The following is a 108,022-nucleotide window of genomic DNA, read 5'->3' as shown; positions in this document are numbered from 1 at the left end:
CGCTCTACGGCCTGCCGTACCTCGAACCCGCCATGGTGCGCGACGCCCTCGGCGCGCCCCGGGCCGACCACGCGGCGGTGCTGGGCGCGGCGATGGACACGGTGCGCGCCGACCTCGCCGGCCGGCCGCCGGGGACCCGTTCGGTGGTGCTGGCGCACGCCTTCGTCACCGGCGGCGCGGTCAGCGACAGCGAACGGGACATCACCGTCGGCGGCGTCGCCTCCGTGCCCGCGGCCGTGTTCGACGGCGTCGACTACGCCGCGCTCGGCCATCTGCACGGCTGCCAGACCCTCACCGAACGGATCCGCTACTCCGGCTCCCCGCTGGCGTACTCGTTCTCCGAGGCCACGCACCGCAAATCGATGTGGCTGGTCGACCTCGACGCGGACGGGGCGGTGCACGCGGAGCGGGTGGACTGCCCGGTGCCGCGGCCGCTGGCCCGCATCCGGGGGCCGCTGGAGCGGCTGCTCGACGACCCGGCACTGGCCGGGCACGAGGACTCCTGGGTCGAGGCGACGCTCACCGACAGCGCCCGCCCGCACGAGCCCATGGCCCGGCTCGCCCGCCGCTTCCCGCACCTCGTCAGCCTGGTCTTCGACCCCGACGAGGGGCCCGCCCGCTCGCTGGCCTCGTACGCCCAGCGGCTGCGCGGCCGCAGCGACCAGGAGATCGCCGAGGACTTCGTGGCACACGTACGGCCCGGCCGCGCGGCCGACGCGCACGAGCGGGCCGAACTGCGCTCCGCGATCGACGAGGTGCGCGCCCAGGAGATGGCGGCCGAGGGGGCACGATGAGGCTGCACCGGCTGACCGTCACCGCGTTCGGGCCGTTCGGCGGCACCCAGACCATCGACTTCGACCGGCTCGCCCGGGACGGCCTGTTCCTGCTGCACGGGCCGACCGGCGCCGGCAAGACCTCCGTCCTCGACGCCGTCTGCTTCGCGCTGTACGGGTCGGTGCCCGGGGCGCGGCAGAGCGGCCAGGCACTGCGCAGCGACCTGGCCGACCCGATGACCCTCACCGAGGTCGTCCTCGAACTCACCGTGGCCGAAAGGCGGTTGGAGATCACCCGGCTGCCCGAGCAGCCGCGGCCCAAGAAGCGCGGCAGCGGCACGACGAGGGAGAAGGCGCAGAGCCGGCTGCGGGAGTTCGTACCGGCCGGAGTGCCGGAGCGGGCGGCCGGCGGCGAGGGGCACTGGAAGGCGCTGAGCCGCTCGCACCAGGAGATCGGGGAGGAGATCGGGCAGCTGCTCGGCATGAGCAAGGAGCAGTTCTGCCAGGTCGTGCTGTTGCCGCAGGGCGAGTTCGCGCGCTTCCTGCGGGCCGACGCCGAGGCCCGGGCCCGGCTGCTCGGCCGGCTCTTCGACACCCGCCGGTTCGCCGCGCTCGAAGAGCAGCTGACCGCGCGCCGCCGGGCCGCCGCCGACGAGGTCGCGGCGGGCGACGAACGGCTGCTGGCGCTGGCGCACCGGATGGCGCAGGCGGCCGGCGGGACCGCGGACGCGGAGTCCGGTGACGCCGCGGTCTTCGCGGGGCTGCTGTCCGCCGCGGACTCCGGCCGGCGTACCGCGGCCGCGGTCCCGGCCCAGGGCGGCGCCGCCGGGCGGCGTACCGCGGGCGCGGCCGGGCGTGCCGGACGCGGCACCGGGACCGCCCCCGCCGGGCCGGACGTGCCCGGGCCGGGCGAGCCGGGATTCGCCGACGCGGTGCTGGCCGCCGCCGCCGTCGCCCGGGTGACCGCACGGGAGCGGCTGGACATCCACCGCTGCGCACTGCACCGGGCCGAGGAGGCCGAACGGCCCGCGGCCGGCCGGCTGGCGGAGGCCGGCGAACGGCACCGGCTGCAGCAGCGGTACGCGGACGCCCGCCGCCGGGCCGAGGCGCTGGAGGCCCGGGCCGCGGAACGGGACGCGACCCGGACGAGGCTGGCCCGGGCCCGCACCGCCGCGGAGGTGGCGCCCGCGCTCGCCCTGCGCGACGCCGCCGGACGCGACCTGGACGCCGCCCAGCGCGCCGACGCGGACTGCCGCGGCCTCCTGCCGCCGGCGCTCGCCGATGCCGCGGGTGACCAACTCGCCGCCAGGGAGCGGGAGTTGCGGGAGGAGCTGGGCTCGCTCGCGGCGGCCCGGCGGACCGAGCGGCGGGCCGCCGAGATCGGCGCGGAACGGGCCGCGCTGGACCGCGAGGCGCGCGCCGACGAACAGACCCTGCTGGACGCCGCCGAGTGGCTCGCCCAGTGGGACCGGGCCCGCGGCGCCCACCAGCGGCGCATCGAGACGGCCCAGGAGGCCGCGACCCGGGCCGAGCAGCTCGCCGCCCGCGTCGAACCGGCCGCCGAACGGCTCGCCGCGGCCCGGCGGCGCGACCGCCTCACCGAAGAAGTGCACGCCGCCGAACGGGAGTTGCTCGCCGCCCGGGAGCGGTCCGCGGCCGCCCACGAGGACTGGCTCGACCTCAAGGACCGGCGGCTGCGCGGGATCGCCGCCGAGCTCGCGGAGGCGCTGACGGACGGCGCGGCCTGCGTGGTGTGCGGTGCCACCGAGCACCCGGCGCCGGCCCGGGCCGGCGCCGGACATGTCGACCGCGCCACCGAGGAAGCCGCACTCGCGGCGTACCGCCGGGCCGAGGAGACCCGCCGGCAGGCGGAGCAGCGCCGCCAGTCCGCCAAGGAGGAGCTGGCCGGCGCCGCCGCCACCGCGGGCGACACCCCGGTCGCCGAACTCGCCGCGCAGGTCGAGGAGTTGCGGGACGGTCTGGCCCGCGAGCACGCCCGGGGCGCCGATCTGCACGCCGCCCGCGAGGCGCTCCAGCGCGCCGAGCGGGAACACGAACGGCGCCGCACCGAGCAGCAGCAGGCCGAGCGCCGGGCCGCCGCCCGCACCTCCCGCCGCGAGGCACTGGACGCCGAACGGGCCGCCCTGGAGCAGGAGTTGACGCGGGCCCGGGCGGACTGCGCGAGCGTGGCCGAACGGGCCGGGCACCTGGAGCGGCAGGTGGCCCGGCTGGCCGCCGCGGCCGAGGCGTCCCGTACGGCGCACTCCTGCGCCGAGCGGCTCAAGGAGGCCGACGCCGCGCTCGCCGACGCCGCCTACCGGGCCGGGTTCGACACCCCGCGGGAGGTCGCCGGGGCACTGCTGCGGGACGACGAGTGGCGGGCCCTGCAGCAGCGGCTCGACGACTGGCAGCGGGAATCCGCCGCGACCGAGGCGGAACTGGCCGACCCGGAGGTCTCCGCCGCGGCTGCCCTGCCGCCCGCGGACCCGGATGCCGCCCGGACCGCGCACCAGGAGGCGGCGGCGCGGCTGCGGACCGCCGCCACGGCCCACGCCACCGCCCAGGACCGCGCCGCCGAACTCGACCGGCTCTCCGCGCGTGCCGGGGCCGACGCCCGGGCGCTGGCCCCGCTGCGCGCCGCCCACGACCGCATCGCCCGGCTCGCCGCCCTGGCCGCCGGCACGTCCGGTGAGAACGAGCGGCGGATGCGGCTGGAGTCGTACGTCCTCGCCGCCCGGCTCGAACAGGTCGCGGCCGCGGCCAGCGCCCGGCTGCACCGGATGTCGGCCGGCCGCTACACCCTCGTCCACTCCGACGAGCGGGCCGGCGGCACCCGCCGTTCCGGGCTCGGGCTGCACGTCATCGACGGCTGGACCGGCCGGGAGCGGGACACCGCCAGCCTCTCCGGCGGGGAGACCTTCTTCGCCTCGCTCGCGCTGGCCCTCGGGCTGGCCGACGTCGTCACCGACGAGGCCGGCGGCACGCGGCTGGACACCCTCTTCATCGACGAGGGCTTCGGCAGCCTCGACGAGCAGACCCTCGACGAGGTGCTGGACGTCCTGGACTCGCTGCGCGAACGCGACCGGAGCGTCGGCATCGTCAGCCACGTCGCGGACCTCAAGGCCCGCATCCCCGCCCAGCTGGAGGTCGTCAAGGCCCGCACGGGCTCGGCGGTACGGCACCACGTGCCGCACTGAGGCCCGGGGGAGTGGGGGCGGGCGGGCCGGTCAGTGGCCGACCGGCCGGCGCGGCAGCGGTGACGAATACACCACGCTGGTGGTCACCGAGCCGAGCGCGCCGATCCGCCCGGACACCTCCTCCAGATGCTTCATGGAACGGGCCGCGACCTTGATCACGAAGCAGTCGTCGCCCGTGACGTGGTGCGCCTCCAGGATCTCCGGCGTCGTCTCCAGCAGATCGTGGAACGGCTTGTAATTGCCGTTCGGATAGCGGAGCCGTACGAAGGCCAGCACCGGCAGCCCGATCCGCTCCGGGGCGACCACCGCCGCGTACCCCGAGATCACCCCGGCCTCCTCCAGCCGCCGGACCCGCTCGGTGACGGCACTGGCGGACATGTTCACGGCGCGGGCCAGCTCGGCGTAGCCCGCGCGGCCGTTGCGCTGCAGGACGTCGAGGATGCGCCAGTCGGTGGCGTCGGGGGAATATCCGGTCATCTGCGCTGTCTAGCAGTGGAATCCCCGGTACGGCAAGGGTTCCGCCGGGGATCGTCGGTTCTCGGCCGCCGCTGCGAACCATAGATTTACCGCCATGATCACTCAGCAGCCCCGCCCGGCCCGGCAGTCCCCGGCCGCCCCCGCCAGCCCGGTACTCGCCACCCCGCCGGCCGCGCCGGCCGACGCCGCCGCGTACTTCGCCGCGCGGCTCGCCTTCCACACCGACGTCGCCGATGTGCACACCGCCCTTGCGGCCGGCGCCACGGACTTCGTCGTGGTCGACTCCCGCAGCACCGCCGCCTGGGACCAGGGCCACGTCCCCGGCGCCGTCCACCTGCCCACCGCCCGGATCCCCGCGGACGCCCGGCAGCTGCTCGACCCGGAGGTGCCGGTCGTCGTGCACTGCTGGGGCCCCGGCTGCGACGGCGCCACCCGCGCCGCCCTCGCCCTGGCCCGGCTCGGCTACCGCGTCAAGGAGATGCTCGGCGGCATCGAGTACTGGATCCGCGAGGGCTACCCGACCGAGACCTGGCAGGGCACCCGGACCCGGCCCGTCGACCCGCTGACGGCCCCGGTCGGCGAGGGGGAGTGCGGCTGCTGAGCGGGCCGGGCGAGAACCGGGCGGCGGGGCCCGGCGGTCCCGTACCGGGTCCGGCAGCTCCCTGCCGGACCCGGCCCCGGTGTACCGCGAACTCCCCTCAGAGCGCCGAGAGTTCGCTCAGCAGGTCGTCCAGGCCCAGGGAGCCCTGGGAGAGGGCGGCCATGTGCCAGGCCTTGAGGTCGAAGTCGGCGCCGTGGCGGGCACGGGCGGCCTCGCGGCCCTGGAGCCAGATGCGCTCGCCGAGCTTGTAGCCGATGGCCTGGCCGGCCATGCCCTGGTAGCGGATGATCTCGCTCTCGACGAACTCGGCCGGGCGGCTGCAGTGGCTCGCCAGGAACTCGTGCGCCAGCTGCGGCGTCCAGCGCTCGCCCGGGTGGAACGGCGAGTCCGCGGGGATCTCCAGCTCCAGGTGCATGCCGATGTCGATGATGACGCGGATGGCCCGCATCATCTGGGCGTCCAGGTAGCCCAGCCGGCGCTCCGGCGTGGTCAGGAAGCCCAGTTCGTCCATGAGCCGCTCGGCGTAGAGCGCCCAGCCCTCGACGTTGGCGCTGACCATGCCCACCGTCGTCTGGTAGCGGGAGAGCGCATCGGCGACGTGCGCCCACTGCGCCAGCTGGAGGTGATGGCCGGGCACGCCCTCGTGGTACCAGGTGGAGACCAGGTCGTACACCGGGAAGCGGGTCTCGCCCATGGTCGGGAGCCAGGTGCGGCCGGGGCGGGAGAAGTCCAGCGACGGCTGGGTGTAGTACGGGGCGGCGGCGCTGCCGGGCGGGGCGATCATGGACTCCACCCGGCGCACCCGCTCGGCGAGTTCGAAGTGCGTGCCGTCCAGGCCGTCGATGGCCTCGTCCATCAGCGACTGCAGCCACTGGCGGGTCTCCTCGACCCCCTCGACCGCCTCGCCGTGCTCGTCGCACCAGGCCAGCGCCTCCCACGGCGTCTTCGCGCCGGGCAGCACCCGCTCCGCCTCGGTCTCCATCTCGGCCAGCAGCCGGTAGAACTCCGACCAGCCGTACGCGTACGCCTCGTCCGCGTCGAGGTCGGTGCCGCTGAAGAAACGGACGAGCCGGATGTAGCGTTCCCGGCCCACCACGTCCGGGGCGCCCTCGATGGCCGGGGCGTAGACGTCGCGGAACCAGTCGCGCAGCTCCACCAGCGCGCCGGTGGCCACCCCGGCGGCCTCGGTCAGCTCGGCGCGCAGCGCGTCGGGGCCGGACTCGGTGAACTCGGCGAACCAGCTGCGGTCGGTGCCGATCCATTCGTCCAACTGGCCGATGACCGTGGCGACTTGGAGCGGTCCGGCGGGCAGGTCGCGCTTGCGGCCGGCGTCCAGTGCGGCGCGGTAGCCCTCCAGGGCGGCCGGCAGCGCCCGCAGCCGCTGGGCGATCGCCGCCCAGTCCTCCTCGGTCTCGGAGGGGGTGAGGATGATTGCCTGGCGGGCGTGGTGCAGCGGCGAGCTGAGGTTGCTGACCGCGCGCAGGCCCTCGCCCGCCTCGTGCACCGCCAGCTCGGCGGTGAGCCGCTCGCGCAGCAGCCGCGCGCAGACCTTCTCGGTGGGGTGTTCCGCGCCCGGCCGGGCCTCCGCCTCGGTGAGTCGCTCCAGCGTCGTGCGGGCGAGCTGGGCCAGTGCTTCCTGGCCCGTCGGGGAGAAGTCGGGGAGCTTCGAGGAGCTCTCCCGGACGCCGAGGAAGGTGCCGGTGATGGGGTCCAGTTCGACGAGTGCGTCGACATAGGCGTCGGCGACCTGACGGGGCAGTGGGCCGCTCGCGGGAGTAGTGGTGTGGGGCATGTGGACCATCCTCGTACGGATCGACCCGCCGCGTCACCATCAACAGCCCCTACGTGCCTGTCACTTTACGGCGTCATTGCCTTCGCGGGGCGCGGTGAGCGGCCGGCCGGGTGGTGCGCGCCACCCGGCCGGACCGCGGGCCGTGGTCCTGCCTCAGCGGCGGCCGGTCGCGTCCTGGATGTGCACGGTCTCCCGGGGCTCCCGCCGGGCGGGCAGGCCGGCCGGGCGGGCCGTGATCACCAGTGTGCCCTCCTCGATCTGGTAGTCCAGCGGCAGGCCGAGGCCGCGCATCGCGGCGACCATGCCGGTGTTGGACGCCTGGGTGATCGCGTACACGCTCTCGCAGCCGGTCTCGGCCGCCATCGCCACCAGCCGGCGCAGCAGCTCGGCGCCGATGCCGCGCTGTTGCCAGGCGTCCTCGACCAGCAGGGCGACCTCGGTCTCGTCGCCGTCCCAGAGCAGATGGCCGAGCGCCACCAGCCGGCCGGACGCGGTCTCCACCGCCAGGGTGCGGCCGAAGCGCGGGCTGAGCAGATGGCCGAGGTAGCGGTCCGCGTCCCCGACCGGGCCGTGGTAGCGCAGCGCGAGGGTCCGCGCCGAGCAGCGGTCGTGCATCTCCCGGGCCGCGACCAGATCGGAGGTGTCGGCGCGGCGGACGGTGATCTCGTTGCCCTCGGGCAGGGTCAGCACGTCCCGCCGCGGCGGCACCCGCTGGCCGAGCCGGGTGTCCAGCTCGACCAGTGCCCGCACCCGGGCGAACTCGGTGGGGGTGAACGGCAACTGCGGCCTTTCGATCGTGAGCGAACCCCCGGAGGGGTCGCGGAACTTCATCACATGGTCCTCCAGCACGCCCTCCGCGGGCACCTGCTCGGCCAGCGGCTGACCGGTCAGCGAGCGGGCGGGCACCGAGTGGATCGTGCAGCGCCCCAGCAACTGCCGCAGCGCCAGCGGGAGTTCGGCGGAATCCAGGGCGGTACGGGTCGCCAGGCCGAGCATCCGGGTCGGTGCGTCGACGAGGTCGTGCGCGTCGGCCCGCTCCAGCCAGCTGTGGACGCCGCCGGCGCCGGCCACCGTACGGGTGAGCTCGGCGGGCGTCAGCGGGGCCGGCGCGCGCAGCAGGAACTCGTCGACGGTCCCCTCGGACAGCGGGTGGGTCTGCAGGCTGAGGATGTCCACCTCCCGGGCGGCCAGTGCCGTGCACAGCGCGGCCAGGCTGCCCGGTGCGTCGCGGACCGTGGTCCGCATCCGCCACAGCGTCGTCTCCTTGCCGGCGGCCCTGGGGGACGCACCGGCCGGGGACGGCGCCGTGGCGCCGGTATCGGTCGGCGGCGGGGCGTGGTCGTGGCGCCGTGACCACCAGACGTGGAAGCCGGCCGTGGCGAGCAGGGCCACCGCGGAGGCGCACAGCAGCCCCGGCCCGGACGGGCCGTGCGCGACGGTGTTGGCGACCGCGTCGGCCACCGCGACGGCCGTGAACAGGGCCGCCAGCTCGACGAGCTCCCGCCGCCAGTGGTGACGGCGGGAGGTTTTGGCAGAGGTTGCTTCAGTCATGCACACAGCCTCGCCGACAGGTGTTGCCTGGTCGCCAACACATTGTGTCCGACGGGTAAAAGACGCAATCGGGGCATTGGTCCCTACTGTCCTACCCGTCCGGGTTGGAGCACCTTGCTGAACAACACGTCCCCGCCCTCCTGACGCAGCCGCACCGTCAGCTCCCCGCTTCCCCCGTCGATGTCGATCTCGCCGAAGTACTGCGGACTCTCCGCCGGGGAGACGTTCGCACGGTCCGGTGCCTTGATGAACGCCTGCTCCGGCCCGAACGTTCCATCAAGCTTCACGGCCTGGAACCCGCCCGCGTTCAGCGGCCCCGACACGAACTCCCAGAACGGCGCGAAGTCCCGGAACGCCGCCCGCTCCGGCGCGTAGTGCTGCGCCGAGGTGTAGTGCACGTCCGTGGTGATCCACACCGTGCCGGTCACCCGGGCGTGCTTGATGTGCCGCAGCAGCTCCGCCAGCTGCAGCTCCCGCCCCAGCGGAGCCCCCGGATCGCCCTGCGCCACCGCCTCGAAGTTCGTCCTGCCGTCCGGGACGACCAGCCCCAGCGGCATGTCCGAGGCGATCACCTTCCACACCGCACGTGAGCGGGACAGCTCACGCTTGAGCCAGCGCAGCTGCTCCGCCCCGAGGATGCCCTGCGGGTCGTCGGTCTGCCGGTCCGGCGAATTGGCGTTGCGGTAGCGCCGCATGTCCAGCACGAAGACGTCCAGCAGCGGGCCGTGGTGCACCACCCGGTAGACCCGCCCGGTGCCGTCCGGCCGCAGCGTACGGATCGGGAAGTACTCGGCGAAGGCCCGCAGCGACCGCGCGGAGAGCACGTCCGTGCGCTTCTCGGTGTACCGGTCGTCGTCGAGCAGTTGCCCCGGGTACCAGTTGTTGTGCACCTCGTGGTCGTCCCACTGGGTGATCGTCGGCACCTGGGCGTTGAACCGGCGCAGGTTCGTATCCAGCAGGTTGTAGCGGAACGCGCCGCGGAACTCCTGAAGCGTCTCGGCGACCTTCGCCTTCTCCTCGGTCGTCACGTTCCGCCAGATGCGGCCGTCCGGCAGCGTCACCCGCTCGGTGATCGGGTTGTCGGCGTAGATGTTGTCGCCGCTGCACAGGAAGAAGTCCGGGTTCCGGCGCCGCATGTCCTCGTAGACGCGGTAGCCGCCGCGGTCCGGGTTGATGCCCCAGCCCTGGCCGGCCAGATCGCCCGACCAGAGGAACCGCACGTCGGCGTGGCGCCCCTCGGGAGCGGTACGGAAGGTGCCGGTCACCGGCTCGCCGGTGCGCCGCGGATCGTCCGGGTCGGCCAGCAGCACCCGGTAGTGGACCTGCTCGCCGGGCGGCAGGCCGTGCAGCGGGGTGACGCCGGTGAAGTCCGTACCCGCGCCGAGGACCGGGCCGCGCCAGGTCTGCGTGGTCTCCGCATCGCGGAACGACTCGGTCGCCGCGGTCTGCACCACCATCCGGGCCGGCCGGTCGGACCGCACCCACACCAGGCCCGAGGACGTCGTCACGTCCCCGACCTGCACGCCCCAGTCGGCACTCGGCCGCCCACCGCGGGCCAGCGCGGGCGCGGCCCCGGCGGGCGCGGGCAGCGCCAGCGCCGCGGACCCCGCCGCCGCACCCCGCAGCACCGCGCGCCGCCCCCAGCCACCGCCGGATCCCTGCGCCATCTCCAACCTCCATGCCTCGACCGACTCACTGATGACCTGTTCGTATCGCTGTTCGGTGCCCCGCGGTCGAACTCCCGGTGAACGCGCAGTGGTTCACGGGCGGTGCGGGGGTGCGCTGCACGCCGGCCCGGCCCAGGGGACCGGTCGGGTCCGGGTCATGGTCGCAAGACGGAGGGGGGATGGCCAGGACTGCGCCGCGACGATGACGCTGCCCGTACACGCCGCCGCCCACAGCCTGTACCGGGCCGCCGGGGCGCGCTCCGGCGGCCGGACGGTTACCGGCCGGTGCTCCCGTTCCGGGCCGGGGCCACGCCCCGTCCCCGCGACCGGTCCCGGCGCAGTGTGCCCAGCAGCCGTACCCCGCGGTCGAGGTCCGACGGGGCCAGATGGGCGTACCCCAGGACCAGTCGGACCCGCCCGTCGCCCGGCGGCGCGGGCGCGCTCCTGTAGGCGGACAGTGCGCGCAGCGCCAGTCCTGCCCGCCGGGCCCGGGCGAGCAGCTCCGCCTCGGCCCCGTACGCCGCGGGCAGCGTGACGATGACGTGCAGTCCGGCGGCGATGCCGGTCACCTCGGCGCCCGGGCAGTGCGCGGCCAGCGCCGCGGTCAGCGCGTCCCGGCGCTCCCGGTAGGCGCGCTGGCAACGGCGCAGCTGGCGGTCGTAGTCGCCCCGGGCGATGAGCTCGGCCAGCAGCGCCTGGTCCAGCACCGGATTGCCCAGGTCCATCGTCCGCTTACGGGCCACCACGTCGTCGGCCAGCCATCCGGGCACCACCAGCCAGCCCAGCCGCAGCCCCGGCGCCAGCGACTTGCTCACCGAGCCGGTGTACGCCACCCGTTCCGGATCCAGGCCCTGCAACGCGCCGACCGGAGCCCGGTCGTAGCGGAAGTCGCCGTCGTAGTCGTCCTCGACGAGCAGCCCGCCGGCCGCCCGCGCCCAGCCCAGCAGCTCCGCCCGGCGGGCCGCCGGCACGGCCGTGCCGGAGGGGAACTGGTGGGACGGCGTCAGTACCGCGGCCCGCGCCCCGGAAGCCGCCAGCTCCGCCATGACCGGGCCCTCACCGTCCAGCGGCACCGGTACGGACGCCAGCCCGGCTGCGGCGAACAGCTGGGCGTGCTCGGGGCTGCCCGGGTCCTCCACGGCCACCGCCCGGTGTCCGGCCGCGCGCAGCGCGAAGCCGAGCAGTGTCATCGCCTGGGCCACGCCCGAACACACCACCAGCCGCTCCGGATCGGCGGCCACACCGCGCCGCCGGGTCAGCAACTGCGCCAGTTCCCGGCGCAGTTCGGGCAGGCCGCGCGGATCCGGGTAGCCGAGGGCGCGGTGCGGCAGCCGGTGCAGCGCCCGGCGGTGGGCGGCCGACCAGGCCGCTCGCGGGAACAGCGAGAGGTCGGGAGTGCCCGGCGTGAAGTCGATGAACGGGGTGCCGGCCGCGGGGGCCACGGCGTTCCTCGGCGGGCGCGCGCCGCGCACCGCACCGCCGACCCAGGTGCCCGCGCCGCGCCGGCTGTCCAGATAGCCCTCGGCGATCAGCTGCTCGTACGCCTCGGTCACCAGACCGCGCGAGACCCCGAGATCGGCGGCCAGCTCCCGGCCCGACGGCAGCCGGGTCCCGGCCGCCAGCCGGCCCGATCGGACCGCCTCGCGCAGCGCCTCCTGGAGCGCGCGGCCGCGCCGCCGCCTGGTGGGCGGCTCCTTCACCGCCAACAGCCTGCTGGGCGACTACCCGTGGGCGGGCGGCCAGGCCCTGCGCTACGGCCTCGCCGCCCTGATCCTGCTCGCCCTCGTCGGCCGCCGCGCCGGCCCGCCGCTGCGCGCCCTCACCGGCCGCCAGTGGGGACGCCTCGCCCTGCTCGCCGCCCTCGGCATGCTCGGCTTCAACCTCGCGATCCTGGCGGCCGAACGCACCGCGGAACCGGCCGTGCCGGGGGTGTTCGTCGGCTGTGCCCCGGTGGTCGTCGCCGTGCTCGTGCCCACCCTGGCGGGGCGCCGGCCGAGCCCGGCCGTGGTACGCGGCGCCCTCCTGGTGGCCGCCGGCGCCTGGGTCGTCCAGGGGTGGGGACGCACCGACGCGCCGGGCCTGTTCTGGTCGGTGGCCGCGCTGTGCGGGGAGGTGGGCTTCGCCGTACTGGCGGTGCCCGTCCTGCCGCCGCTCGGCCCCCGGCTGCTGTCGGCGGTGGTCAGCGCGCTCGCCGCGGTGGAGGCCACCGTCGTCGGCGCGGTCACCGGGGGCGCCGGCCGGCTGCGGATGCCGGACGCGGTCGAGGCGGCCGCCCTCGGCTGGCAGGCCGTCATCGTCACCGTCGTCGGCTTCGTCTGCTGGTACGCCGGCATCCAGCGGATCGGCGCCGAACGCGCCACTCTCTTCTCCGGCCTGATCCCGGTGTTCGCCGCACTCACCGCGCCACTGGTCGGAACCGGCGGATACGGCCCGGCCCAGCTGGGCGGCAGCCTGCTGGTGGGCGCGGGCGTGGTGCTGGGCGCCGGGGTGCGGCCGCGCCTCGCCCGCCGGGGCAGTGGCGTGGCTCGCACCGGGGCGTTTGCGCTGGACAACGGCCGGGTCGGCGGGTGGGATGGGCGGGTGCGAAGCGATACCGCGACCGAGGTCTTCGAGGAATACCGGCCCGTTCTGTTCGGGGTGGCCTACCGGATGCTCGGCCGGGTGGCCGACGCCGAGGACGTGGTGCAGGACGCCTGGTTGCGCTGGGCCGGCGTGGAGCGCGCCGAGGTCCGCGAGCCGCGCGCCTTCCTCGTACGGATCACCACCCGGCTGGCCATCGACCGGCTGCGCCAGGTCCAGTCGCGGCGCGAGTCCTACGTGGGGCCCTGGTTGCCCGAGCCGCTGGCGACGGACGCCGCCGGGAGCCCGCCGGACGGCGCGGAGCGGGCGGTGTTCGCCGAGACCGTGACCCTCGCGGTGCTCGTCGTCATGGAGTCGCTCTCCCCTCTGGAACGCGCGGTGTTCGTACTGCGCGAGGCGTTCGGCTACCCCTACGCGGAGATCGGCGCGGTCCTCGACCGGAGCGAGGCCGCGGTGCGCCAACTGGCGGGCCGGGCCCGGCGCCACGTCGAGGAGGGCAGCCCGCGCTACGAGGTGGATCCGGAGCAGCAGCGCGATCTGACCGAACGGTTCCTGGCCGCGGCGGCCGGTGACGACCTGGCGGGGCTGCTGAGCCTGCTGGCGGCGGACGCCCGGCTGGTCGGCGACAGCGGCGGCAAGGCCAAGGCGCCGCTGCGGATCATCGAGTCCGCCGACAAGGTCGCCCGCTTCCTCCTCGGCGTCGCCAAGTCCATGCCGGCCGGGCTGGAGTTCACCCTGTGCGCGCTCAACGGCGGGCTCGCCGTGCTGGCGCACCAGGACGGCGTACCGGACACGGTCATCCAGCTCGGCGTCCAGGACGGCCGGATCCGGACCGTCTACATCGTGCGCAACCCGGACAAGCTCGGGGCACTGGCCACGCGGTGAGCCGGGGCCCGCGGATCGGGCCTCCCGGGCTGTCCTCGTCGCGCGGCGCTTCGTCAATCGGTGGCGGGATTGGTCTTGACCAAGGGTGGGGGCGGCCATATCGTCGGGATACTGCAACAACCTTTAATAAAGAAGCGCTCATAAAGGGTGCGCGAACGGGCCGTCCCGCACGGCCCGGGTGCGGGCCCGGATCCCAGGGGGCGCTGCCCCGCGGGCAGCCGCCAGTGCGGAGGACAGGGTGGGGACCACGCAACTCGACACGGTGCCGGAGCCGAAGTACTGGCACCTCAAGACCGTGCTCAGCGAGGCGCTGGACTCGGAGTTCGCGGTCGGTGAGGTTCTGCCCAACGAGCGTGAGTTGGCGGCCCGGTTCGGGGTCGCCCGGGCCACGCTCCGGCAGGCGCTCGAACAACTGGAGCTGGAGGGCCGGCTCCAGCGCCGCCGCGGCGTCGGCACCACCGTCGCCCCGCCGCGCGCCGACGTCGCCGTCGACCCCGTCCGGCACACCTGGCCCGGCGTCCCCGGCGACGACTGGCAGCCGGTCGACGCCGCCGAGAGCGACACGGTCCCGGCCGAGGTGGCGCGGCTGCTGGACACCGCCCCCGGCGAACAGGTCCACGTCGTGCGCCGCAGCCGGGTCACCGACGGCCGCCCGGTCGCCGCCGAGCTGCTGTACGTACCGGCGGCCGTGGTCCCCGGATACGACGCGGCGGCCGCGCTCAGCGCCCCCGGCCGCGCCCGTGCCGTGCTGCGCGCACTCCAGGAGCGCGAGCTGGAGGGCCAGGACCGCACGGTGGAGCTGGGCTCCGCCCGGGCCGAGGACGCCAAGCAGCTCGACCGCCTTCCCGGCGCGCCCGTTCTGGTCGTCACGACCCGCTATGTCTCCGCGGGACGCCCGACCGCGGTCGCGGTGTCCACGTACCGCGCCGACACCTGCCGGCTGACGTTCGGCGAGCGCGACGCGGTGGCCCTGCTCGCGGGCTGACCCCGCGCCGCGGGGAGGGGTGACGGCTCACCGACGGGCCGTCACGGTCCCCTCCACCGCGAAGAGTTCCCCCTCGACGTGGTCGAGGGCCAGCCGCAGCGCACCGGTCGCCACCGCCGCCTCGCCCAGCTGGGACAGTACGACCCGCGGCGGCCGAAGGCAGTAGCGCGCCAACTCGCCGCGCAGCGGCCCCAGTACGCCGGCCAGCCCGGTCGCCCAGCCGCCGATCACCACCAGCTCCGGATCGAGTGCCAGCACCAGCGCGGCGACGTCGTGCACCAGCCGCCGGATGAACCGGTCCACCGCGTCCCGGGCCCGCGCATCACCCTGCCCGGCCGCCGCGAACACCGCCGCGACCTGCGCCTCGTCCAGCGGATGCAGCGGCTTCCCGGTCGTCGACAGCAGCGTCTCCGGGGTCGCCTCCCGCCCGAGCAGATGCAGCGCGCCGATCTCCCCGGCCGCGCCGCCGAACCCGCGGTGCAGCCGCCCGCCGATCAGCGCACCGGCACCCGGGCTGAGCCCCGCCAGCACGAAGACGAGGTCGTCCGAGCCGGTCGCCGCGCCCTGCCAGTGCTCGGCCACCGCCGCCGCGTTGGCGTCGTTCTCGACCAGCACCGGACAGTGGAACGACCGCCGCAGCCGGTCGCCCAGCGGCAGCCCCGTCCAGCCGGGCAGCGCGGTGCCCAGCCGTACCGTGCCGTCCGCCTCCACGATGCCCGGGCTGGCCACGCCGACGGCCCGCAGGCTGCGGCGCGGCACGCCGGTGCGCCGCAGCAGATCCGCCACCACGGCCCGCACCCGGTCCAGCCGCTCATCGGCCGGGGCGCCCTCCTCGACGGTGCGTTGCGCGGTGTCCAGCACCCGGCCGCTCAGATCCGACAGCAGCGCCACGATGCGGTGCGGCCCGATCTCGATGCCCAGCAGATGACCGGCCTCGGTACGGAACCGGAAGCGGCGGGCCGGGCGGCCCTGCCGGCGCGCCTCGCCCTCCTCGGCGGGCACCTCGACGACCAGGCCGCTCTCGATGAGCCCCTCGACCACGCCCTCGACCGTGGGCCGCGACAGGCCCGTCACCTGGACCAGATGGGTGAGCGTGGCGGCGTCCGCGGCGCGCAGCGCGTCCAGCACCACCGCGGAGTTGATCCGTCGCAGCAGCGAGGGGTCCCCGCCGGTGAGCCGCCCCAACGTCCGTCTCCCTAGCTTTCCGTGTGTGGCGGATCGTAGCCGGTCAGACGGTGTGCGGCGAGCCCCGCCCGGGGCCGCGGCAGGGGCCGGCCCCCGCTCACCCGACCGTCCCCGGCGTCACGAACCCGGACTCGTAGGCGGCGATCACCGCCTGGGTGCGGTCCCGGGCGCCCAGCTTCGCCAGCACCGCGCTGACGTGCGTCTTGACCGTCTCGGCCCCCACCACCAGCTCCGCGGCGATCTCGGCGTTCGACAGCCCGCGGCACATCAGCCGCAGTACCTCGCGCTCCCGGCCCGTCAGCGCGGCCCGCTCCAACTCCGCCCGGGCCCGGTCGTTGCGCCGCTCCGCGGCCATGGCCCGCAGCGACGCCGGGAACAGCAGCGAGGAGCCCTCCGCGACCAGCCGCACCGCGTGCACGATCTCGGCCGGCCGGGACCGCTTGAGCAGAAAACCGTCCGCGCCCGCGCGCAGCGCCTCGTAGACGTACTCGTCCGCCTCGAAGGTGGTGACGACGAGGATCCGCGGCGGGTCGGTGATCGTCCGGAGAACCGCGCGGGTCGCCTCGATCCCGTCCAGCAGCGGCATCCGTACGTCCATGGCGACCACGTCCGGCCGCAGTTGCCGCACCAGCGGGACCACGGCGGCCCCGTCACCCGCCTCCCCCGTCACCTCGATGTCGGGCTGGGCCTCCAGAATGGCGCGCAGTCCGGCGCGCACCAGCGGCTCGTCGTCGACCAGGAGTACGGATATCGGCACGGCACCACCCTAGAGGGAGGCGCCGGTCAGGCGGGCAGCGGCAGGCGGACGCTCACCCGCCACGTGCCGTCCGCGGGGCCGGTGCGGGCCTCGCCGCCGAGCAGTGTGGCGCGTTCGCGGATGCCGCGCAGGCCGCGGCCGCCGCTGCCGGGGCCCGCGGGGACGGCGGGCAGCGGATTGCGGACATCCAGTTCCAGCACGCCGCCGTCGGCCGCGATCCGTACGGACACCGGCACCGGACCCGCGTGCCGCAGCACGTTGGTCAGGGCCTCCTGCACCATGCGGTACCCCTCCCGGGAGACCGGCCCGGGCAGGTCCGCCAGCGGGCCGCTGAGCTCGGCGCTGACCGCGGAGCCGGCGGCCCGGGCGGACTCCAGCAGCCGCTCGGCCTCGGTGAGCAGGGGCCGGTCGGCCGGCCGCGGCGCGTCCTCGCGCAGCAGCCGCAGGGCCCGCTCCAGATCGCCGAGCGCCTGCCGCCCGGTCTCCTCGATGGCGGCCAGCGCCCGGTCGGTGAACTCCGCCGCACCGGCGGCGCGGGCCGCCCCCGCCTGCACCACGGTCACGGTCAGCGCGTGCCCGATCGAGTCGTGCAGTTCCTGGGCCAGCTGGTTGTGCGCCAGCAGCCGCTCCGTACGGGCCTCCAGCGCGGCCAGCCGTTCGGCCGCGGAGGGGCCCAGCAACAGCCGCGCGGCACGGGCCATCAGCGCCCCCGCGCCCAGGGCGACGGCCAGGAGCAGCACGAGGGGGAGCGGCACGAGCAGGCCGTACCACCAGTGGGGCGCCCCGATGGCCGGCAGGCCGCTCAGATGGCTGGGCCGGCCGGCCGCCGCCATGCCGAACGCGACGGCGAGCATGGGCAGTTGGACGGTCAGCGCCGTCACGGCCACGCCCGTCTCCAGCCGCAGCAGCAGCCATCCGGCGGTACGGGCGCGATCGCGCCAGCGGGCCGACGGGGTGGTGGCGATACCGGACGCGGCCCGCTGCTCGGGGCCGTGCGGGCCCGGCGTCAGCAGCAGCTGGGCCTGCAGACCCTCGACCCGCCGGACCACCGGCACCAGCGCGGCCGCGAGGACGAGCGGGACCGGCAGCATCGCGAGCCGCAGCCAGGTCTCCCAGCCGCCCGTCCGGAACGTCCCCCCGTGCAGGAACCCGGTCAGCACCCCGGCGACCGTGGCCATGAGCAGGTGCAGCCAGCGGGTGTAGGTGACGGGCCGGACGAGCCGGCGGACGACGGAGGCGAGCGAGGCGGTCACGCCGTCATCGTGCCAGCGCGTGACCGGGCGTCGCCTCCCCCCGGTGGGGGAAACCTCCCCGGCGCAGGGGGGCCGAATGCGGAGCTCAGGGGCCGCTGTGGCGCTGCCGGCACCGGCGGCACGGCCAATTGTCAGACCCCCGCGCTTTACTGACGGTATGAAGCTTGACGAGCAGCTGACGACCATCGACCGGCTGCGCCTGCGGGAGTTCCCGGCGCAGCGGGTCCGCTCCGCGCCGGCCGAGAGCGGGCCGGGCTTCCACATAGCGGATCTGCGGGTCAGCCAGGATTTCTGGGACGCGGATCTCGCCGAGCTCGCGGAGGCCGAGGAGGAGTTCGAAGCCGCGCTGACCGCCCTGGTGCGGGCGCTGTCCTTACGGTGGGGCGAGCCCCAAGTGCTGGACCTGGCAGGCGTGTTGGAGCGGACGGCGCAGGGGCTGCCGGTGCGGCCGCCGCTGGACACCCTGTGCGGTTTCGTGCCGCTGATGTACGGCTGGCGGGTGGACGGCCGGTGGATAGGCGTGGGTGTCGGACAGGGCGACCGGGAGCTGCCGTTGCAGCTGCTGGTGGCGGTGGGGGAGGAGGAGGTGGCGCGGGTGGCCGGCGGTCAGTGAGGGAAGGCGGGGGCGAGCGCCGCGGTGGCGAGCCGGCGCGGGGTGCCCGAGCCGTCGGCGGGGACGGTCCACAGATCGGCGCCGTAGTCGCCCGGCAGCGCGTAGACCAGGGTGTGCCGGTCCTGCCAGACCGCCTGGTCGTCGATGGTGCGGTGCTCCCCGGTCGCGGTCTCGCGCAGCGTGCGCAGATCGAGCACGTACAGCCGCCAGGGGGCGTCCGGATCGGCGTCGGCGACCCGCTTCTTGTAGGCGATGCGGGTGCCGTCGGGCGACAGCGAGGGGCATTCGACGTTGGCGTGCAGCGCGCGCAGGGTGCGGGCGGTGCGGTCACCGCGGACGAGGTAGGTCTTTCCGCCGGTGGCGGCGGTGGCGTAGAAGCGGTCGTCGTCGGCGAAGGTGACGCCCCAGACGTTGGTGTCGGCCGCGTGCACCCGGTGTCCGTCGATGGTCAGCGCGTAGGTCTCCAGGTTGGCGTCCAGGTGCCCGGTGCGGGTGTCGAGGATCGAGGTCCGGGTGGAGAAGGCGGTGCCCGCGTAGGAGTCGCCGCTGACGAAGACGGTCCAGGCGACGGTGCGGCCGCCGGGGGAGACCCGGGCGCGGGTCGGGGTGCCGGCCAGGTCGTAGTGGCGCCGCTCGTGCAGCCGGTCGTCGAGGACCACCGCCCGGTAGGTGTCGCGGAGTTCACCGTGCACGGCCTGCAGGCAGATTCCGGTGCCGGCGGCCGCGTGGAAGCGCAGGCAGCGGACGCCGGAGGCGGTGCGCGGGCCGGAGAGCCGGCCGGCCGGGACGGCGGTGATCTCGTCGCGGTGCGGGCCCCAGGCCATGTTGCGGAAGAACACGCGGTGCGGATCGCTCAGCCGTACCGCACCGGAGGTGACCGCGGGCCCGCCGGCCTGGGTGCGGTCCTTCTCGGCGGCCCGGCCGGCGGCGCGCAGGGTGGCGCCGACCGCGATCCCGCCGAGGAGGAGGACGGCGCCGAGCAGGACCAGGAGGCGGGCGGTGCGGTTCACGTGGCGGGCTCCGATGGTGTGGGGGCGTCGGTCCGGGGCGGGAGGGCGCCGGCCGCCGGGGTCGGGCGCAGCAGCCGGGCGCTGAGTGCGGCGGCGAGTGCCAGACCGGCCGCGGCGAGGGCGAGCGCCCAGCGGTCGCCCCAGGCGGTCCAGGCCGCGCCGAAGGCCAGCGAGCAGCCGAAGCGGGCCGCGGCCTGGCCGGTCTGCACGACCGCCAGCCCGCTGCCGCGCGAGGTGTCCGGGACCGCGTCGGCGGTGGCCGCGGCGAGCACACCGTCGGTGGACGCGTAGAAACCGCCGTGCAGGAGGAGGACCAGGCAGGTTGCCACCGGCGAGGCGGCGGACGGGGCGAGCAGCAGCCCGTAGGCGCCGAGCAGCGCGAGATGGCCGAGGAGGAACAGCCGGCGGCGGCCCCACCGGTCCGCGACCGCGCCCAGCGGCACGGCCAGCAGCAGGAAGGCCGCGGCGGTGCCGAGCGGCAGCAGCGGGAACCACGCCTCGGACAGCCCGAGGCGGCGCTGGAGGGTGAGGTAGAGGAAGGAGTCGCTGACCGTGGTCAGACCGAGCAGCACGGCGCAGCAGGTCAGCCGGCGCAACGCGGGCAGACGCAGCAACGGCCGCAGCGGAGGGGCGGAGGCCGGGGCGTGCGCCGGCGACGGATGCGCGCCGCGCGCCGGGGACGGGCGCGAGCCGCGCGCCGGTGACGGGAGCCGGCCGGCGGCCTCGGCGGCGCCCGGTGCGGGGGACCGGATCCGGCCGGGGACGAAGAGCAGCAGGACGGTCACGCCGAGCGCGGCCACACAGCCGCTGACCGTGAACACCGCGTCGTACCCGCCGGCCGCGGCGCGCAGCACGAGGAAGGCGACCAGCGGGCCGAGCAGCGCGCCCGCGGTGTCCATCGCCCGGTGCACGCCGAACGCCCGGCCGCGGACCGCCGGTTCACTGGCGAGCGAGATCATCGCGTCACGCGGCGCGGTGCGCAGCCCCTTGCCGGTGCGGTCGGCGGCCAGCACGGCACCGATCAGCGGCAGGGTGTGCACGAGCAGCAACAGCGGTTTGCACAGGGCCGAGAGGCCGTATCCGACCACCGCGACGCCCTTGTGGCCGCCGCCCCCGCCGCGGTCCGAGACCCGTCCGCCGAGCAGCCGGACGAGCGCGCTGACGCCGTTGTACACCCCGTCCAGCAGCCCGAAACCGAGCGGGGACAGGCCGAGTTCGGCGACGAGGTACAGCGGCAGGACGGCGGTGACCATCTCCGAGGAGACGTCGGTGATCAGGCTGACGGCGCCCAGGACGAGGACGGTGCCGGGGACCGCGGCCCGGACCGGCCGGCCCGGGCGTGCGCCCGGGCCGGCCGTCGTGGGGGTGGCGCGGCTGTCCGCGAGGTACACGTCAGCTCGCCCAGACGCCGGTGATGTCCTTGGCGTCGGCGGCCTTCCCGGCGTGCGAGGTGCCGTACATGTCCTCGAGGGTGCGCAGCACGTCGTAGTGGTTGTAGGTGGTGCCCGAGGTGGAGCCGGGCTGCACCGGCTGGCCGTACAGGACGGTCGGGATGCGGTTGCCGCTGAGGCGGTTGTCCTCGTCGAAGGTGAGCAGCAGCAGGCTGTTGTGGGTCTTGGCCCAGTCCGCGTAGCTCTTGAGGTGGTTCTTCAGCCAGGTGTCGCCGGTGGAGACCGAGCAGTCGTGCATGTCGCCGCACAGGTTCGGCACGACGAACGACACGGTCGGCAGCGTGCTGAAGTCCGTGGGGAACGCGTCGAAGGTGTGCGCCGTGTTCGTGGGCACGTTGCCGAAGCCGAACCACGGGTTGTGCTTCTGCGCGTACTTGCCGCTCCGGCAGGTGGTGGAGCCCTCGGACGGCAGCGATTCGTTGTAGCTCGCCCAGGTCTTGCCGGCCGCGGTCACCTCGGAGGCGAGGTTGGGCGCGGAGCTGAAACCGGGGGTGACGCAGCTGTCGTCGGTGACGCCCTGGGTGTCGCCGGAGAACATCGCGTAGTAGTTGGGCTGGCTGGGGTGGGTCTCGGCGTACGAGGCGGTGAGGCTGGCGCCGCCGGAGGCCAGGGAGTTGATGTACGGGGCGCTGGAGCTGCCCAGCACCTGGTTGTAGGCGTGGTTCTCGAAGACCACCACGACCACGTGGTCGGGGCTGGGCACCCCGGCCGCGGTGGCCTCGGCGCCGAAGCCGTTGCCCGCCCAGACGCCGAGGCCGGCGGCGGCGAGGCCGAACGCCCCGGCGAGCGCGGTGAGCTTGTGGCGGCGCGAGCGGCGGCCGCGGTGGTCCGCCGGGGACGCCGCGGCGGAGGGGGGAGCGGAAGACGAGGGGGACGGAGTGGGCACGACTGCCTCCGTACGGAAGAGTGGGGGCGTGCACGGGCGGCGACAGAGTAGAGCCACCGAGGTGACATGTACACGCCTTCAAGATGACGGTTCGTCGAACGCCCGCCGTCCGGACGCCCCACGGTCCCGAGAAGGGGACCCGCTACGCGTCCCCGTCGTCCGCGAACGCCGCCGCGCGCAGCCGCCCGTACTCCTCCGCCATCGTCGCCGGCGTCCAATGGGCGTTCAGCCCACTGGGGTTGGGCAACGCCCAGATCCTGGTGTCCCCCAGCGTGCGTGGCTGCGGCCCGACCGTCGCCCGCTTGTCGTCGAAGGCGACGCGGTAGGCGGTGACCCCGGCGACGGCGAGCCAGCGCGGCCGCAGCCGGGCCACCTTCTCCGCCAGCAGCCGGCCGCCCTCGCGGAACTCCTCCGCGGTCAGCTCGTCCGCCCGAGCGGTCGCCCGCGCGACGACATTGGTGATCCCGACACCGTGCGCGAGCAGTTCCTCCTGCTCGTCGGGGCGCAGCCGCCGCGGTGTGAAGCCGGCGGCGTGCAGCACCGGCCAGAACCGGTTGCCGGGCCGGGCGAAGTGGTGGCCGGTGGCCGCCGACATCAGCCCGGGGTTGATCCCGCAGAAGAGGACCCGCAGACCGCTCGCCGCCACGTCCGGGACGAGGCGGTCCCGAGCGGCCTGCAGCTCCTCCGGGGTGAAGCGCACCTCAGGGCTCCCGGGTCAGAGGATCGCGCCCGGGGTGTAGCCGGCGGCCTCCGGGTGCTGCTTGGCGATCTCCTCGATCCGGGCGACGACCGCCGCCACCTGGTCGGCGGCCGCACCCGTGAACGACAGCTTGTCCGCCATCAGCGCGTCCAGCTGCGCCCGGTCCAGCGGAATCCGGGAGTCCGCCGCCAGCTTGTCCAGCAGCTCGTTGCGCTCGGCGCCCTGCTCGCGCATGGCCAGCGCGGACGCCACCGCGTTCTCCTTGATCGCCTCGTGGGCCTCCTCGCGGCCCACCCCGGCGCGGACCGACCCCATCAGCACCTTCGTCGTGGCGAGGAACGGCAGGTAGCGGTCCAGCTCGCGGGCGACGACGGCGGGGAACGCACCGAACTCGTCGAGCACCGTCAGGAACGTCTCCAGCAGCCCGTCCAGCGCGAAGAACGAGTCCGGCAGGGCGACCCGGCGCACCACGGAGCAGGACACGTCGCCCTCGTTCCACTGGTCGCCCGAGAGCTCACCGGCCATCGAGGCGTAGCCGCGCAGGATCACCATCAGGCCGTTGACGCGCTCGCAGGAGCGGGTGTTCATCTTGTGCGGCATCGCCGACGAGCCGACCTGGCCGGGCTTGAAGCCCTCGGTGACCAGCTCGTGCCCGGCCATCAGCCGGATCGTCTTCGCCAGCGACGAGGGGGCCGCGGCCAGCTGCACCAGCGAGGTGACCACGTCGTAGTCCAGCGAGCGCGGGTAGACCTGGCCGACGGACGTGAAGGCCTGCCCGAAGCCGAGGTGCCCGGCGATCCGCTGCTCCAGCTCGGCCAGCTTCGCCGCGTCGCCGCCCAGCAGGTCCAGCATGTCCTGCGCGGTACCCACGGGGCCCTTGATGCCGCGCAGCGGGTAACGGGAGAGCAGGTCTTCCAGGCGCGCGTACGCCACCAGCAGCTCGTCCGCCGCGGTCGCGAACCGCTTGCCGAGCGTCGTGGCCTGCGCGGCGACGTTGTGCGAGCGGCCCGCCATCACCAGCTCGGCGTGCTGGGCGGCCAGCGAACCCAGGCGCGCCAGCACGGCGACCGTGCGGTCCCGCATCAGCTCCAGCGACAGCCGCACCTGGAGCTGCTCGACGTTCTCGGTCAGGTCGCGGGAGGTCATGCCCTTGTGGACCTGCTCGTGGCCGGCCAGCGCGTTGAACTCCTCGATCCGCGCCTTCACGTCGTGCCGGGTGACCTTCTCGCGCTCGGCGATCGACGCCAGGTCGACGTCCTCCAGGACCCGCTCGTAGTCGGCCAGCGCCTCCTCGGGGACCGCCACCCCCAGGTCCTTCTGGGCACGCAGCACGGCGAGCCACAGCTTCCGCTCCAGCTTGACCTTGTACTCGGGGGACCAGAGCACGGCCAGCTCCGCGGAGGCGTAGCGGCCGGCCAGAACATTGGGGATGCGAGGCTTCGCAGACACAGCAGTCACGTGGTCAGAGTCTACTGGCGATTCGCGCAGGCCAGCGCCCCGGTCCCGGCTGTGCGTTCCTACAGGCGCCACGCCCCGGCCGCGAAGACCGGCCCGCACGCTCCCGGAACGCCCGGGCCGGGGGCGCGGCCCTCCCTACGTGCCCCCGTTGACGACCGCCCGCCGCACCGCGCCGCCCTCGACGTACCACTTCTTGAGGATCTTCGCGTACTCGCCGCTCTTGATGAGGCGGTCGAGGGCTCCGCGCAGCGCGTCGCGCAGGGCCGTGCGGTTCTTGGCCACCGCGATGCCGTAGAGCAGGGGGTCGAGTTGCTCGCCGGCGAGTTCGAGGACGCCGCCGCCCGAGAGGGTGGCGGCGGTCTGCGCCGCCACCGGGAAGTCGTCGAGGCCGGCCGAGGACCGGCCCTTGGCGATGTCGTCGTAGACCTCCGCCTGCGAGTCGAACTCCCGGATCCTGATCCCCTTGGCGGCCTTCCGGCCGAGCTCGTCCACGTAGTCGCGGGCCACGGAGGCGCGCTGGACGGCGACCGTCCTGCCGGACAGGTCCTCGGGTCTGTGGATGCCCTCCGGGTTGCCCTTGCGGACGACGAGCACGAGCCCGGCCCGGAAGTAGTCGACCATGTCGACGCCGCTGCCGGTCTTCGTTCCGTTCGCGCGCCCCTGCTGCCGGTCCTTGGTGTCGGCCATCGCCGACATGACCAGGTCGAAGCGGCCCGCGGCCAGCCCGGCGAGCAGGGAGTCGAAGGTGGCGTTCTCGAACGTGACGCGGACACCCAGTTCGCGACCGAGGGCGTTCGCGATGTCGACGTCGACTCCGGCGGGCCTGCCGTCCCTGACGAACTCCATGGGCGCGTACGCGATGTCCGAGCCGACGGTGATCTTGCCCTTGTCGCGGATCTCCTGCGGCAGCCGGCCGGACGGTTCCGGTGAGCCGGCGGCCTTGTCCCCGGCGGTCTCGCCACTGGCGCGGTCCCCGCCCTCCGGCCACAGCGCCCAGCCCAGCGCCCCGGTGCCGGCCAGGCCTCCGACGACGGACAGCGCTGCCAGCACCCGGCGCCGGCTCGGGGCCGGGGAGGCGGGCAGCGGGGGCGTGGCGGTGTGCGCGGGCCAGGCCGTCTTCGCGACGGGCGGCGGCGGGGGCGGCGGGCCGTCCGGACTCGCACTGGTCGGCAGCTGGTCGAACGGCACGCCGGCCGGCGCCTGGGCCGGCGGGCGCGGCGCGAAATCGGCCGGGGACCTGGGGTCGGCGAGCTGCGCGGACAGACGGCGGAGCTGCACGGCGACGGGGGCCGGCAGCCAGTCGCCGTACGGGCCGGGCGCGCCCACCCGTGCCATCAGGGCGGGCAGGGCGGGCCGCCGCTCCGGCTCCTTGGCCAGACAGGCCGCCGCCACCTCCGACAGCCCGTCCGGGAGACCGTCGAGCCGCGGCTCCTCGTGCACGGTGCGGTACATCAGGATCTGCGGCTCGGCGCTCCCGTACGGGCCGCCACCGGTCGCCGCGAACACGATCACCCCGCCGAGCGCGAACACGTCCGCCGCGCCCGTGACGTTGGGGCCCGTCATCACGAGCTGCTCGGGCGCCATGAAGCCCGGTGTGCCGAGGGCGGTGCCGGTCGTCGTCAGGGCGGTGTCCGCGGCCGAGTACGCGATGCCGAAGTCGATCACCCGCGGCCCCTCGGCCGTGAGCAGGATGTTCGACGGCTTGAGGTCGCGGTGCACCAGGCCGTGCGCGTGCACCGCCGACAGGGCCTGCAGCAGGCCCGCCGTCAGCAGCCGCACCGCCCGCTCCGGCAGCGCCCCGCAGTCGTGCACGGCATCGGTCAGCGAGACACCCGGCACGTAGTCGGTCGCCATCCACGGCACGTCGTCGTGCGGCGCGGCGTCGACCACCGGCGCCACGAACGGCCCGCCCACCCGCCGGGCGGCGGCCACCTCACGTGCGAAACGCGTCCGGAAGCCCCGGTCGTCGGCGAGTTCGGACCGCGCGGTCTTCACCGCCACCGTCCGCCCGTCCGCCGCCCGGCCGAGATACACCCGGCCCATGCCGCCGCCCCCGAGCAGCCCGACGATCCGGAACGGTCCGATCTGCCGCGGATCGTCCTTGGTCAACGGTCGCACCCACTACCCCCACCCCGTGCCCGCACTTGTGCCCGGCAGTATTCCGTACCCGGCTCATCCGGTGGGCTGCGGCTGTCTCAGGCCCCGACCCGGCCCCATCCGGTCACCGGGCCGGGGTCCGTGTGGTCCGCCGGGCCGACCCAGAAGGCCGTGCCCAGCTCGGGGCTCACATGGGCGCCTTTCCGGTCGTCGCCCGAGGAGCGGCCGGTGAGCCGCCGGCCTATCCAGGGCACCAGGTGCTCGCGCGCGAAGCGCAGGTCCGCGGTCCGCCGGGCCCGCCAGCCCGGCGGTGCGGCCGCCGGCAGCGGGGCGTCCCAGTCCGACTCGGCGGGCAGCCCGAGCGCCTGCCAGACCGCCTCGGCCACCCGGCTGTGCCCCTCGGCGTTCAGATGCAGCCGGTCGTCCGCCCACATCCGCGGGTCGGCCAGCGCCTTCGACGCGTACAGGTCCACGACCAGCGCGCCGTGCCGGGCGGCGATCTCGTCGATCCGCGCGAAGAGCTGCTCCATCCGCGGCCGGAAGCGCTCCAGTACGGGCCCGCGGCGGCCCGGGCTGCGCATCAGCACCAGCCGGCCGCCGCCCTTCACCAGCAGCTCGGCCGCGGTCTCCAGCTGCGCGCACACCCGCTCGACGTCGCACTTCGGGCGCAGGACGTCGTTGAGCCCGCCCACCAGCGTCACCAGGTCCGCGCCCATCGACGCGGCCGGGCCGCACTGGTCGTCCAGGATCTGCCCGATCAGCTTGCCGCGCACCGCGAGGTTGGCGTACCGGAAGTCCGGAGTCCGCGCCGCCAGCCGCGCGGCGAGAAGGTCGGCCCAACCACGGTAGGAGCCGTCCGGAAGCCCGTCGGACATTCCTTCGGTGAAGCTGTCGCCTACTGCTACGAAACTGTTGTACGGCACATGCGGATATTAGCCGCGTTGCGCTTTGCGGTGCCTCCCACGTACTTGGCCGTCCCGCCGCGGGTGTTCTCGCCGTTGCGCCTGCGGCGGGCTGGGTTGTGGTGGGTGCGGTGACGGGCCTCCGGGGCCGGTTGTGTGGACTGCTGACGCTTTACGTCCACACAACCGGCCCCTCCGGCCCGCCCCCTCCCGTGAGGGGAGAAGAAAACGGTGGTGGGGGTGCACGTGACGTCCGCGTGCGCGCAGGCAACGGATCCGGCCCGCCCCCAACCAGCTCAGTAACTCCCACTCACGGGAGGGGCTGGACCGGAGGACGAAGTCTGGAGGGCCGGCACCGCACCCCACACACAAACGCCCGCCGCCAGGCGCAACGGCGACCAAGCCCGACGGTGGGACGGCCAGGTACGTAGGAGGCGCCGCAAAGCGCAACGGCGACCAAGCCCCGCGGCGCCGCAGACAGGTACGTGGGGTTACTGGAGCACCAGCTCTCGCAGGACGTCCTCCATCGTGACGAGGCCGGCCAGGCGGCCGTCATCGCCGATGACGGCCGCGAGGTGGGTGCGGGAGCCCCGCATGGCGGTCAGGACGTCGTCCAGTGGTGTCGCGGCGCGGACGCGGGCGATGGGGCGGAGGGCCGAGACGGGGAACGGGACGTTGCGCGGGGCGGCGTCCAGCGCGTCCTTGACGTGGAGGTAGCCGAGGATGCGGCGGGTGTCGTCGACGACCGGGAAGCGGGAGAAACCGGACTCCGCGGCCAGCTGCTCCAGCTCCTCGGCGGTGATGCCCATCCGGGCCGAGACCACCCTCTCGGCCGGGAGGACCACGTCCCGGACCGGGCGGCGGCCCAGCTCCAGGGCGTCCCGGAGGCGTTCCTGGGCCCGCTCGTCGAGGAGTCCGGCCTCCCGGGAGGCCTCGACCATCCGCGCCAGCTGGGCGTCCGAGAACGTCGCGGCCACCTCGTCCCTGGTCTCCACCCGCAGCAGCTTGAGCAGCACGTTGGCGAACGCGTTCACCGTGAAGATCACCGGACGCAGCGCCCGGGTCAGCGCGACCAGCGGCGGCCCGAGGGCGAGCGCGGTGCGCACCGGCTCGGCCAGTGCCACGTTCTTCGGGACCATCTCGCCGAAGAGCATGTGCAGATACGTGGCCAGGGCCAGGGCGATCACGAACGAGATCGGGTGGACCAGCGCCTGCGAGATGCCCACCGAGTGGAAGACCGGTTCCAGCAGGTGCGCGATGGCCGGTTCGGCGACCGCGCCCAGGACCAGGGTGCACAGGGTGATCCCGAGCTGGGCGGCCGCCAGCAGTGCCGACACATGGGAGAGCCCCCACATCACGCTGGTCGCCCGCCGGTCCCCGCGTTCGGCGTACGGCTCGATCTGGCTGCGGCGCACCGAGATCAGGGCGAACTCGGCGCCGACGAAGAAGGCGTTGACCACCAGCGTCAGCAGGCCGACGAACAGCTGGAGCGCGGTCATCGGGCGGTCTCCGTTCCCTCGTCGGTGCTGCCCGGCAGCGGGGCGTGCAGCAGCACCCGTGCCGCGCGGTGGCCGGAGGCGTCCAGGACGTCCATCGTCCAGCCGGCCACCTCCAGGTGGTCACCGGCGACCGGTATCCGGCCCAGCTCGGTGGCGATCAGCCCGGCCAGCGTCTCGTACGGGCCCTCCGGGACCCTGAGGCCGATGCGTTCCAGTTGGTCGGTGCGGGCGCCGCCGTCGGCCTGGTAGGCGCTGCGGCCCTCGGCGTCGGAGCCGGCCGGGGCCAGGTCGGGGGTCTCCAGCGGGTCGTGCTCGTCGCGGACCTCGCCGACCACCTCCTCGACGATGTCCTCCAGCGTCACGACGCCGGCCGTGCCGCCGTACTCGTCGATGACCACGGCCATCGTGCGCCGGCCGGACAGCCGGTCCAGCAGCCGGTCCACGGTCAGCGTCGTCGGGACCAGCAGCGGCTCGCGGAGCAGCTCGGAGACCGGGTGGCGCAGCCGGCGCTCGGCCGGAACGGTCAGGACGTCCTTGATGTGCGCCACGCCGACGACGCTGTCCAGGTTGCCGCGGTACACCGGGAAGCGGGACAGCCCGGTCGCCCGGGTCGCGTTGGCGACGTCCTCGGCGGTGGACTGCACCTCCAGCGCCACCACCTGGACCCTCGGGGTCATGACGTTCTCCGCGGTCAGATCGGCGAGGTTGAGGGTCCGGACGAACAGCTCGGCGGTGTCCGCCTCCAGTGCGCCCTCCTTGGCCGAGTGCCGGGCCAGTGCGACCAGCTCCTGCGGGCCGCGGGCCGAGGCGAGTTCCTCGGCGGGCTCCAGGCCCATCCGGCGGACGGTGCGGTTGGCGGTGTTGTTCAGGTGCCGGATGAACGGTCTGAAGGCGGCGCTGAACCCGCGCTGGGCGGTCGCGACCTTCTTGGCGATGCCCAGCGGGTGGGAGATCGCCCAGTTCTTGGGGACCAGCTCGCCGACCACCATCAGGACGACCGTGGAGATCGCGGTGCCGAGGACCAGCGCCACCGACTCCGCCACCCCGCGCGGCAGCCCCAGGGCGCCCAGCGGGCCGGCCAGCAGGGTGGCGATGGCCGGCTTGGACAGCATGCCGATGACCAGGCCGGTGACGGTGATGCCGAGCTGGGCACCGGAGAGCTGGAAGGTCAGGCCGCGGACCGCCTTCAGCGCGCTGTCCGCCCCGCGCTCGCCGCGCTCGGCGGCGCGTTCGAGGTCGCTGCGCTCGACGGTCGTCAGCGAGAACTCGGCCGCGACGAAGACACCACAGGCGAGGGTCAGGAGGAACGCCACGCCCAGGAAGAGCAGGTCGGTCATCGGGTCACCTCCGTCCCATGCTGAAACAGGTCGGGGAGGTTCGCGCATCGTCGCCGGAATGCTCGACAACTGGGAGGGTCGCCCATGGCTGGACGCTCACACACCTTTCGCTCGTGGCCGGGAAGGACAATGGTAAAGGATCGGCAAAGTGGGGGGTGTGAGGAGAGCCCGCCCCGGGGTGACGGGGCGGGCTCCGGGAGTGACGGGTTCCGCTTGCGGCGGTGCTCAGGCCAGCGGCTTCGTCCAGCGCCGCCACTGCTCCTCGCGGCGGTAGCCCGCCGCGGCCCAGGCGTGCTGGGCCCGCTCGTTCGCCACCAGCACCATGGCGTCCCCGCGCCGCCCGCCCAGCTTCACGAAGCGCTCCTCGGCCGCGGCCAGCAGCGCCTTCGATATGCCCCGTCGGCGGTGGGACGGATGCACCGCGAGCCGGTACAGCGACGCCCGCCAGCCGTCCCAGCCGGCGATCACCGTGCCGACCAGGGTCCCCTGCGCCTCGGCCAGCAGCAGCGCCTCCGGGTCCCGCTCGATGAGGCGCCGCACCCCGTCCACGTCGTCGCTGATGCTCGTGCCCTCGGCGGCCGCCGCCCAGAAGCCGAGCACCGCCTCGGCGTCGGAGGGAACGGCCGGCCGGATATCCATGTCGATCATGTCGAGAGCCAAGCAGCCGCGACCCCCGGCCCGCCACCGCATTCCGTACCCCGGGACGGTCAGCTGCCCCGCAGTTCCTCCATCACCGGAGCGAACTCCTCCAGCGCGGAGTCCAGGACCGTGAGGTACGAGAAGCCGAACCGCTCGCGGTGCTCCCGCAGCTGCTCGGCCATCTGCCGCGGGGTGCCGATCAGCAGTGTGGGCACCTCCAGCGCCTGCTCCTCGTCCAGCCCGATGCCGCGGTCCGCGAACTCCCGGGCGACGGCCCGCCGGTCGTCGGTGTTCCGCACCTGCTGGACGAGGAGGTTGCGCTCGGCCGGCTCCGGGCGGCCGGCCGCGTACCCCTCGTAGCGGGCCACGGACGCCGCCAGTTCGTCCGCGGGCATCAGCTCCAGGGTGCCCTCCGGCCTGCCGGGTGCCTGGCGGCCGCCGGTGAACGCCGCGATCTCGGCGTGTTCGGCCGCCAGCCGCAGCATCCGCGGACCGTTCCCGCCGACCAGCAGCGGCGGCCGGGGCCGCTGCGCCGGCCGCGGCACCTGGTCCGGGTCGCCCAGCAGCCGGTCCAACTCCCCGATGGTGCGCGCCAGATGGTCCACCCGTTCGCGGGGCGACCCCCAGGGCAGCCCGGCGGTCTCGTGCTCGGCGCGGACGTACCCGGTACCCAGCCCCAGCTCCAGCCGGCCGCCGGTGAGCGCGTCGGTGGTCGCCACCTCGCGGGCCAGCAGCGCCGGGTTCCAGAACCCCGCGTTGAGCACGAACGTGCCCACCCGAGGCCGTTCGGTCGCTTCCGCCGCGGCGATCAGCGCGGGGAACGGCGCCGGCATCCCGAGATGGTCCGGTACGAGCAGGACGTCGTAGCCCAGCTCCTCGGCCCGGCGGCACTTGCGGCGCCAGGAATCCCCGGCCTCCAGCGTGAGCATGTTGACGCCGAAGCGGAACGGACGTGGCATGGAACCCCCTCATCGATGCGGCGACCGGTGGCGGTCGCGACCGGTCAACGCCCATGCAAGCACGGCCGGTTCGGGTCAGGGCGTCCGGCTGTCCGCCGACGGGGCCCGCCACCGCTGCACCAGATACCCGGCCGCCGCGATCGCCAGCAGCACCGCGACCGTGCCGAGGGTGAACGCCTCGAAGGTGGGCCGGGAGACGCCCCAGGTGGCCCGGAAGTCGTAGCGGAACCCGACGAGGCGCTCCAGCGTGCCGGGGAACAGCGCCACCCAGCAGCCGAGCAGGATCCAGGCGTAGACGAGCACGGCGGCGACCGTGAACCCCCGGGTGCCGAACGGGACTTGGTACGGGCGGGGCACCGCGCGGTGGCGCAGGCGGAGCGCCAGCAGGGCGGGGATCACGGCGATGTACGACAGCAGCAGGGTGGTGATGGCGACGGTGAGCACCACCCCGAAGATCGCCGAGGCGTCGCCGTTCGCCAGGTTCATCGACGCCGCCATGAAGAGGGTGGCGGTGACGCCGGACAGCAGGTTCATCCGGACCGGGGTGCCCAGCCGCGGGTGGAAGGCGCCCAGCGCCCGGGTGAAGAACCCGCCGTCGGCGGCGGCCATCGCCTGCATCCGGTCCGCGACGATCATCCAGGCGCTGCCCTGGGTCAGCAGCGACAGCGCGAACAGCACGGCGACGCACGACAGCAGCGGTCCGCGCCAGCTCCCGTAGATCCCGAAGACCAGCCGGGCGGCCTCCATGAAGCCGCCGACGCCGGTGACCCGGCCGGCCGGGGCGGCGGACAGGATGGCCAGCACCGGCAGCAGATAGCAGCAGGTGGCGACGGACGCGGAGACCGCGATCGCGACCGGTACGTCGCGCCGCGGATCGAGCATCTCGTCCCCGGCCGCGTTCGGCGCCTCGAACCCGACGAACGCGAACAGCAGCACCGGGACCAGCGCCAGGAACCCGGCCGCGGTGGGCGCGAAACCGGCCGTCTCCAGGCCGCGGAAGCCGTGCTGGAGACCGTACGCCACCGCCGTCGCGGTGAAGAAGGCCAGCGCCAGCACCTTGGCGCCGGCGCCGGCCGTGGTGATCCACTTGCCGCGGCGCAGCGAGATCACCGCGGTGAGGATCGCGATCCAGATGAAGACCAGCTTGAAGGCGTAGTCGGCCACCGTGCCCGTGCCGAGCGGGAAGACGAAGCCGTCCCAGGCCTCGGCGGCCAGGAACACCAGCGAACCGCCGAGCCAGACCGGGTTGGTCACCCAGTAGAACATCGTGGTGAGCGCGGCCGGCAGCCTGCCGAACGCCACCTCCACCCACACGTACGGGCCGCCCTCCTGCGGGAACGCGGCGCCGGTCTCGGCGAAGATCAGCGCGTACGGCAGCAGGAACGCCACCACGATCACCCCGATCCAGGTGGCGGCCTGGCCGCCACCCGCGGCGATCTGCCCGATCACATCGAAGGAGATCACCGCGGCGATGCCGATCGCCATGATGTCGAAGCGCCGCAGGCTGCGCTTCAGATGCGGCACGGGAGCGGGCACGGACACGGCAGTGGTCCTCCTGACGGCCGAGCGGTCGTGGACGGTCCGGTCGCACAACGGATCACATCGTGCGCCATCCGCCCCGGCACCCCCGGCAGCGGCACGCGGACCGCGGCCCGGGCGCACCGGCGATGCTTGCCGGTGCTAGCGCGAGCGCGCTAGCGTGAAGGAGTGGCGAAGACACAGCTGAACGTCCGGGTGGACGAAGCCACCGCGGAAGCGGCGCGGGAGCGCGCCCTGCAGCGGGGAGTGAGCATGAACCGCTATATCGAGGAGCTCGTCCTGCGCGACGCCGGCGAGGTGGGCCAGACCTTCGTCGAGGCCGCCTCCGACTTCATGAAGCAGTACGAGCGGGTCTTCGCCGAGGAATTCGCCCGGGACGCCGGCAGCGCGCCCGGCCCCGCCGCGCCCGCCGACCGCGAGGGACAGCCGGGCACGACGTGACGCTGCGCATCGACCTCGCCTGGCTCCTCCTGATCGCCGAACACCACACCCCCGGGGACCCCCAGGTCACCGACTGGGGCGCCCTGGTGGCCGCGGTCAGCCGTCACGACGCCGAGATATTCGGCGTCCCGGTCTACCCCGACCCGCCGGACCGCGCCGCCGCGCTGCTCCAACTCCTGCTCCAGGTACCGGCGTTGGAGCGCTCGAACGCGATGTTCGCGACCGCCGTCGCCTACGGCTACCTCGTCGCCGGCGGACTGAAGATCGCCACCTCGCCCGAGCGGGTCCGCGACCTCGCCCGGCTCGTCAAGGAGGGCACCGCGGACGTCCACGCCATCGCGGACGAACTGCGTACCTGGATCGTGTGACACGCCGGCCGGTTCCGCGGTGGAGCCGGTGACCGTCGCCGGCCCGGTCCGTTCCGGCCGGACCGTTCCGCCCGGCGCGGTCAGTCGGCCGGCCGCCGGGCCAGCCCCAGCACCGCCGGCGAGGTCGGCAGCGTCGGACCCCGCTCCGGGACCTTCAGCCGCCGTACCCGCACCACCTCGAAACCGGCCGCCCGGATCTCGCCCAGCGGGTCCCGGCCGGTGTGGCAGCCGCCCATCAGCAGCGGCCACACCGTGTGGTCCAGCGACCACTGCACCGCCGCCAGGCCGCGCCCCGCGGCCCGCCCGTGCTCGAAGAACCGCAGCTCCCCGCCGGGCCGCAGCACCCGCCGCAGCTCCGCCAGCGTCCGCCGGGTCTCCCGTACGGAACACAGCACCAGCGACGCCACCGCCGTGTCGAACGCCTCGCTCTTGACCGGCAGCGCCTCCGCCACCCCCGGCACCAGGTCCACCGGCACCTCCGCCCGGGCCGCCGCCGCCCGCGCCACCTGGCGCAGCGTCGGCTCCGGCTCGATCGCCACCACCTCCGAGACCGTGCCCGGGTAGTGCGCGAAGTTCAGCCCGGTGCCCGCGCCGACCTCGATGACCCGGCCGGTCGCCCCGGTCAGCAGCTCCCTGCGGAGCCGGGCCACCCCCGCCCGCGCATCCGCGGCCGGCCCGCAGCAGGTCGCGTAGAAGCGGGCGAAGACCGGGTGGTGGACGGTGCCGAGCGGAACTCCCCTGCGCTGCCTCATGACGACCCCTTTTCCCGCGTTGCCCGATGCCCGCTGCTGCTGTCAGTCTCCCCAGCCGAGGGCGCGCCGAGTCCCGGCCGGCGCGGCCCGGCAGATCGTGATGATCTCCGGGGCGTCCGCGGTGAGCGGGCCGCGGTCCCAGTCGCCGTACTGCTCCTCGACGGTCAGCCCCGCCCCGGCCAGGCGCTCGCCCAGCGTCCGGGCGTCGAGGAACCGCAGGCTGCTCCGGCTCACCTGCGGCCGTGCGCCGTCCGGACCGCTGAAGGTCTCCGAGAAGCGGACGACGTCCCCGCGCACCGGCAGGTCGACCCGGTGGGCGACGCGCACCGTGACCCCGTCCGCGTCGGTCACCTCGACCGCCCGGTCCGGCGTCCACCGCTCCCAGGGCCGCACGAGCGGATTGCGGGTCTCGAAGGCGAACCGGCCGCCGGCCGCCAGCGCGGCACGGATCGCGGCCAGCGAACCCCGCAACTCCTCGTCCCCGACGAGGACTTGGAAGGCGTGTCCGGTCATCACGACCAGGTCGAAGACCGGGCCCGGGCGGTTCCCGCCGGCCAGCGACAGCGCGTCGCCGGAGAGCCACTCGACGTCGGTGCGCCGTCGTGCGCGCGCCAGCATCCCGTCCGCCGGATCGAGCCCGCACAGCCGGCCCCGGTGGCCGCGCGCCCGGGCGCGGTGCAGCAGGGTGCCCGTACCGCAGCCGACATCCAGGACGGCGTCCGCGGACATCACCAGGTCCAGATAGAAGTCGTCGCCCGGCCCCCAGGGGTTGAGGAGGTCGTACCACTGGGCGAGGCTCCGGTCCGCGTACGCGAAATCCACCATCCCCGCAGTGTGCCCGTGGACCGGTTCGACGGCGCGCCGATTTCCGCCGGGAAGATCCCGTATGATCGGCCGTCAAACCGAACAACTGTCGCAGTCGCCGCGCATGCGGAAATCCTCCGCCATGCCCGACCATGGTGACCGCGCAGGGGGGAAGGAACACGATGAAGTCGATCACGTCGACCCGTTTCGGGCGCCGTCTCGCCGGTACCGCCGCCGCCACGCTCCTGCTGGGTGCCGGCGCCCTGGCCGCCGCGCCGTCCGCGGCGGCCAAGGCCAACCTGCTGACCATCAACAAGGTCACGCTGCACGAGCCGGGCCTGCAGGCGAAGGTCACGTACTCCTGTGACGAGGGCATGGACCACCAGCTGGTCGCCAACGCCACCAAGCTCAACACCACCGGCCACGAGGAGTCGATCGCCGCCGGCACCATCAAGAAGGCCAAGCTCGTCTGCGACTACGCCGACCACACGGCACAGGTCACCCTGCGCCCGGCCGTCGGCTCGCACTTCGCCAAGGGCGACAAGGTGAAGCTGAGCGTCTTCTACTTCGACGAGGACGGGTTCAGCTACGCGCAGACGGAGACCGTCGCGGTCCTCTGAGGCGCCTTGGTGCCGCCGAGCGCCGGCGTCAGCCACTTCGGGGCTGCCGTCCGGAAGGCGCTCGGCGGCAGTGCGCCGGAGCCTTCCGGGATCACGCCCAGCAGCGGGGCCCCGGCGGCCTCCGGAAGGTCCGTCAGATTGCAGCGGCACGCCAGATCGGGGTCGGCCGGCCAGCTGCCGACGACGACGCCGGGGGAGTCGAGACCGTAGTGGCGCAGCGCCAGCGCGGTCAGCGCGGTGGAGTTGAGGGTGCCCAGCCCGGCCTGGACGACCACCAGTACCGGGGCGTCCGCCAGCCGGGCCGCGTCGGCGAGGGTGTGGCCCTCCGCGTCCAGCCGTACGAGCAGTCCGCCCGCGCCCTCGACCAGCACCAGATCGTGCGAGGCGGCCAGCTTGGCGGCGGCCTCGGCGATCTCTCGCGGCCCCACCGGCGGCAGACCGGCCCGCTGGGCGGCCGTCGCGGGCGCCAACGGGTCGGGGTAGCGGGCGAGTTCCACGGCGGTGACCGGGCCTGCCAGCCGCTCGACCTCCGCCGCATCACCCGTCTCGTCCGCGGTGACCCCGGTCTGGGCGGGCTTGAGCACCGCCACCGAACGGCCCCGGGCGAGCGCGGCCGCCGCGATCGCGGCCGTGGTCACCGTCTTGCCGATCTCCGTGCCCGTACCGGTCACGAACAGCACCGACATCTCTTCGTCACTCCTCATCGGCCGTGGGCCGTGTCGTTCGGATCCCGGGCTCCCGGTCGTCAGCCCTCGCGCGCCGCGGCGCACACCGCGTCGCAGATCCGCGCCACCTCGTCATCACCGGTGATGTACGGCGGCATGGTGTAGATCAGATCCCGGAACGGCCGCAGCCAGACGCCCGCACCCACGGCCGCCCGGGTCGCGGCCGCCATGTCCACCGCGTGGTCGAGCTGCACCACGCCGATCGCGCCGAGCACCCGCACGTCACGCACGCCGGGGAGCTCCGCGGCGGGCGCCAGTCCGGCCCGCAGCCCGGCCTCGATGCGCTTGACCTCCTGCGCCCAGTCCTGCGACAGCAGCAGCTCGATCGAGGCGTCGGCGACCGCGGCGGCCAGCGGATTGCCCATGAACGTGGGACCGTGCGCCAGCACCGGCAGCTCGCCGCGGGAGATCCCGTCCGCCACCGCCGTGGTGCACAGCGTCGCGGCCAGCGTCAGATATCCGCCGGTCAGCGCCTTGCCGAGGCACATCACATCGGGCGCCACCGCCGCGTGCCCGGCGGCGAAGAGCGCGCCGGTACGGCCGAAGCCGGTGGCGATCTCGTCGAACACCAGCAGCACGTCGTGCGCGTCGCAGGCCTCCCGCAGCACCCGGAGGTACTCGGGGGAGTGGAACGACATCCCGCCCGCGCCCTGCACCACCGGCTCCACGATCACCGCCGCCAGCTCGTCGGCGTGCCGGCCGATCAACTCGCGCAGATGGTCCGCGTACGCCGGGTCGGCCGGGGCGTCGAAACCGGGCGGCGGGGTGTCCGCGAAGACCTGCCGCGGCAGCACCCCCTGCCACAGCTCGTGCATCCCGCCGTCCGGGTCGCACACCGACATCGGCTGCCAGGTGTCGCCGTGGTAGCCGCCCCGCCAGGTCAGCAGCCGCTGTTTGCGGGGCTTGCCCAGGGAACGCCAGTACTGCAGGCACATCTTCACGGCGACCTCGACCGACACCGAACCGGAGTCGGCCAGGAAGACGTGCTGCAGCGGCTCCGGCGTGATGTCGACCAGCCGCTTGACCAGCCGCACCGCGGGCTCGTGGGTGAGCCCGCCGAACATCACATGGCTCATCCGCTCCAGCTGGCCGCGGGCGGCGTCGTTGAGCACCGGGTGGTTGTAGCCGTGCACCGCCGACCACCAGGAGGACATCCCGTCCACCAACTCGTCCCGGCCCTCGGCCGGTTCGGCCAGCCGCAGCCGGACGCCGGAGGCCGACTCGACCAGCAGCGGCGCGGCGGTGCCGGGCATCGGCCCGTACGGGTGCCAGACGTGCTGCCGGTCCAGGGCGAGCAGTTCGCGGGGGCCGAGCGGCTCAGGCATTGGGCGGGAGGTCGGTGCCGGCGCCGCGGCGGCGCACCGACACCAGATCGCGGCGGGCCTCGTCGGACGGGGCGGGGACGGTGGCGGCGGGCGCCTCGGCATCCTCCTCCGGGGCAGCGGCCGCCGTCCCGCCGCACGGGCGGCGGTGCTCGGGCAGCGTCGTGGTGTCCGTGCCCTCCACCTCGAAGCCGGCGTCCGCGATCATCGCCAGGTCGTCCTTGCCGGCCTGGCCCTCGCTGGTCAGGTAGTCGCCCAGGAAGATGGAGTTGACCAGGTGCAGGGCCAGCGGCTGCAGACTGCGCAGATGCACCTCGCGGCCACCGGCCAGCCGCACCTCGATGTCCGGGCAGACGAACCGGACCATCGCCAGGATGCGCAGCGCACGCTGCGGGGTGAGGTTCCACTCCTTGGCGAGCGGGGTGCCCTCGAACGGGATCAGGAAGTTGACCGGCACCGAGTCCGGGTCCAGCTCGCGCAGCGCGAACACCACGTCGACGAGGTCGGCGTCGCTCTCGCCCATCCCGGCGATCAGCCCGGAGCAGGCGGACATGCCCGCGGCCTGGGCCTGCTGGACGGTGGAGACCCGGTCGGAGAAGTCGTGCGTGGTGCAGATGTCGCCGTAGGTGGCTTCCGAGGTGTTGAGGTTGTGGTTGTAGGCATCGGCACCCGCCGCGCGCAGCCGCTCGGCCTGGCCGTCGGAGAGCAGCCCCAGGCAGGCGCACACCTCCACGCCCTCGTTCTGCTCCTTGATCGCGGCGATGGTCTCCGAGACCCGGTCCACGTCCTTGTCCGTCGGGCCGCGGCCGCTGGCCACCAGGCACACGCGCTTGGCGCCGCCGGCCAACCCGGCGGCGGCCGCCTTGGAGGCGTCATCGGGCTTCAGCCAGGTGTACTTGAGGATCTCGGCCTTCGACCCCAGCCGCTGCGAGCAGTACGAGCAGTCCTCGGGGCACAGGCCCGACTTGAGGTTGACGAGGTAGTTGAGCTTGACCCGCCGCCCGAACCACTGGCGGCGCACCTTTCCGGCCGCGGCCACGACGTCGAGCAGTTCGTCATCGGAAGTCGCCAGCACGGCCAGCGCCTCTTCGCGGGTCGGCAACTCGCGCCGCAGTCCCTTGTCCACCAGTGTGTTCAGCAGGTCCATGGCGATGATCCTGTCCTACGCCCCCGCCCCCGGCCAAGGAGGATTCCCACAACGCGCGCCGATCGGGGTGTGTGTATCGCCACACCGTGGCCGTGCGGAACGACCGCTAACGTCTATCGACAGCCCACAATCGAGCCCCCGACGAAGGACGCCGATGCCGCAGGACTCCGCCCCGCCGCTGCCGCGCGACACCGCGCCCCCGACCGCCGCCGGACCGGCGCCCGGCTCGGCCTTCGACTGGCTCGACACCGCCCGCTCCGAGCGCCAACGGGCCGGCCTGGTCCGCGCGCTGCGCCCCCGTCCCGCCGACTGCCCGCTGCTCGACCTGGCCGGAAACGACTATCTCGGACTCTCCCGGCACCCGGAGGTCACCCACGCCGCGGCCGAGGCCGCGCAGCTCTGGGGCGCCGGCGCCACCGGCTCCCGGCTGGTCTCCGGCAGCACCGAACTCCATGCCCGGCTGGAGGCGGAACTCGCCGCGTTCTGCGGCTTCGAGGCGGCTCTGGTGCTGTCGTCCGGATATGCCGCGAATCTCGCCGTGCTCACCGCACTGACCGCACCCGGCACCCTGGTCGTCTCCGACGCCGGCAACCACGCCTCCCTCATCGACGGCTGCCGGCTCTCCCGGGCCCGCACCGAGGTCGCCCCGCACGCCGACCCCGAGGCCGTACGCGGTGCCCTGGCCGGCCACAGCGGGCGGGCGCTGGTGGTGACCGACTCGGTGTTCTCGGTCGACGGCGACGCCGCGCCGCTGCCCGCACTGGCCGCCGCCTGCCGGGCGCACGGCGCCGCGCTGCTCGTCGACGACGCCCATGGCCTGGGCGTCCTCGGCGACGGCGGCCGCGGGGCGCTCGCGGCGGCCGGACTGGCCGGGGACGCCGACGTGGTCGCCACCGTGACGCTCTCCAAGTCGCTCGGCTCCCAGGGCGGCGCGGTGCTCGGCCCGGCCCGGGTCATCGAGCACCTGGTCAACACCGCCCGGACGTTCATCTTCGACACCGGCCTGGCCCCCGCCGCGGCCGGCGGCGCGCTGGCCGCGCTGCGGCTGATCGGCCGCGAACCCGAGCGCGCCGCCCGCGCCGGGGAGGTCGCCCGCGAGCTGCACCACCGGCTCACCGAGGCCGGCCTGACGGCGGTACGGCCGGACGCCGCGGTGGTGTCCGTGCGCGCCCCCTCGCCGGAGGCCGCGGTCCGCTGGGCCGCCGACTGCCGCACGGCCGGCCTCGCCGTGGGCTGCTTCCGGCCGCCGTCCGTACCGGACGGGATCTCCCGGCTGCGGCTCACCGCCCGCGCGGATCTGACGGACGATCAGCTCGACCGCGCGGTGGGCACGATCGTCGCCACCGCGCCGCCGATGAGCTGATCCCCGGTGACGGTGGGTGACCGGCACGGCGTCCCGCATCCGGTCTTCCGTCGCAGAGTTCACCGCTTCGAGCGATAGATATCTGTATATGTTGGCGGATCGAGCCCCACACCGGTGGCACGGGTGGCAGTCTGGCGCTCCGGCAGAAGTCCGAGGCCGAATCGTTGACCCGAGCGCACGCCGGCTCCCCGGTCAGCGGACCGGAGCCGGCCTCGGTGGGAAAGGGACGGCGTCGCGATGGCAGACCACCAGGAATCCTCACTCACCCTGCCGAGCGCCCCGGAATCGGTCCGCCTCGCCCGCAGACACGCCCTCGCGGTGCTCACCGAATGGGGTCTGCCCGCCGGGTCCGCCACCGCCGACGCGGTGCGCCTGATCGTCTCCGAACTCGCCACCAACGCCGTCCAGCACACCTTCGGCCAGTCCCCGACCTTCACCCTCGAACTGCTTCTGGACCGCGACGAGGAGTTGCGCGTCGGGGTCACCGACAGTCATCCGCGCCGCCCGCGCCGGCTGCCCGCCGCGGTCCAGCAGGACAACGGCCGGGGGCTGGTCATCATCCGCTTCCTCGCCGCGGAGGCCGGCGGCCGGCTCTCCGTCGTCCCCACCGACGCGGGCGGCAAGACCGTCTGGATCAGCCTGCCCTGGCGGGTCGCGGTCGGCTGAGGGCAGCGGCGGTAACGGAACAGGGCCGGGACGCCTACGCAACGGCGCCTGCTCGACGACGCCCGATCGACGACGCCGGTTCCGCGGCACCCGCTCAGCCGCGCCCGCCGGCCGGCACCATCAGCACCTCCGCGCCCACCGGTACGAACCCCGCGGCCAGCAGGGCGCGGACGCTGCGGGCGTTGCCGGGGGCGGCCTGGGCCCAGAGGCGTTCGCCCGCCGGTATGAGATGGCGGGCGGCGTGCGCCAGCCGGCGGCCGAGCCCGCGGCCCCGGGCGGCGCCCTCGACCTCCATGGCCAGCTCCCATCGGCCGGCCACGCCCCGGCCGATGACCAGCGTCCCGCCGTCGCCGGTCGTCCAGGCCCGCACCTCGTCGCGGTGGCGCAGCGCCCGGACGATCCGCGGATGGCTGCGGTCCGTCGTCTCCACCAGCTCCAGCGGCGGCGCTCCGGGCAGTGCCTCGGCGACCGTGGCCAGGTCGATGTTGTTGGCCTCGCGGCCGGTCCGCTCACCCAGCGCGGTCAGGAACGGCGGGCTGAGCGGTCCGGCGAGGTCGCCGGGGGCTATCCGGTCGTGCACCCAGGACGGCTCCACGTCCGCGAACACCACGGCGTGGCAGGTGAACGACACCACGCCCACGTCCCGCGGGGACGGCTGGGGCAGCACCGTCACCGAACCGTCCGCGGGCGGGAAGCTGCCCCGCGCGGCGGCCGTCAGCACCTTGCTCAGTTCCGAGGTCACTCCGTCAAATTACCCGGAGCCACTGACAATTGACCGGGCGTCCGGCGTCGTCGCAGCTCAGCGCACCCTTCCGTACGAGACCGGGCGACTCCAGATCTTCTCCAGCCGCACCACGCTGCCGGCCTTGGGCGCATGCCACATCCGGCCGTGGCCGGCGTAGATGCCGACGTGGTAGATGCCGTTGCCCGAATGGAAGAAGACCAGGTCCCCGCGCCTCCGGGCGGAGGCCGGGATGTGCCGGGTGCGGCCGTACTGCTGCGCGGCGGTCCGCGGCAGGTCCCGGCCGGCGCGCTTGAACGAGTACAGGGTCAGGCCCGAACAGTCGAAGCGGTACGGCCCCATGGCCCCGTACTGGTAGGGCGAGCCCCGCTTGGAGGCCGCGATCCGCAGCGCATGGGCGGAGACGGTCGCGGCCTCGGCGTCGGCGGTGGTTCCCGGGGCGAGCGTGGTCCCGCCGAGCGTCGCCAGTGCCAGTGCGGACACGGCGCCGGCGCGGGCCAGCAGATGCGGCGTATGCGTGCGCACGGTCATGCGCAAACCCTTCGTCAGCCGCCTGCGAAGGAAGACCTGTCGGGTTCGGACAGGCGAAGATGCCCGGCCGTTCGCACGGCTTCACCCCAAGGAGTCCGTCGGGCCGCGCGGGCCCCGGACCCCGTACTGCTCGGGTCCTCCGCTCCCGCCGATCCACACGCATCGACCGGACATCCGGCACGGCGGCGGGATTAGGCGCCCGGCCGGACCGCCCCGTCGCTGTGGCGGGGTCTTGTCGTCGAAGGGATCCTCACGCACCCGCCACCCGAATTCCGAGTTGAAAATGCCGTATGTGACATGCGCCACAATTGAGCCGAATGGTGGGATTTGCCCCTTTGTGGGCTCGGGGGTCGCCCGCGGCACCCCCCGGACCTGGGGTGAAACATCGGTAACCGCAGTATTTTTGGCGCCCGGCGCAATTCGTCGCCCCCTTACCGCACGCCCGGACGCTACGCCGTCCGGGCAGCGCGGGCGCGCGTGTCGGATCAGGATTCCCGGGCCGGCGGCACCGTCACGTATCCGGCCCGGCGTTCCCCGTCCAGCACCCGCAGTGCCCGGGCCAGCGTCTCGCCGTGCCGCTCGTGCTCGCCCCGGTCGTGCATCAGCGTCAGCGCGTCCCGCAGTTCGGTGGCCTTGCCCACCAGTGCCTGGGCGGCGCGCAGTGCCTGGTAGGTGCCGCCGCCGCGGGCCGGGTTGATCCGGCCCATCAGGTCGAGCGCCTCCAGGTAGCAGTCGATCAGCTGCCCCTCGGCGCGGGTCAGGGCGGGCAGCGGCGGGGTCTCCGGCGGCCACATCCGGCTCACCGCCCGACGGGCCGGTCGGCCGAGCGCTTGCGGTTGCGGGTGAGCCCGTCGATCAGGCCGTACTCCTGCGCGGCGGGGGCGTCGAAGATCTTGTCGCGCTCGATGTCCGCGGCGATCCGCTCGCGCGGCTGGCCGGTGTGCAGCGCCAGCATCTCCTCCAGCATGGCGCGGCTGCGGAGCAGTTCCTGGGCCTGGATGTAGAGGTCGGTGGCCTGGCCCTCGAACGGTTCGCTCACCGACGGCTGGTGGATCAGAACCCGGGCGCCGGGCAGTGCCAGCCGCTTGCCGGGGGCGCCGGCGGCCAGCAGCACCGCGGCGGAGGACGCGGCCTGTCCCAGGCAGACGGTCTCCACGTCGCAGGACACGTAGCGCATCGTGTCGTAGATCGCGGTCATCGCGGTGACCGAGCCGCCGGGGGAGTTGATGTAGAGCGAGATGTCCCGCTCGGGCGCGGCGTGTTCGAGGTGGATCAGCTGCGCCATGACGTCGTTGGCGGCGGTGTCGTCGATCGGGGTCCCGAGGAAGATGATCCGCTCGCTGAGCAGCTTGGAATACGGGTCCATCGTCTGCGTCCCCTGCGCGGTGCGCTCGGTGAACTCCGGCAGGACGTAGCGGGCCGTCGGTCGCAGCATGGCCTGCTCCTCTCTTCTGTAAAAAATGTACAGGATGTACATCCCGTTAGAATGGGAGCATGGCCTACGAAATTCCGGTGACGCAAGCCCGGGCGGAGCTGGCGGATCTGATCAACCGCGTCGTCTACGGCGGTGAGCGGGTGGTCGTCACCCGCCACGGCAAGCCGCTCGTGGCGCTGGTCTCCGCCGCTGACCTGCAGCTTCTCGAAGAACTGGGGCGGCGTGAGCAGGGCGCGGAGGACGAGCAGGTGATCAGCACGGTCTCCACGGTCCGGCCCCTGCCGTCCGCTCCGGGCGAACGGCGGCGCTTCGGCATCGCCGCGGAACACCGCGACCCGGCCGCCGGGGACCGGCGACCGGGTCGCGAGAGATGACGGTCAGCGCGGGCTGACCGGAAGAGGATGCGGAGGGATCAGGAGCTGAGCTGCCAGATCGCGGCCGCGATGGCGTCGGTGTTGGTGTCCAGCGCCTTGTCGTCGATGTTCTTCGAGGTGTCGCAGGACTGGTGGTAGCAGGCGTCGAACGCCTTGCCCGCCTCGCCGCCCCAGTTCTTCGCCTGCTCCTCGGTCTTCTTGTAGTCCGCACCCGAGAAGAGACCGCCGACCGCGACCCCGGCGTCCTTGAAGGAGGCGTGGTCCGAGCGCCCGTCGCCCTCGGTCTCCTTCTCGGTGGCGATGTTCTTCGCGGCGAACCAGTCCTTGAAGACCTTCTCCAGGCGCGCGTCGTCGTCGTAGACGAAGTAGCCCGGGTTCGGCGACCCGATCATGTCGAAGTTCAGGTACGCGTCGATCTTCTTCGCGTCGGCGCCGAGCTTCTGGACGTAGGACTGCGAGCCGACCATGCCGTCCTCCTCGTCGCCGAACCAGGCGAACCGGAGGTGCTTGGCGGGCTTGAGGTCGGACTTGGCGACCGCGAGCGCGACTTCGAGGATGCCGGCCGAGCCGGAGCCGTTGTCGTTGATGCCGGGGCCGGCGTCGACCGAGTCCACGTGGGCGCCGGCCATGACGGTCTTGCTCTCGTCGCCGCCCGGCCAGTCGGCGACGAGGTTGTAGCCGGTGGCGCCGTTGTTGTCGAACTCCTGGACCTGGGTCTTGAATCCGGCCTTGTCCAGCTTGCCCTTGAGGAAGTCGATGGACGCCTTGTGGCCGGGCTTGCCGTGGGCGCGGTTGCCGCCGTTGGCGTCGGCGATGGACTGGAGCTGGTCCAGATCGGCCTTGACGGCCTTGACGTCGATGTCCGGGGCGGCGGCCGGCGCGGGGTCGGCGTGGGCGCCGGCCGCGGTGAAGAGGGTGGCGGCCAGGGCGGTGACGCATCCGGTGGCCAGCGCGGCCCGGCGTATTCGTGCAGAACGGGTCACAGTGAAGGCTCCGATACAAGTGTGGGGGGATGGTGCGGAGCGTATTGACGCGCACATGAGGATTGCGATCACTTGGGAAACCGTCAAGAGCGCATATCGGACAGGCGCGTTCGCAGAGCGGAGTGTGTCCGGTATCTCCCGATCGCGATGATCGGTGGTCCGGAGGCTTCGGCCGTACCGGTGAGCGGTGGCCCGTCGGCGCAAGGAATGCGCCAGCGGTGTGCTGCGATACCTCCGCGTCATGCGCTGTAACGCCGACGAAATCCGGCCGAACTAGCCTGCCCCGATGGGGCCGTGGATGGCCAACTGCTGGAAGTCGGTTTGCTCCCCCTTTAATTACTGCGTGATACATCTACCGATACGGGTGTGCCCACGCCTGTGACCTGGGCAAATGTGTCCGGGCGGGAAGACAGTGAGGTGGAAGGTATGCAACTGACCCCGCATGAACAAGAACGCTTGATGATTCATGTGGCGGCAGACGTGGCCGAAAAGCGCCGTGCCCGAGGGCTGAAGCTCAACCACCCCGAGTCGATCGCGCTGCTGACCGTGCACATCCTCGAAGGCGCCCGGGACGGCCGTACCGTCGCCGAGCTGATGTCCTCCGGGCGGAAGGTCCTCACCCGCGACGAGGTGATGGAGGGCGTGCCCGAGATGATCCACGACGTCCAGGTCGAGGCCACCTTCCCCGACGGCACCAAGCTCGTCACCGTTCACGAACCCATCAACTGACCACGGGAGAGCAGACGATGATCCCGGGACAGATCCTCTACGCCGACGAGCCGGTACGCCTCAACGAAGGCCTCCCCCTCACGCGCATGACCGTCCTCAACGCCGCCGACCGCCCCGTCCAGGTCGGCTCCCACTACCACTTCGCCGAGGCCAACCCCGGCCTCGACTTCGACCGCGCGGCCGCGCACGGCAAGCGGCTGAACGTCCCGGCCGGCTCCGCCGTGCGCTTCGAGCCCGGCATCCCCACCGAGGTCGAGCTGGTCCCCCTCGCGGGCAAGCGGATCGTCCCGGGCCTGCGCGGCGAGACCGGAGGCACTCTCGATGGCTGAGCTGACCCGCCAGGCGTACGCCGACCTCTTCGGCCCGACCGCCGGCGACCGGATCCGGCTCGCCGACACCGACCTGGTCATCGAGATCACCGAGGACCGCTCCGGCGGACCCGGCCGCGCCGGTGACGAGGCGGTCTTCGGCGGCGGCAAGGTCATCCGCGAGTCGATGGGCCAGTCCCGGACCACCCGCGCCGAGGGCGCCCCGGACACCGTGATCACCGGCGCCGTGGTCCTCGACCACTGGGGCGTCGTCAAGGCCGACGTCGGCATCCGCGACGGCCGGATCACCGCCCTCGGCAAGGCCGGCAACCCCGACACCATGGACGGCGTCCACCCCGACCTGGTCATCGGCCCCGAGACCGAGGTCATCGCCGGCAACGGCAAGATCCTCACCGCCGGCGGCATCGACACCCACGTCCACTTCATCTGCCCCCAGCAGGCGGACGAGGCGCTCGCCTCCGGCGTGACCACGCTCATCGGCGGCGGCACCGGCCCGGCCGAGGGCAGCAAGGCCACCACCATCACCCCCGGCGCCTGGCACATCTCCCGGCTCCTGGAGTCGATGGACTCCTTCCCGGTCAACGTCGGACTGCTCGGCAAGGGCAACACCACCTCCCTCGCCTCGATGCGCGACCAGCTGCGGGCCGGCATCCTCGGCTTCAAGATCCACGAGGACTGGGGCGCCACCCCCGCCGTCATCGACGCCTGTCTGAGGGTCTGCGAGGAGAGCGGCGCCCAGCTGGCGATCCACACGGACACCCTGAACGAGGCCGGCTTCCTCGGCGACACCCTCGCCGCCATCGCCGGCCGCTCCATCCACGCGTTCCACGTCGAGGGCGCCGGCGGCGGCCACGCCCCCGACATGATCGCCATGGTCTCCGAGTCGAACGTGCTGCCCGCGTCCACCAACCCCACGCGGCCGCACACCGTCAACACCGTCGAGGAACACCTCGACATGCTGATGGTCTGCCACCACCTCAACCCGGCCGTCCCCGAGGACCTGGCCTTCGCCGAGTCCCGGATCCGGCCCTCCACCATCGCCGCCGAGGACATCCTGCACGACCTCGGCGCCATCTCGATCATGTCCTCCGACGCCCAGGCCATGGGCCGGATCGGCGAGGTCGTGATGCGCACCTGGCAGACCGCGCACGTGATGAAGCGGCGCCGCGGCGCGCTCCCCGGCGACGGCGGCGCGGACAACCACCGGGCCCGCCGCTACGTCGCGAAGTACACCATCAACGCGGCCCTCGCCCAGGGCATCGACCACCTCGTCGGCTCCGTCGAGGACGGCAAGCTCGCCGACCTCGTCCTGTGGGACCCGGCGTTCTTCGGCGTCAAGCCCCAACTGGTCATCAAGGGCGGGCAGATCGCGTACGCGCAGATGGGCGACGCCAACGCCTCCATCCCCACCCCGCAGCCGGTCCTGCCCCGCCCGATGTTCGGCGCCACCGGCAAGGCCCCCGGCAGCAACTCGGTCAACTTCGTCTCCCCGCAGGCCCTGGAGGACGGCCTCCCCGGACGCCTGCCGCTGGCCAAGGCGTACGAGGCGATCCGCTCCACCCGCGGTGTCACCAAGGCGGACATGCGCGAAAACGACGCCCTGCCGCGGGTCCACGTCGACCCCGACACCTTCACGGTCACCATCGACGGCGAGGTGGTCGAACCCCACCCGGCCGCCGAACTCCCCATGGCCCAGCGGTACTTCCTGTTCTGAACGCCATGAGGAAGACCCCGATGCACACCACGGACCACCGATGAGCCGCGCCGCGCTGCTCCTCCTCGCCGACGGCCGGTTCCCCGCCGGAGGGCACGCCCACTCGGGCGGCGCCGAACCGGCCGTCGCCGCGGGCCACATCAAGGACGCCGCCACCCTGGAGCGCTTCTGCCGGGGCCGGCTGCACACCGCGGGCCTGGTCGCCGCCGCGCTCGCCGCGGCGGCCGCGGCCGGCTGCGACCCGCTCCTCCTGGACGATGCCGCCGACGCCCGCACGCCCGTACCGGCGCTCCGGCAGGTGGCCCGGCGGCTCGGCCGACAGATGATGCGGGCCGCCCGCGCCACCTGGCCGGACCCGGCACTCGACGCGCTCGCCGCGGCCCGGCCACGTGGCGCCCACCAGCCCGTCGTCCTGGGCCTGGCCGCCCGGTCCGCCGGACTGCCGCCGCAGGACGCCGCGTACGCCGTGGCCTACGAGACCATCAGCGGCCCGGCCACCGCCGCCGTCCGCCTGCTCAGCCTCGACCCGTTCGACGCCACCGCGGTCCTCGCCCACCTGGCCGCCGACGTCGACCGGGTCGCCGAGCAGGGCGCCGCGGCCGGGGAACGGGTCGCCGCCGACGGGGTCGACGTCCTGCCCGCCGCGTCCGCCCCGCTGCTCGACATCACCGCGGAAGCGCACGCCGCCTGGCCGGTCCGCCTCTTCGCCTCCTGACCCCGCCCGGCCCCGGCCGGCACCCGCGCCGCCCCCGGCGGCCGTACGAACCACCGGAGTGACCATGCACCTCGACCACCACGAGACCTTCCCCGAACGCCACACCTACAGCGCCGCCGCCACGCGTCCCGATGGCACCCGCCGGGCGCTGCGGATCGGCCTCGGCGGCCCGGTCGGCACCGGGAAGACCGCCACCGTCGCCGCGCTCTGCCGCGCCCTGCGCGACGAGCTGTCCCTCGCCGTGGTCACCAACGACATCTACACCCGCGAGGACGCCGAGTTCCTGCTCCGCGAGGCCGTGCTGCCCGCCGAGCGGATCTCCGCGGTGGAGACCGGCGCCTGCCCGCACACCGCGATCCGCGACGACATCTCCGCCAACCTGGAGGCCGTCGAGGACCTCGAGGACACCGTGGGACCGCTCGACCTCATCCTGGTCGAGTCCGGCGGCGACAACCTCACCGCGACCTTCTCCAAGGGCCTGGTCGACTTCCAGATCTTCGTCATCGACGTCGCGGGCGGCGACGACATCCCGCGCAAGGGCGGTCCCGGCGTCACCACCGCCGACCTGCTCGTCATCAACAAGACCGACCTGGCCCCGTACGTCGGCGTCGATCTGGCGGGCATGGCCCGCGACGCCAAGGCCCAGCGCGGCGAACTCCCGGTCGCCTTCACGGCGTTGAAGACCGAGAACGGCGTGCGGCCGGTGTCGGAGTGGGTCCGCGCCCGGCTGGCGGACTGGACCGCGGGTCCGGCATGACGCTCGCCCTTCCCCCGCAGACCACACCGGCGACCGCCGCACCGCCCTCGGCCGGCCTGCGGGCCACCGCCCGCGTCGTCGCCCGCACCGATGCCGACGGCACCACCCGGCTGCCCGTCCTGGACGGCGACGGCCCGTTCGCGCTGCGCCGGGTCCGCGCGCACGGCGGCCCGGCCCGGGTGTGCGTCGTCGGCGCCATGAGCGCCCCGCTCGGCGGTGACCGGCTGGCCATCGAGGTGACCGCGGAGGCCGGCAGCGCGCTGCACGTCACGGCCGCCGCGGCCACCGTCGCGCTGCCCGGCCGGACCGGTGCGCCCGCCCACTACGACGTACGCCTCACGGTGGGCGAGGGCGCCCGGCTGGACTGGCTGCCCGAGCCGCTGATCTCGGCCGCCGGCAGCGACCTGCGGATGACCACGACCGTCGAACTGGCCGCCACCGCCCGGCTCGTGCTCCGCGAGGAACAGGTCCTGGGCCGCAGCGGCGAGCCGACCGGCGCCCTGCGCAGCCGGCTCACGGTCCGGCGCGCCGGTCGCACCCTGCTCGACCAGGAGACCGCCTACGGGCCCGGCGCCCCCGGCTGGGACACCTCGGCCGTCCTGGGCGGCCACCGGGCCCTCGGTCAACTCCTGGTCGTGGGGCCCGAGTTCGAGGACGGGCCGGCCCCGGTACGGCTGCTCGGCGCGACCGGTGACCAGCCGCACCGTGGCCGGCCGTCCGGTGACCGACCGCTCGACGCGCGGGGCGTCCTGGCGCCGCTGGCCGGCCCCGGCGCCCTCGCGACGGCCGTCGCACCGGACGCGCTGCGGCTGCGCCGCCTCCTGGACGAGGCCGCACGGGGGCTCGGCGGCTGAGGCTCACACCTCCAGATCGGCCTCCAGCCGGGCCAGGCGGTGGCGCGCCAGCGCCAGATTGGCGCGCTTGCGGTCCAGCACCAGATAGAGGAAGAGCCCGCTGCCGCTCTTGCCGGTGACCGGCCGGATGATGTGGTACTGCGCGGTCAGCGTGATGAGCATGTCCTCGATGGCGCCCTGGAGTTCGAGCATCTCCATCGTGCGCATCTTGGCGCGGACGACATCGGTGTTGCCGGCCGCGGCGATGTTGAGGTCCAGGGCCTGGTTGTCGCCGAGCGTGGCCAGCGCCATGCCGCTGGTGTAGTCGACCAGCGCGACGCCTATCGCGCCTTCGATGGTCGACATCATGTCGGCGAGGGCGGAGTCCATGTGAGCCATGAGGGGTGGTGACCTTTCGAATGGGTGGAGGTGGTGCGGTGTGCGGTGGATTACGGGGTCGGGCGGTGGGCCGGCCTACCGGCGCGGGGCCGCGTCGACCAGCGCCCCGATGCGCTCGGCCGCCCGCCTGGCCTGCAGATGCAGCCGGCCCACATTGGTGTCCGGGCCGGTCACGGCGGTGAGCACGGCACGGCGGCCGGCCGAGTAGGCGGCGATGTAGCCGTCGGTGCCGCGGGTCAGGGACTCCTCGAAAGCCCCCTGCCCGGTCGCCTCGGTGAGCCGCTTGGCGACCCCGATGGCCGCCGCGGTCAGCGCCGCCAGCCCGTCCGGTTCGATGTTCGCCAGATCGTGCGCGATGACCATGCCGTCCGCGCTCGCCACCATGCCGCCCTGGAAATGCCGCACTTGGTCGCGCAGCGTCAGCAGTTCGTCCCGTAGCCGGGGTTCTATCGTCATCAGTCTCCTTTTCGCGGCCCGCCTTCCCAGGGCGCGCCTCATGCCGTGCACGGTCTTCGCGGGCAAGGGGTCACAGGTTTTCCTCCAGCGCCGTACGCAGTCGGACAAGGAGGGCAACATCCGGGTCCCGGGTGTCGAGGAGCTCCGGCACCGGTGGTTGCCAGGTGGGGGTGCGGCCTCTGCCGGCGCCGGGCGGCGGATGCCCGGCCGGTGTGGCGCCCGGCCGGCGGCGGGGGAGTCCGCCGGGCGGCATCCGGACCAGGCCGGCCGCGGCGAGCCGGCGGATGTCGAGCAGCGTCACGAACGCGGACTGGCCCAGCGCGCGGGCGAGTTCGCAGGGGGTGTGCCGGCCGTCGGCGTGCGCGAGCAGTCGCCGCTGCCGCGGTGTCGTGCCGGCCGGAGCGCCGGGGCCGGCCGGCACGACCGGCTGGGTGTCGACCGCCGCCCAGGGGCGCAGCCGGTCCAGCAGCGCCCGGCGGCGGGCCGTCGCCCGCTGGAGGTCGCCGGCGCTGATCGGGCGCACGACACCCAGCCAGTGTCCGGTCCCGGGGGTGAAGGACGTGGTCTCGGGCGGCAGCGGCAGCGCGAAGAACGCCGCGTCGAGCAGGGCGGCGAGATGGCATATCTCCAGCTCGCCCTGGGTCAGCCAGCCCTCGCTGACCAGGAACCGGCCGCCCTGCCGCTGCGGCCCCGCGGTCTCGACGGCGTACCGCCAGCCCTGCGGCGGGACCCTGCCCGCCGCGCTGAGCCGCACCTCGATCCCGGGCGCCGCGGCGCCCTCGACCCAGGTGACCGCACCGTCGAGCAGGTAGACGCAGCCGTGCGGGCCCCGCAGCGCGCCGGTGACGCGTGCGGCGGCACACCGGTCGAGCAGCCCGGCCGGGCCGGGCGGCGGAGACGGGGGCAGGCCCATGGCTGGTTCCCTCACCGTTCGTGCGGACTGGCAGCGCCGGGCCGTCAGGACGCGACCAGCCCCGCCGCCAGATCGCGCAGCCGTATCCGGGCCACGGCGAGATTCGCCTGCGCGCGGTCCAGCCAGAGGTACAGATAGGTCTGGCTGTCGAAGGCGGTGTGCACGAAACGGATCAGGTGGTAGCTGCCGGCGGCCGTGATGATCAGGTCCTCCAGGGCGGGGGCGGCGGCGCCGGTGGTGTCGAAGGTGGCGTTGCGCGCCACTGCCTGGACGACCTCGGCGGTGTCCGCGGCGGCCGCTTCATGGTCCCCGTTCGGTGCCTGGCCGGCCGTCCCGAGCGTCAGCCCGCTGGTCCAGTCGATCAGCCCGGCCCCCAGCACCCCCGGGATTCCCATCGCCTGGGCCAACACCTGATCGATACCCGGCACTTCGGATCTCCTTCGCGAGGCTTGGACGACGGCTCGGACGACGGGACGGCGCTCCGGGCGGGGCGGAAACGCCGAAGCCCTCCCGGGTGGCGCTGCGTGGGAGAGCCTTCACGGAAGGTTACTGAAGGTGTGCGCGTGGCACATGCCTCGTGGGCAGGTTCAAGGCAATTGACGCGTTCTCGCCCCTCGAAGGTGTTGCGGAAGCCAGCGGAACGGTCGCCCGGGGCCCGCAACGGCACCCGTGACACGTGTTCCTGGCGCCTCGTCAAATGGCGTCCCACCAGGACGAGTTGCCTCTGCCGGGTGGACCGGCACGGCGGACGCAACCCCGCCCGTGCAGCACTTCCGTCCGTTGGCCGGAAAGACAGGGTTCCGCTGCGGCGTCCGGCCAGAGCCGCCACCGGCAACTCCCGGCCCGTTCACGGCCGGAAACCTACAGCTTGGTAAAGAATTGCCGGTCAAACCTGTTCAGGAGGGGCACGCAGACGACAGGATCCCTCCGTAGGCCTGTGATCAACGCCGCCACAAGTGGCGCACCATGCAGGGGGAACACACCACGTGAAGAAATCAGCAGTGCTCGGCGCCGCCGGCACCCTGGTGACCGGGGCGCTCCTCGCCACCGCGATAGCCACACCCGCCAGCGCGGGGGAACACCACAAGAAGGGCTCGGCCGAGGCCCGCGGAGTCCACCTCGCCGCCGCGCGTGCGGCCAAGGAGGGCGTCCACTGGCAGGACTGCCCCGCCGACTGGGGCCTGAAGTCGCCCGTCCAGTGCGGTTTCGTCACCGTCCCGGTCGACTACGCCCGGCCCAACGGCCGCACCATCAAGATCGCCGTCGACCGTGCGGTCAGCACCGGCGGCAAGGAGGAGCGCCAGGGCTCCCTCCTCTACAACCCCGGTGGACCGGGCGGTTCGGGCATGCGCTTCCCGACCCGCATCACCACCAAGAACCCGCTGTGGGCCAAGACCGCCAAGGCGTACGACTTCGTCGGCTTCGACCCCCGCGGCGTCGGCCACTCCGCCCCGATCTCCTGCATCGACCCGCAGGAGTTCGTCAAGGCCCCGAAGGCCGACCCGGTGCCGGACAGCGAGGCGGACAAGCGCGCCCAGCGCAAGCTCGCCGAGGAGTACGCGGACGGCTGCAAGGAGCGCAGCGGCGCCCTGCTGCCGTACATGACCACCGCGAACACCGCCCGCGACATCGACGTGATCCGCGCCGCGCTGCACGAGAAGAAGCTCAACTACCTGGGCGTCTCGTACGGCACCTACCTCGGCGCCGTCTACGCGACGCTCTTCCCGGGCCACGTGCGCCGGATGCTCGTCGACAGCGTCGTCAACCCGTCCCGGGAGAAGGTCTGGTACCAGGCCAACCTCGACCAGGACATCGCCTTCGAGACCCGCTGGGGCGACTGGAAGAAGTGGGTCGCCAAGAACGACGCCACGTACCACATCGGCGACACCCCCGAGAAGGTCCAGGCGGCGTGGGAGCAGCTGCGCGCCACCGCCAAGAAGGACCCCGTCGGCGGCGTGGTCGGCCCGGCCGAGCTCACCGGCTTCTTCCAGAACGCGCCCTACTACGACTCGATGTGGGCCACCGTCGCGCAGGTGTGGAGCGCCTACCGCGCCGGCGACCCGAAGCCCCTGATCGAGAACGCCGGTCCCGACCTCAAGAACACCGCGGGCAACATCGCCGCGGAGAACGGCAACGCCGTCTACACGGCCGTCGAGTGCACCGACACCACCTGGCCCACCAGCTGGCGGAAGTGGGACCGCGACAACACCCGCATCCACCAGCAGGCCCCGTTCATGACCTGGTCCAACGCCTGGATGAACCTGCCCTGCGCCACCTGGCCGGTCAAGCAGCAGCGTCCGGTCGAGGTCCGCACCGGCAAGGGCCTGCCGAGCGTGCTCATCGTGCAGAGCACCCGTGACGCGGCGACGCCCTACGACGGCGCCGTCGAGCTGCACAAGCGGTTCGCGGGCTCCCGCCTGATCACCGAGCGGGACGCCGGTTCGCACGGCGTCACCGGCCTGGTCAACCCCTGCATCAACGACCGGGTCGACGCGTACTTCCTGGAGGGCAAGACCGACGCCCAGGACGTGACCTGCGCCCCGCACGCCACGCCGAAGCCGACCGCCGCGCCGGCGAAGGCCACCGCGGTGGCCGCGGGCAAGGCCGACCTCCCGGCAGCCCGGTGACCGGGTAACCCACCGGAATTTCCAGGAGAAGAGGGCGGCCGGGAATCCTCCCGGCCGCCCTCGCTCGGTATCCGGAAGCGGTTCAGCCCGCGATCGGCTCCACCCGCGGCTCCGCGATCGCCACGTAGTCCTCGGTCACCAGCGCCAGCGAACGGTCCAGCCGCGCCGCGTTGAAGTAGATCTCCGGCTGCTCCAGCAGCGCCGGATCCACCACCAGCGTCAGCTCCTCGTCGAAGGAGAACGGCAGGATCGTGCCACTGACGCTGCGCGCCAGCCGCTCCGCGACCTCCGGCGTCGCGAACCCGGCGTACGAGCCGCCCAGCAGCGCCTTCACCGCGCCGAGGTCCACCCGCCGGTCACCGGGCACCACCGCCAGCACATAGCGCTTGGTCTTCTTCCCGAGCTTGACCATCACCACGATGCACTTGGCGGCCTGCTCGACGGCGTTCCCGCGCAGCGCGCTCACCGCCTCCGTCGCGCCCTCCGGAGCGTGCTCGTGGATCCGGAAGCGTGCCCCGCGCTCCTCCAGCAGCCCGATCAGCTTGGTGTACGTCTCGTGCTCACTCACGCCGTCCTCGTTTCCCTTCGTCGTGCTCACGCCGCGAACGCCTCGGTGAAGGCGGCCCTGGTGGGGGAGTCCGTACGGCGGTCCAGGACCGCGAACACCACCCGGTCGAACCGGCCCGCGAACCGGCCGGCACCCAGCAGCTGCGCGGCGAACGCCCGCGCCACATCGGCGGGTTCGTTGCGGAACACCCCGCACCCCCAGGCGCCGAGGACCAGCTGACGGTACCCGCCGGCCGCCGCGACCTCCAGCACCCGCTCCGCCCGTACGGCCAGCGCCGCCGGCACCCGCCCCGCCTCGGCCGGCCGTTGCCGCGCGATCACCCCCGCGTTCGGCGCCGCCGCCGTCAAGAACCCCGCCTCGTAAGGAACTTCGAGCAGCGATCCGCGGTCGTCCCGGAACACCGGCACGCCCGGCGAGAGGATCACCCGGTCACTGTAGAACGGCGTCGGCTCGCCCCGGTGCGCCGCGTAGAACTCCGGCGCCTCGCGCACGCACGCGTACAGCGCCGACCCCCGGCACAGCGCCTCCTCCTGCGCCTGCGCACCGTTGAGGTACCCACCGCCGGGATTCCGCGCCGAGGCGAAGTTCAGCACCGCGACCGGCCCGCCGCTCCCGGCCAGCCGTCGCCCCGCCGTCAGGCTGCCTTCCTCCGTCACCTCGAACACGGTCTCCCGGCCGCCGTCCGCCGGCTTTGGCACCTCGACCGGCTCCGGCCCGTACAACCGGGTCCCCGCCCGGGCCCGCGCCACCTGCTCCGCGATCTCCACCGGCCGCCCGCTCGGCGCCCGGTACCACCCCTGCGCGACGATCCGTTCGGTCTCCTGCGCCATCCCCCGCAAACGGGCGCTCATCGACGGCACCCTTCACTCCACGTCATCATGATGATCACGGTAGGGGCGGCGGGACGGGGTGCGCGATCGAATAACGGGTGGCCGGCCGGCCTCAGGTACGTCCGCCGTCCCTCCCCGCCAGCCAGGTGTCCTCCGCCGCGTACCCGAAGAGGTTCTCCTCCGGGTAGTACGAGGCCATGGTCGGGAAGGCCGCCTGCCAGTCCTGCTGCGCGATCCGGTCGGTCAGCCAGGCCACGGTGCCGGGCAGCGAGTCCTCGTAGGTGGTCACCGGACGGTAGCCCAGTTCGCGGACGGCTGCGGTCATGTCGTAGACCATCGGGTGCGGGAGGGACCACGGGGTCTCGCCGACGGCGGGGGACGGCGGGGCGCCGTCCAGGAGGACCAGTTCGCTGGGCGGGGCGTCCATCGCGGCGTCCACCGCGAGCGCGATCTCGGCGACCGTCGGGGCCTTCGGATCACCGGCGTTGAGGACCCGGGAGCCCGGGCGGCGGGCCGCCAGGCGGATCAGCTCGGCGAGGTTGTCGACGTGTACCGGATGGAAGCGGCTGAGCCCGCCGTGCGCCAGGACGCGGACCCGGCGGCCGTCCAGCACCCGCTTGACGAAATACAGTTCACGGGGGAGCGGACTGTGCGGGCCGTGGATCGCACCGGCCCGCAGCAGCGTCACCGGCAGCCGGTCGCCCACCGCCAGCAGCGCCCGCTCCAGCGCCACCTTGCCCGCGGTGTACTCGCCCTCGCCGGGCGCCACCGTGCGCTGCGACTCCACCAGGGGCACCGGATAGACCGGGGAGCCGCCCGGCTCGTCCTGGGTGGCGAAGCCGCGCCCGTGGCCGTCCTCGTAGACCGCCCCGCTGGAGATCACCACGGCCGAGCCGATCCGGTCCGCCAGCGCGGTCAACTGGCGGGCGTGCGCGGCTCCGTACGCCACGCAGTCCAGGAGGACGTCACAGCCGTCGCCGACCAGACCGGCCAGCGCCGCGTCGTCCTCCCGGTCCACCGCCACGCTGCGGACCTCCTCGGGCCAGGAGTCGTCGCGTCCCCCGCGCCGGGACCCGGCCCGCACCTCCCAGCCGTCCCGGGCCAGCGCCCGCACCGCCGCCCGCCCGATCTGCCCGCTCGCCCCGACCACCACTGCGCTGCCCGTTGTCATACCCGCGACGCTAGGGCCCTTCGGGCGGGGTGGGCGGCGCCGTTCGCCGACGGCGCACGTGCGGGTGCGCCGCCGCCTGCGCCCGGGCCTTGGCGTCGGTGGCGTACAGGTCGACGTACTCCTGCCCGGAGAGATGGAGGATCGCGTACATGATCTGGTCGGTGACGGCGCGCAGCGCAGTGCGTTCGTCGGCCAGGCCGGCGTACCGGGAGAAGTCCAGCGGCTCGCCGAAGCGGATGGTGATCGGCATGGCCCGCGGCAGCCGCCGGCCGGTCGGCTGTGCCTCGAACGTGCCGATCACGGCACAGGGGATCACCGGTACCCCGGCCTGCAGGGCCATCGCGGCGACCCCGGTGCGTCCCTTGTAGAGCCGGCCGTCGTGCGACCGGGTGCCCTCCGGATAGATGCCCAGCAGCCGGCCCTTGCGCAGCACGGCCAGGCCCGACGCGATCGCCGCCCGGGAGGCGCGGCCGCCGGACCGGTCCACCGGGATCTGCCCGACCCCGCGGAAGAACGCCGCGGTCAGCCGCCCTTTCAGGCCCGGTCCGGTGAAGTACTCGGACTTGGCGAGGAACGTCACCCGGCGCGGCACGATCGCGGGCATCACGAAGTGGTCGGCGAACGAGAGGTGGTTGCCGGCGATGATCGCGGCGCCCTCCTCGGGGAGGTGCCCGAGGCCCTCGACCCGTGGTCGGAACACCAGTCGCAACAGCGGTCCCAGAAGGACGTACTTGAGCACCTGGTAGAACACGGGCGGCTCCCTCCGCGGCCGAGGCGGCAGTGAGTGTACGAGCAACTGCCCTCGGTGGTCACCACCCTGAGGCGGGATCGACGCCGCCGGGGCCGGGACACGGGCCGCACCGGGACGCGACGCGACGACCGCCCGCGGACCGTCAGTGGGGTGCTGCCTCCAGGAGGGCCAGGAAGCGGCGGGCGAAGAGGTACGCGTCGCCCGGCCAGCGGGCGGACAGGTAGGTGCCGTCCTCGACCACGAACGCGGGGGAGTCGTCGGTCGCGGTGCCCCGGGCGGAGAGCGTCCGCGGTCCGCGCGCGAACTGCCTCCCCGGGGCGTCCAGCGCGGCCCGGACCTCGTCCTCCACGTACGCCGGATACGTCCGGTAGTAGCGGCCGAGACGCCAGGCGGTGGCCAGATAGGCCGAGCGTTCCATGTACCGGGGCAGACAGGTCGTTCGGCGGTCCGCGAGCAGGCTGCGGCCGGTGGCCGGGTCGGTCGTCCGCGCCAGGACCAGGACGCCGTGGCAGATCGCACCGACCGGACGGCCGAGCGCCCAGAACCCGCCGACCTGCCGCCGCAGCGCCGCCGAGCCCAGATACTGCCGCATGCCGGGCGCATGGCCCCCGGGCAGCAGCAGCCCGTCGTACTCCTCCGGGTCCAGCTCCGACCAGCCCGCGGTCGCCGCGAACTCCGCGCTCCGGGTGAGCTCTTCGTAGCACTGCCGGGCCTCCGGCGCGGCGCCGAGCCGCCCGAAGAGGACGCCGGTCAGCAGCCGCGGATCGCAGGCGGGGCGGGTGCCGGCCCGCTCGGTGGCGAGGACGACCTCGTGCCCGGCGTCGGTGAGCAGCCGCCAGGGCACGGCCACCTCGGTGACATCGAAGTCGCGGTCGGGGACCGGCATCAGTACGCGCACGCGGACATCATCGCAGGCCCCGCCGCGCGCCCGGCAGCGGGTTTGGCATCCCCGGACAACTTTCAACGGGCCCTGAGCGCGCCGTAGTTGGGTGCCCGTACTGACCGGCAAGCGAGCCCGGGACCAGCTTCCGGGCCGAGGACAGGAGCCCTAGATGTCCCGCAAGAGAAGAGTCACCCGGCGACAGAAGATCGTGGTCGCGGTGAGCGCCGCGGCGCTGGTGGGTGGTATCGCCATCGTCACGACCGGCACCAGCCAGGCGTCGGTGGCCTGCGACGGACTGGCCACCGCCCTGAGCAACAACCAGAAGTTCATCGCCGACCAACAGGCCCACCCGGACGCGCAGTCGGCGGCGCGGATCGCCAACCGGCAGGCGGTGATCAAGGAGATCCAGGTCAAGCAGCAGGCCGCCGGCTGTAGTGGGGGAGCGGGCGGTGACCAGGCGGGCGCGCCACCCCAGGGCGGTGCGCCGCCCCAGAGCAGTGCACCGCCCGCATCCGAGGCACCACCGGGTTCCTCGGCCGACCCGAGCTCCTCGGCCGCCCCGCCCGGCTCGGCCGACCCGTCCGCGTCCGGCGCCCCGCCCGCGGCCGACGGCGACGTGGTCTGCCCCGGCTCGACGGTCACCCTCTCCGGCGAGGGCGGCGCACCGGCCGCCTCCAGCGACCAGTTCCCCACCGGCACGAAACTCAAGGTGACCAACCTGGACAACAACAAGTCGACGACCGTGTCCGTGACCTCGACGTCGGGCAGCTGTGTGCTGCTCAACAACTCCGCGTTCGAGCAGGTACGGGAGGCGGGCAAGTTCCTCATCCGGCACGCCCGCATCGAGCGCGTGGGCTAGCACGGGCCTGACACCCGGGCGTGAGCCCCCGGGACGAGAGCCCGTTCGCAGAACCCCTCCGGTCCGGTGGCCGGTGACGGAAGCCGCCTCCTCCGTCACCGGCCACCCTGTCGTGCACGGGCCGGGGCGGACCCATGGGCCCGGAACGGCCCAGGAACGGGCCCGTACGGGCGACCTCGCGGCGTGGCCGCTTGTGTGCCGGGGCCCGGCGGGGTGGCCTGAAGCCACCCCGCGTCCCCCAGGAGGCACCGATGCCCGTGCACCACCGACGCCGCACCGCGCGTGCCGCCGTGCCCGCCGCCGTGGTCGCGACCGTGTCCGCCGCGCTGGCCGGTGCGTTCTGCGCCGCCCCGGCCGGCGCCACCGAACCGCCGCCGCCCGCCCGACAGGGCCTGCTGCTGACCATCTCCGGGGACCACGACACCTGGATCCGCGGGGTGCGGCTCACCTGCCCGGACACCTACGGCAGACACCCCCACGCGGCCGCCGCCTGCGACGCGCTGACCTGGGCCCGCGGCGATCTGGACGCGCTGCCCGGCGAGCCGCACGTCTGCAACCGGCAGTACAACCCGGTCACCGTCAGCGCGACCGGCGACTGGCGCGGCGTACCGGTGAACTGGCGCAAGGAGTTCCCCAACGCGTGCACGCTGGACTCCGCCACCGGGCCGGTCTTCCGCTTCTGAGGGCCCTCAGTTCGGCCGGGCCGCCACCACCCCGACCGTCACCACGGCCAGGATCACCCAGCAGAACCAGAGCCAGCCGTTGGCGCCCAGCGCCACGGTGTAGGCGGTGGCGGCCACCAGACCGGTCACCGTGCACACGGCCATCGTCCTCACAGATCCGGGCATCCCGCATCCTCCTCACGGCGGCCCGGAGCCGGCAACGCAGCGGGCCGCGGCCATGGGACCATCGTCCCCGGCCGCGGCCCGTACCGCCAGATGGTCGACCCACCCGCTTGTCGCCCTACCGCCCCCGCGCGTTGAGGGACGCGAGGTACGCGTTGTAGTCGGCCAGGTCCTTGTCCCCGTTGCGGTCCGCGGCCCGGTCGGCGCGCTGCGACTGCCGCTCCTCGGACTTGTACCACTGGAAGACCAGCGCGATCAGCACCACGACGGACGGGATCTCGCTGAACGCCCAGGCGATGCCGCCGGCGGCCTGCTGGTCGGCGAGCGCTTCGATGCCGAGCGAGGCCGGCGGGTGCAGGAACGTGTCGACCATCGGCTCCGAGGCCATCATCAGCGCGATGCCGAAGAAGGCGTGGAACGGCATGCCGGCGAAGAGCTCCAGCATCCGCATCACGTAACCGGGCCGGTGCGGTCCCGGGTCGACACCCATGATCGGCCAGAAGAAGACCAGGCCGACCGCGAGGAAGTGCACCATCATCCCGATGTGCCCGGCCCGGGACTCCATCAGGAAGTCGAACAGCGGCGAGAAGTACAGCGCGTAGAGGCTCGCGATGAACAGCGGGATGGTGAAGGCGGGGTGCGTGATGACCCGCATGTAGCGGCTGTGCAGCAGCGCCACCAGCAACTCCCGCGGGCCCTTGCGGCCGCGCCCGGCGGTGGGCAGCGCCCGCAGCGCCAGCGTCACCGGCGCGCCGAGCAGCAGCAGGATCGGCGAGAGCATGCTCACGATCATGTGCTGGACCATGTGCACGCTGAACATCACCATGCCGTAGTCGTTCAGCCGGGTGCACATCGCCAGCGCCACGGTGGCCACGCCCAGGACCCAGGCGACGACCCGGCCGAGCGGCCAGGCATCGCCCCGGCGCCGCAGCCGGACGACCGCCCAGCCGTACAGCCCGAGGGCCAGCAGGCAGCCGATGAGGAAGACCGGATCACCACCGAACGCGAGGCCCCGCCCCAGCGTGAACGGCGGTAGATCCATCTGCATGCCGTCCATGCCGTGCCCGCTGTGATCCATCCGCTCGCTCCTGATTCGTACCAATGCTCCGGCGACAAGCGTAGAACCGCCCCCGGCCGTGATCGTGGCCGGGGGCGGGTCGTACAGCGGGGAACTACCGTGCGGGGCGGACGGGTGTGCCGGGCGCGGTGGCCGGGGTCACAGCACGCACTCGGCCTCGTCGTAGCGTGCGGCCGGCACCGTCTTCAGCGTCTCCACGGCCTCGGCCAGCGGGACCAGGGTGATGTCCGTGCCGCGCAGCGCGGTCATCATGCCGAACTCCCCGCGGTGCGCGGCCTCGACGGCGTGCCAGCCGAAGCGGGTGGCGAGCACCCGGTCGTACGCGGTGGGGGTGCCACCGCGCTGGACGTGGCCGAGGATGACCGGTCGGGCCTCCTTGCCGAGGCGGTTCTCCAGCTCGACGGAGAGCTGCCGGGCGACGCCGGCGAACCGCTCGTGGCCGTAGATGTCCTTGCCGCCGATGTCGAACGACATGGTGCCCTCGCGCGGCTTGGCGCCCTCGGCGACCACCACGATGGCGAACTTCTTGCCGGCCTCGAAGCGGGCCGACACCCGCGCGGTGAGCTCGTCGATGTCGAAGGGACGCTCCGGCACCACGATCGCGTGCGCACCGGCCGCCATGCCCGAATGCAGCGCGATCCAGCCGGTGTGCCGCCCCATCACCTCGACGATCATGACCCGCTGGTGGGACTCGGCGGTCGTCTTGAGCCGGTCCAGCGCCTCCGTGGCGACGCCCACCGCGGTGTCGAACCCGAACGTCACGTCGGTGACCGCGATGTCGTTGTCGATGGTCTTCGGCACGCCGACGATCGGCAGCCCGGCGTCCGACAGCAGCCGCGCCGCCTTCAGCGTGCCCTCGCCGCCGATCGGGATGATGGCGTCCAGGCCCAGCTCGGCGACGTGGCCGCGGGCCCGCTCCACACCGTCGCGCAGATGGGCCGGCTGCACCCGGGACGACCCGAGGATGGTGCCGCCGCGGGCAAGGATGCCGCCGACGGCATCGAGGTCGAGTTTGCGGTAATCGGCTTCCAGCAGGCCCTTCCAGCCGTCGCGGAAGCCGATCACCTCATCGCCGTGATCGGCGGTGGCGCGGTGGACGACGGAGCGGATGACGGCGTTCAGACCGGGGCAGTCGCCGCCGGAGGTGAGGACACCAATACGCATTGCTCGAAAACCCTCTGCAACGTAACCGGGGGGCCCGGACCCCGTCGTCCGGTTGTATGCCGCTCACCCTACAAGCGCGGGGCCGCCGGGCACACGTACGCCCGCAGTGCGGACTGCGGGCGTACGAAAAGCCGTGAAAGGGATATATCGCTCAGGCGGGCTGGGTCGCCGCGGCGATCCGCTCCTGGCGGAGCGCCTCGTACCAGCGGTCTTCCACCGGGGGCAGCGCGTTGACGTCCAGCGCCAGCTTGATCAGCAGGTCGGCGATGTGCGGGTTACGGGCCATCACCGGGCCGTGCATGTACGTGCCGAAGACGGTGTCGTTGTACGCGCCCTCGTAGCCGTCGCCGACGCCGTTGCCCTTGCCGAACCGGACCTTGGCGAACGGCCGGGCGGTCGCGCCGAGATGGGTCACGCCTTGGTGGTTCTCGAAGCCGGTCAGCGGCGGCAGCCCCAACTGCGGGTCGATGTCGGCGAGTACGTCACCGACGCACCGCTCGCCCTCGCCGCGGGTGGACACCACGTCCAGCAGCCCCAGGCCCTGCTGCCGCTCACCGAGGTCGTTGATGAACTCGTGGCCCAGGATCTGGTAGCCGGCGCACACCGAGAAGACGATCGCGCCGTTGGAGACCGCGCGGCTCAGACCGCCGTCGCGGATCAGCCGCTCGGAGGCGAGCCGCTGCGGCCGGTCCTCACCGCCGCCGATCAGGTAGATGTCGCCGGAGGTGGGGATCTGCTGGTCGGACCGTACGTCCAGGCGCTGGACGTCCAGACCGCGCTGGCGCGCCCGCCGCTCCACCACCAGGGCGTTGCCCTGGTCGCCGTAGGTGCTCAGCAGGTCCGGGTAGATCCACACCAGGCGCAGGCTGTTGTCACTCATGCTTGCTCGTCCTTGTCGTGAAGGTGGGTGGATCATGGTCAGTTGCCCACGCGCCGGCGCAGGTCCTGGAAGGCGGTGTAGTTGGCGATGACCTCGATGCGGCCGGGCGGCGCCTGCTGCACCGCCTCGTCCAGGCTCTCGCACACCTGGAAGTCGAGGCCGGCGACCTCCAGCCGCACCGCCAGGTCCAGCTTGCGGTCCCCGAGCACGAAGATCGGGTGCCCGGCCAGCCGGGTGTAGTCGACGTCCCACAGCCAGGAGGTGTCCGTGCCGTCCGCGCCGCGGGCGTTCACCGACATGATCACCGGGGTCGGCGGCGGGTCGATCAGCGAGAAGGTCTCCAGCCAGCCGGCCGGGTTCTTCGCCAGCAGCAGCCGCAGCTCACGCTGCTGGAACGTGACCACGTCGTAGCGGCCGGCGACCGCCTGCACCGAGAACATCCGCTCCAGGGCCACCTGCGGCGGCACCCCGAAGGCGGCGGCGACCGCCGCGGAGGTGGTCGCGTTGGCCTTGTTGGCCCGCCCCGGAAGCTGGAGCTTGATCGGCCAGGCGCTGCCGTGCGGGTCGAGGACGTGGTCGCCGGAGAGCGCCCAGCTGGGCGTGGGGCGGCGGAAACCGCACTCGGCGCAGAACCAGTCGTCGCCCGGCCGCTGCATCACACCACCGCACGAGGGGCAGGACCAGGCGTCGTCCTTCCACTCCTGGCCGGCGGCGACCCACACCACGTTCGCGGAGGACGAGGCCGCCCACACGATCAGCGGGTCGTCGGCGTTGGCGACGATCAGGGCCTTCGAGCCGGCCAGTCCCTCGCGCCACTTCTCGGCCAGCATCCGGGTCTCGGCGGCCCGGTCGAGCTGGTCGCGCGAGAGGTTCAGCAGCGCTATGGCCTTGGGCGTGACGTCCCGGGCCACCCCGGCGAGGTACTTCTCGTCAACCTCGATGACGCCGTACTTGGCGTCCGAGCCGCCGGCCAGGGCGGAGGTGATGCCGGCCGGCATGTTGGCGCCGAGCGCGTTGGAGACCACCGGGCCGCTGGCCCGCAGCGCCTCCGCGATCAGCCGCGTCGTCGTGGTCTTGCCGTTGGTCGCCGACACCAGGACGACGTCCAGGTGCCCGGCGAGCCGTGCCAGCAGGTCGGGGTCGAGCTTCAGCGCCACCCGGCCACCGATCACCGATCCGCTGCCGCGGCCCGCCGCGCGCGACACCGCCGCCGCGGCCTTGCCCGCCGTCACGGCCAGCTTGGCCCGCGGCGACAGCGGCTCCGTGTTGCCTGCCATCGTCCTAGATCCTCCTTGCATCCGGCGCCCGGCGTGCGGCTGCCGGTGGAACGCCCCCTCCGCAACCGACGACCGGCCGGAGGCTTCGGTCGGGGATCAGCCTATCGAGATCCGGCGGCGGGCCCGAACCCCGCCACCCGTCCGGCGACATCCCGCGGTGCCCAGGACCGTACGCTTGTCCCATGCGCCTCCGCACCATCCCCGGCAGTTCCGGCCGACCCCGCCCGCTGTGTCTGCTCGGTGATCCGGCCCTGAGCGGGCCCGGTCAGGAGGTCACCGCGTTCGACGGCGAGCTGGCCGCGCTCATCGAGGACATGTACGCGACGATGTACGCCGCACACGGCGTCGGGCTCGCCGCCAACCAGATCGGTGTCCCGCTGCGGGTCTTCGTCTACGACTGCCCCGACGACGAGGACCGCCGCCACTTGGGCCATCTGGTCAACCCCCGGCTCGTCGAGACGGACGGACCGGTCATCAGCGGGCCCGAAGGGTGTCTCTCGCTCCCCGGCATCGAGGCCGGCACCCCGCGCCACGACCGGGCCGTGGTGACCGGATTCAGCGCCTCCGGCGAGCCGCGGACGGTGACCGGCACCGGATTCTTCGCCCGCTGTCTGCAGCACGAGTGCGACCACCTCGACGGCGTGCTGTACGTCGACCACCTCACCGGGCTGCGCCGCCGCCGGGTGCTGCGCGCCGCGGCCCGGGCGCCGTGGGCCGCGGACCCGGAGACGTCCGGCCGCTGAGCGGCCGGCTCCCCCCTCCGTCCCCCCTCCGCCGTCGCCCGTCCTCAGAACCCGGGGCTGTCCTCGCGGTCCTTGAGGGCGGCCAGCTGGCCCCACAGCAGATCGGTCAGGTGCTGCACCAACTGCTCGCGCGAGCAGGGGCGTTCACGCAGCCACCAGTCGCCGGCGCCGTGCATCATGCCGACGATGCCATGGCCCCAGACCCGGGCCCGCTCCTCGCCGCCGGGGCCGAGGTCGAGCCGTTCGATGATCACGGTGGCCAGCTCCTCGCCGAGCCGGCGCAGCAGCGGAGCGGCGTGCCGCCCCACGTCGAAACCGGACTCCGACGGGGTGTTCTCCTCCGCCGGGTGCATCAGGAAGCGGTACACCTGCGGACGGGCCTCGATCGCGAGCAGATAGGCGTCGAGGGTGGCCTCGACCCGGTCGCGGCGCAGGACCGATGCGTCCAGCGCGGTGCGCAGGTTGAGCAGCAGGGCGTCGGTGTGGCGGACGGCCAGCGCGCGGTACAGGCCGCCCTTGTCGCCGAAGTGCCGGTAGAGGATCGGCTTGGTGATGCCCGCCTCCGCGGCGATGGCGTTCATCGAGGCGTCCGGGCCGTCGCGCAGCACGATGCGCTCGGCGGCCTCCAGCAGCTCCCGCCGTCTGCGCTCGGTCGCCGAGTGCCGGCGGCCGCTGTTGTCTGTGCTCTCCATGGTCGTGCTCCCCACCCTCGTGACTCCGTGGCGCTCGCGCAACGTAACACCCGATCTTCGCCGGTGATCCGGCACAGGGGGAGTTGACATCGCTTACTGACGAGTAACACACTTCGCGTTACCGCTAGTAACACGAGAAATGCCTGCACTGGAGGGGACATGGCCGAGTTCACCATGGAGCTCAACGACGAACAGAAGGAAGTCCGTGACTGGATTCACGGCTTCGCCGCGGACGTCGTGCGCCCCGCCGCCGCCGAATGGGACGAGCGCGAGGAGACCCCCTGGCCCGTCATCCAGGAGGCGGCGAAGATCGGCCTGTATTCGCTGGACTTCTATGCCCAGCAGTTCTTCGACCCCACCGGCCTCGGCATCCCGATGACCATGGAGGAGCTCTTCTGGGGCGACGCGGGCATCGCGCTGTCCATCGTCGGCACCGGTCTGGCCGCCGTCGGGGTCCTCGCCAACGGCACCGAGGAGCAGATCGGCACCTGGGTCCCGCAGATGTACGGCGACGCGAACGACGTCAAGGTGGCCGCCTTCTGCTCCTCCGAGCCCGACGCCGGCTCGGACGTCGCCTCGATGCGCACCCGCGCCGTCTATGACGAGGCCAAGGACGAGTGGGTCCTCAACGGCACCAAGACCTGGGCGACCAACGGCGGGATCGCTAACGTCCATGTCGTCGTCGCGGTCGTCGACCCCGAGCTGGGCTCCAAGGGGCACGCCTCCTTCATCGTCCCGCCGAACACCCCCGGCCTCTCCCAGGGGCAGAAGTTCAAGAAGCACGGCATTCGCGCCTCGCACACCGCCGAGGTCGTCCTGGAGGACGTCCGCGTGCCCGGCCACTGCCTGCTCGGCGGCAAGGGCAAGCTCGACGAGCGCCTCGCCCGGGCCCGCGAGAAGGCCAAGGCGGGCGGGGAGAGGGTGAAGAACGCCGCCATGGCGACGTTCGAGGCGTCCCGCCCGGCCGTCGGTGCCATGGCCGTCGGCACCGCCCGCGCCGCCTACGAGGAGGCGCTGGAGTACGCCACGACCCGCGAGCAGTTCGGCCGCCCGATCATCGACAACCAGGGCGTCGCCTTCCAGCTCGCCGACATGCGCACCCAGATCGACGCGGCCCGCCTCCTCGTCTGGCGCGCCTCCTGGATGGCCACCACGGGCAAGCCCTTCACCTCCGCCGAGGGCTCCATGTCCAAGCTGTTCGCGAGCGAGACCGCCAAGAAGGTCACGGCGCAGGCCATCCAGATCCTCGGCGGTAACGGCTTCACCCGCGAATACCCGGTCGAGCGGATGCACCGCGACGCCGCCATCTACACCATCTTCGAGGGCACCAGCGAGATCCAGCGCCTGGTCATCGCCCGGACGCTGTCGGGGATGCCGATCCGGTAGGAGTAACTACCTGACAGACGCGCGTAGTTGATGATGCATAGAGATGGGCCCCGCGCTTCTCGACGCGGGGCCCATCAGTGCTTCTTGGGTGCGTCAAACGGCCTGTGGGAGATTTTTGGGAGATCGCTTGCGACGGGGGGACGTGAACTCGGGGAACGGCCCAAACTCGCGACGATCCAGAACCGGGCGGAGGGAGTCCTCCCAAAGTCCCTGCAGGTGATCGGCGATCCTCAACTCCATGGGCAGCGTCACATGTGAGTAAACACCCTCCACGCCTTGCAGCACATGCCCCATGCGGGCCTCTACAGCGACGCGAGGGTGGCCGCCCTCGTCGAGCCAGACCTTGTGGCTGTGCCGGAGGCCGTGCGGCACCATGCCCTCAACGCCCACCACGGGCCTGATGCCGGCTCGTGCCCCTGCGCCACGAACCACGCCCCGCGGGGCTCGCCCTCGCACGATGGGGTGCCAGGTCTCGGCATACCAGTCGCCGCCACGCAGCATCCGGCCCCCCTTGGGGGCGGTGAAGACCCACTCGGACTCGACTGGGCGGGACTCCATAAGCTCCCGCAGCAGTTCGGCGAGGAACCGAGGAAGAATCAAGCCGCGTCCGGAGTCATACTTCGGCGCGATCTGAGTGAACTTCCCTCGGACATACTGGCTTTGTTGGATGGCGTGGATTCTGGGCCCCTGCCGGTCGTCATCGAGCACGAGTTGGTCCCGGTGCACGCCGGCGAGCTCGCCGATGCGGAGTCCGGTGTAGGCGGATGTGAGGACAATCGCGTACTCGTTGAGGCCACGCATCTCCAGCGCGTTCCTGGCCACCAGCAAGGCCTGCCGGGGCGTGGCGATGACCTTCCGCTCTGGCCGCTGGGACACGAACCGCCCGCGCCTGCCCGACTTTCGCGCGGCGACCGGGTTGTCCCGTCGCATCCCCTCGCTGACCGCGTCGTCCATCATGGTGCGGAAAACACCGACCACTCCGTCGGCATAGTTCTTACTGATCCGCTCCCGTAGCTCCTTCTCCCACCTCGCTACAGCGGCGGGGAAGACGTCACCTACGGGTACGGCCCCCCAAGCGGGGAGGATCTGGTTCTTCAGGCGGCGCCGGTACTCGACTTCACTGAGCGGCCCAACGTCGATTGACTCGATCCAGTTGGCGGCCCATTCCGCGACTGAGACGCGCCCGTCTCTGGGGTTGATGAAGGACTTGCGGCGCACGTCGACTTCGAGGCCGTGCGCATAGTCGCGTGCTGAGCGTTCGGTGTAGAACGGCTGTCCGTTGTCGTCCTTGGAGACGGAGCCCCACGTGCCGTCAGGGAGCTTGTACCGCCCGCGGTAGCGCCACTTGCGGGCCTTCTTGTCCCAGCCGCGCTTCTCTCCGTATGCCACTGGTCACCTCGCTGGGCGTGAGTCCTGCTGGCTGTGATGCCAGTTGGGTGCCTGAGCGTCAGTTAACCAGTGTGGGAACGAAGTTGCTGCGAAGATCGGCGTCGCCGATTGGAGACGAGTGCAGTAAGGGCCGCCGAGATCAACTCTGCGGCCGACTCCTCGATGAGCGTTTCGAGTATGTAGATGGTGTAGCACTCGACCTGATCGTCAATGAAGATCTGTGCCCTGTGCGGCATGCTGGGCACGCGCTGAACCTGAACCTGCATTCGGTTCCCCAAACCCCTGTCCGAGCGTGGCCCCCTCGGTAGGTTGAACATGGAATCACACGATCCGGCCGAGGTCGATGCGCTGTGCGCATATTCATGCGCGTGTCGTTACGCCTCGTTCGCCGCGGCGGGGTCGTCCCCTTCGGGGCCGAGATTCTGCAGCTGTCGTTGAGCTGTTGCCCAAGCTGCAAGGTCCCTGCGGAGCTGCTCGGGTGAGGCATCGGGGGAGCCTTTCACGACGACGATCATTCGCGCGTCGGAGCCCAGCGGCGTGAGGTCGAGGACTGTCGTGTCCAGCAAGGGGCCGTCCGACAACTCCTGCATGATCCTCAAGGGGAGCTCGATCACAGAGCCGGATACACCCTGGTCATCCCCTGATGCCGCCAAGGCTGGCTCGCCGCCTTCCAGTACATCGATAGCGCCCCCTTCGACCCAGCCGAGTGCCACCTCGATCTTCGAAAGGCTTGTGGGGATTCGAGTTCGGGATCCGCCGGCCTCCAGATTCTGGACGGTCGACTCACTGACCCCGGCCGCGTGGGCGAGGTCGACCTGCGTCAGGCGAAGTGCCTGCCGCCGCTCCCTGATCGCTGTTGCCAGCGCTGTCCAGTCCCTAGGCATGTCGCCATCATGCCGCACGGTTAGGCAACAGGCACCTAGGGGGGCACGTAAACGACCAGTATTAATCGGTGCACGAGTTGCACTTTTGTTGCCTATTCACTCATTTCAAGGCGCACGCAGTGCCTCGTCTGCGCTCCCTCACGCGCCCTCTGCGGCACTCGATGACCCCTTCGTTGGGTGAGAACACCCAACGAATCCCGCGCAACACCTTGCGAACCCGCATCTACGGGTCTAGGTTTTGGGTTGTGACACCGAACGGAGCCGCAATAAGGGCCTTCCGTGAGGTCCGCGGGCTGGGATTGAGACGGCTTGCCCACCTCATCGGGATCGACCCCAGCTACCTCTCACGCATCGAGACAGAGGAGCGCGGGGCGGCCGCAGAAACCCTCCATGCCATCGCGCTTCGGCTGCAAATCCCCGTCGAAGCCATCACCAGGGAGAGAGCTTGTGACCACGAACGAGCTGGATAACCCCGTATCGGGGGCCAGTGTCGTCATCGACCAGACCCTCCTGGAGCGACTGGTCGCCGCCGTGGAGACCGTCAGTCTCGCTCAGCTGCCCGACAACCTGAGGGCGTACACACCAGCCGAGGCCGGCCGCCTCCTCGGGAAGACCGAAAACTGGGTTACCGAGGCCATCCAGGCGAGGCGCGTCCCCTTCACCTACGTCGGCAAGAGCCCGCGCATGACTGCGGACCACATCCGCTGGGTCCTGGAGAACGGCGAAGTTCAGCCGAACCAGTTCTCCCGCAGGCGCACCCCCATCGCCGCCTAGGCGGCAGACGGCCCCACCAGCCGGGCTCTCACACACCGGCAGCGGGGCCTAGACGCACCACCCACACCAATCCAGAAGGGCAGGCGTCATGAACGCCATCATCGCATCAACACCCACAACTTCCCGCGCGGGCCTGAGCGCTGTCGAGCAGGTCGCGCTGCGGGCCGCCGATTCAGCGGCCGCCTCCCCGGCCGGCCTGCGTGACGTGACCCTGGCCATCGTCCAGGAGCTGCAGGCGGCTGGCCTGCTGACGGTCCCTGCGCGCCGCACCGACGACACCGAGTACGAGTGCCCGATGTGCAACACCTGGGCTGCGTGGACTCACGGCAGCAGCCTCCTGGAGAGCGGCCGCCAGGCCGACAAGTTCTGGTGCCAGGCCTGCGGCTCTGTCGGCCTCCTGGCCACCTTGAACCGACGACCCAGCGAGGACATCACCCCGGCCCTGCTCGGCACTGAGGCGGGTGACCGGTGATGGCCACTGCGACCCCGAAGCGGCCCGCGAAGAAGGCCGGCTCGTCGTCGATGCCGCTGATCGAGCTGCGGCACCTCGATGACCCGCTGGATCGCTGCTTCATGCGCCTCGCAGCCGAGCACGGCGACAGGGTCTCCCGCCTGAGCGACTACCCCGAATTCGCCGCCCGCTTCGCGACCGCCGAGGAAGGTGCCCGATGACCGCGACAACCTCACTGACTATCGCCGACCTCGCCAGCCTTGCCTTCGACAAGTGGGCGGCTGAGGGTGAAGCCCGGGGCGATGAGGTGTTCGAGCAGCAGCGTGAAGAGTTCCTCGTCTTCGCCCTCGGCAAGGCCCGCAGTGTCCTTGGCGAGGAAGCTGCCTATCAACTGGATTGGCAGTACACCGGCACGCTCGGCCTGCCGAAGGGCATCGAGCAGGCCACTGCGACTCTCGGTGAGGGCCGCACCGAGTACCTGCGGTATCGCGTCACCGACGGCGAAGAGGTGTCGTTCGCTCTGGTGCAGCCGTGCGGCAAGTGCGGGCGTGACGAGATCAACGAGGTTCGCGATCTCGCCCATCTCGGCGGGCTTCTCGAAACCGCCGCCGACCTCGCGAAGGCCGCCCAGGGTGGTGACGCCCGATGAGCGACCACCCGGAGATCGCCCAGCGGTTCGCCCGCGAGACCGCCGGCCACCAGATGACCGTCCTCCACGACGAGGGCTTCTACCGGCACCTGCGGTTCGTCAACCCGGACAGCTCCCTGTACTGGTACGAGATCACGACGACGCCCGGCCAGCTGGTGTTCTCCGGCGACGGCGAGTCCTTCGTCTTCCGTCTCGCCCCGGACATGTTCGAGATGTCCCGTCGGTCCGCCGAGTCGGGCGGCATCAACGCCACCTACTGGGCGGAGAAGTGCCGGACCGGCAACGCGAAGAGTTACTCCCGCGAGCGGTTCGAGGAGTGCGTCGAGAAGGCCGTCGCTGACGCCGAGCCGTACTACCGGGGTCTGCGCGAGCACGTACAAGAAGAGATCTTCGACTCGGAGCTGTACGACGTCGACTACGAGTCGGCTGCATTGGTCGCGGTGCTGAACTTCGAGCATCACCTGACCGCCCGCCGGGACGCCAAGGGCAACTACGACACCTTCCGCTTCAAGCGCGTGCACGAGTGGGAGCTGCGTGACTTCGACTGGTGGTTCCTGTTCGCCTGCTACGCGGTCAGCGACGCGATCGTCCAGTACGACGCCACGATCTGCGGTAGCCGCTGCCCGAAGCACCAGGACCACTACTGCCGCCGCTCACCCGTTCACCAGCCGGGCATCTGCCGGGACCGCAAGCAGAAGGGCACCGAGTCCTACACCTGGGACCCCGCCCGGAAGCAGGTGACGGCATGACGAGGCTGACCGCGCCCGAGCTGGAGTGCGAGCCGATGACGGTCCTGGTCGGCGACGCGCTGTGCGTCGAGGGCGACTGCGACCACGACCACGACGGCGACCACTGCGCGGACGTCCGCGAGGAACTGGCCTGTGCCGCGCACTCCCGCACACAGATGGCCGGCTGGTTCGAGGAGATCGTTCACGGGGAGCCCTGGCCCTGCCAGCACCAGAAGGGCGGCGTCTCGTGACCGCCATGCTCACCCTCATCCGCACTGGAGGCGCCATGTCTCTGACCGCATTCGACCAGGCCCGTGGACTGCGGCTCATCGCCGAGGTGGGGGAGACGCACCCGCACCTGCCCGCCGCTGAAGTGCATGTGCACCGGCAGATCACGCTGGTGGCCGAGCTGACCGTCGACGTGTCCCTGCACGGTGACGAGGAGGGCTTCGGCCAGTGGCAGCGGGCCCTTGGTATCGCGGTGGTGAGCACCCGCCGGCTCGACTTCGGCGGCTGGGTCACCTCCGGCCACATCACCCGGGACGGCATCACGGTCGTCCTTACCGTGCACCACCGGCAGGACGCCCCGCCGGCCATGGCGCTGGTGGCGGCATGAGCGCCGGGAAGGTCACTCCGCGGGCCATCGACCCAGACTTCGCGCGGTCCATCGCGGACGGGCTCACCGAGTCCGTCGAGGCGTACTGCAAGCGGCTCGACGCCACTATCGCCCAGCCGGCCGCAGACCCACCCGCCGAGGAGGCCGCCACGTGACCGCCCCCGAGTGGATCGCCGCACTGTGCGGCATCGCAGCCGCAGCAATGATCGCCGCCTCCCAGCGAGGCAACAGGAAGGAGGACCAGTGACCATCCGACTCATCCTCCGCCTCCGCCGACAACTCGCCGAAGCCCGCCAGGAGAACACCCGCCTGGAGCGTGAGCTCCACAGCCTCGACAGGGAGATCGCCGACGTGCGGGCCGCCAACACAGAGCTCCGCGCCGAGGCGCAGGTCGAACTCGAATGGCGCCTCGACGCCGTGACGGCCATCGAGCAGCACGACGTCGAGCGCAGCCGACTCCTCGACAAGCTGACGCAGGCCGTCGGCTGGGCCACCGAGGTCGACAGGGCCAACTTCTGTATCGCACAGCAGAACCGGCACCTGGCCGCCGACAACGAGCGTCTCCGCCGCGAAATCGCCGGCCTCAAGCGGCCGGTAGCCCGCGTCATCCCGCTGCAGCAGCGCGGCCCCGAAGCCGCCTGACACACCCACCGCACCGTCCTCTGAAGGGACAGCCATGCCTGAAACAGGCCTCACCCAGCTCCAGCTCTTCCCCGACACCGCCGTGACCGGCAGCGGAAAGCGCCTCTGCGCGGCCTGGCCCATCGACCGGCCGACACTCACCGAGGTGCCCGCCGCCGACGAGCCCGGCACCCCGCAGACCGAGCAGCTGCCGTTCGACTCCGACGAGATGCGGAGCGCCGCCTGATGGGATCCCGCAGCCGAACCGCCCAGACCGCCGAGCACATGCTGCCCGGCATGCCGGACGGCGTAGAGAAGAAGCCACCGAAGGCCACTGACGACGACTCATGGCGTGCCCGCACGCTCGACGAGGCCATCGCCCGCACCTACGAGCTCCTCGACCAGGCCATCGTTCGCTTCTCCACCGGCGAAGCCACCACCGTGATCACAAAGGGGGCACGTGTCGGGCAGATCGTCAACTATGGGCCGCGGGTCCTCGAAGGGATCTGGGGGCTGTACTCCGGAGGCCGGGACTCCGTGAACACGGCGCACTTGCTGCGCAAGTACATGAAAGACCGCGCCCTGTTCCGGCACTTCTTTCGCGGCATCATCCACGTCAACACCGGCACCGCCATCGCTGAAACCACTCAGCATGTCCGCGAAGCTGTCCCGGCCTGGGGCATGCAGCTGACCGAGCTCACTCCCCGGGTCAACTACCTCGACCTGGTGCTGGGCAACGTCCGCGCTACCACGGGGCCGAACATCGGACGCTCCGTGTGGCTTGGCTTCCCCGGGCCCGGCACGCTGCCGCACAGCGTGATGTACACCCGCCTCAAGGACCAGCCGCTGCAGGCGTTTCGTCGGCAGATGGTCGGCTCCGAGGGCACCCGCCGGAAGGTGATGTACGTCGGCGGGATGCGTTGGGACGAGTCCGACAAGCGCTTTCGAAATGCCGAAGAGGTCGACGTCGACGGCGGGATCGTCTGGGTCTCTCCAGTCGTGCACTGGACCAACGCCCACATGCGCGAATACCGCGCCCGCTACCGCTGCGAGAAGACCCACAAACACCAGCCACACCGCATGTGCGGCGACGAAGCCCTGCCCGTCAATCCGGTCACCGAGAACCTCCACATGTCCGGCGACTGCGCCTGCGGCGTGTACGCCAAGGCCGAGGAGAAGGACGAGCGGCGCTTCTTCTACCCCGAGCACGGAGCCGAGATCGACCGCTGGGAGAAGACGGTCCGAGACGCCGAGATCCCGGCCTGCGTCTGGGCAAGGCCCCACCGAAAGGCTTCAGTCAGACGCCGGCCGGCGCACCGGCCACGGACGTGATCGAGCGGCTGTGCACCAACTGCAAGCCCGCACTTCTCCAGGGCTCCCTGGAAGACGACTGGCTGGCTGCCGGCCTCATCACCGCCGAGCAGCGCGACAACCTGCGCGCCAACACCTACGAGGAAGCATCATGAAACTCCAGGTAGAGCAGACAGCTCTCGCCGAGGGTGCCCGCTGGGTCGCCCGCCACATTCCGCCCAGCGCCGCCGACCCGGCCGCGCTCGCCGTTCTGCTCACCGCCGATGGCGAGACCCTCACCGTCGCCTACAGCTCCGCCGAGGTGGCGGCCAGCGTCGCCATCGACGCGCACGTCATCGCTGCCGGCCGGGCCGCCGTCTCGGGGAAGGTGTTCGCCGACATCCTCGGCGCCCTCCCGCCCCTCCAAGTCGAGCTGACTGGCGACGACAACGGCGTCGACATGATCGCCGGCTCCAACACGTTCCGCCTCGGCCTACTCGACACCAACAGCTACCCCAGCCTGCCGCCGATGCCCGCAATCTCCGGCCAAGCGCCCGGCGACCTGTTCGCCACCGCCGTCGCCAACGTGGCGCCGGCGGTCGACTACCAGACCGCCGCGATGCCCGAACTCGGCGGCATCCGCATCCGACCCGACGGCGACCGACTCCAGCTCATGGCCACCGACCGCTACCGGGTCGCCGTACAAACCATCCCGTGGCAGCCCAACGGCGACGCCGTCCCGGCCTTGCTGCCCGGGCGGGCGCTCACCGACGTCGCCAAGGCGGCTGGCGGCGCCGACAGCGTAGACCTGGCTCTCACCGCGGGCACCGCCGGCGTGCACGTCGACGGCCGCACTTCCATCAGCCGTCTCCTGCCCGTCGACAAGTTCCCCAACGCCGACGCCGCCTTCCCCAAGGAGTACACGGGAGTCGTCACCTGCGACGTCGACGAGCTCGCCGAAACCGTCCGCCGGATCGGCCTCCTCCTCGAAGGCGAGCAGGCCATCGAGCTCGCCATCTCCGGCGACCACATGACCATCCAGGCGATGCGCAACACCAAAGCCACAGGCAAGGCCCGCATCGCCTGCCGACTCGAAGGCCCCGACACCTTCGACATCGCCTTCAACCCGCGCTACCTCCTCGACGGCCTCGGCCCCATCGACGACGAAGTCGCCATCAACCTCACCACCTACTCCAAGCCGGCTCTCATCCACGCCGCCGTCAACAACCCCAGCTACCAGTACCTCGTCGTGCCCGTCCGCGACCCGGCCAAGGCGGCGTCATGAGTAGCCGCGACGAACTCGGACGCTACCGAGACGAGACCGGCCGCAAGTGGGTGTCCGTCCGCACCGGCGCCGGATCAGTCCTCTACCGGATCCGCCGCGACGGCACCCGAGAAGGCCCTCACAACTGGGACGAGGTGGTGAACGAGCACCAGCTCACTCGCCTCTACCCGCCGCCCGACCTCCTCGACGACCTCATCTAGCCCAGCCGGCCGCCCCGCCCGCCCAAATCGGGCGGGGCCGCCGCCCACAGCTTAGGAGCAGCACATGCAGTCCATGAACCGCGAGGAGCTCGTCACGCTCCTCGACGACATCCGCGACCGGGTCGCCTCCGGCGACAGTTTCGAGGGCAAGCTCGCGTTCCTCCTCGGCGAGGACGCCGACCGCCCCTACCAGGTCACCGCGATCTACCGCACCGGCCAGCTCCTCGGCCAGGGCAGCACCGTCCTGATCGGCGTCGACCTCGAAATCCCCGGGGCCGCCGCATGAACGAGATCACCTGCACTGGCTGCGGCGACATCGACGGGCCCTTCGAGCAGCAGGAAGACGGCTCGTACCGCTGCGAAGGCTGCATCAAGAAGGCAGCGTCGTGACCGCCGTCGCCGCCGAGACCGCGGTGGACCCCCTCATCATCGACGGCCTGTCCGCCGAGGACTATCACGCGGACCGTACCTCGATCTCCTCCACCGGCCTCCGCAAGCTCCTCGCACCCGGCTGCCCCGCCCAGTTCAAGCACGACCGCGACAACCCGCGGGCCCCGAAGAAGGAGTTCGACCTCGGCAACGCCGCCCACGCGGACCTGTTGGGGGAGGGCCACGACATCGTCGTCCTCGACTATCCGGACTGGAAGAAGGCCGAGGCCCGGCAGGGGCGGGACGCGGCCTACGCCGCGGGCCAGGTGCCGCTCCTGCCGAAGGACTACAAGCAGGTCAAGGCGATGACCGACGCGGTGCGCCGCCACCCGATTGCCGGCCCGCTCTTCGCTCCGGGCAGTGGCATCGCCGAGCGGTCGATCTACTGGAACGACCCGACCACTGGTGTTCGCTGCCGCGTCCGGCCCGACTGGCTCAAGCAACTGCCCGGCCTGACGCTCTGCGTGGACTTCAAGACCTGCGCCGACGCCAACCCCGACGCAGTCTCCAAGGCCATACGGGACCACGCCTACCACCAACAGGACCCGATGTACATCGACGGGATAGAGGCTGCCGGCCTCGCCCCCGACGGCTGCCGGTTCATCTTCGTCTTCCAGTCGAAAACAGCCCCCTACCTGGTCACGGTGCGAGAGCTCGACCAGCAGTCCCGCGACATCGGCCGCGCCAAAAACGAGCGCGCCCTGCGCATCTACGCCGACTGCACGGCTACCGACACCTGGCCCGACTGGACCGGGCCCATCACCGAAATACCCCAGATCAGCCTCCCCACCTGGGCCGCCATCAACGAAGCCGAGGAGTACCTCAGTTGAGCACCAACGAAATCGCCACCCGCGACGAAGAGTCCACGTCCGTCACCACCTACCTCAAGGCCGACCCGCCGACCGAGTCGGAGCTGGAGGCGTGGGCCCGCGACGCCATCGCCATCTCGAACATCGCCGCGAACATCGCCACCACCAGCCTCGCCGGCCAGTACCGGAACAAGCCTGACGAGGTCACCGCCGTGATCCTCGCCGGACACGAGCTGGGCATCCAGCCGATGACCTCACTCAAGTCCATCGATGTCATCCAGGGGCAGCCGGCCCTGCGAGCACACGCCATGCGCGGCCTGCTCCAGGCCAAGGGCCACCAGATCGAGCTGGTCGAATCGGACGACAACCACTGCGTCATGCGCGGCCGCCGCAAGGGCGCCGAGCAGTGGCAGACCGTCGTCTGGGACATCCCGCGGGCCCGACTGCTGGGCCTGCTGAGCAAGGACCAGTGGAAGAAGCAGCCCAAGACCATGCTGATCAACCGGGCCACCGGCGAGATCTGCCGCCTGGTCGCCTCCGACGCCCTCCACGGCATGCCCTACGCGGCCGAGGAGCTGGAGGGCACCGTCCACGCCGAGCTCGTGCCCGACAAGGCGCCGCTCAGCGTCGCAGCCCTCACCGCCCCGACGGTCGCGCCGTCCACCGCAACCACGGACTACTCCGTCGAGCGCGACACCGAGCCCGCCGCCAGCGACGGCGCCTGGGACGAAGACGCCGCCGACAACTCCACCGACTGGCCCGAGACCGCTCAGCCCGGGAGCGCCGCATGACCATCAACCACCGAGCCGAAGCCAAGAAGCACTTGGCCACCGCCTCCCGTTACCTCTTCAAGGATCCGGCCGACACGCAGGTCGCTGAGATTGCCGCGACGATCGGACAGGGGCACGCCGCCCTCGCCCGCGACGAGGAGCAGGCGGCCAGGACCGCCGACCTGCAGGAAGCGCTCCACTCCCTGCGTCGCCGCTTCAGCGACACCCGCACCCTCGTCGCCCACCACATCGCTGACGGGCTCGCCAGCCGAGAGAAGGACCGCTGGAAGGCGGCCCTCAGCCTCTCCAGCGCACTCGACGAGGCCCACTGCAACGTGGACGACCTCGTCGACGCCCGCCTCACCGACGACGGATGGGACCCGCGGTCCGCCTACAAGACCCCGGCATCCCTTGTCCCCGACGGCAACCCGTGGGCCGTGAAACCGGACATCACTGCAGAGATCCCCGAGCGCGTCCGCAGGCTCTTCGCCGAACACCTCGCCCGGATGCTCCTCAACGGGGGCAGCGAGACGGCCCAGCTCTGGGCCCGCAACTTCACCTACGCCCTCAAGAACGAGGGCGTCGACCTCACCGGCGACATCGAGAAGCGCATCACCGAACTCACCCTCGGCCGCGACCCCTCCGACCCGCCGTTCTAGCCCGCCCGCGCCTGGGCCGGCCCGCGGGCAGTGCGGGCCGGCCACCCCACCAGCATCACACCTGATCGGAGAACGCGATGAGCTACATCCAGCCCGCCTTCGACGGCACCGACATCACTGCCCCCGCCCCGGCCGCTACCCGCCGCATAGCCGACGACTACGAAGCCTGGATCGACGAAGTGTGGCCCGCGTTCGTGGCCGCCGCCGACACCGGCCAGCCGTTCACCGTCGACGCCATCGCTACCGCCCAGCAGCTCCCCGACCCGCCGAACGCCAAGAGCATGTGGGGCCGGTTGCCGGCCCGCCTCCAGGACGCCGGGATCATCCGCCACTACGGCTACGGCGGATCCGCCCGCGCCCGCCAGTCCCTCGTCCACGTGTGGATCGGCGTCCCCGCACACCACAGGGAAGCCGTAGCCCGCCGCCGACGCGAAGACCGAGCCGCCCGCCGCGACGCACGGAAGGCCGCCGCATGAAGATCACCGTCATCCTGCTGGCCGGGGCCCGCTACCTCACCGAGCCCGGCATCGTCCCCGGCACCCTCGCCGACATCGCCTTCAACATCGCCGAAGGCCCCGTCGTCATCCGACACGGCGCCTGCCCCGGCGAAAACTCCGCCGACCAGACCGCATCCGACTGGATCAACAGCATCGGCAACCGGTACGGCATCACCGAAGCCCCCATGCCCGCCGACTGGGACAACTGCACCGCCAACTGCACGCCCGGAAACCGCCGCCGCAAGAAGCCCGGCGACACCGCGCACCCGGGCCTGCTCGACGACTACTGCCCGGCCGCCGGCCCCCGCCGCAACGGAGGCATGGTCGCCAAGCAGCCCCGCCCCGAATGGATGGTCGCGTTCCCGGAGCCAGGCCAGCCCAACTACGGCACCCGCAACTGCATGCGCCTCGCCAAACAGGCCGGCATCCAGGTCTACGAGGTAGTCGCGTGAACCGGCTCCGGGCCCTCGCCGCCCGCCTCCGCCGCCCGCAGCCCCTCACCTTCGACTCCCAGCTCGCCGCCTTCGAAGCGATCATGCGTCGCCCCGCCCGCCGCCGCAACACCCGAAAGGAACTCCGGCCGTGACCACCGCGACCCGCGAAGCGCCCAACCACCGCAGCTTCACCTGCTACACCGACTACAAGTGCCGACGCCCCGACTGCGTCACCCGCTACAACGAGCGCAACAACGCCCGCCGCCAAGCCCAGAAGAACGGCACCTGGGACCGGCTCATCGACGCCGCCCCGGTCCGGGAACACCTCCTCCACCTCCAGGCCAACCAGGTCGGCCCCGGCGCCGTCGCCTACACCACCGGCCTCTCCATCCAGACCATCCTCGAATTCACCCAGACCCGCCCGAACAAGGGCCGCGGACGCCGACAGCGCACCTCACCCGAGATGGCGGCCAAGATCCTCGCCGTCACCGTCGACAACCACCAACGAGGCCGCGTCCCCGCCATCGGAACCGTCCGCCGCATCCAAGCCCTCGTCGCCGCCGGCTGGCCCCTCCGGCAGATCGCCGAACACGCCGGACTCAGTAGCGCCAACGCCAGCGAGCTACTGCGGCGCACCACCATCTTCGCGGCCACCGCCAAGGCCATCGCCGCCACCTACGAAGATCTCAAGGGCAAGAGGCCACTGCGGAACGGTGTCGACAAGGGGCAAGCCAAGCGGGCCCGGAACTGGGCCGCCCGCAACCGCTGGGCCACCTGCACCTACTGGACAGAGCGGATGGACGTCATCGACGACCCCGACTTCATCCCCGAGGACACGAAGCTCCGAGCCGAAATCATCGCCGAAGAAGCCCACTGGCTCATGAGCGTCGGCGGCCTCGACCGCGACCAGGCCGCAGCCCGACTCGGCGTAGCCCGCTTCACCGTCGACCGCGCACTCCGAGAACACCCCCAGGACCAGGCCGTCAACGCGAGCCAGCAGGCGCTCGCCGCCTAGACACACCAACGCCCCGCGGCAATCGCGGGGCGAGAAGGGAGGGGAGAGGGATGTCAGTCGTCGTCGGTCGACTCGTTGTTCTTCGCCAGCCGGCGCTCGATGGCCTGCATCTTGCGCCATGCGGTGACCTGAGCGTGGACGTGGCGGCGAATGTCGTCGGCGCGCGAGGTTCCCTTCGCCTCGCACAGCTCGCCGTATGCGGCCCACGTGGCGTCGTCGATGCGCACCATGCGGCCGGGCGTCCCTTTCGTGGTCATGGCGACAGCGTAGCTGACTGTGCAGTGACTGCACACCCCACCCGCCGAAAGTGTGTTGCTCATGTATTGCGGGTGACTACACACCCTGCGGTAGGATCGAACCGCATCAAGGGCACGAAGCGCGCCCTTCTGAAGCCTCCATGAGGGCTGTCTCCAACCGACCAGAAGCCAGCAGCGGCACCCTCCCGAGAGAAGAGAACTGATGGGCTACGAGCTCCGCCGACAACTGCGCGAAGTGCTGGGGCCAGAGATCACCGGCCTCCAGCGCGCAGTGGCCCTTGAGATCACCGACGACGCGAACGACGACACCAGGGAGAGTTGGGCTGCCCTGGAGGACATCGCTCGCTGGACCGGCGCCAAGGACACCAACGTGGTGCGCAACGCCCTCAAGAGACTGGCTGCCGCCGGATGGGAGTACCGAGTACCCATCGGCAAGGGCAAGGACGGGCGGGTGCTGTACGCCGTACCCGGGATCCGGATGACCTTCAAAGTTCCGGACTTCGAAGAGGTAGCCCCCGCTACCCCTAAGGGGGAGCCACCGCTCCCCCAAGGGGGAGCCACCGCTACCTCTGAAACCCCCGAAGGGGTAGCCCTGGCTTCTTCAGGGGTAGCCCCGGCTCCTTCTGAAGGAGCCCCCGCTACCCCCTTCTCCTCACCCCCTCACGACCCCTCACGTAATAAAGACTCTTCTCCCGCCCACGCCGCCTCTGCCTCGAAGGCCGCTTCCTCCTCCGCCAAGGACAGTCAGCAGAAGGAACACCACCTCGAGGCATTTGGCGCCTTCTGGCTGACCTACCCGAAGAAGAAGGCCCGCGAAGAGGCGAAGAAGGCGTGGATCGCCGCCATCGAACGCGGCGCCCAGCCCGAGCACATCATCCAGGCCGCCCAGGGCTACGCCCGAGAGCGGGCTGGCGAGGACCCGAAGTTCACGAAGTACCCGGCCACCTGGCTCAACAAGGGCTGCTACGACGACGAGCCCGACCAGCCCCCGAACGGAAGCCGTTCTGGCCACCTCCGATCGGTCGGCCCCAAGACCGCACCTGAAACCCTCAGCGAGAAGGAGAGGCCCCGTGCCCTTCGCTTCGGAACCTGACCCGAACTGGCTGCACTGGCTCGACGAGCGCCGTACCGACGCCCTCGGCCTGTTCAGCAAGCGCGTCCCTGCCCGCTACGCCACGACCATCCCGCTGCCGGACGAGGTCGAGACCTGGGCCGCGGCCGGCCTCGGGCAGAACGAGAGCCTGTTCCTCACCGGGCACATCGGCGTCGGCAAGACGCACACCGCCTGGACGGCTACCCGCACCTGGCTCGCCGCCTGCTTTGGCCAGCGCTACCGCCGCAACCCCGTGATCGAGATCCACCGGTCGACCAGCCTCTTCGATGACCTCCGCCCGGAGGGGACCGATCCTTACGGCACGTCGAAGCGCGCTAAGGAAGCCGACCTGCTGTTCATCGACGACCTGGCCGCAGCCCGCGTCTCTCCGACCGGATGGACCCAGGAGCGGCTGTACGAGATCTTCGACGAGCGGTACGTCCAGCAGCGGCCCGTGATCATGACGTGCGATGTGCTGCCGGGAGACCTCGGCGGCATCGTCGGCGCCCGTGTCGCTTCACGCCTCGCCGAGATGTGCGCCGACAACGTCGTGTTCCTCGAGGGCGGCGACCGTCGGACGGGCGGCGGCGAATGAGCACCGAAGTCGACCCCTACGGCGCGCACGCAGACCAGAACCTCGGTCAGCTCGCCAGGCGCCAGGATCTGCCGGCCGAGCGCATCGTCGCCGGCTCGATCATGCAGCGGCCCGAGCTCATCGACGAGCTCGTCGACGTCGTCGACCCGGTGGACTTCACCCTCGAGCAGCACGCCTGGGTCTGGTACGCCGTCGACGAGCTGCGCAACGAGATGACCGTTGCCGGCGGCGGGATCTCCCCGTTCGCGATCGACTCGAAGCTGCAGGCGTGGAGGGCGTCTGGCCGTATGCCGTGCGTGCCGCTGGACGCTGTGCGCCTGTCGATGATCTACGACCAGGGGCAGCCGGCCTCGGCCGAGTACTTCGGCCGCACCGTCGCCAAGCTCGCCGAAGCCAACCGGCTCATCGAACTCGGCCTGAAGGCCCAGCAGATCGGCATGGCCGCGGACTTCGACCGCGACACCGCCATGGCCACAGCCCAGGCCGCCCTCGACGCCGTCGTTCGCGACAACCAGCACAGCACCCCGGGCACCCTTGGTGACCTGCTGCCCATGGTCTTCCAGCGGGCCGTCACCCCGCCGGACCTGTCCAACCGGATCCCCACCGGCATCCGAGACCTGGACGAGCTGACCGGCGGATTCGCCCCGCGCCGACTGATCATCGTCGGGGCCAGACCGGGAGTCGGCAAGACCACGTTGGCCAACACGTTCGTCCGAGCGTCCGCCGTCAACAACAAGATCCCCACCCTGTTCGTGAGCCTCGAAATGGGCCGCGAAGAACTCGCCCTGTGCATCGTCTCCGCCGAAGCCACCGTCGCCCTGCACCACCTCGACAAGGGCAACTGCACCGACATGGACATGCGGAAGCTGCACGCCACCAGCGACCGCCTCGCCGAAGCACCCCTGCACATCGAAGACACCCCGCACGTGACGATGGCTCACCTGCGGAACCTGATCCGCACCCTCATCCGCACCATCGGCCTGCGCTACGTCGTCCTCGACTACCTGCAGCTCGCCCAAGCCCCCAAGGCCGAGTCCCGGCAGGTCGCCGTCGGCCAGATGAGCCGGGCCCTGAAGCTCATGGCCAAGGAATTCGACATCCCCATCGTCGTCCTCGCCCAGCTCAACCGTGGCAATGAGCAGCGCACCGACAAGCGGCCGGTGATCGCGGACCTGCGCGAGTCCGGCTCCATCGAGCAGGACGCCGACATCGTGATCCTGCTCCACCGCCCGGACATGTACGAGCCCGAGTCCCCGCGCGCCGGCGAATGCGACTTGATCGTCGATAAGCACCGCGGTGGAGCCCGCTCCACGATCACCGTCGCCGCACAAATGCACTACGCGCGGCTGGTCGACATGGCCCCCGACTTCACTCAGCAGGAGGCGGCATGAGCATCCAAGGCGACGCCGGCATCCGCTGCATGGTCGAAGCCCTCGCCGACGAGCAGGAGACTGCGCGCCTCCGCGGTGAGCACCTCAAAGGCAGCGGCCTTGCGGGCGACATGACCGTGGAGGCCCTGCCCACCGTCTACCGCGGCACCACCTTCCGGTCCGCCCTCGAGGCGTCATGGGCGGCAACGCTCGACTCGCTCGGCATCACCTGGGAGTACGAGCCCGAGACGGTCACCTTGCCCTCCGGCGCCAAGTACCTTCCCGACTTCCGCCTGCCCGACATAGGCGTCTGGCTGGAGGTCAAGGGGCCCGGAGTGCCGCGGGTCGAGAAGGCGATCGAGTTCGGGCAAGTGCTCGCCTGCGACTGCCCGTCCATCCGTGGCATCACGCGCTGTTCATGCCGGTGGCCGGGCGGCGAGCTGGTCCTCATCGGCCACCCACCTGTGCCGTTCAGCCCGTGGGCCGACGAGAGCTACGACCACTGGCCCAGCCGGTCGCGGCTTCGTCTGGCGCGACGTCACGGCGGCCACCTCAAGTGGACGTCAACGCGGAAGCGACGGGCATGGCTGGCCCGCTGCCCGGACTGCCAGCACGCCACCTGGTTCGACCTCGGGTGCTGCAGGGCCTGCCGCGGGCCGCTCGTCGGCGCACACGGAGTCCACTCCGGCGCTGAGGGGTTCGAGTTCATTCGCATCAGCGGAGCCGCCGTACCGGGCGACCACGACACCACCAGCACCGAGGAGGCTGCAGATGCCTGACCGCATGATTCAGATCCTGCCCATCGGCACCCCTGTGTGGGTGGCCCAGGCCGCCCGCCCGGACGGCATGCGCCGCGCCCTCTGCGGCGATGGTGTGGTGACGGCGCTGGTGTGCTGCACGGCCTGCCATGACCGGTGGCTGGCTGGCCGGCATGTCACCCCGGCTCTGTACCGGCGGATAGTCGCCTCGTGCCGTCAGCCGGCCGGGTTTGTGGCGACGGTCCGCGGGCTGCCCGTCACGGTCACGCCGGATGACGACACCGTGCTGGCCGTGCCAATCACGTCCGACGAGCGGAGCGCGGCATGATCTACGACTCCGTCGACCTGTTCGCCGGGCCGGGCGGCCTGGACATGGGCGCGGCCGAGGCCGGGCTGCGGCCCGTCGGTATCGAGTGGGATTCGAACGCGGCCGCTACCCGGGTGGCCGCGGGGCTGGCCACGGTCCACGACGACGTGCGCCAGTACGTTCCGGCTGACTTCCCGGATGCCGAGACACTGCTGGGCGGCCCGCCGTGCCAGACGTTCACGGTCGCCGGGGCGGGCGCTGGCCGCCGGGCGCTCGATCTGGTGGTCGGTCTGCTGCACCGCATGGCGGCGCGCGAGTCGATCGCCGCGGACTTGGCCGGGCTGGACGATGTGCGGACCGGCCTGGTGCTCGAGCCGATGCGCTGGGCGCTGGAAGCGATCGACGCCGGGCGCCCGTACAGGGCGATCGTCCTGGAGCAGGTGCAGCAGGTGCTGCCGGTGTGGCTGGCCTACGCCGAAATCCTGCGCGCCGAGGGCTACTCGGTGGCGGTAGGTGTGCTGCGGTCCGAGCAGTTCGGGGTGCCGCAGACTCGACGCCGCGCGGTGCTGGTGGCCCGCCTGGACGGTGTGGCCGTGCTGCCCGCGCCGACGCATCGCCCGTACCGGACCGGTGTTCTGCAGGACGCTGGCGATGCCCGGCTGCTGCCGTGGGTGTCGATGGGCGAGGCGCTCGACCGGCTCGGCCCGTTCACGGTGATCTCCAATTACGGGACCGGCGGGGATCCGAAGAACCGCGGGCGTCGAACCTCGGCCGAGCCGGCGTTCACCGTCACCGGCAAAATCTCCCGCAACCGGATCGTCGCCCCCAGCGGCCTCGAGCTCCCGCGGTTCAGCCACAGCGAAGCCGGCCAACTCCAAGGCTTCCCCGCCGACTACCCGTGGTCCGGCAACGACATCGCCCAACAGGTCGGCAACAGCGTGCCGGTACAGCTCGGTGCCGCCATCGTCCGCGTGGCTATCGGCGGGACCGTCGCTAGCTCGGTGCTGGGGGTGGCCGCATGACCGCCGTCCGATACGTGGCGCTGCGCTGCAACGGGCCGGAGTGTGGCGCCGAGATTCACCACCCGTACTCCGACTGCATCACCGTCTCCAAGCTCCGCCGCATCCGCCGAGTGGACGGCTGGCGGCAGCGACCCGCGGGCCGCGACATCTGCCCCGACTGCTGGAAGGCAGGCCACCGGTGACGGCACCGAGCAGTAGCCCCCGCGGTGAGCGCGCCGGCAGGCCCGGCCGCCGTTGGGAGACCGAACTCCGCTGGACCGGCGAGCAGATCGTCGATGACGGCCAGCCGGAGCCGCGCCCGAACCGCGCGGCCCGCCGCGCCGCAGCCAGAAGGCGCAGGCGATGACCCCTCCCACTGTCGAGCAGATGCTGAACCTCGCTGACCGGGCCGAGCGTCACCGCCTCACTGCCGCCGAGGCGGACCGGCTTCGTGCCGGCATTGAAGCCCTCCGCCGTCAGACCGCCGCCACGAAGCGCTGAGCGCCCGCCTGAGCCCCGCAACCGACCGCAGGGCTCCCGGGGCCCCACTTCCACCCTCCGAGGCCGCGAGACGGCCGCCTAGACCCGCTGGAGATGCGTCCATGACCCACCGACAGGAACCACGAACCCCCGAGACGGCCACCAGCGGCCCGCAGAGCGCCGAACAAGCCGCGAGTGGCGCCCCGGTCGCCGCCACCCACGAACGGCCCGCAGACGCCAACACAGAGCCGCAAGCCATCCGCCAACTCCGCGCCGAACGCGACCTCCTCGCCCGCACCGTCGCCGTCTACACCATGCGATCCACCGCCGACGTCCTCGCCGAAACCCGAGAAGCACTCAACGAACAGGAGAGCCACCAATGGTGACCGAGCGCCCCGCCCACTTCGACGACCTGCTGTCATTCGTCACTGAGGGCCTCTCTGCCTCCGACCCGGACCCGCTGGATCCTCACAACTCACCAGCCCTGGACACGCTCGCGGACGTGCTCTTCGACGATGAGCCCGCGCCAAGTCCGGCTTCCGCGTTCACTGCCGCCAAGTACGTCCTGGCTCAGCACGCTCGTGAGCTTGGACGGATGCTCATTGCCAATCCGGCCCCGGCCAAAGTCGACGCCCGCTACTGGGCAGACGCGCAGCTCCGCGAGTACGCGACCCGACTCGACGGTCAGTCGCCCACCCCGTGATCACGCAAGCGCACCGCCCGGGTCGTATCCGGGCGGTGCTCGCCCAAGCATCTCACCACCAACTGGGCCGCCGGCCGCGGCGCCCGCAAGGAGACTCGTTCGTGAGCTACGACATCCACCTCGAGGTGGCCGTCGACACCGGCGGCCCCGAACCCCACCTGATCTGCCCCGCCGACATCGGCAACATGACCGCCAACGTCAGCGGCATGTGGCACGACGCCCTCGGCTACCCGCTCGCCAAGCTGGACGGCCGCACAGCAGGCAACGCCGCACCCGACCTGCGCCGAGCCGTAACCGACATGGAACTCCACCCAGCCATCTACCGGGCCATGGAGCCCGACAACGGCTGGGGTAGCTACGACGGCGCCCTCGACTACCTGCGGCGCCTCGCCGACGCCTGCGCACAGCACCCCAAAGCGACTATCCGCATCTCCCACTGACCTGTCCCCGCCCGGCCGCCGTCCGCGGCTGGGCCCCGAACCCTGGAGTGCCCGTGCCTGATCCCCTGCACCTTGCCGCTCTGGCCGCCGGGGTCGTAGCGCTCGCCGTCGCCATCCGCTGCGCCATCGACACCCGCCACTACCGGCGTCAAGCCGAAGCATCCGCGGCCCGAGCACGACAGACCCTCGCCAAGATCAAGGAGATCCACCGTGGCCGTCACTGACCCCCAGCCGATCAGTGACGTCGACCTCTTGACCTTCGCCGTGATCGGAGAACACCGGGCCCGGCAGCAGCGCCAGGGGGCCATCGTCCTGCTCTTCCCGTTCCCGCCTTGCCCTACCTGCGACGCCGAAGTTCACGACGTCAGCATCAGCGGAATGCCGATCGCCACCGGCCAAACCATGACCCTCCGCCCCTGCCTGCACCGCTACCGGATCGCCGAAGAGGCCATGCTCCGCATCGGCCGGCCCGCCTGGGACATGCTCGAAGACCTCGAGCGGGATGGCGTCAGCGGTACCGCCGCCGACCTCGCGATCGAAGCCCGCGCACGGCTCGTCGAAGAGGCCACAAGCACTAATCCGTCGAACCGCGATTGCCCGGCCTGTGAAGCTGGCATCCCCCACACCGAGCACTGCCCCACTCCCGAAACCCACAACTGGGGCTGCGGCTGCCCCACCGACGAGGCCCCGCGCGCGCAGTACGCCGAGGCCATGTCCGCTGACCTCGCCTGCCTCCGTGACCGGCTCGCCGCCGACCGAGACCGTGCCGCTTGCAACGCGCAACGCGCCCACACGGAGCAGGTTCAACTCGTCAACGAAGGCATCGTCGCCGGGCTCGACACCGCCCTCCGGCTGCTCGACGCCGCCCTCGACAAGGTCGACCGGTCGTGGGGAAAGCCGCGCGCGGGGGACCCGTCTACCGCAGGCCGCGGGTCGGGCGACGCGTCGGGAATGGACGCCGGCCGGCCGTGACTGGGGCATGCGAGAGCCGCACGCTGCTGGGCGGCGTGCGGCTCGGGCGGGGCAGGTCAGGCGTCGGGCTTCTTCGTGGGCTTCGCGGCCGACGGTGGGCGCCCGCTTGCGGTCGGCGCCGACTGCTCGGGCGATGTGGCGGAAGAACTCGTCGGACAGGCCGGTGAGCTTGGCGAGCTGGGCGGGTGTGGCGCCGGCCTTGAGGTCTTGTGCGGCTTGTTCGCGGATCGGGTCCTTGAGCTCGGCGAGGGCGTCGTGATGGCGCTTGTGGCGGGCGTAGAGGCGGGCGGCCGCGGCGACGCCGTACTCGTCGCAGCACGCGCCGAAGCCTGCGGCGACCACGCCAACTGAACAGCGCCCATGCGCAGCACCACCCGACACTGCCGACGGCGTCACGCTGGTTCAGCTCGCCTACGTCGGTTGAACTCTGCAGCGGGGCCCCCGCCTTGTGGCGGGGGCTTCTTCCTGTCGGTTTCGACAGACAGGTGCGTCCAATTGCGCAGGGGTGGAAACCTCGTCGACAACATCACCAGGGTGCGTGTTAAAAATGATGTTGCTCCATCCGGAGTAATCGCTGGCACTTCCAGTCCGCGAAAGACTCGCTGAGGCCAGCGGAACACTGAACCCTCCCGCCAAGGGAGGCCGAGTGTCAGGAGACATCATGCTCCAGACTGGCTACGTCTACGTGCCGCGTGACTCCGCGACCAATCTGGAAATCGGGCTCAACAACAGCCTGTGGGGCTGGCGGGACAGCGCCTTGGACCGTGCAGGCGCGCGCAACGACGTCAAGCGCCTCCAGAAGGGCGACCTCCTCGTCCTCGGCCATCGTGGACCCAACAGCCGAGTGAAGCCCGGAGGATGGGCCAGTGCCTCCCTCCAGCGCGTCATAGTCGCGCAGGTCACGCGTCCTTACTTCATGGATAGGTCGAGGGTCTGGCCGGACGACGAATACCCGGCCCGTATCGGCATCTCAGTGCTCGACGACGAAGACGACGTTGACGGCACAGTTCTGGGTCCCAACGCCATGGAGAGCCTCCGCCTCTCCGCCAACAAGCAGGGCGTTGCCGTCCCCGTGCTGGGACTTGAGGGAGTTGCCCGACTCGCCTCGCAGTTTCCCGCGCCGGAAACGGACGCCACCGTAGACCACGAAGGCGAGCTCAACGCTGTCGCCAATGTCTTGGTCCGACGTGAGCAGAGCAAGCTGCGTCGCCAACTGCTCGGGCGGGCAGAAAACTTCACCTGCGCACTGTGCGGTCGAACCCTTCCTACGCGAATGATCCGCGCCGCCCACATCAAGCGTCGCAGCGTTGCCACACGCGAAGAGCAGCTCACACTGGCCAACCTGATGCCTGCCTGCACCCTGGGATGCGACGAGCTCTTCGAGCACGGGTTCATCCGCGTCAACGCCGAGGGGATTATCGAGTCCGGCCGGCATGGCAGCCTCACCGACGACCTCGGGGCAGCCGTAGCCGATCTCGCCGGACGTCAGATACACGGCTACACGAGTGCCAAGGCACCCTTTTACGCCTGGCACCGCGAGAACATCGCCAGCTGATTCAGCCCAGGGGCCGTTCTTCCTTGAGGAATCGAGTGGCCTCGCACGTCAAGACGCTGGACTGACGACTGTTCAAATTCCCGCTGCTCAGCCCGCTGACCTGCCCGCCGGTTTCGAATCCTCGTGTGGATTACCAGACGAGTCGACCTTCGGGTGTAACGTCGTCCAACCGGACGAGTGGCAGGCGGCTGACCGGACGGCAACGTAGGCAGAAGTGCGCCCTCGCACAACCGACGAGGCACCGAGGGCAAGAATCGAAGGAGTGCAGCCTCCCGTGGTGCACCACAAACGCAGCGTTCGCCGCTGCGAAGAAGCCGCCTGGCGGCGTTCATGAACGCATCGCACGATCCACGCCACAGTGTCATGACACGGGTCAACGTCTATGTCGACGAGACCGGCGATCGAGGTTTCGGCGGCAAGTCATCGCCGTTCTTCGCCATGACGGCCCTGATGGTGCCCGCCGAGGACGACTGGAACGTCAGGTTCACAGCCGGCGGACTCAGGGCGCTCATCCATCAAAGCCGTCCAGACACCACAACCCCGCTGCACTGGGTTGACCATTTCAAGCGCAAGCACGCCGACCGCCGCAACTACGCAGCCCGTCAGCTGGCCGTCATGCCCTCGGCCAAAGTCGCTCACGTCATCGCCCCCAAGGACGCCCTCAGCCTCTACAAAGGCCTGGAGAACGGCGTCCGTTTCTACAACTACACGACGCGGCTCCTTCTTGAGCGAGTCGCCTACGCGGCAGACCAGTGGGAAGGCGGCCCGCGCCTTGCCGTAGTCCGCTTAGGGTCAGTCAGAGGTATGGATCACTCCGACACCCTCGGCTACCTCGACTGGGTACGGCGAGGGCGTACCCAGAACTGGAACGTTCCCTGGAAGAACATCAAGTGGCCGCCGGCCTGGACGGGAACAGATTGGGACGGGGTCCAACTAGCTGACCTCCACGCAGGGCTCCTCCACGTAGCCCTCTCGGGCGACCCTGACGACCATGACTGCGCGGAGAACTTACTGCTCTGCAAGCATCAGTTGTACCGATCCCGCAGAGGAAGCCTGCTCGGCTACGGGGTCAAGGTGATGGGTGAAACACCCGGTTTTGTGACGAACCGCTGCTGGTGGAAGAAGTGGAACATCGCCTGAGGCAGCAAGAAGCCCCTTGGAGGGCTCCGGGGGCCACTGCCACCCAACGGTGGAGGATCCAGTTGCCTGGTTCCGACCTCATCCCGGCAGCCCACCAAGGGGCTTCTGCTACGGCTTGACACATAAAACGTACCCGCCGTAGCGCTGCTTTGCAGCCAGGTCTGACGAACTCGGCTCGAAAGTCACCCTTCCGGATGGCGAGCAACTTACCGGTTTGACCCGGCGAAATCGGGGCGAACCGCTCATGTATCTGGCTGATTTAACTACCGGTTAGTAGCAGCAGTTTTTCGCCACAGCTTCATGTCTCGGCCGGTAGTCGGCGCGCCAGCCTTCCCGCTAGATGTCGGGCTGCGCACGCCCCCTCGTCAGAGGTGTCAGCCAGCAGTTGCAGTAGCTCGACTGCCGCCTGCGCCTCCCGGAGGGTCAGCAGGGGCAGTCGCTGCTGATCCTCGTCGGTGATGCCTTCGACGAGGTCCAGGAGACGGTCATCCAATTCGCTCATGATCTTAGAAACGTGCCATGACCTGCACGGTTACGACGTTCTGAGCTGGCACGTGCCCGTGGCATATGCGTTCGGCTCGCTGGTACAAGACTGCGCTATCGTGCATCACGAATGGTGAATCCACACCGGGAGGGCAACATGGACGCCGCGCCGTGGACCATCGAGGTCATCTGCGAGGCCCTCGGCGACCCCACCCTCTCCAAGCGCTTTCTGGGAGAGATCAACAAGGCGCCCGTCGATCAACTCGTGCCCGTCTTCCGTAAGTGGGAGCAGATCGCCAGCCGGCTGGTCGCCGCCGAACAGCGCGGCCGGGAACTCGCCGCCGCCGACCAGCGCGGCGAAGAGCTCCCCGCCGACCTCGTCGACCGCACCGAGTGGATCACCCAAGAAGCGGCGCGCATCCGTGCCCGCGGCGCCGCCTGAACTCGAAGCTCGGTAACTGACCGTCGCTGATCCGATACTCTGCCTAACGCCGACCTCACCGGCCCGTGACCAGGCAGACCCGCAGGAGGTCAGCGCGTTGTACCGGCTCACCTACAACCCCGGCGTCGAAGCGCTCCACGACCAGCTCCCGCCGGCCGCCAGTGCAGCACTCACCCTCGCCCTCCAGGCCGCCTGCCATGACCCCCTCGGCAACACGGCGCCCCGCGGCATCGCAGAAGAATGGAACCGCGCCGTACACACCGACGACGCCATCGCCTCCATCCTCGTCAGCTACACCCAGAAGACCATCGTCGTACTCGACGTCATCGACCTCAGCTGACACCGAACGTCGCAGCCCTGCCTCATCCAGGGCGGGCTCATCCACGTCGCTACCCGACGGCCCCGATCCCTAAGCGAGGTACCTCACCACCACTGCGCCGGCCACCATCACCCCACCCAGCGCCGCTAGGCCAACGTCGCCGCCCCCAGCGGCGGCGACAGGTGGGGGGTGTCCGTATCGGTTGACCCCGCTGAGGCCCCTACTGCCGCCCGCCGAGGCAGCCGTTGCAGTATTCCACGCCATTAACGGTAATGCTGCCACACTTGCAGTTCTTCTTCGGTGGCCACGGGACGCATTTCCCGAGGAAATTCGCGTAGCCCTTCGGGCACTTGACATTCGATTTCTTGATGCACTTTCCGCCGAATGAGTAGTACCCGGGCGGACATCGAACTGATGCTGCCGTCGGGCATGCCTTCGCCTTCGGTGCGCTGGCGGCCAGGCTAGCTCCACCGAGTGAGAGGCACACTGCCATGAAGATGGCTACGGCAAGCCTGAAATGTGGGATTCGGATCATGACTAATCACCGGCTTTCTGCCGGTTCGTTCTTCCTGTAGCTGCGCCTGACGCCTTAGTTGACCTGACAACCAGGATCCGACGCATGATGAAAAATCCCTTCGCTTACATGTTACGAGCATGCCGATCCGTAGTCACATGTTGAATCCCCTACGCTTTCGCTTCGAAATTACTCGCAGTTAGTCCATTGGTGCTGGAACTTCCGGGGCGCCCGGCTGAACTGACGAAGAGAAACAGCAGGAGACCGACCTCCGGGCCCGGCTCCTCGACCTCATCGACAAGGTCCACACCCATCCCCACTGGGACACCCTCTCGGGACCCGACCTCGTCAAGGCGCGCATGAGGCTCAAGCACATCGACGACACGGGCGACAGCTGAGCGGACCCATGCCCGAAGGCCCCGCCCAGGGCGGGGCCTGGCCCTCACGGTCGGCCCATTGGCTCAGCTGTGGGCCAGGTGGTACGTCCCTCCCGCGACACTGGTCCCCGCCACCAAGACGGACAAGTTACTAGGTGCCATGCTCCGCACCCCCTCCCTCACGTGCTCCGTAACCCAACAGCGTCCCTTCTTCGAGAGGACGTGCCAGACGAGTTCGGACATATGCAAGACGAGCAAGAGGGCAGAGACCGTGACGGCCGGACTCGAACCGGCGGTCTGACCCCAGCTGAACCAACGGACACAACCAACCGTACAGGCCGGCGCGGCTGTGGCTGGGGCGGTCAAGGCGTCCACCGAGTCATGCAGGCGATCAGCGCGGCGGCTGAAGCCGACACGACGAAGCTTCGCCCTTCTCAGGCGGGGCTTTCCGGCCCGAAAAACCGACCCTTGGGGCCATCTGGTAGATCTGCAAGATCGACAGTTCCGAGCCTCGAAGGTGCCAATGACCGTCTTCGCTCAACCCGCCTCCCTCAAGACCCCATCCGTGCGCAGGCACTACGAAGACACCATCCTCAAGCCGGTGACCTTCGAGGAACACGCCGACCTCCTCTCCGCCGAACTACGAACCGAACTACACAAGTTGTTCCCCGAGGGTGCCGCCCAGCTCTGGGGGGTCACCCCCGGACTGAACGGCGCGAACCTGCCCCAGATCCGCAAGATGCAGGCTGGCGACACCGTCTTCTTCGCCGGAAACAAGCGGCTCTACCTCGTCGGCACCATGGCCACGACATGGCACAATCCGGACCTCGCCCGCAGGCTCTGGGGCATCGACGAACGCACCCAGCAAACCTGGGAGCACATGTACGCACTCACCGACGTGCGCGGCCTCAACTTCCCCATGGGCGAAGTCCGGTCCCTCCTCAACTGGGTACCCAACCGCAACATCCAAGGGTTCGTAGCCCTACGAGACGACGACGGACTCGCCCTCACCGACCACGTCACTTTCACCCCCAACACCCCCGCAACAACCCCCAACGTCACACCAGGAAACGCAAAGGTCCCAAAGCAACGGCCCGCAGGTCCCTCCGACGGCGAGACAACAACCCAATCCCGGCGCGAACAAGCCCGGCTCAAGAACCACCTCATCCCCGGAGCCACCGGCGACTGCGCCTTGTGCGGCCGAACCTTTCCCCGAGCCTTCCTCATCGCCGCACACATCAAGAAGCGCGCCGCCTGCACTGAAGACGAACGCTGGGACCTCAACATCGGCATGCTCGCTTGCCTCCTTGGCTGCGACAGCCTCTACGAACACGGCCTCATCGCCGTCGACGAAGATGGGGCGCTACAGATCAGCCCAGCAGCACAAGACGCGCCGTTCGTCAGCAAACACATCAACGAACACCTGAAGGGCCGAACCACCACCTGGTGGAACCCCGAACGGGAGAAGTACTACGCCTGGCACCGCGCCCACACCTTCCAGACCGGTGCCCTGCTCCCCGAACAAGTCAACAAATGACAGGAACATCGAGGCCCCATCCAAAGAAGGACGGGGCCTCGATGCGCGCATGTGTCAGAACAGCCAGTGGGCTCCAACTGCACCCGAACCCAAGCTGGCCAGCCACAGCAGCAAAGCCGGCGAGACCGCGAGATGCATCTGGCGACCCACCTGAACCTCAAGGCCGGACCGGCTCAGGGACACCCACACCTTTCCGCTATGCGGACGGCCAACCGCCGACTGGATCGGCTGGCGCTGACGCGTATAACTTGACTCTGGTGCTACGGTCATAGACGACCTCCAAAAGTTGCAAGTGGAGTGATTGCTTACGGGTCTGACCCCCGTCAGCACTTAACGGCCGGGGCCTGCACGCCCCGGCCGTTGTGCTGTTGCTAGACATTACCGGGCCGCAAGAAACCGGACAGCGGCGTCAACGGTGAACGCGCCACGCACAGACTCACTGAGACTCACTGAAGAGCAGCATGCTCGCCGATGCATAACTCCGTTTAGGTGTGTACTTTGCTGCTCAGCCGTATACCTGGGCCAGGGCCTTTGTTCCCCGAGTGCAAGCATGGCGACGTGCTGGCCCGCGAATGCAGCCATCTCCAAGACGCAGTCCGAGCCCTGCCGCTTTGGCTGATAGTCGCCCCTCGCGCCTCGGGGCGAGGAGGGCCGGCACCCTGCGCAGCGGTAGCCTCCCCACGGCATCACGCCTAGGGGAGTTCATGGACGAGGGTAAAGCGGCCCTCTACGCCGCCATCATCGGGTTCGCCGCCGCCGTCATCGGCACCATCGTCGGAGGATGGGTCACCTGGAGGGCCGCCCGGCATGGCGCCGACGTGGCCGTGCAAGCCGCCATCGAGCAAGTCACCGGCCAAGCCGCCAGCGAGCACACCCATTGGGTAAGACAGGAGCGTCGAACCATCTGCGGCAACATCCTCCGCCACTACTGCGCCGTCGTTGATGCTCTCTCCCGACTCAACACCGCCGCACGGGCCGGACAGCCCGCCGAAGCCCTCATCGAAGAGGTCATGGCCGCAGGGAGGAAACTGCACCACACCTGCTACGAGACCAGACTCTTTGGTCCCGACGAACTGCACCACGCGGCCGCCCGGCTCGCCCACGCCACCGAAGACGACATCGACGCACACAAGGAGTACGTCCGCCATCTGCAGAGCGACGACTCGACCCACACGGGATTAGCCGAGTGGCACTTGAGAGAGGCGGCATTGCGGGTGGGGGAGCAAGCAACGGCTTTCACTCGCGTCTGCCAGCAGATCCTCCTCCATGGCGAAAAGCGTCCCGAAGAATGACATAGCGGACGCGCCATGCGCACCCCTGTTCGATTGGCGGAGTAAAATCCCGCGGAGTGAGCAACGACTTCCCCGACGATCTGGTGCAACTACAGCGCGACCTTCACGCCGCCACCGCCAGCCTCAAGCAGTTCCTGGACGAGCACCCCCACTCCCCGGAACCGATGGATGGCTGGCACCGTAAGCCCGGCGAGGGCTACTGGACCGAGAGTCGACGCGAGCCCTCACCCGGCTGGAGCGACGAAGAGAAGCAGCAGGAAACCGACCTCCGGGCCCGGCTCCTCGACCTCATCGGCGAGGTCTACGCCCACCCACACTGGCACACCCTCAGCGGACCCGACCTCGTCAAAGCGCGCATGCGGCTCAAGCACATCGACGACCCCGTCGAAGACGACTGACGGCTGCAGACAGGAAGGCCCCCGCCCCAACAGGCGGGAGCCTTCCTGTACTTGCTACTCTCCCGCCACCGCACACCGCGAGGGGGGCAAGTGGACGCAGGGTTAGCCGGACTCCTCGGCGGCGTCATCGGAGCAGCCGTCGGCGCACTCGGCACAACCGCCGGCGCATGGATCACCGGCCGCAAAGCGGAGACGCAAGCCCGCATTCAAGCCCAGGCGCTCCGGGAACAAACGCATCAGCAGGTCGAAGCCCAGCTGGAGCAGGTCAGACTGCAAGTGAAGTCCAGCCACTACCTCGACCGGCGCGAATCCCGCGCCCAGTCCTACGCGGCGTTCGTTAATATCCTGACCGACCTGGAAAAGGCGCTACGCAACGCCTCCAGTTACGTGCGTGAAGACCACGACGATGCTTCAGAAAATCTCGAAGAGGCAACTCGGCGGCACCTGGAACTCGCTTCCCTCAAACCCCGCGTGCAAATTGAAGGGCCGTGGCCCGTCGGGATAGCCGCACGTCGCGCAGTGGCGGCATCTAGCCAGGTTGTCGAGTATCTGCAGTATTCGCTCTACGACAGCCCCGAATGGGACGACAGTCACCTATCGGGCCTGATGCACGATCTCTACGAAGCCCGCGACGAATTCATCGCGCAAGCCAGCCAAGCCCTCGGCTACGACGGCACCCAAGATGAAGCAGACGCTAACCAGTAGGAGAACATGGACGAGGGGAAGGCGGCCCTCTACGCCGCCATCATCGGATTCGCCGCCGCCATCATCGGAGCCGCTGTTGGGGGATGGGCTAGTTGGAGGGCGGCACGGCACAGCGCGGACGCGGCCCTCAGGGCTACTGCAGGACAGATCCTTGGCCAAGCCGCCAACGAGCAGACCCACTGGCTACGGCAAGAACGACGCCAGCTATACGCGCGACTCCTCCAGCTAAGCCAGAAGTACCGAGACGAGCGACACAAATTCCTTGCAAGCGTGCGCGAGCACTACGCCACGCGCGGACGCGACGAGGGGCACAAGGCGGCGCTTGAAGTCCTTAAGGTGCTGCAGAGTGATCTCAGCTCCCTGAGCTTCGAGATCGTGCTCCTAGCCCCGCGGCGCGTATCGGAGACAGCGGAGGAAGTAAGCAGCCACCTCCGCAATTGCATCATCGAAACCATGGAATTCTCAAAGCGCCTCGGCAGGGCATCCCGGTTGACTGAAGAGCAGCGGCACCTGTTTTCCGAGCAGGACGCCACCCTCATGGAGAAGCAAGGAGACTTCCTGGCAGCGTGCCACGTGGACCTCGTCAGATTCCCCTGGAATCCATAGAAAGAAGACGACCTTCCCACGTGGCGTGCCCGCTCAGACCGGGGCAGCTTCCTCCGGCAGGAACCGCACCGGACACCGCCGGCAGTAAAGGGTCCGCGCCCACCGAGCCCGCCGTCGCCGACGTCTTGCGGACGACCGCGGGCGCCAACTGGCCACTAACTGCCAGCTGCACAGTCTTCGAGCGGCTTACCCTTTGAGTTCATGATGTCCGGCTGCATTACACCGTCCGCCTCCCGGAATGCGTCGAGTCTGTGGCCGAGAACTTTTTTGTAGTCAGCGATACCCCCGAAGTTTCCTTCTACAGGAATGAGCTTTCCGTTTTCGGTCCGAACCCATTGCTTTCCATTTACGTCCCAAAAGTGGATTAGCAGTACATCTACGTAAGTGTTTTCTGCCGAGTATCGCTTCCCGTCGCCCCGGATAACGTCGGGAGGTGTAATGGTGAAGCTTGAGCAAGGCTGGATAGGATGGGCAAAGGTGACGTCTTGCAGCTCAAGGAAATCCTTTTCCGTTTCATTATCGACCCCGGAGGTGATAAATACGAGGTTACCGATCACCACGGGATCGAGGGAGCGGTTCGCAAAAACGCCATTGGTGGCGTATGTGTAATTCTTCGATGGCTCAGACCACATGGAAATGCGAGACGCCTGAGCGTGGCTCTTCTCGTTCACGCTTTCTTGCGACTGATCAAGCTGGTCCTGGGCAACCTTGGCGCTGTAGTAGGTGCTAACCCCGGTGAATATGAGACCCCCAGCAGCTATGAGGCTGGTGATTACATTCCAATCAATTCGAAATCCGGCCTGTCGTGCTGCCGAACTGTTCGGCCGCATCCTCCGCACCCGCCGAGGATGCGGCCACTTCCCACGCACTAGCCGTAAGCGTGTCCTACGATCCAGACGATTCCGAGACACTGATCCCTCCAACGAGCTCATCACTCGGCGATCGGCCATCACAACGCGACCGCATCCTCCCGCGGGAACACCACCGGGCACTGCCGGCAGATCATCGACCGCGACCACCGCGCCCGAGCATCCTCCGCCGCCGAGGACTTCCTCCACAGCCACACGCCCACACCGATGCCGCCAGCCAGCAGCAGAAGCCCCGCGGCGATCGAACCCGACACCAGCGCCACTGCGCCCGCCGCACACGCCCCGGCCGGCAACAACCACTGCATCTTGTACTCGGGCGGCTGCCCATACTTGCCGTGCAACGGCGACTCCCGCGGCAACGACGCCACATACTCCGGAAGATCCAACAAACCGTCGTGCTTGCAGCGCGGACACGCGAGCGCCATGCAACCCCCTCGGTCAGAAGAAGGCAGCCTGCCAGCGGAAGGCGGTATTCAGCAGGGCGCGAAGTCGCCAGCACGGGCGCGTGGACGTGAAGAAGCCCCGCCCAGGGAGGGCGGGGCTTCGCAGTCGTCGCGTCAGATTGGCCAGTGGGCTCCAGCGCCACCCGTTGCTGAGCAGCTAGGCCAGCAACGCCAGCGACAGCACCAGTCGCAGATGATGGCGGCCCGCATCTGCAGGGCCGCAGCGATCCCACGTCAGACCCCGCGCCTCAGACGCCTGTGGCGGGGAACGCTCCCGTGGCCGCGTGAGTCGGTATGACCCGGCCAACGGGTGGCGGCGCGCTGGTACGAGGCGATCAGGACGGCTTCCTCCTCTGCGTCTAGCCCGCCGGATCTCAATCCTGGAAGACTTTGAAGGGGGAGGACGGCGCACCATCTGCCGAAGCGCCACAACTATGGACACTGCCACAAAGGTTGCACTCGCCAGCGCCATGCTCACGGCCGTGGTAGCACTCGCCGGCTACTGGGTGAACCAACACATGAAACGGCGCGAGACGAAGAGCCAGATGTACGCCCAGGCCCTCCAAGTCATCCATGAATACCAAGAGTTGCCCTACCTCATCCGCCACAGGGCGGACTCAGACCCGGCAACACGGTCAGCCCTCGCGAAACAAATCAGCGACGTTTTCGCAAGACTGCACCTCTATCAAACCCTCCTCGCTATGGACTCGCCCGTCGTCAGTGACGCCTACATCAACCTTTTTTCACACACTCGACGCCAGGGCGGGCCATACCGCCATCAGGCGTGGAACACAGCCCCTGTCTCCTCGGACTCAGCCATGACCCAATCTGCCAACTTCTACTACGACAACGTGGCCCAACTGGAGGCATTCCTCCTCGCCATGCGCAGAGTGCTGCATCCCTGGGGCTGGATGCAGCGAAGAGACACAAGGAAAAAAGTCGCGAACCCTGACCACAGCCAACTCGACTGGCGCCGACCGCAGACCATACCCGACAACGACCAGCCATTAGCCAACGGGGAATAGCAACAACACAAGACCGCCTTGTGATCCTTACAAGGCGGGCACGCAGACGGCATGAACTCCCCCCCCCGGTCAGAAGGGCGACAGCCTGCCAGCGGAATGCCCGAATCGGCAGAGACGCATGGGGCGAACATCGGTACGGGGAACACGTCGAAGCCCCACCGGGTCTGCCACGCGCGCCGCCAGGTCAGTGCGACGCTTTCGTGATGCCCTCCACCAGCTGCTGGACCGCACCGAGGACGCTGTGCCCGAAGGCGGTAGGTGCGAGGAGCAACCCGAGCACGAGAATCACCGTGATCCCGAACGCCTGATCCAGGCGGGTGCGAGGCTCGACCGGCCGCCGCAACCGCACGAAGACGATGATGGCAAGCAGCACGGCCACGTTGATCGTGAGCATTCAGCGATCCCCTCCCTGGCCCGCCGAGCGGCGGATCTCGGGATGGTGTACCGCTGGCAGGGCCAGGGTGTCTTTCGAACGGCGGGAGGTTGTCGCGAAAGCGGCGCCCCGGGCCGAAACCGGGGCCCCGGAGAGAGCGCACGTTCGAACTACGACACGGGAGCGTTCGCCCCGAGGAGTGAGGCGAACCGGGCATTCGACGGCCGCGCCCCACCCACGCCCACACGAGCCTCCCACTGCCGACACGTCCCCGTCACGAACGCCTCCACCGCCGCCGGACCCGCCGCCCGCCACGACGGAAACTGCCCCGCCCAGTCGAGCGCCTCACGGGCAGCCACGTCAGCCTCCATCAGCCGCACCGCCGTATACGCCACATCCACCCAAGCCGGCCCGGCAGCAGGCATCGCCCAATCGACTAGCCAAGCCCTCCCGGGCCCGACGAGCAGGTTGTGCGGGTTGGTGTCGGTGTGGAGCAGCGCATCGCCGGACAGCAGCGCCAACTGATCCTCGTCCAGGACGTCTGCGAACCGGTCCGCGAACGATGGCACCCCCGCGGGAGCCGCAACGCCCTGGACTGATCGCAGCACACGAGCAACCAGCGCACGATTCGATGGCCCCGACAAATCCGCGTGCTCACCGTCAACATGATCGAAGACCAGCAGATCCCAGCCGCCGGCCACAACCTGCCAACGCAGCACAGGACTCGCCGGACCAACCTGCCGGCTGACGGTGACCTCCCACCGCTGCGCCTCCCGCCCCCGCCCGTCCTCGACCGGCACACCCTTCACGAAGAACGCTCCAGCGCCCGTGACGAGACGCGCCGCCACCGCGCAGGTCAGGCCATCGGCAATCGGCTCTGCCGCCAGCACGGCCCCGGTGCGCTCCTCAACCGCTGTACGAGCAACGACAGGTAGATCAGGCCAGTCGATCCGCGATGCCATCAGCGACCCCCTCGACGGTGGCGGGGCCGACTGTCCGACCCCGCCACCATCATCCAGGCCTAGCTCTGCGTTGCCCCGCACTTGCGGCAACGCGCAGCACCCGACCACTGCACCCACTCGTGGTCACACTCGCTCACAGCCCACCCCCCCTTCGAGTTGATTTGCGGTGGTTCCATTGTCCCGTGCCGCACGCTCAAGCGGCGCGGCCCGCGTCCAGCGGCAACTGCCCGCCACCTTCGAACTCCAGGATCGCCTCGGCGACCTCGGCGTACACCTCTTCCAGCAGCGGACGATCCTCCTCGCTGTAGACCACGACCTTGTCGATCCGCGAGCCGGCCGGGCCCGGGATCTTCTCCGGTCGGCGGCCGTGCACCTTCAGGTACCGGTTCGAGACGCGCGACCCGAACCCGGACTGGAACTTCGCCACCGTCGCCGGCTTGTGCCCCTTCTCTGCGAGGAACGTCGACGCGTACAGGGGTGTCTCCCCGCTCTCCAGCTCCGGTCGCTCACCCATCGCGCGAGCCAGGATCACCTTGCCGGTTGCCGTCGCGTAGTGCTCCGGCAGGACAGGACGGAGGATCGCCAGGATCTCCGCCTGGTCCCGATAGGGGAGCGGGCCAGCTGCGGCAGTGAGCTCTTTCGCTGCGGCCGGGTCGTACTTCCCTTGCTTGCGGATCTGCGGAATCACCTCGTGAGTGACCCAGCGCTTGAACGCCTTCGCCTGTGGCTTCCGGGATCGCAGCACCAAGGAGTAGAGGCCGGGCTCGGAGATGACGTTGGTGGGTAGCGTGCGCCCTGACCCGTCAGCAGTAGTGACGGGTACCTGCCGCACTTCGTCTTCGTCGAGGTGACTCACGGCCTGGCGCGGGTTGCTAAGTTCGAGCACCGCGCAAATATCGGCGGCAACCCACCAGGGCTCTGCGTCGATGGTCACCGAGCGCACCTGCTGTGCGGTCTCGGGGAAGGTGAACACCGCGGGGGTGTTCGGGGATGGCACCATGGGCAGGTCATCCGTTCTGTTGGCAGGACTGATGGATGGGCCCGCCCAGTGCTTGGCGGTTCGGGGCGGGCCCACATCGAAGCTACAGAGCCACATGCGCAGAGTCCAGCAGTTCTGCGTATGAGCTACTCAAAATTGCGTGCCATCCCTTGCGTGATGCTCAGAAACTGCGAAGATTGCAGGTATGGCATCCGAAGACACCAAAGCGCTCCAGAGGCTCGCCGAGCTCATCAGGCAGCGCAGAATCGACCTGGATAAGCCCAAGGTCGCCCTCGCCGCCGCCGCCGGCATCTCCCCGAACACCTACCTAAAGGTCGAAGAGGGGAGGGCGGTTCGAGAGAACACCTACAAGGCGCTCGATGCAGCCCTCGGCTGGGCCAGCGGCTCCTGCCGAGCCGTACTGGACGGCGCCGCCGAGCCCATCGAAATCGACCGCGGCCCCGGCGACACCGTCATCGCACGCATCCCCGAAGAAGACCTCGGCCAAGCCCTCACCAGCGCCATCGTCGCCGTCTCCGACAGCCTCACCGCACCCGAGATCCGCGACATGTCCCGCAAAGTCGTCGAAGAGCTCAAGCGCCGCGGACTGCTCGAAAATTGAAAGGGCCCCGCCAACTGGTGTGGCCCAGTCCATTGGGGCGATCAGGCGCTGTCGCCTTCGCTAGTTTGGATCAGCATCGGGTCTGCGATCGGCTTTCCCGTTCCGAGGTATGCGGCTTCGCCGCCGTCGTACTTGCCGCCATGCCGGGTGACGGTCACCTCGATCTCCCTGTGCCGCTCCGGCAGGCAACCGAGGGCGACGTCTCGCCCCGCCAGCAGCAACCACTCGCGGTCATCCGCCGCCTTGCGGACGCGTGTCACGAAGTCGGGCAAGTCCTGGGCGCAGCGGCGGGCACCGGCCTCGTCGGAGAAGTACGCCCAGTGGGTGTACGGGATCATGCCGTTCATCGGCGATCGTTCCTTTCGTGAGCTAGTGCGGATGAGCCGCGCGGTGTCACCGCGGGCGCGGGAAGCGACGCAGCCACTCCGGGATGCCCGGCTCCTGGTAGTGCAGCAGCGCGTACTTGAAGCTCAACAGGTCAACGGCGCGTACCGAGTCCGCGGTGCGCAGGATCTTCGGCGACTCCCGCGCCAACTGCGCGAGGGCCAGCTGCCGCTGCTCCCGATAGATCCGTGGCCGCTTCTTCTCGAACTGCAGGAGTAGCCGGCGCAGCCGGTGGTCGTCGAGTTCGTTGGCGGCCTCGTACAGCCGGTGAAGCTCCTCGCGGCGTCGATCTTGCGGGCCGGCTTGCTGGCCCGCGCGAGCGCCAGCGAGCGCGGAGGAATGTTCTTCGCCAGCATCTTCTTCATCCGTACTTCTTCCGTCAGTACTTACTGAAGAGGTACCGGCCGCCGACGTCACGCTGGCCGACGTCACGCTGGCCGACGTACCGCGAGCGGTACCCCGGCCCTGCGGGACGTCGTAGACCTCAAGGACCGTCACGAATCTGCCCTTCTCTGCCTTCTCCTTTCGACGGATGACGTAGCCGGCCGCCTCCAGCTCGGCGAACGCGGCCCGCAATCCGCGCCGCCCCTCACCGACCACATCCCCGCGGTGGCGGCGCGCCCGCTCCGAGAGAGCATCCGCGTTCGTCTCCCAGCCGGACGGTCGGCTCAACAGCTCGGCCAGGACACCGCGGGCACAGTAGGTGAGACGGTCGTCCCGCAGCAGCTCGTTCGGGAGGATCGTGAAGTTCGCCGCCGGCTTCGACCGGCGAATCTTTAGCACTCGGCAGCCCCTATCCTGCGACTGCGGGCATGGCTCGGTACGCGCATGACTGCTCCTGGTGCTGCGGGCGCTGCCCGCGCAAGGATTGAGAACGGCCGGGCAGCGTGGGCTGCCCGGCCGATGTGTCGCTGACGTCAGCCCGAGATGCTCCTGGCCACGGCGCGCATCGCGTACCCGTGAGCAATGACCTGGTCGGCCAGCGCCGTAGCAGCTTCAGGGGTGAGCTGGGCGAACTCGTCACCGACGGGGTTGCACGAGACGAAAGGGACCGCAGTCGCCGCTTCGTCCGCAAAAGGCCAGCAGGAGATGCGGGTGACCAGCGTCGAGTCGACCCCACCGTGCACGGGCACCGAGAGAGTGAGCTCGTCGCTGTGGTGCGACACGTCCGGCAGGGCCCGGTACTCCTCATTGTGCGGATGCGTGCACCACAGCGGGCACGGAAGGACGACCGTCGCGCCGGCCACGGTCGCAGCGACCTGGCGAGACGGGGCGGACTGGGATGGGACGGCGGGAGCGAGTACAGTCATTGAGGACTCCTCTTTGACGAGACGGATCACTGATCAGCGGGTTCGTGGCCCGCTGGTTGAACTGGCCGGGCGTTGACGCGCCCGGCTTTTTCGTGCGCTCACACGCTAGAGCCCTCCAGAAACGCACCGGCTGGATCCGGAGAGCGTGGGGAGAGTGGCAACTTGACCAGCTGTAATAGTTGCCAAAGCCCGCGAGTCTGGGACCTGCGGGTGCGGAGAGACGGAGCGCTGGACGAGGTAGATCACGCGGCTCGATTCCGGCTGAATCTCGCCTCTGCCTATCGGGGCTCGGCGAGATGTTGGATGAGTCGTGCGAGGTCTTCCGGCGCGAGTCGCTGGCGTAGGAGCTCCGCGGCTTCCGACGTACAGCAGGCGTCCGTCGGCGTCGTAGAGGCGGTACAGGGCGGTGCGCTCTAAGGGTTCGGTCATGGAGCTCCCTTGTGAGGTGGGCTGCACTTCGCGCGAGCCCGGTCGCTGTTCCACGTGGATGTTTTGCGTACAGTGGAGCGAAGAAGGCGTGCAGACATAGCCATCTGGTGTGCGTCCAGCAAGGCCGCTATCAGTGGCTGTGCGTGCTCGTGGAACTACTGGAATTCACAGTCCCAGCACTTCCACGTGGAAGTCAAGCGGATCGTGCGGTCCTGTGCGCCGAGACGACGAAACATCCTCACGGGAGGTGTCTTGACCGGCAAGAAGCGCGACGCAAGCGTCGGGTACGAAGCAATCGCTGACGAGCTGCGCGCGCGCATCGACAGTGGGGACCTCCCGCCGGGCGAGAAGGTGCCAGGCGAGAAGGAGCTCATGGCGGCTTATGGAGTCTCTCGCGATACTGCCTACCGAGCGCTCCAGGTACTTCGTGATCACGGGATCACGGTAAGTAGTCAGGGTGCACCGACGCGCGTCCGCAAGTTCGAGCGCATTCGCCGGCCCGCCAATGCCAGACTCTCTGCCGAAGTCTGGGGGGCCGGGCGGTCGATGTGGGAGCTCGATGTCGTCGACAAGAAACCGACGGCCCTGGATGTGGAAGTCACACGCGTCAAGGCTGACGATCGAGTGGCGAAGATGCTTCAGGTGGAGCCTGGTACTGCGCTGGTCCAGCGAAGCCGACGCTATGCAGTGGATGGTAAGCCGGTCCTCAAGGCCATCTCTCACATTCCGGCGGAGATCGCCGACGGTACGCCAATCGCCGAGACGGACACGGGTGCAGGTGGGACCTATGCCCGCCTGAAGGAGCTCGGTCACGCTCCGACCGTCTTTCGGGAGGAGGTGCGATCTCGGATGCCCAACAAGGCGGAGAAGGAGCAGCTTGATCTCGCGCGCGGCACGCCTGTCATCCTGATCGACCGTTATGCGGCCGAGGAGGGTGGGCGCATCGTTGAGATCAATCAGATGGTGCTCGACTCGGGGAGCTACGTACTTGAGTACGTAATCCCGGCCTGACCAGCAGTTTCCGTAAGGCCCCCGCCGATGGCGGGGGCCTTTTCGCGTTCTCGGCGCGAGCCCCTGTTGACTTCCACGTGGAAGTTGCAGCACTCTTGGAGCACGCGGAACTTCCACGTGGAAGTTCGAGTCATTCTGTCTGTCCTGCCTACCAAGGGAGCTCACGTGCGCCACGAATCCCCAGCCACGGAGAACGTGGCTGCCCCCTCCGAGACATTCCTCGATGCCGCGGAAGTAGCCATTCGCCTCCGGGTGTCCCGCTCAACCGTCTACAACTTGGTCGCGTCTGGGCGGATGCCTGCTCACCGCATGGGTGGCGGCAAGATTCGCCCCCGCGGTCTCCGGATCCGGGAGTCGGCTGTCACCGCATACCTGAATGGCTCGCTCGTCGCGCCGGCTGAGGCGGTGGCGTGATGACTACCGCCCCGATTCTCGGCCGGCTGCTGGTGGAGCGCAGTTCGCTCCTGGGCTCCAGTGAGACGACTCTTGACCGTGTTCCGGTCGGCGTCCCGGTCACCGCCACCGCGAAGATCGCCGGGGTGCGGACCTCCAGCGGACGCGTCAGCCTGATCTTGGATGACGAGTGGGGCGGCAGCGCGTCCGTGATCATCGAGTCCAGTCGGGTAGTCGCCGCGTTCCGGACGGCGGGCGCCAAGCCTGAGCCGGGTGTCCGCGTCCAGCTCCACGGCGCCGTCACCCCTCCTGTCGCGAAGTGCCCGAAGGGCATCCAGGCCCATGCGATCCGGGTGGTGAAGTGATGGCTACCGCCCCCGCCCCGTTCCCGGGCGACTCGGACCCGTCGGTGGGTGAGGCTCTGCGTCGGATCACTGACCCGACCGGGTGTCTTGCCGAGGTGGATGAGTCCCGCGCTGACCGTTGTGTGATCGCCACGGTGTCGCTGCTGGAGCGTGGCGCGTCGACCGACTATGTGGAGCCGCTGCGGTCCCGCGCGCGTCGAGCCTTCGCTGAGGCTGCTGCGGCGACCGAGCAGCCGGTGTGGGGCTGGTGACGGTGTCGACTCCGATCGAGCGTCTGCTCCGCACACTCGCCGAGTGGCTGGACGCCACTGCGCCTCTGGCTGGCCCGACTCCGACCACCGCAAAGCT

At 71.1% G+C, this 108,022-nt stretch carries 132 protein-coding genes and 1 pseudogene (2 of these 133 cut by a window edge); 76 read left to right on the top strand and 57 right to left on the bottom strand.

Translation table 11 applies throughout. The annotated features are described in order from the left end of the window. Positions 1–794, top strand: partial view of an exonuclease SbcCD subunit D gene (locus V2J85_RS09985; RefSeq protein ID WP_330821391.1) — the 3' portion only. 373 nt of this gene lie to the left of the window's left edge; only the last 794 of its 1,167 coding nucleotides appear in the window; the start codon falls outside the window, past its left edge; the stop codon is at positions 792–794. Next, a complete protein-coding gene (locus tag V2J85_RS09980; RefSeq protein ID WP_330821390.1) occupies positions 791–3,970 on the top strand; it encodes an SMC family ATPase in 3,180 nt (1,059 codons plus the stop codon). The genes V2J85_RS09985 and V2J85_RS09980 overlap by 4 nt, the downstream gene beginning before the upstream one ends. 30 nt (positions 3,971–4,000) lie before the next feature. Here the strand turns inward: V2J85_RS09980 and V2J85_RS09975 are convergent, their stop codons facing one another. Further along, positions 4,001–4,447: an Lrp/AsnC family transcriptional regulator gene (locus V2J85_RS09975; RefSeq protein WP_261954262.1), complete on the bottom strand. Its 447-nt coding sequence runs from the start codon at positions 4,445–4,447 to the stop codon at positions 4,001–4,003. Positions 4,448–4,541: 94 nt separating this feature from the next. Here V2J85_RS09975 and V2J85_RS09970 point away from each other — a divergent pair, with 94 nt between their 5' ends. Next, entirely contained in the window at positions 4,542–5,048 is a 507-nt protein-coding gene (locus V2J85_RS09970; RefSeq protein ID WP_261954261.1) for a rhodanese-like domain-containing protein, read from the top strand. A gap of 97 nt (positions 5,049–5,145) precedes the next feature. Here the strand turns inward: V2J85_RS09970 and V2J85_RS09965 are convergent, their stop codons facing one another. The 4 genes from V2J85_RS09965 to pdxR form a co-directional block, all read right to left on the bottom strand. Then, positions 5,146–6,840, bottom strand: a complete 1,695-nt coding sequence (locus tag V2J85_RS09965) for a DUF885 domain-containing protein (RefSeq protein WP_330821387.1) — start codon at positions 6,838–6,840, stop codon at positions 5,146–5,148. 153 nt (positions 6,841–6,993) lie between these two features. Next, a complete protein-coding gene (locus V2J85_RS09960) occupies positions 6,994–8,391 on the bottom strand; it encodes a GNAT family N-acetyltransferase (RefSeq protein WP_261954259.1) in 1,398 nt (465 codons plus the stop codon). A gap of 83 nt (positions 8,392–8,474) precedes the next feature. Further along, complete coding sequence (locus tag V2J85_RS09955) at positions 8,475–10,058, bottom strand: alkaline phosphatase D family protein (protein WP_261954258.1); 1,584 nt, start codon at positions 10,056–10,058, stop codon at positions 8,475–8,477. A gap of 275 nt (positions 10,059–10,333) precedes the next feature. Beyond that, positions 10,334–11,758 (bottom strand): MocR-like pyridoxine biosynthesis transcription factor PdxR, encoded by a 1,425-nt coding sequence (gene pdxR, locus V2J85_RS09950; protein WP_330821381.1) that lies wholly within the window; start codon positions 11,756–11,758, stop codon positions 10,334–10,336. Here pdxR and V2J85_RS09945 point away from each other — a divergent pair. The 3 genes and pseudogenes from V2J85_RS09945 to V2J85_RS09935 form a co-directional block, all read left to right on the top strand. Continuing rightward, positions 11,739–12,578: pseudogene (locus tag V2J85_RS09945) on the top strand (EamA family transporter); the annotation flags it as partial. The gene pdxR and the pseudogene V2J85_RS09945 sit on opposite strands and share 20 nt — an antisense overlap. A gap of 60 nt (positions 12,579–12,638) precedes the next feature. Next, positions 12,639–13,523, top strand: coding sequence for an RNA polymerase sigma-70 factor (locus V2J85_RS09940; RefSeq protein ID WP_261957305.1), 885 nt, complete (start codon positions 12,639–12,641; stop codon positions 13,521–13,523). A 238-nt stretch (positions 13,524–13,761) separates the two neighbouring features. After that, the gene (locus V2J85_RS09935) at positions 13,762–14,508 is read left to right on the top strand and encodes a GntR family transcriptional regulator (protein ID WP_261954256.1); all 747 of its coding nucleotides are present in this window, start codon (positions 13,762–13,764) and stop codon (positions 14,506–14,508) included. Between the two features lie 27 nt (positions 14,509–14,535). Here the strand turns inward: V2J85_RS09935 and V2J85_RS09930 are convergent, their stop codons facing one another. The 3 genes from V2J85_RS09930 to V2J85_RS09920 form a co-directional block, all read right to left on the bottom strand. Then, entirely contained in the window at positions 14,536–15,693 is a 1,158-nt protein-coding gene (locus V2J85_RS09930) for an ROK family protein (RefSeq protein ID WP_330821380.1), read from the bottom strand. A 97-nt stretch (positions 15,694–15,790) separates the two neighbouring features. After that, entirely contained in the window at positions 15,791–16,450 is a 660-nt protein-coding gene (locus tag V2J85_RS09925; protein WP_261954254.1) for a response regulator, read from the bottom strand. A 26-nt stretch (positions 16,451–16,476) separates the two neighbouring features. After that, positions 16,477–17,703, bottom strand: coding sequence for a sensor histidine kinase (locus V2J85_RS09920; protein ID WP_330821379.1), 1,227 nt, complete (start codon positions 17,701–17,703; stop codon positions 16,477–16,479). A gap of 157 nt (positions 17,704–17,860) precedes the next feature. Between V2J85_RS09920 and V2J85_RS09915 the strand changes: the two genes are divergently transcribed. Further along, the gene (locus tag V2J85_RS09915) at positions 17,861–18,316 is read left to right on the top strand and encodes a hypothetical protein (RefSeq protein WP_261954252.1); all 456 of its coding nucleotides are present in this window, start codon (positions 17,861–17,863) and stop codon (positions 18,314–18,316) included. Here the strand turns inward: V2J85_RS09915 and V2J85_RS09910 are convergent. From V2J85_RS09910 to V2J85_RS09855, 12 genes are all read right to left on the bottom strand, one after another. After that, positions 18,310–19,326, bottom strand: a complete 1,017-nt coding sequence (locus V2J85_RS09910) for a TolB-like translocation protein (RefSeq protein ID WP_330821377.1) — start codon at positions 19,324–19,326, stop codon at positions 18,310–18,312. The genes V2J85_RS09915 and V2J85_RS09910 overlap by 7 nt on opposite strands. Then, positions 19,323–20,717: an MFS transporter gene (locus tag V2J85_RS09905; protein ID WP_330821375.1), complete on the bottom strand. Its 1,395-nt coding sequence runs from the start codon at positions 20,715–20,717 to the stop codon at positions 19,323–19,325. Before V2J85_RS09905 ends, V2J85_RS09910 begins: the two co-directional genes overlap by 4 nt. 1 nt (position 20,718) lies before the next feature. Continuing rightward, on the bottom strand, positions 20,719–21,663 hold the full coding sequence (locus tag V2J85_RS09900; protein WP_261954249.1) for an alkaline phosphatase family protein: 945 nt from the start codon (positions 21,661–21,663) through the stop codon (positions 20,719–20,721). A 142-nt stretch (positions 21,664–21,805) separates the two neighbouring features. Beyond that, positions 21,806–22,363 carry a G/U mismatch-specific DNA glycosylase gene (mug, locus tag V2J85_RS09895; protein WP_330821373.1) on the bottom strand — a complete coding sequence of 186 codons (558 nt, stop codon included), beginning with the start codon at positions 22,361–22,363 and terminating at the stop codon, positions 21,806–21,808. Positions 22,364–22,378: 15 nt separating this feature from the next. Further along, positions 22,379–23,812, bottom strand: coding sequence for an adenylosuccinate lyase (purB, locus tag V2J85_RS09890; RefSeq protein WP_261957304.1), 1,434 nt, complete (start codon positions 23,810–23,812; stop codon positions 22,379–22,381). Positions 23,813–23,956: 144 nt separating this feature from the next. Continuing rightward, the gene (locus tag V2J85_RS09885) at positions 23,957–25,930 is read right to left on the bottom strand and encodes a bifunctional serine/threonine-protein kinase/transporter substrate-binding domain-containing protein (protein WP_330821371.1); all 1,974 of its coding nucleotides are present in this window, start codon (positions 25,928–25,930) and stop codon (positions 23,957–23,959) included. Positions 25,931–26,016: 86 nt separating this feature from the next. Further along, on the bottom strand, positions 26,017–26,841 hold the full coding sequence (locus V2J85_RS09880) for an SGNH/GDSL hydrolase family protein (RefSeq protein ID WP_261954246.1): 825 nt from the start codon (positions 26,839–26,841) through the stop codon (positions 26,017–26,019). Positions 26,842–27,311: 470 nt separating this feature from the next. Continuing rightward, positions 27,312–28,319, bottom strand: a complete 1,008-nt coding sequence (locus V2J85_RS09875; RefSeq protein ID WP_261954245.1) for a hemolysin family protein — start codon at positions 28,317–28,319, stop codon at positions 27,312–27,314. Then, positions 28,316–29,656 carry a hemolysin family protein gene (locus V2J85_RS09870; protein WP_261954244.1) on the bottom strand — a complete coding sequence of 447 codons (1,341 nt, stop codon included), beginning with the start codon at positions 29,654–29,656 and terminating at the stop codon, positions 28,316–28,318. Before V2J85_RS09870 ends, V2J85_RS09875 begins: the two co-directional genes overlap by 4 nt. 225 nt (positions 29,657–29,881) lie before the next feature. Continuing rightward, a complete protein-coding gene (locus V2J85_RS09865) occupies positions 29,882–30,304 on the bottom strand; it encodes a GNAT family N-acetyltransferase (protein ID WP_261954243.1) in 423 nt (140 codons plus the stop codon). 59 nt (positions 30,305–30,363) lie between these two features. Beyond that, positions 30,364–31,254: an LLM class F420-dependent oxidoreductase gene (locus tag V2J85_RS09860; RefSeq protein ID WP_330821368.1), complete on the bottom strand. Its 891-nt coding sequence runs from the start codon at positions 31,252–31,254 to the stop codon at positions 30,364–30,366. A gap of 75 nt (positions 31,255–31,329) precedes the next feature. After that, on the bottom strand, positions 31,330–32,796 hold the full coding sequence (locus tag V2J85_RS09855; protein ID WP_261954241.1) for an APC family permease: 1,467 nt from the start codon (positions 32,794–32,796) through the stop codon (positions 31,330–31,332). A gap of 165 nt (positions 32,797–32,961) precedes the next feature. Here V2J85_RS09855 and V2J85_RS09850 point away from each other — a divergent pair, with 165 nt between their 5' ends. Both V2J85_RS09850 and V2J85_RS09845 read left to right on the top strand, forming a co-directional pair. After that, the gene (locus tag V2J85_RS09850; RefSeq protein WP_261954240.1) at positions 32,962–33,234 is read left to right on the top strand and encodes a toxin-antitoxin system HicB family antitoxin; all 273 of its coding nucleotides are present in this window, start codon (positions 32,962–32,964) and stop codon (positions 33,232–33,234) included. Then, positions 33,231–33,602, top strand: a complete 372-nt coding sequence (locus tag V2J85_RS09845) for a fic family toxin-antitoxin system, toxin component (RefSeq protein WP_261954239.1) — start codon at positions 33,231–33,233, stop codon at positions 33,600–33,602. Before V2J85_RS09850 ends, V2J85_RS09845 begins: the two co-directional genes overlap by 4 nt. Positions 33,603–33,682: 80 nt before the next feature. Here V2J85_RS09845 and V2J85_RS09840 read toward each other — a convergent pair whose 3' ends face one another. Both V2J85_RS09840 and V2J85_RS09835 read right to left on the bottom strand, forming a co-directional pair. Beyond that, entirely contained in the window at positions 33,683–34,354 is a 672-nt protein-coding gene (locus tag V2J85_RS09840) for a class I SAM-dependent methyltransferase (protein WP_261954238.1), read from the bottom strand. 42 nt (positions 34,355–34,396) lie between these two features. Next, positions 34,397–35,179 carry a class I SAM-dependent methyltransferase gene (locus V2J85_RS09835; RefSeq protein ID WP_261954237.1) on the bottom strand — a complete coding sequence of 261 codons (783 nt, stop codon included), beginning with the start codon at positions 35,177–35,179 and terminating at the stop codon, positions 34,397–34,399. 161 nt (positions 35,180–35,340) lie between these two features. On the opposite strand from V2J85_RS09835, the gene V2J85_RS09830 reads away from it, so the two are divergent. Continuing rightward, positions 35,341–35,778, top strand: coding sequence for a hypothetical protein (locus tag V2J85_RS09830; protein WP_261954236.1), 438 nt, complete (start codon positions 35,341–35,343; stop codon positions 35,776–35,778). Here the strand turns inward: V2J85_RS09830 and bioD are convergent. Genes bioD through bioB form a run of 3 tightly spaced genes read right to left on the bottom strand, consistent with a single transcriptional unit; the run spans position 35,745 to position 38,972 of the window. Then, positions 35,745–36,464, bottom strand: a complete 720-nt coding sequence (gene bioD, locus V2J85_RS09825) for a dethiobiotin synthase (protein ID WP_261954235.1) — start codon at positions 36,462–36,464, stop codon at positions 35,745–35,747. The genes V2J85_RS09830 and bioD overlap by 34 nt on opposite strands. A 59-nt stretch (positions 36,465–36,523) precedes the next feature. After that, on the bottom strand, positions 36,524–37,828 hold the full coding sequence (locus V2J85_RS09820; protein ID WP_261954234.1) for an adenosylmethionine--8-amino-7-oxononanoate transaminase: 1,305 nt from the start codon (positions 37,826–37,828) through the stop codon (positions 36,524–36,526). Continuing rightward, positions 37,821–38,972 carry a biotin synthase BioB gene (bioB, locus tag V2J85_RS09815; protein ID WP_261954233.1) on the bottom strand — a complete coding sequence of 384 codons (1,152 nt, stop codon included), beginning with the start codon at positions 38,970–38,972 and terminating at the stop codon, positions 37,821–37,823. Before bioB ends, V2J85_RS09820 begins: the two co-directional genes overlap by 8 nt. Before the next feature lie 154 nt (positions 38,973–39,126). Between bioB and V2J85_RS09810 the strand changes: the two genes are divergently transcribed. Next, the gene (locus tag V2J85_RS09810) at positions 39,127–40,335 is read left to right on the top strand and encodes an 8-amino-7-oxononanoate synthase (protein WP_330821360.1); all 1,209 of its coding nucleotides are present in this window, start codon (positions 39,127–39,129) and stop codon (positions 40,333–40,335) included. Positions 40,336–40,572: 237 nt separating this feature from the next. Then, on the top strand, positions 40,573–41,001 hold the full coding sequence (locus tag V2J85_RS09805; RefSeq protein WP_261954231.1) for an ATP-binding protein: 429 nt from the start codon (positions 40,573–40,575) through the stop codon (positions 40,999–41,001). Between the two features lie 94 nt (positions 41,002–41,095). On the opposite strand, the gene V2J85_RS09800 is transcribed toward V2J85_RS09805, so the two are convergent. The 4 genes from V2J85_RS09800 to V2J85_RS09785 all read right to left on the bottom strand — a co-directional run bounded on the left by V2J85_RS09800 (position 41,096) and on the right by V2J85_RS09785 (position 43,709). Further along, on the bottom strand, positions 41,096–41,743 hold the full coding sequence (locus V2J85_RS09800; protein ID WP_330821358.1) for a GNAT family N-acetyltransferase: 648 nt from the start codon (positions 41,741–41,743) through the stop codon (positions 41,096–41,098). Positions 41,744–41,800: 57 nt separating this feature from the next. Then, on the bottom strand, positions 41,801–42,274 hold the full coding sequence (locus V2J85_RS09795) for a C40 family peptidase (protein ID WP_330821356.1): 474 nt from the start codon (positions 42,272–42,274) through the stop codon (positions 41,801–41,803). Between the two features lie 485 nt (positions 42,275–42,759). Next, positions 42,760–43,068, bottom strand: coding sequence for a hypothetical protein (locus V2J85_RS09790; protein WP_261957303.1), 309 nt, complete (start codon positions 43,066–43,068; stop codon positions 42,760–42,762). 5 nt (positions 43,069–43,073) lie between these two features. Next, complete coding sequence (locus tag V2J85_RS09785) at positions 43,074–43,709, bottom strand: ATP-dependent Clp protease proteolytic subunit (RefSeq protein ID WP_261954228.1); 636 nt, start codon at positions 43,707–43,709, stop codon at positions 43,074–43,076. A gap of 59 nt (positions 43,710–43,768) precedes the next feature. Here V2J85_RS09785 and V2J85_RS09780 point away from each other — a divergent pair, with 59 nt between their 5' ends. Further along, positions 43,769–44,083 carry a type II toxin-antitoxin system Phd/YefM family antitoxin gene (locus tag V2J85_RS09780; RefSeq protein ID WP_261954227.1) on the top strand — a complete coding sequence of 105 codons (315 nt, stop codon included), beginning with the start codon at positions 43,769–43,771 and terminating at the stop codon, positions 44,081–44,083. Positions 44,084–44,121: 38 nt separating this feature from the next. On the opposite strand, the gene V2J85_RS09775 is transcribed toward V2J85_RS09780, so the two are convergent. Then, on the bottom strand, positions 44,122–45,066 hold the full coding sequence (locus V2J85_RS09775; protein WP_261954226.1) for a M28 family metallopeptidase: 945 nt from the start codon (positions 45,064–45,066) through the stop codon (positions 44,122–44,124). A gap of 426 nt (positions 45,067–45,492) precedes the next feature. Between V2J85_RS09775 and V2J85_RS09770 the strand changes: the two genes are divergently transcribed. From V2J85_RS09770 to V2J85_RS09745, 6 genes are all read left to right on the top strand, one after another. After that, positions 45,493–45,795 carry an urease subunit gamma gene (locus V2J85_RS09770; protein WP_030414617.1) on the top strand — a complete coding sequence of 101 codons (303 nt, stop codon included), beginning with the start codon at positions 45,493–45,495 and terminating at the stop codon, positions 45,793–45,795. 17 nt (positions 45,796–45,812) lie between these two features. Further along, positions 45,813–46,124, top strand: a complete 312-nt coding sequence (locus V2J85_RS09765; RefSeq protein WP_261954225.1) for an urease subunit beta — start codon at positions 45,813–45,815, stop codon at positions 46,122–46,124. Beyond that, positions 46,117–47,838, top strand: a complete 1,722-nt coding sequence (locus V2J85_RS09760; protein ID WP_330821348.1) for an urease subunit alpha — start codon at positions 46,117–46,119, stop codon at positions 47,836–47,838. The genes V2J85_RS09765 and V2J85_RS09760 overlap by 8 nt, the downstream gene beginning before the upstream one ends. Before the next feature lie 40 nt (positions 47,839–47,878). Then, positions 47,879–48,553, top strand: coding sequence for an urease accessory protein UreF (locus V2J85_RS09755; protein WP_261954223.1), 675 nt, complete (start codon positions 47,879–47,881; stop codon positions 48,551–48,553). A 64-nt stretch (positions 48,554–48,617) separates the two neighbouring features. Beyond that, positions 48,618–49,310, top strand: a complete 693-nt coding sequence (ureG, locus tag V2J85_RS09750) for an urease accessory protein UreG (RefSeq protein ID WP_261957302.1) — start codon at positions 48,618–48,620, stop codon at positions 49,308–49,310. Further along, positions 49,307–50,164, top strand: a complete 858-nt coding sequence (locus V2J85_RS09745; protein WP_330821346.1) for an urease accessory protein UreD — start codon at positions 49,307–49,309, stop codon at positions 50,162–50,164. The genes ureG and V2J85_RS09745 overlap by 4 nt, the downstream gene beginning before the upstream one ends. A gap of 3 nt (positions 50,165–50,167) precedes the next feature. Here V2J85_RS09745 and V2J85_RS09740 read toward each other — a convergent pair whose 3' ends face one another. The 4 genes from V2J85_RS09740 to V2J85_RS09725 form a co-directional block, all read right to left on the bottom strand. Further along, positions 50,168–50,542 (bottom strand): roadblock/LC7 domain-containing protein, encoded by a 375-nt coding sequence (locus V2J85_RS09740; protein ID WP_261954221.1) that lies wholly within the window; start codon positions 50,540–50,542, stop codon positions 50,168–50,170. Between the two features lie 75 nt (positions 50,543–50,617). Beyond that, positions 50,618–50,998: a roadblock/LC7 domain-containing protein gene (locus tag V2J85_RS09735; RefSeq protein WP_261954220.1), complete on the bottom strand. Its 381-nt coding sequence runs from the start codon at positions 50,996–50,998 to the stop codon at positions 50,618–50,620. A 70-nt stretch (positions 50,999–51,068) separates the two neighbouring features. Next, the gene (locus V2J85_RS09730) at positions 51,069–51,911 is read right to left on the bottom strand and encodes a hypothetical protein (RefSeq protein ID WP_261954219.1); all 843 of its coding nucleotides are present in this window, start codon (positions 51,909–51,911) and stop codon (positions 51,069–51,071) included. A 44-nt stretch (positions 51,912–51,955) separates the two neighbouring features. Continuing rightward, on the bottom strand, positions 51,956–52,339 hold the full coding sequence (locus V2J85_RS09725; protein ID WP_261954218.1) for a hypothetical protein: 384 nt from the start codon (positions 52,337–52,339) through the stop codon (positions 51,956–51,958). Positions 52,340–52,897: 558 nt separating this feature from the next. On the opposite strand from V2J85_RS09725, the gene V2J85_RS09720 reads away from it, so the two are divergent. Beyond that, entirely contained in the window at positions 52,898–54,538 is a 1,641-nt protein-coding gene (locus V2J85_RS09720) for an alpha/beta hydrolase (RefSeq protein WP_330821341.1), read from the top strand. 82 nt (positions 54,539–54,620) lie between these two features. Here V2J85_RS09720 and V2J85_RS09715 read toward each other — a convergent pair whose 3' ends face one another. The 5 genes from V2J85_RS09715 to V2J85_RS09695 form a co-directional block, all read right to left on the bottom strand. Then, the gene (locus tag V2J85_RS09715) at positions 54,621–55,106 is read right to left on the bottom strand and encodes a YbaK/EbsC family protein (RefSeq protein ID WP_261957301.1); all 486 of its coding nucleotides are present in this window, start codon (positions 55,104–55,106) and stop codon (positions 54,621–54,623) included. Positions 55,107–55,132: 26 nt separating this feature from the next. Beyond that, positions 55,133–55,957: a TIGR02452 family protein gene (locus V2J85_RS09710; protein ID WP_330821340.1), complete on the bottom strand. Its 825-nt coding sequence runs from the start codon at positions 55,955–55,957 to the stop codon at positions 55,133–55,135. A gap of 91 nt (positions 55,958–56,048) precedes the next feature. After that, the gene (locus V2J85_RS09705; RefSeq protein WP_330821339.1) at positions 56,049–57,107 is read right to left on the bottom strand and encodes an NAD-dependent epimerase/dehydratase family protein; all 1,059 of its coding nucleotides are present in this window, start codon (positions 57,105–57,107) and stop codon (positions 56,049–56,051) included. Between the two features lie 10 nt (positions 57,108–57,117). Then, a complete protein-coding gene (locus V2J85_RS09700; protein ID WP_261954214.1) occupies positions 57,118–57,858 on the bottom strand; it encodes a lysophospholipid acyltransferase family protein in 741 nt (246 codons plus the stop codon). Between the two features lie 142 nt (positions 57,859–58,000). Then, positions 58,001–58,756: a type 1 glutamine amidotransferase domain-containing protein gene (locus V2J85_RS09695; RefSeq protein WP_261954213.1), complete on the bottom strand. Its 756-nt coding sequence runs from the start codon at positions 58,754–58,756 to the stop codon at positions 58,001–58,003. A 154-nt stretch (positions 58,757–58,910) separates the two neighbouring features. On the opposite strand from V2J85_RS09695, the gene V2J85_RS09690 reads away from it, so the two are divergent. Further along, positions 58,911–59,600 (top strand): hypothetical protein, encoded by a 690-nt coding sequence (locus V2J85_RS09690; RefSeq protein WP_330821336.1) that lies wholly within the window; start codon positions 58,911–58,913, stop codon positions 59,598–59,600. A gap of 251 nt (positions 59,601–59,851) precedes the next feature. Further along, positions 59,852–60,283 (top strand): subtilase-type protease inhibitor, encoded by a 432-nt coding sequence (locus tag V2J85_RS09685; RefSeq protein ID WP_261954211.1) that lies wholly within the window; start codon positions 59,852–59,854, stop codon positions 60,281–60,283. A 6-nt stretch (positions 60,284–60,289) separates the two neighbouring features. Here V2J85_RS09685 and V2J85_RS09680 read toward each other — a convergent pair whose 3' ends face one another. From V2J85_RS09680 to V2J85_RS09660, 5 genes are all read right to left on the bottom strand, one after another. Then, a complete protein-coding gene (locus tag V2J85_RS09680; RefSeq protein WP_030414632.1) occupies positions 60,290–60,448 on the bottom strand; it encodes a hypothetical protein in 159 nt (52 codons plus the stop codon). A 115-nt stretch (positions 60,449–60,563) separates the two neighbouring features. Next, complete coding sequence (locus V2J85_RS09675) at positions 60,564–61,523, bottom strand: cytochrome c oxidase assembly protein (RefSeq protein WP_261954209.1); 960 nt, start codon at positions 61,521–61,523, stop codon at positions 60,564–60,566. Positions 61,524–61,661: 138 nt separating this feature from the next. Beyond that, positions 61,662–62,687, bottom strand: a complete 1,026-nt coding sequence (locus V2J85_RS09670; RefSeq protein WP_030414634.1) for a 6-phosphofructokinase — start codon at positions 62,685–62,687, stop codon at positions 61,662–61,664. Between the two features lie 151 nt (positions 62,688–62,838). Then, the gene (locus V2J85_RS09665) at positions 62,839–63,567 is read right to left on the bottom strand and encodes a type 1 glutamine amidotransferase (RefSeq protein WP_261954208.1); all 729 of its coding nucleotides are present in this window, start codon (positions 63,565–63,567) and stop codon (positions 62,839–62,841) included. Between the two features lie 38 nt (positions 63,568–63,605). Beyond that, positions 63,606–64,844 (bottom strand): Mur ligase family protein, encoded by a 1,239-nt coding sequence (locus tag V2J85_RS09660; RefSeq protein ID WP_261954207.1) that lies wholly within the window; start codon positions 64,842–64,844, stop codon positions 63,606–63,608. A 182-nt stretch (positions 64,845–65,026) separates the two neighbouring features. Between V2J85_RS09660 and def the strand changes: the two genes are divergently transcribed. Then, on the top strand, positions 65,027–65,587 hold the full coding sequence (gene def, locus V2J85_RS09655; RefSeq protein ID WP_261954206.1) for a peptide deformylase: 561 nt from the start codon (positions 65,027–65,029) through the stop codon (positions 65,585–65,587). A 44-nt stretch (positions 65,588–65,631) separates the two neighbouring features. On the opposite strand, the gene V2J85_RS09650 is transcribed toward def, so the two are convergent. Continuing rightward, on the bottom strand, positions 65,632–66,279 hold the full coding sequence (locus tag V2J85_RS09650) for a TetR/AcrR family transcriptional regulator (RefSeq protein WP_261954205.1): 648 nt from the start codon (positions 66,277–66,279) through the stop codon (positions 65,632–65,634). A 159-nt stretch (positions 66,280–66,438) separates the two neighbouring features. Here V2J85_RS09650 and V2J85_RS09645 point away from each other — a divergent pair, with 159 nt between their 5' ends. Further along, positions 66,439–67,665: an acyl-CoA dehydrogenase family protein gene (locus V2J85_RS09645; protein WP_330821326.1), complete on the top strand. Its 1,227-nt coding sequence runs from the start codon at positions 66,439–66,441 to the stop codon at positions 67,663–67,665. Between the two features lie 93 nt (positions 67,666–67,758). Here V2J85_RS09645 and V2J85_RS09640 read toward each other — a convergent pair whose 3' ends face one another. After that, entirely contained in the window at positions 67,759–69,054 is a 1,296-nt protein-coding gene (locus V2J85_RS09640) for a tyrosine-type recombinase/integrase (protein WP_330821324.1), read from the bottom strand. Between the two features lie 374 nt (positions 69,055–69,428). Beyond that, positions 69,429–69,938: a helix-turn-helix domain-containing protein gene (locus V2J85_RS09635; RefSeq protein ID WP_330821322.1), complete on the bottom strand. Its 510-nt coding sequence runs from the start codon at positions 69,936–69,938 to the stop codon at positions 69,429–69,431. A gap of 161 nt (positions 69,939–70,099) precedes the next feature. Between V2J85_RS09635 and V2J85_RS41270 the strand changes: the two genes are divergently transcribed. From V2J85_RS41270 to V2J85_RS09525, 23 genes are all read left to right on the top strand, one after another. Beyond that, positions 70,100–70,408, top strand: a complete 309-nt coding sequence (locus V2J85_RS41270) for a helix-turn-helix domain-containing protein (protein ID WP_419836756.1) — start codon at positions 70,100–70,102, stop codon at positions 70,406–70,408. After that, a complete protein-coding gene (locus V2J85_RS09630) occupies positions 70,386–70,712 on the top strand; it encodes a hypothetical protein (protein WP_330821320.1) in 327 nt (108 codons plus the stop codon). Before V2J85_RS41270 ends, V2J85_RS09630 begins: the two co-directional genes overlap by 23 nt. Positions 70,713–70,800: 88 nt before the next feature. Next, positions 70,801–71,184, top strand: coding sequence for a hypothetical protein (locus tag V2J85_RS09625; protein ID WP_330821318.1), 384 nt, complete (start codon positions 70,801–70,803; stop codon positions 71,182–71,184). Beyond that, positions 71,184–71,384, top strand: coding sequence for a hypothetical protein (locus tag V2J85_RS09620; RefSeq protein ID WP_330821316.1), 201 nt, complete (start codon positions 71,184–71,186; stop codon positions 71,382–71,384). The genes V2J85_RS09625 and V2J85_RS09620 overlap by 1 nt, the downstream gene beginning before the upstream one ends. Next, positions 71,381–71,812, top strand: a complete 432-nt coding sequence (locus V2J85_RS09615) for a DUF6195 family protein (RefSeq protein WP_330821314.1) — start codon at positions 71,381–71,383, stop codon at positions 71,810–71,812. The genes V2J85_RS09620 and V2J85_RS09615 overlap by 4 nt, the downstream gene beginning before the upstream one ends. Further along, positions 71,809–72,561, top strand: coding sequence for a hypothetical protein (locus V2J85_RS09610; protein WP_330821312.1), 753 nt, complete (start codon positions 71,809–71,811; stop codon positions 72,559–72,561). The genes V2J85_RS09615 and V2J85_RS09610 overlap by 4 nt, the downstream gene beginning before the upstream one ends. Then, on the top strand, positions 72,558–72,791 hold the full coding sequence (locus V2J85_RS09605; protein ID WP_330821310.1) for a hypothetical protein: 234 nt from the start codon (positions 72,558–72,560) through the stop codon (positions 72,789–72,791). The genes V2J85_RS09610 and V2J85_RS09605 overlap by 4 nt, the downstream gene beginning before the upstream one ends. A 35-nt stretch (positions 72,792–72,826) precedes the next feature. Beyond that, a complete protein-coding gene (locus V2J85_RS09600; RefSeq protein WP_330821308.1) occupies positions 72,827–73,156 on the top strand; it encodes a hypothetical protein in 330 nt (109 codons plus the stop codon). Next, complete coding sequence (locus V2J85_RS09595) at positions 73,153–73,311, top strand: hypothetical protein (protein WP_330821307.1); 159 nt, start codon at positions 73,153–73,155, stop codon at positions 73,309–73,311. Before V2J85_RS09600 ends, V2J85_RS09595 begins: the two co-directional genes overlap by 4 nt. An 88-nt stretch (positions 73,312–73,399) precedes the next feature. After that, a complete protein-coding gene (locus V2J85_RS09590; protein WP_330821305.1) occupies positions 73,400–73,798 on the top strand; it encodes a hypothetical protein in 399 nt (132 codons plus the stop codon). A gap of 34 nt (positions 73,799–73,832) precedes the next feature. Further along, entirely contained in the window at positions 73,833–74,024 is a 192-nt protein-coding gene (locus V2J85_RS09585) for a hypothetical protein (protein ID WP_330821303.1), read from the top strand. Continuing rightward, a complete protein-coding gene (locus V2J85_RS09580; RefSeq protein WP_330821301.1) occupies positions 74,024–75,109 on the top strand; it encodes a hypothetical protein in 1,086 nt (361 codons plus the stop codon). The genes V2J85_RS09585 and V2J85_RS09580 overlap by 1 nt, the downstream gene beginning before the upstream one ends. After that, a complete protein-coding gene (locus V2J85_RS09575) occupies positions 75,106–75,243 on the top strand; it encodes a hypothetical protein (protein ID WP_330821299.1) in 138 nt (45 codons plus the stop codon). The genes V2J85_RS09580 and V2J85_RS09575 overlap by 4 nt, the downstream gene beginning before the upstream one ends. Next, the gene (gene dnaN / locus V2J85_RS09570) at positions 75,240–76,352 is read left to right on the top strand and encodes a DNA polymerase III subunit beta (RefSeq protein WP_330821298.1); all 1,113 of its coding nucleotides are present in this window, start codon (positions 75,240–75,242) and stop codon (positions 76,350–76,352) included. Before V2J85_RS09575 ends, dnaN begins: the two co-directional genes overlap by 4 nt. Continuing rightward, the gene (locus V2J85_RS09565) at positions 76,349–76,552 is read left to right on the top strand and encodes a hypothetical protein (protein WP_330821296.1); all 204 of its coding nucleotides are present in this window, start codon (positions 76,349–76,351) and stop codon (positions 76,550–76,552) included. Before dnaN ends, V2J85_RS09565 begins: the two co-directional genes overlap by 4 nt. A gap of 64 nt (positions 76,553–76,616) precedes the next feature. Then, entirely contained in the window at positions 76,617–76,838 is a 222-nt protein-coding gene (locus V2J85_RS09560) for a hypothetical protein (protein ID WP_330821294.1), read from the top strand. A 100-nt stretch (positions 76,839–76,938) separates the two neighbouring features. Beyond that, a complete protein-coding gene (locus V2J85_RS09555; RefSeq protein ID WP_330821292.1) occupies positions 76,939–77,811 on the top strand; it encodes a PD-(D/E)XK nuclease-like domain-containing protein in 873 nt (290 codons plus the stop codon). Further along, the gene (locus V2J85_RS09550) at positions 77,808–78,581 is read left to right on the top strand and encodes a hypothetical protein (protein WP_330821291.1); all 774 of its coding nucleotides are present in this window, start codon (positions 77,808–77,810) and stop codon (positions 78,579–78,581) included. The genes V2J85_RS09555 and V2J85_RS09550 overlap by 4 nt, the downstream gene beginning before the upstream one ends. Then, complete coding sequence (locus V2J85_RS09545) at positions 78,578–79,219, top strand: hypothetical protein (protein ID WP_330821289.1); 642 nt, start codon at positions 78,578–78,580, stop codon at positions 79,217–79,219. Before V2J85_RS09550 ends, V2J85_RS09545 begins: the two co-directional genes overlap by 4 nt. Positions 79,220–79,296: 77 nt before the next feature. After that, positions 79,297–79,695 (top strand): hypothetical protein, encoded by a 399-nt coding sequence (locus V2J85_RS09540; RefSeq protein WP_330821287.1) that lies wholly within the window; start codon positions 79,297–79,299, stop codon positions 79,693–79,695. Next, complete coding sequence (locus V2J85_RS09535) at positions 79,692–80,168, top strand: hypothetical protein (RefSeq protein WP_330821286.1); 477 nt, start codon at positions 79,692–79,694, stop codon at positions 80,166–80,168. The genes V2J85_RS09540 and V2J85_RS09535 overlap by 4 nt, the downstream gene beginning before the upstream one ends. After that, positions 80,165–80,302 carry a hypothetical protein gene (locus V2J85_RS09530; protein WP_330821284.1) on the top strand — a complete coding sequence of 46 codons (138 nt, stop codon included), beginning with the start codon at positions 80,165–80,167 and terminating at the stop codon, positions 80,300–80,302. Before V2J85_RS09535 ends, V2J85_RS09530 begins: the two co-directional genes overlap by 4 nt. Continuing rightward, positions 80,299–81,165: a hypothetical protein gene (locus V2J85_RS09525; protein WP_330821282.1), complete on the top strand. Its 867-nt coding sequence runs from the start codon at positions 80,299–80,301 to the stop codon at positions 81,163–81,165. The genes V2J85_RS09530 and V2J85_RS09525 overlap by 4 nt, the downstream gene beginning before the upstream one ends. A gap of 53 nt (positions 81,166–81,218) precedes the next feature. Here V2J85_RS09525 and V2J85_RS09520 read toward each other — a convergent pair whose 3' ends face one another. After that, positions 81,219–81,422, bottom strand: coding sequence for a hypothetical protein (locus V2J85_RS09520; protein ID WP_330821280.1), 204 nt, complete (start codon positions 81,420–81,422; stop codon positions 81,219–81,221). 202 nt (positions 81,423–81,624) lie between these two features. On the opposite strand from V2J85_RS09520, the gene V2J85_RS09515 reads away from it, so the two are divergent. The 16 genes from V2J85_RS09515 (at position 81,625) to V2J85_RS09440 (ending at position 91,836) form a co-directional block, all read left to right on the top strand. Beyond that, the gene (locus tag V2J85_RS09515; RefSeq protein WP_330821278.1) at positions 81,625–82,515 is read left to right on the top strand and encodes a hypothetical protein; all 891 of its coding nucleotides are present in this window, start codon (positions 81,625–81,627) and stop codon (positions 82,513–82,515) included. After that, a complete protein-coding gene (locus V2J85_RS09510; protein WP_330821276.1) occupies positions 82,493–83,110 on the top strand; it encodes a DnaA ATPase domain-containing protein in 618 nt (205 codons plus the stop codon). The genes V2J85_RS09515 and V2J85_RS09510 overlap by 23 nt, the downstream gene beginning before the upstream one ends. Beyond that, the gene (locus V2J85_RS09505) at positions 83,107–84,501 is read left to right on the top strand and encodes a replicative DNA helicase (protein WP_330821275.1); all 1,395 of its coding nucleotides are present in this window, start codon (positions 83,107–83,109) and stop codon (positions 84,499–84,501) included. Before V2J85_RS09510 ends, V2J85_RS09505 begins: the two co-directional genes overlap by 4 nt. After that, complete coding sequence (locus V2J85_RS09500; RefSeq protein ID WP_330821273.1) at positions 84,498–85,259, top strand: PDDEXK family nuclease; 762 nt, start codon at positions 84,498–84,500, stop codon at positions 85,257–85,259. The genes V2J85_RS09505 and V2J85_RS09500 overlap by 4 nt, the downstream gene beginning before the upstream one ends. Further along, on the top strand, positions 85,252–85,566 hold the full coding sequence (locus V2J85_RS09495) for a hypothetical protein (RefSeq protein ID WP_330821271.1): 315 nt from the start codon (positions 85,252–85,254) through the stop codon (positions 85,564–85,566). The genes V2J85_RS09500 and V2J85_RS09495 overlap by 8 nt, the downstream gene beginning before the upstream one ends. Continuing rightward, positions 85,563–86,567 carry a DNA cytosine methyltransferase gene (locus V2J85_RS09490; protein WP_330821269.1) on the top strand — a complete coding sequence of 335 codons (1,005 nt, stop codon included), beginning with the start codon at positions 85,563–85,565 and terminating at the stop codon, positions 86,565–86,567. Before V2J85_RS09495 ends, V2J85_RS09490 begins: the two co-directional genes overlap by 4 nt. Beyond that, the gene (locus V2J85_RS09485) at positions 86,564–86,749 is read left to right on the top strand and encodes a hypothetical protein (protein WP_330821268.1); all 186 of its coding nucleotides are present in this window, start codon (positions 86,564–86,566) and stop codon (positions 86,747–86,749) included. The genes V2J85_RS09490 and V2J85_RS09485 overlap by 4 nt, the downstream gene beginning before the upstream one ends. Positions 86,750–86,909: 160 nt before the next feature. After that, positions 86,910–87,047: a hypothetical protein gene (locus V2J85_RS09480; protein ID WP_330821266.1), complete on the top strand. Its 138-nt coding sequence runs from the start codon at positions 86,910–86,912 to the stop codon at positions 87,045–87,047. Between the two features lie 101 nt (positions 87,048–87,148). Further along, positions 87,149–87,412 (top strand): hypothetical protein, encoded by a 264-nt coding sequence (locus V2J85_RS09475; RefSeq protein ID WP_330821264.1) that lies wholly within the window; start codon positions 87,149–87,151, stop codon positions 87,410–87,412. Continuing rightward, positions 87,406–87,729 carry a hypothetical protein gene (locus tag V2J85_RS09470; protein ID WP_330821263.1) on the top strand — a complete coding sequence of 108 codons (324 nt, stop codon included), beginning with the start codon at positions 87,406–87,408 and terminating at the stop codon, positions 87,727–87,729. The genes V2J85_RS09475 and V2J85_RS09470 overlap by 7 nt, the downstream gene beginning before the upstream one ends. Positions 87,730–87,830: 101 nt before the next feature. Further along, complete coding sequence (locus V2J85_RS09465; protein ID WP_330821261.1) at positions 87,831–88,169, top strand: hypothetical protein; 339 nt, start codon at positions 87,831–87,833, stop codon at positions 88,167–88,169. A 53-nt stretch (positions 88,170–88,222) separates the two neighbouring features. Continuing rightward, positions 88,223–88,393, top strand: coding sequence for a hypothetical protein (locus V2J85_RS09460; RefSeq protein WP_330821259.1), 171 nt, complete (start codon positions 88,223–88,225; stop codon positions 88,391–88,393). Then, entirely contained in the window at positions 88,380–89,141 is a 762-nt protein-coding gene (locus V2J85_RS09455) for a hypothetical protein (protein ID WP_330821258.1), read from the top strand. Before V2J85_RS09460 ends, V2J85_RS09455 begins: the two co-directional genes overlap by 14 nt. 75 nt (positions 89,142–89,216) lie before the next feature. Then, positions 89,217–89,492 (top strand): hypothetical protein, encoded by a 276-nt coding sequence (locus V2J85_RS09450; protein ID WP_330821257.1) that lies wholly within the window; start codon positions 89,217–89,219, stop codon positions 89,490–89,492. Positions 89,493–89,787: 295 nt separating this feature from the next. Further along, on the top strand, positions 89,788–90,696 hold the full coding sequence (locus V2J85_RS09445) for a hypothetical protein (RefSeq protein ID WP_330821256.1): 909 nt from the start codon (positions 89,788–89,790) through the stop codon (positions 90,694–90,696). Between the two features lie 330 nt (positions 90,697–91,026). Continuing rightward, complete coding sequence (locus V2J85_RS09440; RefSeq protein ID WP_330821255.1) at positions 91,027–91,836, top strand: DUF3800 domain-containing protein; 810 nt, start codon at positions 91,027–91,029, stop codon at positions 91,834–91,836. A 298-nt stretch (positions 91,837–92,134) separates the two neighbouring features. Here the strand turns inward: V2J85_RS09440 and V2J85_RS09435 are convergent, their stop codons facing one another. Then, complete coding sequence (locus tag V2J85_RS09435; protein WP_330821254.1) at positions 92,135–92,338, bottom strand: hypothetical protein; 204 nt, start codon at positions 92,336–92,338, stop codon at positions 92,135–92,137. Between the two features lie 111 nt (positions 92,339–92,449). Here V2J85_RS09435 and V2J85_RS09430 point away from each other — a divergent pair, with 111 nt between their 5' ends. From V2J85_RS09430 to V2J85_RS09400, 7 genes are all read left to right on the top strand, one after another. Continuing rightward, positions 92,450–92,761, top strand: a complete 312-nt coding sequence (locus V2J85_RS09430; RefSeq protein ID WP_330821253.1) for a hypothetical protein — start codon at positions 92,450–92,452, stop codon at positions 92,759–92,761. 97 nt (positions 92,762–92,858) lie between these two features. Continuing rightward, entirely contained in the window at positions 92,859–93,101 is a 243-nt protein-coding gene (locus V2J85_RS09425; RefSeq protein WP_330821251.1) for a hypothetical protein, read from the top strand. Between the two features lie 1,393 nt (positions 93,102–94,494). Further along, a complete protein-coding gene (locus V2J85_RS09420; protein ID WP_330821249.1) occupies positions 94,495–95,508 on the top strand; it encodes a hypothetical protein in 1,014 nt (337 codons plus the stop codon). 704 nt (positions 95,509–96,212) lie between these two features. Then, positions 96,213–96,800: a hypothetical protein gene (locus V2J85_RS09415; protein WP_330821247.1), complete on the top strand. Its 588-nt coding sequence runs from the start codon at positions 96,213–96,215 to the stop codon at positions 96,798–96,800. A gap of 56 nt (positions 96,801–96,856) precedes the next feature. Then, positions 96,857–97,198, top strand: coding sequence for a hypothetical protein (locus V2J85_RS09410; RefSeq protein WP_330821245.1), 342 nt, complete (start codon positions 96,857–96,859; stop codon positions 97,196–97,198). A gap of 90 nt (positions 97,199–97,288) precedes the next feature. Continuing rightward, a complete protein-coding gene (locus tag V2J85_RS09405; protein ID WP_330821244.1) occupies positions 97,289–97,903 on the top strand; it encodes a hypothetical protein in 615 nt (204 codons plus the stop codon). Between the two features lie 6 nt (positions 97,904–97,909). Then, a complete protein-coding gene (locus V2J85_RS09400; protein WP_330821243.1) occupies positions 97,910–98,509 on the top strand; it encodes a hypothetical protein in 600 nt (199 codons plus the stop codon). Positions 98,510–98,664: 155 nt separating this feature from the next. On the opposite strand, the gene V2J85_RS09395 is transcribed toward V2J85_RS09400, so the two are convergent. Further along, entirely contained in the window at positions 98,665–99,180 is a 516-nt protein-coding gene (locus tag V2J85_RS09395; protein ID WP_330821242.1) for a hypothetical protein, read from the bottom strand. A 278-nt stretch (positions 99,181–99,458) separates the two neighbouring features. Continuing rightward, the gene (locus tag V2J85_RS09390; RefSeq protein ID WP_330821240.1) at positions 99,459–99,803 is read right to left on the bottom strand and encodes a hypothetical protein; all 345 of its coding nucleotides are present in this window, start codon (positions 99,801–99,803) and stop codon (positions 99,459–99,461) included. A 452-nt stretch (positions 99,804–100,255) separates the two neighbouring features. On the opposite strand from V2J85_RS09390, the gene V2J85_RS09385 reads away from it, so the two are divergent. Continuing rightward, entirely contained in the window at positions 100,256–100,846 is a 591-nt protein-coding gene (locus tag V2J85_RS09385) for a hypothetical protein (RefSeq protein WP_330821239.1), read from the top strand. Positions 100,847–101,030: 184 nt separating this feature from the next. On the opposite strand, the gene V2J85_RS09380 is transcribed toward V2J85_RS09385, so the two are convergent. The 3 genes from V2J85_RS09380 to V2J85_RS09370 form a co-directional block, all read right to left on the bottom strand. Then, positions 101,031–101,240: a hypothetical protein gene (locus tag V2J85_RS09380; protein WP_330821238.1), complete on the bottom strand. Its 210-nt coding sequence runs from the start codon at positions 101,238–101,240 to the stop codon at positions 101,031–101,033. Positions 101,241–101,389: 149 nt separating this feature from the next. Further along, entirely contained in the window at positions 101,390–102,181 is a 792-nt protein-coding gene (locus V2J85_RS09375) for a phosphotransferase (protein WP_330821237.1), read from the bottom strand. 193 nt (positions 102,182–102,374) lie between these two features. Then, positions 102,375–103,154, bottom strand: a complete 780-nt coding sequence (locus V2J85_RS09370; protein ID WP_330821236.1) for a BRO-N domain-containing protein — start codon at positions 103,152–103,154, stop codon at positions 102,375–102,377. A 211-nt stretch (positions 103,155–103,365) separates the two neighbouring features. Here V2J85_RS09370 and V2J85_RS09365 point away from each other — a divergent pair, with 211 nt between their 5' ends. Continuing rightward, positions 103,366–103,782, top strand: a complete 417-nt coding sequence (locus V2J85_RS09365; RefSeq protein WP_330821235.1) for a helix-turn-helix domain-containing protein — start codon at positions 103,366–103,368, stop codon at positions 103,780–103,782. 41 nt (positions 103,783–103,823) lie between these two features. Here the strand turns inward: V2J85_RS09365 and V2J85_RS09360 are convergent, their stop codons facing one another. The 3 genes from V2J85_RS09360 to V2J85_RS09350 all read right to left on the bottom strand — a co-directional run bounded on the left by V2J85_RS09360 (position 103,824) and on the right by V2J85_RS09350 (position 105,476). Beyond that, positions 103,824–104,129 (bottom strand): hypothetical protein, encoded by a 306-nt coding sequence (locus V2J85_RS09360; protein WP_330821234.1) that lies wholly within the window; start codon positions 104,127–104,129, stop codon positions 103,824–103,826. A 46-nt stretch (positions 104,130–104,175) separates the two neighbouring features. After that, positions 104,176–104,949, bottom strand: coding sequence for a hypothetical protein (locus tag V2J85_RS09355; RefSeq protein ID WP_330821233.1), 774 nt, complete (start codon positions 104,947–104,949; stop codon positions 104,176–104,178). A gap of 134 nt (positions 104,950–105,083) precedes the next feature. Continuing rightward, positions 105,084–105,476, bottom strand: a complete 393-nt coding sequence (locus V2J85_RS09350; protein ID WP_330821232.1) for a DUF6907 domain-containing protein — start codon at positions 105,474–105,476, stop codon at positions 105,084–105,086. Positions 105,477–106,157: 681 nt separating this feature from the next. On the opposite strand from V2J85_RS09350, the gene V2J85_RS09345 reads away from it, so the two are divergent. From V2J85_RS09345 to V2J85_RS09330, 4 genes are all read left to right on the top strand, one after another. After that, positions 106,158–106,916 carry a GntR family transcriptional regulator gene (locus V2J85_RS09345; protein WP_330821231.1) on the top strand — a complete coding sequence of 253 codons (759 nt, stop codon included), beginning with the start codon at positions 106,158–106,160 and terminating at the stop codon, positions 106,914–106,916. 27 nt (positions 106,917–106,943) lie between these two features. Beyond that, a complete protein-coding gene (locus V2J85_RS41265; RefSeq protein WP_419836755.1) occupies positions 106,944–107,330 on the top strand; it encodes a helix-turn-helix transcriptional regulator in 387 nt (128 codons plus the stop codon). Next, entirely contained in the window at positions 107,330–107,674 is a 345-nt protein-coding gene (locus V2J85_RS09335; RefSeq protein ID WP_330821230.1) for a hypothetical protein, read from the top strand. The genes V2J85_RS41265 and V2J85_RS09335 overlap by 1 nt, the downstream gene beginning before the upstream one ends. A gap of 238 nt (positions 107,675–107,912) precedes the next feature. Beyond that, on the top strand, positions 107,913–108,022 hold the beginning of the coding sequence (locus tag V2J85_RS09330; protein ID WP_330821229.1) for a hypothetical protein. 139 nt of this gene lie beyond the right edge of the window; only the first 110 of its 249 coding nucleotides appear in the window; its start codon is at positions 107,913–107,915; its stop codon lies off the right edge, out of view.

The sequence above is a fragment of the Streptomyces bugieae genome (assembly GCF_036352915.1).
GTDB lineage: Bacteria > Actinomycetota > Actinomycetes > Streptomycetales > Streptomycetaceae > Streptomyces > Streptomyces endophytica.
The sequence above is the reverse complement of the archived record's forward strand: the minus strand, read 5'-3'. Positions and strand labels throughout refer to the sequence as shown.

Excerpts from the sequence above, each read along its gene's own strand:
- V2J85_RS09980 (WP_330821390.1), top strand. The coding sequence starts at position 791 with ATGAGGCTGCACCGGCTGACCGTCACCGCGTTCGGGCCGTTCGGCGGC.
- V2J85_RS09975 (WP_261954262.1), bottom strand. The coding sequence starts at position 4,447 with ATGACCGGATATTCCCCCGACGCCACCGACTGGCGCATCCTCGACGTC.
- V2J85_RS09970 (WP_261954261.1), top strand. The coding sequence starts at position 4,542 with ATGATCACTCAGCAGCCCCGCCCGGCCCGGCAGTCCCCGGCCGCCCCC.
- V2J85_RS09965 (WP_330821387.1), bottom strand. The coding sequence starts at position 6,840 with ATGCCCCACACCACTACTCCCGCGAGCGGCCCACTGCCCCGTCAGGTC.
- V2J85_RS09960 (WP_261954259.1), bottom strand. The coding sequence starts at position 8,391 with ATGACTGAAGCAACCTCTGCCAAAACCTCCCGCCGTCACCACTGGCGG.
- V2J85_RS09955 (WP_261954258.1), bottom strand. The coding sequence starts at position 10,058 with ATGGCGCAGGGATCCGGCGGTGGCTGGGGGCGGCGCGCGGTGCTGCGG.
- V2J85_RS09915 (WP_261954252.1), top strand. The coding sequence starts at position 17,861 with ATGAAGCTTGACGAGCAGCTGACGACCATCGACCGGCTGCGCCTGCGG.
- V2J85_RS09875 (WP_261954245.1), bottom strand. The coding sequence starts at position 28,319 with ATGACCGCGCTCCAGCTGTTCGTCGGCCTGCTGACGCTGGTGGTCAAC.
- V2J85_RS09870 (WP_261954244.1), bottom strand. The coding sequence starts at position 29,656 with ATGACCGACCTGCTCTTCCTGGGCGTGGCGTTCCTCCTGACCCTCGCC.
- V2J85_RS09865 (WP_261954243.1), bottom strand. The coding sequence starts at position 30,304 with ATGATCGACATGGATATCCGGCCGGCCGTTCCCTCCGACGCCGAGGCG.
- V2J85_RS09860 (WP_330821368.1), bottom strand. The coding sequence starts at position 31,254 with ATGCCACGTCCGTTCCGCTTCGGCGTCAACATGCTCACGCTGGAGGCC.
- V2J85_RS09840 (WP_261954238.1), bottom strand. The coding sequence starts at position 34,354 with ATGAGGCAGCGCAGGGGAGTTCCGCTCGGCACCGTCCACCACCCGGTC.
- V2J85_RS09835 (WP_261954237.1), bottom strand. The coding sequence starts at position 35,179 with ATGGTGGATTTCGCGTACGCGGACCGGAGCCTCGCCCAGTGGTACGAC.
- V2J85_RS09830 (WP_261954236.1), top strand. The coding sequence starts at position 35,341 with ATGAAGTCGATCACGTCGACCCGTTTCGGGCGCCGTCTCGCCGGTACC.
- bioD (WP_261954235.1), bottom strand. The coding sequence starts at position 36,464 with ATGTCGGTGCTGTTCGTGACCGGTACGGGCACGGAGATCGGCAAGACG.
- V2J85_RS09820 (WP_261954234.1), bottom strand. The coding sequence starts at position 37,828 with ATGCCTGAGCCGCTCGGCCCCCGCGAACTGCTCGCCCTGGACCGGCAG.
- bioB (WP_261954233.1), bottom strand. The coding sequence starts at position 38,972 with ATGGACCTGCTGAACACACTGGTGGACAAGGGACTGCGGCGCGAGTTG.
- V2J85_RS09810 (WP_330821360.1), top strand. The coding sequence starts at position 39,127 with ATGCCGCAGGACTCCGCCCCGCCGCTGCCGCGCGACACCGCGCCCCCG.
- V2J85_RS09805 (WP_261954231.1), top strand. The coding sequence starts at position 40,573 with ATGGCAGACCACCAGGAATCCTCACTCACCCTGCCGAGCGCCCCGGAA.
- V2J85_RS09795 (WP_330821356.1), bottom strand. The coding sequence starts at position 42,274 with ATGACCGTGCGCACGCATACGCCGCATCTGCTGGCCCGCGCCGGCGCC.
- V2J85_RS09790 (WP_261957303.1), bottom strand. The coding sequence starts at position 43,068 with ATGTGGCCGCCGGAGACCCCGCCGCTGCCCGCCCTGACCCGCGCCGAG.
- V2J85_RS09785 (WP_261954228.1), bottom strand. The coding sequence starts at position 43,709 with ATGCTGCGACCGACGGCCCGCTACGTCCTGCCGGAGTTCACCGAGCGC.
- V2J85_RS09780 (WP_261954227.1), top strand. The coding sequence starts at position 43,769 with ATGGCCTACGAAATTCCGGTGACGCAAGCCCGGGCGGAGCTGGCGGAT.
- V2J85_RS09770 (WP_030414617.1), top strand. The coding sequence starts at position 45,493 with ATGCAACTGACCCCGCATGAACAAGAACGCTTGATGATTCATGTGGCG.
- V2J85_RS09765 (WP_261954225.1), top strand. The coding sequence starts at position 45,813 with ATGATCCCGGGACAGATCCTCTACGCCGACGAGCCGGTACGCCTCAAC.
- V2J85_RS09760 (WP_330821348.1), top strand. The coding sequence starts at position 46,117 with ATGGCTGAGCTGACCCGCCAGGCGTACGCCGACCTCTTCGGCCCGACC.
- V2J85_RS09755 (WP_261954223.1), top strand. The coding sequence starts at position 47,879 with ATGAGCCGCGCCGCGCTGCTCCTCCTCGCCGACGGCCGGTTCCCCGCC.
- ureG (WP_261957302.1), top strand. The coding sequence starts at position 48,618 with ATGCACCTCGACCACCACGAGACCTTCCCCGAACGCCACACCTACAGC.
- V2J85_RS09745 (WP_330821346.1), top strand. The coding sequence starts at position 49,307 with ATGACGCTCGCCCTTCCCCCGCAGACCACACCGGCGACCGCCGCACCG.
- V2J85_RS09740 (WP_261954221.1), bottom strand. The coding sequence starts at position 50,542 with ATGGCTCACATGGACTCCGCCCTCGCCGACATGATGTCGACCATCGAA.
- V2J85_RS09735 (WP_261954220.1), bottom strand. The coding sequence starts at position 50,998 with ATGACGATAGAACCCCGGCTACGGGACGAACTGCTGACGCTGCGCGAC.
- V2J85_RS09730 (WP_261954219.1), bottom strand. The coding sequence starts at position 51,911 with ATGGGCCTGCCCCCGTCTCCGCCGCCCGGCCCGGCCGGGCTGCTCGAC.
- V2J85_RS09710 (WP_330821340.1), bottom strand. The coding sequence starts at position 55,957 with ATGAGCGCCCGTTTGCGGGGGATGGCGCAGGAGACCGAACGGATCGTC.
- V2J85_RS09705 (WP_330821339.1), bottom strand. The coding sequence starts at position 57,107 with ATGACAACGGGCAGCGCAGTGGTGGTCGGGGCGAGCGGGCAGATCGGG.
- V2J85_RS09690 (WP_330821336.1), top strand. The coding sequence starts at position 58,911 with ATGTCCCGCAAGAGAAGAGTCACCCGGCGACAGAAGATCGTGGTCGCG.
- V2J85_RS09685 (WP_261954211.1), top strand. The coding sequence starts at position 59,852 with ATGCCCGTGCACCACCGACGCCGCACCGCGCGTGCCGCCGTGCCCGCC.
- V2J85_RS09680 (WP_030414632.1), bottom strand. The coding sequence starts at position 60,448 with ATGCCCGGATCTGTGAGGACGATGGCCGTGTGCACGGTGACCGGTCTG.
- V2J85_RS09675 (WP_261954209.1), bottom strand. The coding sequence starts at position 61,523 with ATGGATCACAGCGGGCACGGCATGGACGGCATGCAGATGGATCTACCG.
- V2J85_RS09670 (WP_030414634.1), bottom strand. The coding sequence starts at position 62,687 with ATGCGTATTGGTGTCCTCACCTCCGGCGGCGACTGCCCCGGTCTGAAC.
- V2J85_RS09665 (WP_261954208.1), bottom strand. The coding sequence starts at position 63,567 with ATGAGTGACAACAGCCTGCGCCTGGTGTGGATCTACCCGGACCTGCTG.
- V2J85_RS09660 (WP_261954207.1), bottom strand. The coding sequence starts at position 64,844 with ATGGCAGGCAACACGGAGCCGCTGTCGCCGCGGGCCAAGCTGGCCGTG.
- def (WP_261954206.1), top strand. The coding sequence starts at position 65,027 with ATGCGCCTCCGCACCATCCCCGGCAGTTCCGGCCGACCCCGCCCGCTG.
- V2J85_RS09650 (WP_261954205.1), bottom strand. The coding sequence starts at position 66,279 with ATGGAGAGCACAGACAACAGCGGCCGCCGGCACTCGGCGACCGAGCGC.
- V2J85_RS09645 (WP_330821326.1), top strand. The coding sequence starts at position 66,439 with ATGGCCGAGTTCACCATGGAGCTCAACGACGAACAGAAGGAAGTCCGT.
- V2J85_RS09635 (WP_330821322.1), bottom strand. The coding sequence starts at position 69,938 with ATGCCTAGGGACTGGACAGCGCTGGCAACAGCGATCAGGGAGCGGCGG.
- V2J85_RS41270 (WP_419836756.1), top strand. The coding sequence starts at position 70,100 with ATGACCCCTTCGTTGGGTGAGAACACCCAACGAATCCCGCGCAACACC.
- V2J85_RS09625 (WP_330821318.1), top strand. The coding sequence starts at position 70,801 with ATGAACGCCATCATCGCATCAACACCCACAACTTCCCGCGCGGGCCTG.
- V2J85_RS09620 (WP_330821316.1), top strand. The coding sequence starts at position 71,184 with ATGGCCACTGCGACCCCGAAGCGGCCCGCGAAGAAGGCCGGCTCGTCG.
- V2J85_RS09615 (WP_330821314.1), top strand. The coding sequence starts at position 71,381 with ATGACCGCGACAACCTCACTGACTATCGCCGACCTCGCCAGCCTTGCC.
- V2J85_RS09610 (WP_330821312.1), top strand. The coding sequence starts at position 71,809 with ATGAGCGACCACCCGGAGATCGCCCAGCGGTTCGCCCGCGAGACCGCC.
- V2J85_RS09605 (WP_330821310.1), top strand. The coding sequence starts at position 72,558 with ATGACGAGGCTGACCGCGCCCGAGCTGGAGTGCGAGCCGATGACGGTC.
- V2J85_RS09600 (WP_330821308.1), top strand. The coding sequence starts at position 72,827 with ATGTCTCTGACCGCATTCGACCAGGCCCGTGGACTGCGGCTCATCGCC.
- V2J85_RS09595 (WP_330821307.1), top strand. The coding sequence starts at position 73,153 with ATGAGCGCCGGGAAGGTCACTCCGCGGGCCATCGACCCAGACTTCGCG.
- V2J85_RS09585 (WP_330821303.1), top strand. The coding sequence starts at position 73,833 with ATGCCTGAAACAGGCCTCACCCAGCTCCAGCTCTTCCCCGACACCGCC.
- V2J85_RS09580 (WP_330821301.1), top strand. The coding sequence starts at position 74,024 with ATGGGATCCCGCAGCCGAACCGCCCAGACCGCCGAGCACATGCTGCCC.
- dnaN (WP_330821298.1), top strand. The coding sequence starts at position 75,240 with ATGAAACTCCAGGTAGAGCAGACAGCTCTCGCCGAGGGTGCCCGCTGG.
- V2J85_RS09565 (WP_330821296.1), top strand. The coding sequence starts at position 76,349 with ATGAGTAGCCGCGACGAACTCGGACGCTACCGAGACGAGACCGGCCGC.
- V2J85_RS09560 (WP_330821294.1), top strand. The coding sequence starts at position 76,617 with ATGCAGTCCATGAACCGCGAGGAGCTCGTCACGCTCCTCGACGACATC.
- V2J85_RS09545 (WP_330821289.1), top strand. The coding sequence starts at position 78,578 with ATGACCATCAACCACCGAGCCGAAGCCAAGAAGCACTTGGCCACCGCC.
- V2J85_RS09540 (WP_330821287.1), top strand. The coding sequence starts at position 79,297 with ATGAGCTACATCCAGCCCGCCTTCGACGGCACCGACATCACTGCCCCC.
- V2J85_RS09535 (WP_330821286.1), top strand. The coding sequence starts at position 79,692 with ATGAAGATCACCGTCATCCTGCTGGCCGGGGCCCGCTACCTCACCGAG.
- V2J85_RS09520 (WP_330821280.1), bottom strand. The coding sequence starts at position 81,422 with ATGACCACGAAAGGGACGCCCGGCCGCATGGTGCGCATCGACGACGCC.
- V2J85_RS09515 (WP_330821278.1), top strand. The coding sequence starts at position 81,625 with ATGGGCTACGAGCTCCGCCGACAACTGCGCGAAGTGCTGGGGCCAGAG.
- V2J85_RS09505 (WP_330821275.1), top strand. The coding sequence starts at position 83,107 with ATGAGCACCGAAGTCGACCCCTACGGCGCGCACGCAGACCAGAACCTC.
- V2J85_RS09500 (WP_330821273.1), top strand. The coding sequence starts at position 84,498 with ATGAGCATCCAAGGCGACGCCGGCATCCGCTGCATGGTCGAAGCCCTC.
- V2J85_RS09495 (WP_330821271.1), top strand. The coding sequence starts at position 85,252 with ATGCCTGACCGCATGATTCAGATCCTGCCCATCGGCACCCCTGTGTGG.
- V2J85_RS09490 (WP_330821269.1), top strand. The coding sequence starts at position 85,563 with ATGATCTACGACTCCGTCGACCTGTTCGCCGGGCCGGGCGGCCTGGAC.
- V2J85_RS09485 (WP_330821268.1), top strand. The coding sequence starts at position 86,564 with ATGACCGCCGTCCGATACGTGGCGCTGCGCTGCAACGGGCCGGAGTGT.
- V2J85_RS09480 (WP_330821266.1), top strand. The coding sequence starts at position 86,910 with ATGACCCCTCCCACTGTCGAGCAGATGCTGAACCTCGCTGACCGGGCC.
- V2J85_RS09475 (WP_330821264.1), top strand. The coding sequence starts at position 87,149 with ATGACCCACCGACAGGAACCACGAACCCCCGAGACGGCCACCAGCGGC.
- V2J85_RS09470 (WP_330821263.1), top strand. The coding sequence starts at position 87,406 with ATGGTGACCGAGCGCCCCGCCCACTTCGACGACCTGCTGTCATTCGTC.
- V2J85_RS09440 (WP_330821255.1), top strand. The coding sequence starts at position 91,027 with ATGAACGCATCGCACGATCCACGCCACAGTGTCATGACACGGGTCAAC.
- V2J85_RS09435 (WP_330821254.1), bottom strand. The coding sequence starts at position 92,338 with ATGAGCGAATTGGATGACCGTCTCCTGGACCTCGTCGAAGGCATCACC.
- V2J85_RS09430 (WP_330821253.1), top strand. The coding sequence starts at position 92,450 with ATGGTGAATCCACACCGGGAGGGCAACATGGACGCCGCGCCGTGGACC.
- V2J85_RS09420 (WP_330821249.1), top strand. The coding sequence starts at position 94,495 with ATGACCGTCTTCGCTCAACCCGCCTCCCTCAAGACCCCATCCGTGCGC.
- V2J85_RS09415 (WP_330821247.1), top strand. The coding sequence starts at position 96,213 with ATGGACGAGGGTAAAGCGGCCCTCTACGCCGCCATCATCGGGTTCGCC.
- V2J85_RS09400 (WP_330821243.1), top strand. The coding sequence starts at position 97,910 with ATGGACGAGGGGAAGGCGGCCCTCTACGCCGCCATCATCGGATTCGCC.
- V2J85_RS09390 (WP_330821240.1), bottom strand. The coding sequence starts at position 99,803 with ATGGCGCTCGCGTGTCCGCGCTGCAAGCACGACGGTTTGTTGGATCTT.
- V2J85_RS09385 (WP_330821239.1), top strand. The coding sequence starts at position 100,256 with ATGGACACTGCCACAAAGGTTGCACTCGCCAGCGCCATGCTCACGGCC.
- V2J85_RS09380 (WP_330821238.1), bottom strand. The coding sequence starts at position 101,240 with ATGCTCACGATCAACGTGGCCGTGCTGCTTGCCATCATCGTCTTCGTG.
- V2J85_RS09375 (WP_330821237.1), bottom strand. The coding sequence starts at position 102,181 with ATGGCATCGCGGATCGACTGGCCTGATCTACCTGTCGTTGCTCGTACA.
- V2J85_RS09365 (WP_330821235.1), top strand. The coding sequence starts at position 103,366 with ATGGCATCCGAAGACACCAAAGCGCTCCAGAGGCTCGCCGAGCTCATC.
- V2J85_RS09360 (WP_330821234.1), bottom strand. The coding sequence starts at position 104,129 with ATGAACGGCATGATCCCGTACACCCACTGGGCGTACTTCTCCGACGAG.
- V2J85_RS09350 (WP_330821232.1), bottom strand. The coding sequence starts at position 105,476 with ATGACTGTACTCGCTCCCGCCGTCCCATCCCAGTCCGCCCCGTCTCGC.
- V2J85_RS41265 (WP_419836755.1), top strand. The coding sequence starts at position 106,944 with ATGGCGGGGGCCTTTTCGCGTTCTCGGCGCGAGCCCCTGTTGACTTCC.
- V2J85_RS09335 (WP_330821230.1), top strand. The coding sequence starts at position 107,330 with ATGACTACCGCCCCGATTCTCGGCCGGCTGCTGGTGGAGCGCAGTTCG.